108 protein-coding genes and 5 pseudogenes (1 of these 113 running past the window's edge) are annotated in these 111,089 nt (G+C 71.3%); 80 read left to right on the forward strand and 33 right to left on the reverse strand.

What is annotated here, in order from left to right; genetic code table 11:
- The 3 genes in view from ACXKR8_RS36150 to ACXKR8_RS36160 are tightly spaced (each overlapping or abutting the next) and all read left to right on the forward strand, a layout consistent with a single transcriptional unit that may run on beyond the window.
- Positions 1-572, forward strand: the 3' portion of a protein-coding gene (locus ACXKR8_RS36150; RefSeq protein WP_458268767.1) for a YveK family protein. 172 nt of this gene lie to the left of the window's left edge; the window shows 572 of its 744 coding nt (coding positions 173-744); its start codon lies off the left edge, out of view; it ends in the stop codon at positions 570-572.
- Positions 569-1,411 carry a GNAT family N-acetyltransferase gene (locus ACXKR8_RS36155; RefSeq protein WP_462099964.1) on the forward strand — a complete coding sequence of 281 codons (843 nt, stop codon included), beginning with the start codon at positions 569-571 and terminating at the stop codon, positions 1,409-1,411. Before ACXKR8_RS36150 ends, ACXKR8_RS36155 begins: the two co-directional genes overlap by 4 nt.
- Positions 1,297-1,758, forward strand: a complete 462-nt coding sequence (locus tag ACXKR8_RS36160) for a GNAT family N-acetyltransferase (RefSeq protein WP_462100713.1) — start codon at positions 1,297-1,299, stop codon at positions 1,756-1,758. Before ACXKR8_RS36155 ends, ACXKR8_RS36160 begins: the two co-directional genes overlap by 115 nt.
- A gap of 36 nt (positions 1,759-1,794) precedes the next feature.
- On the opposite strand, the gene ACXKR8_RS36165 is transcribed toward ACXKR8_RS36160, so the two are convergent.
- Positions 1,795-2,802, reverse strand: coding sequence for a glycoside hydrolase family 26 protein (locus ACXKR8_RS36165; RefSeq protein ID WP_458268769.1), 1,008 nt, complete (start codon positions 2,800-2,802; stop codon positions 1,795-1,797).
- Positions 2,803-2,900: 98 nt separating this feature from the next.
- On the opposite strand from ACXKR8_RS36165, the gene ACXKR8_RS36170 reads away from it, so the two are divergent.
- The 10 genes from ACXKR8_RS36170 (at position 2,901) to ACXKR8_RS36215 (ending at position 9,686) form a co-directional block, all read left to right on the forward strand.
- On the forward strand, positions 2,901-3,233 hold the full coding sequence (locus tag ACXKR8_RS36170; protein ID WP_458268770.1) for a YnfA family protein: 333 nt from the start codon (positions 2,901-2,903) through the stop codon (positions 3,231-3,233).
- A 67-nt stretch (positions 3,234-3,300) separates the two neighbouring features.
- Positions 3,301-4,071: a hypothetical protein gene (locus tag ACXKR8_RS36175; RefSeq protein WP_458268771.1), complete on the forward strand. Its 771-nt coding sequence runs from the start codon at positions 3,301-3,303 to the stop codon at positions 4,069-4,071.
- 78 nt (positions 4,072-4,149) lie between these two features.
- Positions 4,150-5,748, forward strand: coding sequence for an ABC-F family ATP-binding cassette domain-containing protein (locus ACXKR8_RS36180; protein WP_458268772.1), 1,599 nt, complete (start codon positions 4,150-4,152; stop codon positions 5,746-5,748).
- Positions 5,749-6,068: 320 nt separating this feature from the next.
- Positions 6,069-6,290, forward strand: a complete 222-nt coding sequence (locus ACXKR8_RS36185; protein WP_380515879.1) for a helix-turn-helix domain-containing protein — start codon at positions 6,069-6,071, stop codon at positions 6,288-6,290.
- Positions 6,291-6,490: 200 nt separating this feature from the next.
- Positions 6,491-7,315: an enoyl-CoA hydratase/isomerase family protein gene (locus ACXKR8_RS36190; RefSeq protein ID WP_458268773.1), complete on the forward strand. Its 825-nt coding sequence runs from the start codon at positions 6,491-6,493 to the stop codon at positions 7,313-7,315.
- 137 nt (positions 7,316-7,452) lie between these two features.
- Entirely contained in the window at positions 7,453-7,905 is a 453-nt protein-coding gene (locus ACXKR8_RS36195) for an Asp23/Gls24 family envelope stress response protein (protein ID WP_458268774.1), read from the forward strand.
- Positions 7,902-8,087: a hypothetical protein gene (locus ACXKR8_RS36200; RefSeq protein ID WP_458268775.1), complete on the forward strand. Its 186-nt coding sequence runs from the start codon at positions 7,902-7,904 to the stop codon at positions 8,085-8,087. The genes ACXKR8_RS36195 and ACXKR8_RS36200 overlap by 4 nt, the downstream gene beginning before the upstream one ends.
- Complete coding sequence (locus tag ACXKR8_RS36205) at positions 8,087-8,479, forward strand: Asp23/Gls24 family envelope stress response protein (protein ID WP_458268776.1); 393 nt, start codon at positions 8,087-8,089, stop codon at positions 8,477-8,479. Before ACXKR8_RS36200 ends, ACXKR8_RS36205 begins: the two co-directional genes overlap by 1 nt.
- Positions 8,476-9,090 (forward strand): DUF6286 domain-containing protein, encoded by a 615-nt coding sequence (locus tag ACXKR8_RS36210; protein WP_458268777.1) that lies wholly within the window; start codon positions 8,476-8,478, stop codon positions 9,088-9,090. Before ACXKR8_RS36205 ends, ACXKR8_RS36210 begins: the two co-directional genes overlap by 4 nt.
- On the forward strand, positions 9,087-9,686 hold the full coding sequence (locus tag ACXKR8_RS36215) for an Asp23/Gls24 family envelope stress response protein (protein ID WP_458268778.1): 600 nt from the start codon (positions 9,087-9,089) through the stop codon (positions 9,684-9,686). Before ACXKR8_RS36210 ends, ACXKR8_RS36215 begins: the two co-directional genes overlap by 4 nt.
- 29 nt (positions 9,687-9,715) lie before the next feature.
- Here ACXKR8_RS36215 and ACXKR8_RS36220 read toward each other — a convergent pair whose 3' ends face one another.
- Genes ACXKR8_RS36220 through ACXKR8_RS36235 form a run of 4 tightly spaced genes read right to left on the reverse strand, consistent with a single transcriptional unit; the run spans position 9,716 to position 14,229 of the window.
- The gene (locus ACXKR8_RS36220; RefSeq protein WP_458268779.1) at positions 9,716-10,477 is read right to left on the reverse strand and encodes an SDR family oxidoreductase; all 762 of its coding nucleotides are present in this window, start codon (positions 10,475-10,477) and stop codon (positions 9,716-9,718) included.
- A 35-nt stretch (positions 10,478-10,512) separates the two neighbouring features.
- Positions 10,513-12,291, reverse strand: a complete 1,779-nt coding sequence (locus ACXKR8_RS36225; RefSeq protein WP_458268780.1) for a glycoside hydrolase family 15 protein — start codon at positions 12,289-12,291, stop codon at positions 10,513-10,515.
- 52 nt (positions 12,292-12,343) lie between these two features.
- Positions 12,344-13,192, reverse strand: coding sequence for an SURF1 family cytochrome oxidase biogenesis protein (locus tag ACXKR8_RS36230; RefSeq protein WP_458268781.1), 849 nt, complete (start codon positions 13,190-13,192; stop codon positions 12,344-12,346).
- Between the two features lie 32 nt (positions 13,193-13,224).
- Positions 13,225-14,229 carry a DEDDh family exonuclease gene (locus ACXKR8_RS36235; protein WP_458268782.1) on the reverse strand — a complete coding sequence of 335 codons (1,005 nt, stop codon included), beginning with the start codon at positions 14,227-14,229 and terminating at the stop codon, positions 13,225-13,227.
- A 123-nt stretch (positions 14,230-14,352) separates the two neighbouring features.
- Between ACXKR8_RS36235 and ACXKR8_RS36240 the strand changes: the two genes are divergently transcribed.
- On the forward strand, positions 14,353-15,396 hold the full coding sequence (locus tag ACXKR8_RS36240; protein WP_458268783.1) for a zinc-dependent alcohol dehydrogenase family protein: 1,044 nt from the start codon (positions 14,353-14,355) through the stop codon (positions 15,394-15,396).
- On the opposite strand, the gene ACXKR8_RS36245 is transcribed toward ACXKR8_RS36240, so the two are convergent.
- Together ACXKR8_RS36245 and ACXKR8_RS36250 are read right to left on the reverse strand one after the other, a co-directional pair.
- Positions 15,393-16,571 carry an acyl-CoA dehydrogenase family protein gene (locus ACXKR8_RS36245; RefSeq protein ID WP_458268784.1) on the reverse strand — a complete coding sequence of 393 codons (1,179 nt, stop codon included), beginning with the start codon at positions 16,569-16,571 and terminating at the stop codon, positions 15,393-15,395. The genes ACXKR8_RS36240 and ACXKR8_RS36245 overlap by 4 nt on opposite strands.
- A gap of 99 nt (positions 16,572-16,670) precedes the next feature.
- Positions 16,671-16,868: a hypothetical protein gene (locus ACXKR8_RS36250; protein ID WP_458268785.1), complete on the reverse strand. Its 198-nt coding sequence runs from the start codon at positions 16,866-16,868 to the stop codon at positions 16,671-16,673.
- 167 nt (positions 16,869-17,035) lie between these two features.
- Here ACXKR8_RS36250 and moaA point away from each other — a divergent pair, with 167 nt between their 5' ends.
- Together moaA and ACXKR8_RS36260 are read left to right on the forward strand one after the other, a co-directional pair.
- Complete coding sequence (moaA, locus tag ACXKR8_RS36255; RefSeq protein WP_458268786.1) at positions 17,036-18,043, forward strand: GTP 3',8-cyclase MoaA; 1,008 nt, start codon at positions 17,036-17,038, stop codon at positions 18,041-18,043.
- A 17-nt stretch (positions 18,044-18,060) separates the two neighbouring features.
- Positions 18,061-18,306, forward strand: coding sequence for a hypothetical protein (locus ACXKR8_RS36260; RefSeq protein WP_458268787.1), 246 nt, complete (start codon positions 18,061-18,063; stop codon positions 18,304-18,306).
- Positions 18,307-18,459: 153 nt separating this feature from the next.
- Here ACXKR8_RS36260 and ACXKR8_RS36265 read toward each other — a convergent pair whose 3' ends face one another.
- The 4 genes from ACXKR8_RS36265 to ACXKR8_RS36280 form a co-directional block, all read right to left on the reverse strand.
- Positions 18,460-18,795 carry a DUF3099 domain-containing protein gene (locus ACXKR8_RS36265; RefSeq protein ID WP_458268788.1) on the reverse strand — a complete coding sequence of 112 codons (336 nt, stop codon included), beginning with the start codon at positions 18,793-18,795 and terminating at the stop codon, positions 18,460-18,462.
- Between the two features lie 109 nt (positions 18,796-18,904).
- A complete protein-coding gene (locus ACXKR8_RS36270; protein ID WP_458268789.1) occupies positions 18,905-20,305 on the reverse strand; it encodes a metallopeptidase TldD-related protein in 1,401 nt (466 codons plus the stop codon).
- 303 nt (positions 20,306-20,608) lie between these two features.
- On the reverse strand, positions 20,609-22,588 hold the full coding sequence (locus ACXKR8_RS36275; protein ID WP_458275182.1) for an HAD-IIIC family phosphatase: 1,980 nt from the start codon (positions 22,586-22,588) through the stop codon (positions 20,609-20,611).
- Between the two features lie 129 nt (positions 22,589-22,717).
- A complete protein-coding gene (locus tag ACXKR8_RS36280; protein ID WP_458268790.1) occupies positions 22,718-23,377 on the reverse strand; it encodes a PadR family transcriptional regulator in 660 nt (219 codons plus the stop codon).
- Between the two features lie 107 nt (positions 23,378-23,484).
- On the opposite strand from ACXKR8_RS36280, the gene ACXKR8_RS36285 reads away from it, so the two are divergent.
- The 5 genes from ACXKR8_RS36285 (at position 23,485) to ACXKR8_RS36305 (ending at position 28,990) form a co-directional block, all read left to right on the forward strand.
- On the forward strand, positions 23,485-23,982 hold the full coding sequence (locus ACXKR8_RS36285; protein WP_458268791.1) for a hypothetical protein: 498 nt from the start codon (positions 23,485-23,487) through the stop codon (positions 23,980-23,982).
- 352 nt (positions 23,983-24,334) lie between these two features.
- Positions 24,335-25,090 (forward strand): SDR family NAD(P)-dependent oxidoreductase, encoded by a 756-nt coding sequence (locus tag ACXKR8_RS36290; protein ID WP_458268792.1) that lies wholly within the window; start codon positions 24,335-24,337, stop codon positions 25,088-25,090.
- A complete protein-coding gene (locus ACXKR8_RS36295; protein WP_458268793.1) occupies positions 25,071-25,763 on the forward strand; it encodes a TenA family protein in 693 nt (230 codons plus the stop codon). The genes ACXKR8_RS36290 and ACXKR8_RS36295 overlap by 20 nt, the downstream gene beginning before the upstream one ends.
- Positions 25,764-25,869: 106 nt before the next feature.
- The gene (locus ACXKR8_RS36300; protein WP_458268794.1) at positions 25,870-27,465 is read left to right on the forward strand and encodes a right-handed parallel beta-helix repeat-containing protein; all 1,596 of its coding nucleotides are present in this window, start codon (positions 25,870-25,872) and stop codon (positions 27,463-27,465) included.
- Between the two features lie 118 nt (positions 27,466-27,583).
- Positions 27,584-28,990 carry a class I adenylate-forming enzyme family protein gene (locus ACXKR8_RS36305; protein WP_458268795.1) on the forward strand — a complete coding sequence of 469 codons (1,407 nt, stop codon included), beginning with the start codon at positions 27,584-27,586 and terminating at the stop codon, positions 28,988-28,990.
- Here the strand turns inward: ACXKR8_RS36305 and ACXKR8_RS36310 are convergent.
- Together ACXKR8_RS36310 and ACXKR8_RS36315 are read right to left on the reverse strand one after the other, a co-directional pair.
- Positions 28,923-30,902: a beta-ketoacyl synthase N-terminal-like domain-containing protein gene (locus tag ACXKR8_RS36310; protein ID WP_458268796.1), complete on the reverse strand. Its 1,980-nt coding sequence runs from the start codon at positions 30,900-30,902 to the stop codon at positions 28,923-28,925. The genes ACXKR8_RS36305 and ACXKR8_RS36310 overlap by 68 nt on opposite strands.
- The gene (locus ACXKR8_RS36315) at positions 30,892-31,176 is read right to left on the reverse strand and encodes an acyl carrier protein (RefSeq protein WP_458268797.1); all 285 of its coding nucleotides are present in this window, start codon (positions 31,174-31,176) and stop codon (positions 30,892-30,894) included. The genes ACXKR8_RS36310 and ACXKR8_RS36315 overlap by 11 nt, the downstream gene beginning before the upstream one ends.
- Positions 31,177-31,395: 219 nt before the next feature.
- Between ACXKR8_RS36315 and ACXKR8_RS36320 the strand changes: the two genes are divergently transcribed.
- The 3 genes from ACXKR8_RS36320 to ACXKR8_RS36330 are packed head-to-tail and all read left to right on the forward strand — an operon-like array spanning position 31,396 to position 34,785.
- A complete protein-coding gene (locus ACXKR8_RS36320) occupies positions 31,396-32,253 on the forward strand; it encodes an LLM class flavin-dependent oxidoreductase (RefSeq protein ID WP_458268798.1) in 858 nt (285 codons plus the stop codon).
- Positions 32,254-32,278: 25 nt separating this feature from the next.
- Positions 32,279-33,538 carry an FAD-dependent oxidoreductase gene (locus ACXKR8_RS36325; RefSeq protein WP_458268799.1) on the forward strand — a complete coding sequence of 420 codons (1,260 nt, stop codon included), beginning with the start codon at positions 32,279-32,281 and terminating at the stop codon, positions 33,536-33,538.
- 17 nt (positions 33,539-33,555) lie between these two features.
- Positions 33,556-34,785 carry an FAD-dependent monooxygenase gene (locus ACXKR8_RS36330; RefSeq protein WP_458268800.1) on the forward strand — a complete coding sequence of 410 codons (1,230 nt, stop codon included), beginning with the start codon at positions 33,556-33,558 and terminating at the stop codon, positions 34,783-34,785.
- 147 nt (positions 34,786-34,932) lie between these two features.
- Here ACXKR8_RS36330 and ACXKR8_RS36335 read toward each other — a convergent pair whose 3' ends face one another.
- Positions 34,933-36,138 carry a cytochrome P450 gene (locus ACXKR8_RS36335; protein ID WP_458268801.1) on the reverse strand — a complete coding sequence of 402 codons (1,206 nt, stop codon included), beginning with the start codon at positions 36,136-36,138 and terminating at the stop codon, positions 34,933-34,935.
- A gap of 49 nt (positions 36,139-36,187) precedes the next feature.
- Entirely contained in the window at positions 36,188-37,252 is a 1,065-nt protein-coding gene (locus ACXKR8_RS36340) for a methyltransferase (RefSeq protein ID WP_458268802.1), read from the reverse strand.
- Between the two features lie 262 nt (positions 37,253-37,514).
- Between ACXKR8_RS36340 and ACXKR8_RS36345 the strand changes: the two are divergent.
- From ACXKR8_RS36345 to ACXKR8_RS36365, 5 genes and pseudogenes are all read left to right on the forward strand, one after another.
- A pseudogene (locus ACXKR8_RS36345) lies at positions 37,515-37,895 on the forward strand (asparagine synthase (glutamine-hydrolyzing)); the annotation flags it as partial.
- A 310-nt stretch (positions 37,896-38,205) separates the two neighbouring features.
- Positions 38,206-39,303, forward strand: a complete 1,098-nt coding sequence (locus ACXKR8_RS36350; RefSeq protein ID WP_462099965.1) for an asparagine synthetase B family protein — start codon at positions 38,206-38,208, stop codon at positions 39,301-39,303.
- A 124-nt stretch (positions 39,304-39,427) separates the two neighbouring features.
- Positions 39,428-40,429 carry an ATP-binding cassette domain-containing protein gene (locus ACXKR8_RS36355; protein ID WP_458268804.1) on the forward strand — a complete coding sequence of 334 codons (1,002 nt, stop codon included), beginning with the start codon at positions 39,428-39,430 and terminating at the stop codon, positions 40,427-40,429.
- A gap of 30 nt (positions 40,430-40,459) precedes the next feature.
- Positions 40,460-41,278, forward strand: a complete 819-nt coding sequence (locus ACXKR8_RS36360; RefSeq protein WP_458268805.1) for an ABC transporter permease — start codon at positions 40,460-40,462, stop codon at positions 41,276-41,278.
- A 38-nt stretch (positions 41,279-41,316) separates the two neighbouring features.
- Positions 41,317-42,000 (forward strand): class I SAM-dependent methyltransferase, encoded by a 684-nt coding sequence (locus tag ACXKR8_RS36365; RefSeq protein ID WP_458268806.1) that lies wholly within the window; start codon positions 41,317-41,319, stop codon positions 41,998-42,000.
- Between the two features lie 170 nt (positions 42,001-42,170).
- Here the strand turns inward: ACXKR8_RS36365 and ACXKR8_RS36370 are convergent, their stop codons facing one another.
- The 9 genes from ACXKR8_RS36370 to ACXKR8_RS36410 form a co-directional block, all read right to left on the reverse strand.
- Positions 42,171-42,941, reverse strand: coding sequence for an SDR family NAD(P)-dependent oxidoreductase (locus tag ACXKR8_RS36370; RefSeq protein ID WP_458268807.1), 771 nt, complete (start codon positions 42,939-42,941; stop codon positions 42,171-42,173).
- 28 nt (positions 42,942-42,969) lie between these two features.
- On the reverse strand, positions 42,970-43,677 hold the full coding sequence (locus ACXKR8_RS36375) for an SDR family NAD(P)-dependent oxidoreductase (protein WP_458268808.1): 708 nt from the start codon (positions 43,675-43,677) through the stop codon (positions 42,970-42,972).
- Complete coding sequence (locus ACXKR8_RS36380; protein ID WP_458268809.1) at positions 43,678-44,895, reverse strand: cytochrome P450; 1,218 nt, start codon at positions 44,893-44,895, stop codon at positions 43,678-43,680.
- A gap of 50 nt (positions 44,896-44,945) precedes the next feature.
- Positions 44,946-45,632 (reverse strand): TenA family protein, encoded by a 687-nt coding sequence (locus ACXKR8_RS36385; RefSeq protein ID WP_458268810.1) that lies wholly within the window; start codon positions 45,630-45,632, stop codon positions 44,946-44,948.
- Positions 45,622-46,980 carry an FAD-dependent oxidoreductase gene (locus ACXKR8_RS36390; protein ID WP_458268811.1) on the reverse strand — a complete coding sequence of 453 codons (1,359 nt, stop codon included), beginning with the start codon at positions 46,978-46,980 and terminating at the stop codon, positions 45,622-45,624. The genes ACXKR8_RS36385 and ACXKR8_RS36390 overlap by 11 nt, the downstream gene beginning before the upstream one ends.
- A gap of 20 nt (positions 46,981-47,000) precedes the next feature.
- Positions 47,001-48,029: a hypothetical protein gene (locus tag ACXKR8_RS36395; RefSeq protein ID WP_458268812.1), complete on the reverse strand. Its 1,029-nt coding sequence runs from the start codon at positions 48,027-48,029 to the stop codon at positions 47,001-47,003.
- Between the two features lie 119 nt (positions 48,030-48,148).
- Positions 48,149-49,333 (reverse strand): nucleotide disphospho-sugar-binding domain-containing protein, encoded by a 1,185-nt coding sequence (locus tag ACXKR8_RS36400; RefSeq protein WP_458268813.1) that lies wholly within the window; start codon positions 49,331-49,333, stop codon positions 48,149-48,151.
- 127 nt (positions 49,334-49,460) lie between these two features.
- On the reverse strand, positions 49,461-50,693 hold the full coding sequence (locus tag ACXKR8_RS36405) for an FAD-dependent monooxygenase (RefSeq protein WP_458268814.1): 1,233 nt from the start codon (positions 50,691-50,693) through the stop codon (positions 49,461-49,463).
- A gap of 244 nt (positions 50,694-50,937) precedes the next feature.
- Complete coding sequence (locus ACXKR8_RS36410) at positions 50,938-51,567, reverse strand: PadR family transcriptional regulator (protein ID WP_458268815.1); 630 nt, start codon at positions 51,565-51,567, stop codon at positions 50,938-50,940.
- Positions 51,568-51,760: 193 nt separating this feature from the next.
- Between ACXKR8_RS36410 and ACXKR8_RS36415 the strand changes: the two genes are divergently transcribed.
- From ACXKR8_RS36415 to ACXKR8_RS36445, 7 genes are read left to right on the forward strand one after another with little or no spacing between them, the layout of a single operon-like run.
- A complete protein-coding gene (locus ACXKR8_RS36415) occupies positions 51,761-53,560 on the forward strand; it encodes a fatty acyl-AMP ligase (protein WP_458268816.1) in 1,800 nt (599 codons plus the stop codon).
- Complete coding sequence (locus ACXKR8_RS36420) at positions 53,554-55,365, forward strand: acyl-CoA dehydrogenase family protein (RefSeq protein ID WP_458268817.1); 1,812 nt, start codon at positions 53,554-53,556, stop codon at positions 55,363-55,365. Before ACXKR8_RS36415 ends, ACXKR8_RS36420 begins: the two co-directional genes overlap by 7 nt.
- The gene (locus tag ACXKR8_RS36425; RefSeq protein WP_458268818.1) at positions 55,359-57,113 is read left to right on the forward strand and encodes an acyl-CoA dehydrogenase family protein; all 1,755 of its coding nucleotides are present in this window, start codon (positions 55,359-55,361) and stop codon (positions 57,111-57,113) included. Before ACXKR8_RS36420 ends, ACXKR8_RS36425 begins: the two co-directional genes overlap by 7 nt.
- A 13-nt stretch (positions 57,114-57,126) precedes the next feature.
- Positions 57,127-57,390, forward strand: a complete 264-nt coding sequence (locus tag ACXKR8_RS36430) for an acyl carrier protein (protein WP_458268819.1) — start codon at positions 57,127-57,129, stop codon at positions 57,388-57,390.
- Complete coding sequence (locus ACXKR8_RS36435; protein WP_458268820.1) at positions 57,387-60,302, forward strand: type I polyketide synthase; 2,916 nt, start codon at positions 57,387-57,389, stop codon at positions 60,300-60,302. The genes ACXKR8_RS36430 and ACXKR8_RS36435 overlap by 4 nt, the downstream gene beginning before the upstream one ends.
- 14 nt (positions 60,303-60,316) lie before the next feature.
- Positions 60,317-61,315 (forward strand): 3-oxoacyl-ACP synthase, encoded by a 999-nt coding sequence (locus ACXKR8_RS36440; protein WP_458268821.1) that lies wholly within the window; start codon positions 60,317-60,319, stop codon positions 61,313-61,315.
- On the forward strand, positions 61,312-61,590 hold the full coding sequence (locus tag ACXKR8_RS36445; RefSeq protein WP_458268822.1) for an acyl carrier protein: 279 nt from the start codon (positions 61,312-61,314) through the stop codon (positions 61,588-61,590). The genes ACXKR8_RS36440 and ACXKR8_RS36445 overlap by 4 nt, the downstream gene beginning before the upstream one ends.
- A gap of 140 nt (positions 61,591-61,730) precedes the next feature.
- On the opposite strand, the gene ACXKR8_RS36450 is transcribed toward ACXKR8_RS36445, so the two are convergent.
- Complete coding sequence (locus ACXKR8_RS36450; RefSeq protein ID WP_462099966.1) at positions 61,731-62,147, reverse strand: hypothetical protein; 417 nt, start codon at positions 62,145-62,147, stop codon at positions 61,731-61,733.
- Between the two features lie 7 nt (positions 62,148-62,154).
- Here ACXKR8_RS36450 and ACXKR8_RS36455 point away from each other — a divergent pair, with 7 nt between their 5' ends.
- Genes ACXKR8_RS36455 through ACXKR8_RS36470 form a run of 4 tightly spaced genes read left to right on the forward strand, consistent with a single transcriptional unit; the run spans position 62,155 to position 65,570 of the window.
- Positions 62,155-62,481: a 2-oxo acid dehydrogenase subunit E2 gene (locus ACXKR8_RS36455; protein WP_462099967.1), complete on the forward strand. Its 327-nt coding sequence runs from the start codon at positions 62,155-62,157 to the stop codon at positions 62,479-62,481.
- Positions 62,426-63,241, forward strand: coding sequence for a 4'-phosphopantetheinyl transferase family protein (locus ACXKR8_RS36460; RefSeq protein ID WP_458268824.1), 816 nt, complete (start codon positions 62,426-62,428; stop codon positions 63,239-63,241). The genes ACXKR8_RS36455 and ACXKR8_RS36460 overlap by 56 nt, the downstream gene beginning before the upstream one ends.
- Positions 63,238-64,461 (forward strand): FAD-dependent monooxygenase, encoded by a 1,224-nt coding sequence (locus ACXKR8_RS36465; protein WP_458268825.1) that lies wholly within the window; start codon positions 63,238-63,240, stop codon positions 64,459-64,461. Before ACXKR8_RS36460 ends, ACXKR8_RS36465 begins: the two co-directional genes overlap by 4 nt.
- Positions 64,458-65,570 (forward strand): alpha/beta fold hydrolase, encoded by a 1,113-nt coding sequence (locus ACXKR8_RS36470; RefSeq protein WP_458268826.1) that lies wholly within the window; start codon positions 64,458-64,460, stop codon positions 65,568-65,570. The genes ACXKR8_RS36465 and ACXKR8_RS36470 overlap by 4 nt, the downstream gene beginning before the upstream one ends.
- Here the strand turns inward: ACXKR8_RS36470 and ACXKR8_RS36475 are convergent.
- Entirely contained in the window at positions 65,560-66,777 is a 1,218-nt protein-coding gene (locus tag ACXKR8_RS36475) for a cytochrome P450 (protein ID WP_458268827.1), read from the reverse strand. The genes ACXKR8_RS36470 and ACXKR8_RS36475 overlap by 11 nt on opposite strands.
- Before the next feature lie 175 nt (positions 66,778-66,952).
- On the opposite strand from ACXKR8_RS36475, the gene ACXKR8_RS36480 reads away from it, so the two are divergent.
- The 10 genes and pseudogenes from ACXKR8_RS36480 to ACXKR8_RS36525 all read left to right on the forward strand — a co-directional run bounded on the left by ACXKR8_RS36480 (position 66,953) and on the right by ACXKR8_RS36525 (position 73,427).
- Complete coding sequence (locus ACXKR8_RS36480) at positions 66,953-67,249, forward strand: DUF6059 family protein (protein WP_458268828.1); 297 nt, start codon at positions 66,953-66,955, stop codon at positions 67,247-67,249.
- 151 nt (positions 67,250-67,400) lie between these two features.
- Positions 67,401-69,140, forward strand: coding sequence for a fatty acyl-AMP ligase (locus tag ACXKR8_RS36485; RefSeq protein WP_458268829.1), 1,740 nt, complete (start codon positions 67,401-67,403; stop codon positions 69,138-69,140).
- A gap of 93 nt (positions 69,141-69,233) precedes the next feature.
- On the forward strand, positions 69,234-70,064 hold the full coding sequence (locus ACXKR8_RS36490) for an AfsR/SARP family transcriptional regulator (protein ID WP_458268830.1): 831 nt from the start codon (positions 69,234-69,236) through the stop codon (positions 70,062-70,064).
- A gap of 130 nt (positions 70,065-70,194) precedes the next feature.
- Positions 70,195-70,512: pseudogene (locus ACXKR8_RS36495) on the forward strand (thioesterase II family protein); the annotation flags it as partial.
- Between the two features lie 71 nt (positions 70,513-70,583).
- Positions 70,584-70,964 (forward strand): thioesterase II family protein, encoded by a 381-nt coding sequence (locus ACXKR8_RS36500; RefSeq protein WP_462100762.1) that lies wholly within the window; start codon positions 70,584-70,586, stop codon positions 70,962-70,964.
- A gap of 36 nt (positions 70,965-71,000) precedes the next feature.
- Complete coding sequence (locus ACXKR8_RS36505) at positions 71,001-71,831, forward strand: AfsR/SARP family transcriptional regulator (protein ID WP_458268832.1); 831 nt, start codon at positions 71,001-71,003, stop codon at positions 71,829-71,831.
- Between the two features lie 63 nt (positions 71,832-71,894).
- Entirely contained in the window at positions 71,895-72,152 is a 258-nt protein-coding gene (locus ACXKR8_RS36510; protein ID WP_458268833.1) for an acyl carrier protein, read from the forward strand.
- A gap of 28 nt (positions 72,153-72,180) precedes the next feature.
- Positions 72,181-72,564, forward strand: a complete 384-nt coding sequence (locus ACXKR8_RS36515) for a SchA/CurD-like domain-containing protein (protein WP_458268834.1) — start codon at positions 72,181-72,183, stop codon at positions 72,562-72,564.
- Between the two features lie 18 nt (positions 72,565-72,582).
- Positions 72,583-73,035, forward strand: a complete 453-nt coding sequence (locus ACXKR8_RS36520; protein WP_458268835.1) for an anthrone oxygenase family protein — start codon at positions 72,583-72,585, stop codon at positions 73,033-73,035.
- An 86-nt stretch (positions 73,036-73,121) separates the two neighbouring features.
- Positions 73,122-73,427, forward strand: coding sequence for a hypothetical protein (locus ACXKR8_RS36525; protein WP_458268836.1), 306 nt, complete (start codon positions 73,122-73,124; stop codon positions 73,425-73,427).
- Between the two features lie 54 nt (positions 73,428-73,481).
- Here the strand turns inward: ACXKR8_RS36525 and ACXKR8_RS36530 are convergent, their stop codons facing one another.
- Positions 73,482-73,847, reverse strand: a complete 366-nt coding sequence (locus ACXKR8_RS36530) for a SchA/CurD-like domain-containing protein (RefSeq protein WP_458268837.1) — start codon at positions 73,845-73,847, stop codon at positions 73,482-73,484.
- A gap of 220 nt (positions 73,848-74,067) precedes the next feature.
- Here ACXKR8_RS36530 and ACXKR8_RS36535 point away from each other — a divergent pair, with 220 nt between their 5' ends.
- The 12 genes and pseudogenes from ACXKR8_RS36535 (at position 74,068) to ACXKR8_RS36590 (ending at position 82,981) form a co-directional block, all read left to right on the forward strand.
- Positions 74,068-74,409 (forward strand): TcmI family type II polyketide cyclase, encoded by a 342-nt coding sequence (locus ACXKR8_RS36535; protein WP_458268838.1) that lies wholly within the window; start codon positions 74,068-74,070, stop codon positions 74,407-74,409.
- Positions 74,406-74,852 carry a cupin domain-containing protein gene (locus tag ACXKR8_RS36540; RefSeq protein ID WP_458268839.1) on the forward strand — a complete coding sequence of 149 codons (447 nt, stop codon included), beginning with the start codon at positions 74,406-74,408 and terminating at the stop codon, positions 74,850-74,852. The genes ACXKR8_RS36535 and ACXKR8_RS36540 overlap by 4 nt, the downstream gene beginning before the upstream one ends.
- Positions 74,849-76,141: a beta-ketoacyl-[acyl-carrier-protein] synthase family protein gene (locus ACXKR8_RS36545; RefSeq protein ID WP_458268840.1), complete on the forward strand. Its 1,293-nt coding sequence runs from the start codon at positions 74,849-74,851 to the stop codon at positions 76,139-76,141. The genes ACXKR8_RS36540 and ACXKR8_RS36545 overlap by 4 nt, the downstream gene beginning before the upstream one ends.
- A gap of 2 nt (positions 76,142-76,143) precedes the next feature.
- Positions 76,144-77,387 (forward strand): annotated as a pseudogene (locus ACXKR8_RS36550) (ketosynthase chain-length factor).
- Positions 77,388-77,451: 64 nt separating this feature from the next.
- Positions 77,452-77,883, forward strand: a pseudogene (locus ACXKR8_RS36555) (SRPBCC family protein); the annotation flags it as partial.
- 11 nt (positions 77,884-77,894) lie between these two features.
- Positions 77,895-78,350, forward strand: coding sequence for an anthrone oxygenase family protein (locus ACXKR8_RS36560; RefSeq protein WP_458268843.1), 456 nt, complete (start codon positions 77,895-77,897; stop codon positions 78,348-78,350).
- Between the two features lie 24 nt (positions 78,351-78,374).
- Positions 78,375-79,127, forward strand: coding sequence for an SDR family NAD(P)-dependent oxidoreductase (locus ACXKR8_RS36565; protein ID WP_458268844.1), 753 nt, complete (start codon positions 78,375-78,377; stop codon positions 79,125-79,127).
- The gene (locus tag ACXKR8_RS36570; protein WP_458268845.1) at positions 79,127-79,453 is read left to right on the forward strand and encodes an antibiotic biosynthesis monooxygenase family protein; all 327 of its coding nucleotides are present in this window, start codon (positions 79,127-79,129) and stop codon (positions 79,451-79,453) included. The genes ACXKR8_RS36565 and ACXKR8_RS36570 overlap by 1 nt, the downstream gene beginning before the upstream one ends.
- On the forward strand, positions 79,443-79,754 hold the full coding sequence (locus tag ACXKR8_RS36575; protein WP_458268846.1) for an antibiotic biosynthesis monooxygenase family protein: 312 nt from the start codon (positions 79,443-79,445) through the stop codon (positions 79,752-79,754). The genes ACXKR8_RS36570 and ACXKR8_RS36575 overlap by 11 nt, the downstream gene beginning before the upstream one ends.
- A 161-nt stretch (positions 79,755-79,915) precedes the next feature.
- A complete protein-coding gene (locus tag ACXKR8_RS36580) occupies positions 79,916-81,304 on the forward strand; it encodes an NAD(P)/FAD-dependent oxidoreductase (RefSeq protein WP_458268847.1) in 1,389 nt (462 codons plus the stop codon).
- 10 nt (positions 81,305-81,314) lie between these two features.
- Positions 81,315-82,046, forward strand: coding sequence for an SDR family NAD(P)-dependent oxidoreductase (locus ACXKR8_RS36585; protein WP_458268848.1), 732 nt, complete (start codon positions 81,315-81,317; stop codon positions 82,044-82,046).
- 86 nt (positions 82,047-82,132) lie between these two features.
- A complete protein-coding gene (locus tag ACXKR8_RS36590; protein WP_458268849.1) occupies positions 82,133-82,981 on the forward strand; it encodes an LLM class flavin-dependent oxidoreductase in 849 nt (282 codons plus the stop codon).
- A 101-nt stretch (positions 82,982-83,082) separates the two neighbouring features.
- Here ACXKR8_RS36590 and ACXKR8_RS36595 read toward each other — a convergent pair whose 3' ends face one another.
- Both ACXKR8_RS36595 and ACXKR8_RS36600 read right to left on the reverse strand, forming a co-directional pair.
- Positions 83,083-84,357: a cation:proton antiporter gene (locus tag ACXKR8_RS36595; RefSeq protein ID WP_458268850.1), complete on the reverse strand. Its 1,275-nt coding sequence runs from the start codon at positions 84,355-84,357 to the stop codon at positions 83,083-83,085.
- Positions 84,354-85,976, reverse strand: a complete 1,623-nt coding sequence (locus tag ACXKR8_RS36600) for an FAD-dependent monooxygenase (protein ID WP_458268851.1) — start codon at positions 85,974-85,976, stop codon at positions 84,354-84,356. The genes ACXKR8_RS36595 and ACXKR8_RS36600 overlap by 4 nt, the downstream gene beginning before the upstream one ends.
- 183 nt (positions 85,977-86,159) lie before the next feature.
- On the opposite strand from ACXKR8_RS36600, the gene ACXKR8_RS36605 reads away from it, so the two are divergent.
- The 15 genes and pseudogenes from ACXKR8_RS36605 (at position 86,160) to ACXKR8_RS36675 (ending at position 103,695) form a co-directional block, all read left to right on the forward strand.
- Complete coding sequence (locus ACXKR8_RS36605) at positions 86,160-87,176, forward strand: methyltransferase (protein WP_458268852.1); 1,017 nt, start codon at positions 86,160-86,162, stop codon at positions 87,174-87,176.
- Between the two features lie 104 nt (positions 87,177-87,280).
- Positions 87,281-88,126 carry an NAD(P)H-binding protein gene (locus ACXKR8_RS36610; protein WP_458268853.1) on the forward strand — a complete coding sequence of 282 codons (846 nt, stop codon included), beginning with the start codon at positions 87,281-87,283 and terminating at the stop codon, positions 88,124-88,126.
- Positions 88,127-88,173: 47 nt separating this feature from the next.
- Positions 88,174-88,521 (forward strand): antibiotic biosynthesis monooxygenase family protein, encoded by a 348-nt coding sequence (locus tag ACXKR8_RS36615; protein WP_458268854.1) that lies wholly within the window; start codon positions 88,174-88,176, stop codon positions 88,519-88,521.
- Positions 88,512-89,390 carry an NAD(P)-dependent oxidoreductase gene (locus ACXKR8_RS36620; protein ID WP_458268855.1) on the forward strand — a complete coding sequence of 293 codons (879 nt, stop codon included), beginning with the start codon at positions 88,512-88,514 and terminating at the stop codon, positions 89,388-89,390. The genes ACXKR8_RS36615 and ACXKR8_RS36620 overlap by 10 nt, the downstream gene beginning before the upstream one ends.
- Positions 89,391-89,482: 92 nt before the next feature.
- Positions 89,483-90,709, forward strand: coding sequence for a methionine adenosyltransferase (metK, locus tag ACXKR8_RS36625; RefSeq protein WP_458268856.1), 1,227 nt, complete (start codon positions 89,483-89,485; stop codon positions 90,707-90,709).
- A 5-nt stretch (positions 90,710-90,714) separates the two neighbouring features.
- Positions 90,715-91,698, forward strand: coding sequence for a carbohydrate kinase family protein (locus tag ACXKR8_RS36630; RefSeq protein WP_458268857.1), 984 nt, complete (start codon positions 90,715-90,717; stop codon positions 91,696-91,698).
- 77 nt (positions 91,699-91,775) lie between these two features.
- Positions 91,776-95,220 (forward strand): annotated as a pseudogene (metH, locus tag ACXKR8_RS36635) (methionine synthase).
- Between the two features lie 15 nt (positions 95,221-95,235).
- Positions 95,236-96,147: a methylenetetrahydrofolate reductase [NAD(P)H] gene (metF, locus tag ACXKR8_RS36640; protein ID WP_458268858.1), complete on the forward strand. Its 912-nt coding sequence runs from the start codon at positions 95,236-95,238 to the stop codon at positions 96,145-96,147.
- Positions 96,125-97,612, forward strand: coding sequence for an adenosylhomocysteinase (gene ahcY / locus ACXKR8_RS36645; protein ID WP_458268859.1), 1,488 nt, complete (start codon positions 96,125-96,127; stop codon positions 97,610-97,612). The genes metF and ahcY overlap by 23 nt, the downstream gene beginning before the upstream one ends.
- Positions 97,613-97,643: 31 nt before the next feature.
- Entirely contained in the window at positions 97,644-99,299 is a 1,656-nt protein-coding gene (locus ACXKR8_RS36650; protein ID WP_458268860.1) for an acyl-CoA carboxylase subunit beta, read from the forward strand.
- Positions 99,296-99,532, forward strand: coding sequence for an acyl-CoA carboxylase epsilon subunit (locus ACXKR8_RS36655; RefSeq protein WP_458268861.1), 237 nt, complete (start codon positions 99,296-99,298; stop codon positions 99,530-99,532). The genes ACXKR8_RS36650 and ACXKR8_RS36655 overlap by 4 nt, the downstream gene beginning before the upstream one ends.
- Before the next feature lie 183 nt (positions 99,533-99,715).
- A complete protein-coding gene (locus ACXKR8_RS36660; protein WP_458268862.1) occupies positions 99,716-100,015 on the forward strand; it encodes a TIGR04351 family putative TOMM peptide in 300 nt (99 codons plus the stop codon).
- A complete protein-coding gene (locus ACXKR8_RS36665) occupies positions 100,012-102,333 on the forward strand; it encodes a TOMM precursor leader peptide-binding protein (protein ID WP_458268863.1) in 2,322 nt (773 codons plus the stop codon). The genes ACXKR8_RS36660 and ACXKR8_RS36665 overlap by 4 nt, the downstream gene beginning before the upstream one ends.
- 82 nt (positions 102,334-102,415) lie before the next feature.
- On the forward strand, positions 102,416-102,760 hold the full coding sequence (locus ACXKR8_RS36670) for a hypothetical protein (protein WP_462099968.1): 345 nt from the start codon (positions 102,416-102,418) through the stop codon (positions 102,758-102,760).
- An 11-nt stretch (positions 102,761-102,771) separates the two neighbouring features.
- Positions 102,772-103,695 (forward strand): sensor histidine kinase, encoded by a 924-nt coding sequence (locus ACXKR8_RS36675; RefSeq protein WP_462099969.1) that lies wholly within the window; start codon positions 102,772-102,774, stop codon positions 103,693-103,695.
- Between the two features lie 60 nt (positions 103,696-103,755).
- Here ACXKR8_RS36675 and ACXKR8_RS36680 read toward each other — a convergent pair whose 3' ends face one another.
- Positions 103,756-104,364, reverse strand: coding sequence for a response regulator transcription factor (locus ACXKR8_RS36680; RefSeq protein WP_458268865.1), 609 nt, complete (start codon positions 104,362-104,364; stop codon positions 103,756-103,758).
- Between the two features lie 228 nt (positions 104,365-104,592).
- On the opposite strand from ACXKR8_RS36680, the gene ACXKR8_RS36685 reads away from it, so the two are divergent.
- On the forward strand, positions 104,593-105,405 hold the full coding sequence (locus ACXKR8_RS36685; protein ID WP_458268866.1) for a TetR/AcrR family transcriptional regulator: 813 nt from the start codon (positions 104,593-104,595) through the stop codon (positions 105,403-105,405).
- Positions 105,393-105,827, forward strand: a complete 435-nt coding sequence (locus ACXKR8_RS36690) for an SRPBCC family protein (protein ID WP_458268867.1) — start codon at positions 105,393-105,395, stop codon at positions 105,825-105,827. The genes ACXKR8_RS36685 and ACXKR8_RS36690 overlap by 13 nt, the downstream gene beginning before the upstream one ends.
- A gap of 237 nt (positions 105,828-106,064) precedes the next feature.
- Here ACXKR8_RS36690 and ACXKR8_RS36695 read toward each other — a convergent pair whose 3' ends face one another.
- Genes ACXKR8_RS36695 through ACXKR8_RS36705 form a run of 3 tightly spaced genes read right to left on the reverse strand, consistent with a single transcriptional unit; the run spans position 106,065 to position 109,180 of the window.
- Positions 106,065-107,270, reverse strand: a complete 1,206-nt coding sequence (locus tag ACXKR8_RS36695; protein WP_458268868.1) for a glycosyltransferase family 2 protein — start codon at positions 107,268-107,270, stop codon at positions 106,065-106,067.
- Positions 107,267-108,244, reverse strand: coding sequence for a UDP-N-acetylglucosamine 4,6-dehydratase (inverting) (gene pseB / locus ACXKR8_RS36700; RefSeq protein ID WP_458268869.1), 978 nt, complete (start codon positions 108,242-108,244; stop codon positions 107,267-107,269). Before pseB ends, ACXKR8_RS36695 begins: the two co-directional genes overlap by 4 nt.
- A gap of 6 nt (positions 108,245-108,250) precedes the next feature.
- Positions 108,251-109,180, reverse strand: a complete 930-nt coding sequence (locus tag ACXKR8_RS36705; protein ID WP_458268870.1) for an NAD-dependent epimerase/dehydratase family protein — start codon at positions 109,178-109,180, stop codon at positions 108,251-108,253.
- A 166-nt stretch (positions 109,181-109,346) separates the two neighbouring features.
- Here ACXKR8_RS36705 and ACXKR8_RS36710 point away from each other — a divergent pair, with 166 nt between their 5' ends.
- Positions 109,347-110,561, forward strand: a complete 1,215-nt coding sequence (locus ACXKR8_RS36710; RefSeq protein WP_458267222.1) for an IS4 family transposase — start codon at positions 109,347-109,349, stop codon at positions 110,559-110,561.
- Positions 110,562-111,089: the final 528 nt, after the last annotated feature.

The raw sequence follows: 111,089 nt of genomic DNA on the forward strand, positions 1-111,089 counted from the left end.
CCACCGCCGTGGACTTCGCCCAGGCCTACGGCCGGGTGATCACCCAGCCGGAGATCCTGCTGGACGCCGCCGCGAGCACCGGGGTGCCGATGGCCGAGCTGACCCCGCTGGTCCAGGCGGTGACCTCGCCCGACGCCCCGATGATCCAGATCACCGGCAGCGCCGGCAGCTCCGCGCGCTCGGCCAAGGAGGCCAACGCGGTGGCCGACTCCCTGGTCAGCTTTGGCAATGCCGCCTCCAAGCAGACCGGGGTGAAGCTGCTGACCTTCGCCGCCGCCGCCCGCCCCGACAGCCCCAGCTCGCCGTCCCGCACCCTGGACGTGGCGATCGGCGCGGCGGCCGGCCTGCTGGTGGGCGGCCTCGGCACGATGGCCCTGCAGTCCCGCGCGGGCAAGGCCGAGCCGGACGGCTCCGCCACGGCGTTCCCGCTGCCCCGCGCCGACGGCGCCGACCCCGTCCCCGACCCGGTCCCGGTCCCGGCCGGCGCTGCCTCCGCTGCCGCCCCCGCTGACGAGGCCGCCGACCCCGCCGAGAGCCGCTCCCGGCGGCACGCGACACAGGGGCGCCGATGAGCCCGACCCGGCTCCGCAGCCGCCCCAGGACCCTCAGGGCTGCCAACACCGGCACCGGCCTCAGGACGGTCCAGCTGATCCGCGACGCCAAGGGCTTCGACGCCCTCGCCGCGGACTGGGACGGCCTGGTCGACCGCTGCTCCTCGGCCACCCCGTTCCAGAGCCACGCCTGGCTCTCCTCCTGGTGGCACTCCTACGGGAAGCCGGGCCGGCTCCGGCTGCTGACAGTACGTCAGGACGGAGTGCTGGTGGCCGCCGCGCCGCTGATGCTCCGTCGGCTGCCCGCCCCGCAGCTGGTCCCGATCGGCGGCGGGCTCAGCGACTTCCTGGACGTCCTGCTGGACGACGACCTCGCCGAGCAGATCGCCCCGGTGCTGGCCCGCGCCCTGGCCGAGCGGCTCCGGCTGACCCGCCCCTGGGCCGTGCTCGACCTGCGTGAGCTGCGCCCCGACGCCGCCGCGCACCGGTTGGCCGCGCACTGGCCGGGGGCCGTCCTGCGGTTCCCCGACTCGCTCTGCCAGCACCTGCCCGGTGTGCCGATGGACGAGGTGCTGGCCCGGCTGCCGGGGCGGACGGCCCAGCGCAGCCGGGCCAAGCTGCGCAAACTGGACAGCGCCGGGGTGGAGACCAGCCTGGTTCCGGCCGAGGGCGTGCCGCAGGCCCTGGCCGAGCTGCTGGCCCTGCACGAACTGCAGTGGCGCGGACGCGGGGTCACCCCGAGCACCTGCGCCCGCGCTTCTCCGAGCACCTCTCCCGTGCGGTGGCCCGCATGGTCGCGGCCGACCGCGCCGTGGTCCGCCGGTACCGCCTCGGCGGTGAGCTGGTGGCCTGCGACCTGACCCTGCTCAGCCCCGGCCTGGCCGCGCTCTATGTGTACGGGGCGCACCCGGAGGCGCGGGAGCGGGTCGATGTCGCCGGGATGCTGTTCCGGGAGAACCTGGCGCATGCCGCGGCCACCGGCCGGGGCGAGCTCAGCCTGCTCCGCGGGGACGAGCCGTACAAGCAGCGCTGGCGGCCCGACCAGGTCCGCAATGAGCGGCTGCTGCTGGGCGGCGGTCCGGCGGTCGCGGTGCACGGGGCGGCGATCCGGCTGCGTGCCTCGGCCGTGCGCGGGCTGAAGGAGCGCGCGCCCTGGCTGGTCGGGGCCCGCTGCCGGCTGCGCGAGCTGCGGACGCCGACGGACTGACCCGGGGCCGACCCAGGATGACCCGGGGCCGGGCCGCTACTTCCGGCTCAGCGCCGCCCGGTAGACCTTGCTGGCCTCCGGATTGCTGTCGCAGCGCCAGACGCCGTGCGGGCAGTAGTCGGTGATGGTCTGGTAGAGCGTGTCGTGGGTGCTCACCCAGGCCAGCATCTGCCGCACGTAGGCGGGGTCGTCCCCGGTGCCGTACATGCCCCACTCCGGGTACGACACCGGCTTGTGGTGCGCGGCGGCGAACCGCACCTGGGCCAGCAGCCCGTACGGCTCCCGGACGTAGTCGGCGAAGGGGGCGCGGCGGCCCGGGTCGGAGCGGGCCAGGTCGTAGCTGTCCATCCCGATCACATCGGTGACGTCGTCGCCGGGGTAGCAGTCCGGCCAGGGGTGCGCGTCGGCGCCCCTGGTCGGGGCGAACTCGAAGCGGAAGCGCTGGCCGGGGACGGCGCGCATGGCGTGCACGATGTGCCGCCAGTACTGCTTCCAGGCCACCGGGTCGGGGCCGCAGCGGCCGGTGTAGGTGCTGCCGTTCATCTCCCAGGCGAGGGTGAGCACCGCGTCCGGGGCGCCCAGCGCGACCAACTGCCGGGCCAGGGCGGTGAAGTGCGCGTCGTACCGGCCGGCCGCGCCCTGTCCGAGCAGTTCCCGGACCTCCTCGTCCGGGACATGGCCCTCGTTGTCGGGCAGCATCGGCACGCCGATCACCAGCAGCCGGTCCGCCGCCGCGTCCCGCCAGACCGCCCACGGCCGGAGCAGGGCCGGGCTGCCCTCGATGTCGGACCAGTTGTTCCCGGGCAGATAGGTGTGCCCGACCTGGACCCTGGCCCCGCCCAGCCAGGCCGACAGCTGCTCCAGCGCGGCGTCGGACTCGGTCGACCCCAGGAACGCCCCGAACGGCACGGCGTGGGCAGGCACCGCGGTCCGGTCCACGGCGCGGTTCCCGGGGCCGGGGCTGCCGCGCAGCAGCAGGGCGGAGACGACTCCGGCCAGCGCCAGCAACGGGACCAGCACCGTCAGCAGGCGGCGCCGCGGCATCCGTCCTCCAAGTGATCATTTACGGGCATCGGTCCAGGGTGCCGGAACACACCTGGCCGCGATGCCGGATCGGCGCAGAACCGCCCTATCGTGCTGCTGTGACTGTGATCCGTTCGATCGTCCTGTTCGTACTCGCGGCGATCGCCGAGATCGGCGGCTGCTGGCTGATCTGGCAGGCCGTCAGGGAGCACCGGGGCTGGCAGTACGCGGCGGTGGGGGTGGTCGCGCTGGGCGCGTACGGCTTTGTCGCCTCGTTCCAGCCGGACGCCTCCTTCGGCCGGGTGCTGGCCGCCTACGGCGGGGTGTTCGTCGCCGGGTCGCTGGCCTGGGGCATGCTGCTGGACGGCTTCCGCCCCACCGCCTGGGATCTCGGCGGCGCCGGCGTCTGCCTGCTCGGCGCGGCCCTGATCATCTATCAGCCCCGCGCCTGAGGCTCTGGCGCCTGACCGCCCGCGAGCCGCAGCGGCAACCGGGCGGCGTTGGCCCTACCGTCAGGTCATGCGCACCGGGCTCGCCGCCCTCCTGGCCGTCCTCGCCGTCGTCGGCGTGGGCGCCGCCGCCCGCGACCACCGCCCCGCGCCCTTCGGCGACTCGGTCGCCGTCCGCGCCGCCGACCTCCCGGCCGAGACCGGGACCCTCCTGCTCGGCACCGACGGCTCGGTTCAGTTCGATACCGCCGGCCGCACCGCCTGGTCCTACCGCCGTCCCGGCAGCAGGCCGCTGCGGCTGTATCCGCTGGCCGCCGGCACCACCGCCGCCGTCTGGGACGACGGCATGCTCACCGGCATCCGCACCGACGGCCCGGACGGCCCGGACGGCCCCCGGGTCAGCTGGCACCGCTTCGTCCCCGGCCTGGCGGACTGGCTGCGGCAGCCCCGGGCGGCCAGGGCCCTGCTGCTCGCCCCGCTCGACGGCGGCACCGCGTTCCTGCTGCCCACCCCGCACCTGGTCATGGCCTACACCAGCGCCGACGGCTCGATCCGGTCCGACACCCTGCCCCCGGCGGGCTGCTCCTACGACCCTTCCCGCGGACTGGCGCTGCCCGAGCTGGTGCTGCTGGCCCGGCCCTGCGGCCGGCACAGCACCGTCGACGCCTTCGACCAGGACGGCCGCCGCTGGCAGGCCCCGGCCGGCCCGCTGGCCCGCCCGGTCCCGGCGGGCCCCGGCACCGTGGGGGTCCTCGACGTGCCCCTGCTCCAGCCCCGGATCCTGGTCCGCGGCACCGGTCGGACCCCGGCACTGGCCTTTGACTTCCGGCCTCCCCGGTAGACTGGCAGTCTCCGCCTCAAGCAGGGCCCCGCTCGACGGCCCGCGCCAGCGCCACGCCGTCCCGGGAGTACCTTCGCCATGATTGCCGCCAACGCCATCGAACTGCGCGCCGGCGCACGCATCCTCATCGAGTCAGCGAGCTTCCGGGTCGCCCCCGGCGACCGGATCGGACTGGTCGGCCGCAACGGTGCGGGAAAGACCACCCTCACCAAGGTCCTCGCAGGTGAGGGCGTCCCCGCTGCCGGGACGATCACCCGCAGCGGCGAGGTCGGCTACCTCCCGCAGGACCCCCGCACGGGTGACCTGGACGTGCTCGCCAGCGACCGGATCCTGTCCGCCCGCGACCTGGACTCGGTGCTGCGCAAGATGCGGCAGGCCGAGGACCGGATGGCCAACGGCAAGGGCGCCACCCGCGACGACGCCATGAAGAAGTACTCGCGTCTGGAGACCGAGTTCCTCACCAAGGGCGGCTACGCCGCCGAGGCCGAGGCCGCGACCATCGCCGCCAGCCTGGGCCTGCCGGACCGGATCCTGGCCCAGCCGCTGCACACCCTCTCCGGCGGCCAGCGCCGCCGGGTCGAGCTGGCCCGCATCCTCTTCTCGGACTCCGACACCCTGCTGCTCGACGAGCCCACCAACCACCTCGACGCCGACTCCATCGTCTGGCTGCGCGACTACCTCAAGTCGTACCGCGGCGGATTCATCGTGATCTCCCACGACATCGCCCTGGTCGAGACCGTCGTCAACAAGGTGTTCTACCTGGACGCCAACCGCACCACCATCGACGTCTACAACATGGGCTGGCGGCTCTACCAGCAGCAGCGCGAGGCGGACGAGAAGCGGCGCAAGCGCGAGCGCTCCAACGCCGAGAAGAAGGCCACCCAGCTGAATTCCCAGGCCGACAAGATGCGTGCCAAGGCGACCAAGACCGTGGCGGCGCAGAACATGGCCCGGCGCGCCGAGAAACTGCTCTCGGGACTCGAGGCGGTGCGGGTCAGCGACAAGGTCGCCAAGCTGCGCTTCCCGGATCCGGCCCCCTGCGGAAAGACCCCGCTGATGGCCGAGGGGCTCTCCAAGTCCTACGGCTCGCTGGAGATCTTCACCGATGTCGACCTGGCCATCGACAAGGGCTCCAAGGTGGTCGTGCTCGGCCTGAACGGCGCGGGCAAGACCACGCTGCTGCGGATGCTCGCGGGCGTGGAGCAGCCGGACACCGGTGAGATCATCCCCGGCCACGGGCTGAAGATCGGCTACTACGCCCAGGAGCACGAGACCCTGGACAACGACCGGACCATCCTGGAGAACATGCGGTCGGCCGCCCCGGACACCGACCTGGTCGAGATCCGCAAGATCCTGGGCTCCTTCCTCTTCTCCGGCGACGACGTGGACAAGCCGGCCGGGGTGCTCTCCGGCGGCGAGAAGACCCGGCTGGCCCTGGCCACCCTGGTGGTGTCCAGCGCCAATGTGCTGCTGCTCGACGAGCCCACCAACAACCTCGACCCGGCCAGCCGGGAAGAGATCCTGGGCGCGCTGCGCTCCTTCAGCGGGGCGGTGGTGCTGGTGACCCACGACGAGGGCGCGGTGCTCGCACTGGAGCCGGAGCGGATCATCCTGCTCCCGGACGGGGTCGAGGACCTCTGGAACGAGGGCTACGCCGACCTGGTCTCGCTGGCCTGATCGTCGCGGTAGTCGGCGATCATGCATCTGGACCAGAAGATTTCATATCGCACCGCGATCGCCCGATCGAGTGAGTCCACACGTTTTCTCCTCATTGAGGAATCCTGGGTTATGCCCATTCACCACTGCTGATCAGCATTTTCGCTTCATGCCCCGGCAATCAACCGGGGCGTGCGGCAGTACCACGAGCGCTGGTGGCGCGCGCGGGGCCCCACTTCACGCCGGGATTTCCGATATCGACCTTGCGGAATGGGTGGCCAGGAGGCCAGCCATGGGTGATCATGGGATTCCGAGAGAGCACTTGCTACGAGGAGGCACGGGTGGCCGAGACTCTGAAAAAGGGCAGCCGGGTAACGGGCCCCGCACGGGAGAAGCTCGCAACTGAGCTGAAGAAGAAGTACGACTCCGGTGCGAGCATCCGCGCGTTGGCGGAGGAGACGGGCCGTTCCTACGGTTTCGTTCACCGCATGCTCAGCGAGTCCGGAGTTTCTCTCCGCGGTCGCGGTGGCGCCACGCGCGGTAAGGCCAAGGCAACCGCCTAGGCCCTTACGGGTCGGATGGCACGACCCTGTTCAATCCCTCTATGAACGACCTGAACCACCTGAACCACCTCGTCCTACCCTGACGTTTCGGCGGCTGGGGGAGCACCGGTCCCACGGGCTCCCATCCCGGTCGCCGATCGTCGCGTCCTGGCGGTTACTCTTCGGTAGCTTCAATTTCTCTTCCGCTGCCGGAGGTCACTGTGTCCAGTCCTGCCCGCACCACGCATTCCGGCCCCGGCGCCGACCCCGCTGACTGGGAGTCGACCGGGGTCAGGCTCGACCTGGCGGAGGACGGCGCCACCGCGACCGTGGCGCTGTGCCGCCCCGAGCGGCGCAACGCCCAGTCGCCCGCGCTGTGGCGCGCCCTCGCCGCGATCGGCCGCTCGCTGCCCGGCACGGTCCGGGTGGTGCTGCTGCGGGCCGAGGGCGTCTCCTTCTCGGCCGGCCTGGACCGCGCCGCGTTCACCCCCGAGGGCATCCCCGGCGAACTCCCGCTGATGGAACTGGCCCGGGCCGAGGACGGGGACGCGGTCATCGCCGGCTACCAGGAGGCGTTCACCTGGTGGCGGCGTCCCGACCTGGTCAGCATCGCGGCCGTCCAGGGCCATGCGGTGGGCGCCGGATTCCAGCTCGCCCTGGCCTGCGACCTGCGGGTCTGCGCCGAGGACGTGCAGTTCGCGATGCGCGAGACCGCCCTCGGCCTGGTTCCCGACCTGGCCGGGACCAAGCCGCTGGTCGACCTGGTCGGCCCGGCCCGGGCCCTGGAGATCTGCGGCACCGGACGCTGGGTCGGCGCCGAGGAGTCGGTCCGGATCGGCCTGGCCAACCTCGCCGTCCCGGCGGCGGACCTGGACTCCGCCGCCGCCGACCTCGCCGCGGCGCTGCTGGCGGCCCCGCGCGACGCCCTGCTGGAGACCAGGGCCCTGCTCCAGGGCGCGGCCGCGCGCAGCTACGACGAGCAGCGGGCCGCGGAGCGGGCCGCCCAGCTCCGCCGGCTCCGGGATCTGGCCGGTCTGGGGGAGTGACCGCGGGTTGACGGCTGGTCACCCGTTCGGCGTGGGGATGGTGTGCGGGCCGGGACAGTCGCCTAGGGTCGAGTTGATATGCCGGATATAGACGGAAACTTCCGTTGCCTCCGGAGTCCCCGACCAAGGGAGCCCAGATGACTGACATCTCCAAGCCCACCCCCAAGCCCGGTTCCGGCGACTCCGTCTCCCTGCCTCCGAGCGGGGAGCGCGGCCGTACCTCCATCGCGGTGGGTGTGGTCGAGAAGATCGCCGGTATGGCCGCGCGGGACGTCGAGGGCATCTACGCCCTCGGCAGCGGTTCGCGCGGCTTCGGCGCCGTGCGCGAGCGGGTGCCCGGCAACAAGCCCAGCGTGAGCAAGGGCGTCAAGGCCGAGGTCGGCGAGAAGCAGGCCGCCCTGGACATCGACCTGGTGGTGGAGTACGGCGTCCCGATCGCCGCCCTCGCCGCCGTGGTGCGCAGCAATGTGGTCAGCTCGGTCGAGCGGATGACCGGCCTCCAGGTGGTCGAGGTCAACATCGCCGTCAACGACGTCCACCTGCCGGACGAGCAGGACGAGGACGAGCCCGCCGAGAGCAGGGTCCAGTGAGCATGGCACTGATCGGACTGGTGGTCGGCATGGCCCTGGGCTTTGCCGGCTACTTCGGCGGATTCGCCGCGTTCCTGCTGGTCGCCGCCCTGGGCGCGGTCGGGTTCGTGGTCGGCCGACTGCTGGAGGGCGATCTGGAGTTCGGCGACTTCATCCGTCCGGTCAGGGACCGGAAGAACTGATGGGGTCCGGCGCCCTGCCCGGCGCGGCCTCGCCGCTGGCCCAACCCGCCCCACTCGCCCTTCCCGCTCCCGCCGACCGCGGCAGCACCCGGCTCGCGGACCGGGTGCTGGCCCGGATCGCGTCCCGGGCCGCCACCGAGGTGCTGGCCCAGCACGCCGCCGACTCCCAGCGGCTGGAGACCCCCCGGGCCTCCGCCTCGCAGGGGCGGCGCGGGGTCAGCATCCGGGTCGGTCTCGACCTGCCCTACCCGGCCGACATCGCCGCGGTCAGCCGGGAGGTGCACCGGCAGATCGTCCGCCGGGTGGCCGACCTGGCCGGGGCCGAGTCGCCGCGGATCACCCTGGTGGTGGAGCGGCTGGTCCCGGTCGCGCCGAGGGAAGGTCTGCTGTGAGCACCGTGATGACGAGCGCCGGGCCGACCGGCGCCGGTTCTGAGGCGGATGAAGCCCCGGCGGCGGCCGGCACCCGGCCGTCCCGGTTCTGGTCCTCCCGCCGCAACGCCGCCGCGCTCGCTGCGCTGGTGGCGGTGGCCGCGGCCGGAGCACTGCTCTACGAAGAGATCTATGTTCACACCGGCCACTCGGCCCATGCCTGGCGCACCTGGATCACCGACCAGCTGTCCCAGCGTCAGCTGAACAACGCCTGGGCGATCACCGGATCCGCCCTGCTCTGTGTGCTGGGCCTGTGGCTGCTGCTGCTCGCCGCCACCCCCGGGCTGCGCCGGTTGCTGCCGCTGGCCGCCACCGGCAGCACCGGCCTGCGGGCCGGGCTGGACCGGCGGGCGGCGGCGGCGATGCTGCGCAGGGCGGCCCTGGAGGCCCCGGGCGTCGAGGAGGCCAGAGCCAAGGTGGGCCGCCGCAAGGCCAAGGTGCTGGCGACGGTCGGCTTCGGCGACCACGAGGAGGTCCGCGCGGCGCTCACCGAGCACCTCGCGGCGGAACGCGGGCGGCTCGGCCTGGTCCGGCCGCCCCTGGTCAGCGTCAAGATCAAAGGAAGGTCATGAGCCGCACCGCGGTCAATCGCACCCTGCTCGCCCTGGTCGGCCTGGTGCTGCTGGCCGGCGGTCTGCTGCTGCTGGCCGGCGGCCTCGATCTGAACCAGCGCTGGCACCTCGGCCTGCCCGACGGCTGGACCGTCCTGCAGCCGCACCACGCGGTGCTGGACGCGAAGGACCGGACCCGCTGGCGGGCCGACTCCTGGTGGTGGCCGGTCCTCTTCGCCGCCCTCGGCGTGGTCGCCGCGCTGGGTCTGTGGTGGTTGCTGGCGCAGCTGCGGCGCGGCCGGACCGACCAGGTCACCGTCCCGGACACGGCGGACGTCCCGGTCCGGCTCCGGGGGGACACCCTGGCCAGGGCGATCGCGGCGGAGGCCGAGCAGATCCCCGGGGTCGCCCGGGTCCGGGTCAGGCTGCTGGGCCGCCCCAAGCGGCCCAGCGTCAGGATCGCCCTGCAGCTGACTCCCGGCGCGGCCCCCGACCCGGTGCTGCGCGCCCTCTCGGACGGACCGCTGGCCAACGCCCGGGTCTCCACCGGCCTGACCGCGCTCCCGGCCGAGGCCCGGATCCGAGTGGAGCCGGGCCCGGTCGACCGGGTGCGCTAGCCGCTTCCGCAAAGGGAGTTGATCCGGCGTCAGATCCCGTGCAGCGCGCCGCCGTCCACCGGCACCATCACGCCGGTGAGGTAGGAGGCGGCCGGTGACAGCAGGAACGCGGCCACCTTGCCGAACTCCTCCGGACGGCCGTAGCGGCGCAGCGGGATCGCCGCTTCGGCCCGGGCCCGCTCCGCCGCCGGGTCGGCGGCCAGGCTGTCCAGGTGCTGCACCCGCTCGGTGTCCACCCGGGCGGGCAGCAGCCCGAACACCCGGATGCCGCGCGGGCCCAGCTCATTGGCGAGGGTCTTCGCCGCCATCGCCAGACCCGGCCGCAGTCCGTTGGAGACGGCCAGACCGCCGATCGGCTCCCGGACAGACCCCGACAGTACGAACCCGATCGCCCCTCCCTCGCCCAGCGCCGCGGCGAAGGTGCGGGCGATCCGGATCGCGCCGAGGAAGACCGAGTCGAACGCGCCGGTCCACTGCTCGTCGGTGACGCCCAGCACCGAGCCGGCCGGCGGTCCGCCGACGCTGATCAGCACCCCGTCGATCCGGCCGAACTGCTCCAGCGCCGCGGCGACCAGCCGTTCGCCGGTGTCCGCCGCGGCGTTGTCGGCGACCAGGCCGAGCGCCCGGTCCGGGCCGCCGAGCCGCTTCACCGCCTGGTCCACCGACTCCTGCGAGCGGGCGGTCACGATCACCCGCGCCCCGTCGGCGACCAGCTCCGCCGCACTGGCGAAGCCGAGGCCGCGGCTGGCGGCGGTGACGGCGTAGACGCGTCCGTCGAGTCCCAGGTCCATCAGGTCAGGCCCTTCATCGTGCTGTTGCGGTTGCTTCAGTGCGGGTCGAGCAGGAACGCGGTGTTGACCAGGGCGACATGGGTGAACGCCTGCGGGGTGTTGCCCAACTGCCGTCCGGCCTTGGGATCCCACTCCTCGGAGATCAGCCCCAGGTCGTTGGAGATGGCCGAGACCCGCTCGAACAGCGCCCGTCCCTCCTCCGCGCGGCCGATCGCGACCAGCGCGTCGACCAGCCAGAACGAGCAGGCCAGGAACGCCCCCTCCTCGCCCTCCAGGCCGTCCACCTCGGTGTCGCCCGCGGTCCCGGTGGAGTAGCGGCGGACGAAGCCGCCGTGGTCCAGCTGCTGCTGCACGGCCTCGACGGTGCCGATCACCCGGGCGTCGTCGGGCGGCAGGAAACCGGTCTTGACGATGAACAGGGTCGCCGCGTCCAGCTCCTTGCCGCCGTAGTACTGGGTGAAGGCCCCCAACGCGGGGTCGTAGCCCTTCGCCAGGACGTCGGCGTGGATCACGTCCCTGGTCTTCCGCCAGCGGGCCAGCGGCGCGGGCATCCCGGTGGCCTCGGCCATCTTCACGGCCCGGTCGAAGGCCACCCAGCACATCACCTTGGAGTGCACGAAGTGGCGCCGGCCGCCGCGCACCTCCCACAGGCCCTCGTCCGGGTCGCTCCAGTGCGCTTCCAGGAACTTCATCAACGCCTTGACCAGGCCCCAGACGTGACGTTCCATCGGTACCCCGGCGACCAGCGCCAGGTGCAGGGTGTCGATCACCTCGCCGTAGACGTCCAGCTGCAGCTGGTCCACGGCGGCGTTGCCGAAGCGGACCGGGGTGGAGCCCTCGTATCCCGGCAGCCAGTCGGCGACGGTCTCCGGCAGCCGCCGCTCGCCGCCGACCCCGTACATGGTCTGCAGGTCGGCCGGGTCGCCGGCGATGGCGCGCAGCAGCCACTCGCGCCAGGCGGCGGCCTCCTCCACATAACCGCCGCAGAGCAGTGCCGAGAGGGTCATGGTGGAGTCGCGGAGCCAGCAGAAGCGGTAGTCCCAGTTGCGCTCGCCGCCGATCTGCTCGGGCAGCGAGGCGGTCACCGCGGCCACGATCCCGCCGGTGGGCTCGAAGGTCAGCGCCTTCAGCACCACCAGCGAGCGGACCACCGCGTCCCGGTAGGGGCCCCGGTACTTGCTCACCGCGGCCCACTCCTGCCAGGCGTTCAGGGTCTCCTGGAGCGACTTCTCGGCGTCCTGGCGCGGCGGCCTGCTGCGGTGCGAGGGCAGCCAGCTCAGCACTATCGGCACCCGGTCCCCGGCCTTCACGGTGAACTCGCCGATGGTGGCGAAGTCCTTGCCGTAGGAGTGGATCGAGGAGTGGCCGCGCATCCACACCGAGTCGGGGCCCGCCACGGCCACCCGGTGGTGGTCGGTGCGCCGCATCCAGGGCACCACCCGGCCGTAGTCGAAGCGCAGCCGCAGCTCGCCGCGCATCTCCACGCTGCCGGTGATGCCTTCGACGATGCGCATCACATCGGGGGTGGCGTCCCGCTGCGGCATGAAGTCGATCACTTTGACGGTGCCGGTCGGGGTCTCCCAGAAGGTCTCCAGGACCAGGCTGTCGCCCCGGTAGGAGCGGCTGGTGCACTCGGTCGCACCGACCGGCGCCAGCTTCCAGTGCCCCTGGTCCTCGTCGCCGAGCAGCGCCGCGAAGCAGGTGGGTGAGTCGAAGCGGGGCAGGCAGAGCCAGTCGATGGAGCCGTCCCGGCCCACCAGGGCGGCCGTCTGCAGGTCCCCGATCAGGGCGTAGTCCTCGATACGTCCGGGCATGCCATCCCTTTCATCCCAGCAGAGCCACCCGTCGGGCCCCCCGCGCGCGACGCTACTCCCCGCCGACCCCCGCCGTCGCCAGCGACTCCAGATACGCGGCCTTCTTGGCCGCGACGATCTCCTTGCGCTTCTGGTCCCTGATGTCCCGGCGCAGCAGCGTCCCCCAGCCGATCGGGACCAGCAGCGCGAACAGCCACCACTGGATCGCGTACGGCAGGTGCACGCCCTTGCCGACCACGGCCATGCTGTCGGTGCTGTTCGGGCCGGGGACCAGCTCGGCCGAGTCGGCCTTGGGCGGGGACGGGCTGGTCGCGGTCAGCTCCAGGTAGCCGGACAGCACAGGACCGGCCGAACTCCCGGCCTGCTCGGTGCTGTTGATCAGCATGAACTGGCCCGCGGGCAGGTCCTTCACGGTGTGGATGCCGGTCTTCGCCGGGGTCTCGTCGGGGCGCAGCCGACCGGTCACCGTGACCGTGCCGTCCTGCGTGCCGGGCACCTTGGGGAACTCGGCTCCGGTGGTGTTGCCGGGATCGACCCAGCCCCGGTTCACCAGCACGACCTTGCCGTCGGCCAGCACCAGCGGGGTGACCAGGTAGAAGCCGATGCTGTCGCCGTTGGCGTCGGTGCGGTGCCGCACCACGAACTGGTGCGCCGGGTCGTAGTGCCCGGTCGCGGTGACGGTCCGATAGGTCTCGTCCGCGGGCACGCTCGCGCCCGGCGCGGAGACCGACTCCATCGGGACGGCCTTGGCGGTGAGGTTGGCCGAGATCACCTGGTTGCTCTGGTTGGTCTGCTGGTAGCGGTGGAACTGCCAGGTTCCCAGCCAGTACATGACCGGGATCAGCACGAAGAAGACCAGAGTCAGGATCACCCAGCGCCGGGTCAGCAGGATGGTGCGCACGCTTTGACGTTACCTCCGCCGCTTTTGCCGCCCTACGCCGGGTCCGGTGCCGCCGGCTGCTCCGCCACCGATCGGAGCAGGTGCAGGAACGCGGCCTCGTCCAGCACCGGGGTGCCCACCTCGCGGGCCCGCCTGGCCTTGGTGGTCCAGCCGCCCTGCTCATTGGTGACCAGCAGGCTGGTCCTGCTGCTCACCGAGGTCGCCACATGCAGCCCGGCCTCGGCCACCCGGTCCTCCAGCACCTCGCGGTCGGTCGCGGTGTCGCCGCTGATCGCGATCCGCATCCCGCGCACCAGCGGCTGGTCCTGCTGCCAGCGGCCGGGGTTGGGGTACGGGCAGGCCGGCCGCCGCCGGGCCGGGCGGTAGGGGCTCCAGCCGCCGCGCGGTCCCGGGATGCCGCCGCCGGAGCCGCCGCCCTGCTCCTCGTCCCCGAGGTCGGCCAGCGGGACGCAGGTGTGCAGCGGCAGCCGCAGGTCCGCCTCGGCCGCCAGGCGCAGGCTGGGCCGGAACACCTCGGCCAGCACCCGGGCGTCGTCCAGGGCGTGGTGCGCCTGGCGCGGGACCACCCCGAAGTGCCCGGCCAGGGTGCCGAGCCGGTGGTTGGCCAGCGGCAGCCGCAGGTCCCGGGCCAGCACGATGGTGCAGAGCCGCTGCTCGACCGGGGCGCGGCCACCCATCCGGGCGTACTCGCGGGAGATCATCGACCAGTCGAACAGGGCGTTGTGGGCCACCAGTACCCGGCCCGCCAACTGCTCGGACAGGGTCTCGGCGATCTCCGGGAAGGCGGGTGCGCCGGCCAGGTGCTCGCTGGTCAGCCCGTGGATCCAGACCGGCCCGGGATCGCGGCCCGGGTTGACCGGGGTGTACCAGTGGTCCTGCACCTCGCCGCGCGGGTCGAGCCGGTAGACGCCGACCGAGACGATCCGGTCGGTCCGGCCGAGCCCGGTGGTCTCGACGTCCACGACCGCCCAGCCGCCCTCGGGATAGGGGTACCCGGCGGGCTCATCGAGGACGGCATGCAGCCGGATCGCTTCCATGGTCGTCCAGAATACGGGCCGCCTCCGACAGCCCGTGCCCACCAGCGGGAATATCGTGGAGCGCGGGATTGATCCCCCTGTGTTCCCGTTCGCCCGCACATTCGCCACCCGAGAAGAGACTCCATGCGCGCCACCGTCATTCAGGGCCCCAACGACATCCGGATCGAGGAGGTCCCGGACGCGGCGATCCGCAACCCCACGGACGCGGTCGTCCGCACCGTGCTGGCCTGCATCTGCGGCAGCGACCTGTGGGCCTACCGGGGCGTCGCCAAGCGCGAGCCGGGGCAGCGGATCGGGCACGAGTTCCTGGGCGTGGTCGAGGCGGTCGGCGCCGAGGTCACCGGCTTCCGGCCGGGCGACCTGGTGGTCGCGCCGTTCGTCTGGTCGGACGGCGTGTGCGAGTTCTGCCGGGAGGGCCTGCAGACCTCCTGTCCGCACGGCGGCTTCTGGGGCAGCCCCGGCTCGGACGGCGGCCAGGGCGAGGCGGTCCGGGTCCCCTTCGCCGACGGCACCCTGGTCCAGCTCCCCAAGGAGGCCGCCGCCGACCAGCACCTGCTGACCGGGCTGCTGGCGCTCTCGGACGTGATGGCGACCGGCCACCACGCCGCCCTCGCGGCCGGGGTGCGCCCCGGCTCGACGGTCGCCGTGGTCGGCGACGGCGCGGTCGGCCTGTGCGGGGTGCTGGCCGCGCACCGGCTGGGCGCGGGCCGGATCATCGCCCTGGGCCGGCACGAGGCCAGGACCGCCATCGCGCAGAAGTTCGGCGCCACCGACGTGGTCGCGGCCCGCGGCGAGGAGGCCGTGGCGGCCGTCCGCGAGCTGACCGGCGGCGTGGGCGCGCACGCGGTGCTGGAGGCGGTGGGCACCGAGGAGTCGATGCGCACCGCCCTCTCCATCACCCGCGACGGCGGCGCGGTGGGCTATGTCGGCGTACCGCACGGCGGCAGCGCGGGCGTGGACATCGGCCAGATGTTCGACCGCAATGTCTCGCTGCGCGGCGGCGTCGCCCCGGCCCGCGCCTACATCCCGGAGCTGCTGGCCGACGTCCTGTCCGGGAAGATCGACCCCTCCCCGGTCTTCGACGCCTCGGTCGACCTGGACGGGGTCCCCGGCGGCTACCGGGCGATGGACGAGCGGACGGCGCTCAAGGTGAAGATCACCTTCTAGCGGAAGGCGGCCTGGCCGGTCAGCAGCTGCCCGATCACCAGCTGGTGCATCTCCACCGTGCCCTCGTAGGTGAGCACCGACTCCAGGTTGGCGGCGTGCCGCATCACCGGGTACTCGAAGCTGATGCCGTTGGCGCCCAGGATCGTCCGCGAGGTGCGGGCGATCTCGATGGCCTCGCGGACGTTGTTGAGCTTGCCGTAGCTCACCTGCTCGGGGCGCAGCGTCCCGGCGTCCATCCGCCGGCCCAGGTGCAGGGCCAGCAGCAGGCCCTTGTTGAGCTCCAGCGACATGTCCGCGAGCTTGGCCTGGGTGAGCTGGAAGCCGCCGATCGGGCGGCCGAACTGCTCGCGGCTGATGCTGTACTCGCGGGCGGCCTCCAGGCAGCTGCGGGCCGCCCCCAGCGACCCCCAGACGATGCCGTAGCGGGCCTGGTTCAGGCAGCTCAGCGGGCCCTTGAGGCCGCGGACCTCGGGGAGCACCGCGTCGGCGGGCAGCCGCACGTCCTCCAGCACCAGCTCGCTGGTGATCGAGGCGCGCAGCGAGGCCTTGTGCTTGATCTCCGGCGCCGAGAAGCCGGGGGAGTCGGTCGGGACCACGAAGCCGCGGATGCCCTCGTCGGTCTGCGCCCAGACCACGGCGACCCCGGCCACCGAGCCATTGGTGATCCACATCTTGCGGCCGTTCAGCACCCAGTCCGAGCCCTCGCGCTTGGCGCTGGTGCGCATCGACGCCGGGTCGGAGCCGTGGTCCGGCTCGGTCAGCCCGAAGCAGCCGATGATCTCCCCGGCCGCCATGCCCGGCAGCCACTGCTGCTTCTGCTCCTCGGTGCCCCAGCGGTGGATCGCGTACATCGCCAGCGAGCCCTGCACCGAGACCAGCGAGCGCAGCCCCGAGTCGGCCGCCTCCAGCTCCACGCAGGCCAGCCCGTACTGCACCGCGGAGGCCCCGGCGCAGCCGTAGCCCTCCAGGTGCATCCCCAGCGCCCCGATCGAGCCCAGCTCCCGGGCCAGCTCCCGCACCTCGGGCAGTTCGCCGCGCTCGTACCAGTCGGCGATGTACGGCATCACCCGGTCGTTGGCCCAGGCCCGGACGGTGTCGCGGACGGCCAGCTCCTCCGCGTCCAGCAGATCGTCGAAGCCGAGCGGGTCACGGGGGTCAAGAGCGGTCTTGGTCACAGATTCCAGCCTGGCACAGCGCTCCCGCGCCGCCCCCGCGCGAAACCGGTGAGATCCGCCACCTGGACGGCGAACCCCGCTTATGGCAAACGCCGCAGCTTATGGCAGCCGCCGCAGCGACTCGAAGCTCAGCACGGGTATCGGCACGGACGGCCCCAGCGGCACCGTCGGCGGGTGCCGCACCGTGGCCGGCGGCGGAACGGCGTCGATCGGCCGCTCCAGCCGGACCGACCCGAAGGGCTGCCGGCCGGGCTCGGAACCGGAGCCGGTGTTCCGGCGCGGGTGGTGCGTGGGCACAGCGGACCTCCGCAGCTGTCCCGGCAGGGACGGTGCGCATTCGAAGGGGTTCACCCAGCACAACGACCGACCCCCGGTCCCGGTAGCGGGCGGCGCCGGGACCGCTTCGACGGTGATCGTCGGCGGCTCCGACTACCCTGAGGGGGAAGCCTGGGGAGGTGAACGCCGTGCTGATGGACACATTCGGACGCCGTGCAGTCGATCTGCGCGTGTCGCTGACCGACCGCTGCAATCTGCGCTGCACCTACTGCATGCCGGAGCAGGGTCTGTCCTGGCTGCCCAAGCCCGAACTGCTCACCGACCAGGAGATCATCCGGCTGGTCCGGATCGCGGTCACCGACCTGGGCGTGCGCGAGGTGCGCTTCACCGGCGGCGAACCGCTGCTCCGGCCCGGCCTGGTCGGCATCGTCGAGGCCTGCGCGGCCCTGGAGCCGCGTCCCGAGCTGTCGCTGACCAGCAACGGCATCGGCCTGGCCAGGACCGCGGCCGCTCTGCACGCGGCCGGCCTGGACCGGGTCAATGTCTCGCTGGACACCCTCGACCCGCAGACCTTCCACACCCTCACCCGCCGCGACCGGATCAAGGACGTCCTGGACGGCCTGGCCGCCGCCGACGCCGCCGGGCTGCGCCCGGTGAAGATCAACACCGTGCTGATGCGCGGGGTCAACGACCACGAGGCCGCCGACCTGCTCGACTGGTGCCTGGACCACGGCTACGAGCTGCGCTTCATCGAGCAGATGCCGCTGGACGCCCAGCACGGCTGGGACCGCACCGACATGGTCACCGCCGAGGAGATCCTGGCCCGCCTCGGCGAGCGCTTCACCCTGCTGCCGGAGCCGGACGAGCGCCGCGGCGCCGCCCCGGCCGAACGCTGGCTGGTCCAGGGCCGGACGGCGGCGGACGGGCGCCCGGCCGGGGTCGGTGTCATCGCCAGCGTCACCAGGCCGTTCTGCCGCGCCTGCGACCGGACCCGGCTCACCGCCGACGGCCAGATCCGCAACTGCCTCTTCTCCACCGAGGAGACCGATCTGCGCGGGGCCCTGCGCGACGGCTCCGACGACGCGGCGGTCGCCGCGCTGTGGCAGGCGGCGATGTGGGGCAAGAAGGCCGGCGGCGGCATCGACGACCCGGAGTTCGCCCAGCCCGACCGCCCCATGTCCGCCATCGGCGGCTGACCGGCGATACTCCAGACATGACCACTCCAGAGACCGGACCCGACACCGCCCCGGACACCGGGCCGGAGATCCCGCGCTGCTCGGCGAAGGGCTGCCGTCAGCCCGCGGTCTGGGTGCTGGTCTGGAACAACCCCAAGCTGCACACCCCCGAGCGCCGCAAGACCTGGATCGCCTGCGAGGAGCACAGGGAACACCTCTCGCAGTTTCTCGACCTGCGGGGATTCCTCAAGGACGTGGTCCCCTTCGCGGACTGGACATGGTGATGCCGGGCGGCCACGGGGGGAGCTGCCCGGCATCGGTCCATCGTTCCGACGGGGGTTGCGGAACGCTGGAAGTATGGCATGCGGAAAGAGGCGGCAGAAGCCGTTCCCGGGAATCCTGACGCGGCTGGGAACCTGCTGGCAGCCGGCTGGGCGTCAGACCTGCGGAGGCGCCGTCACGGCCTTCTCACCGGGCTCGATCATCGGCTGCGGCTGGTGCCCGATGAAGGTCTCCGGCATCTTCGGCGAGTTGGCCCGGCCGCCGTTGGCGATCACCACGGCGACATAGGGAATGAGCATCCCGCCGACCAGCGCGATGATCGCGAGTATCCGGGACTCCTTCCAGAGCACCACGGTCAGGATCACGCACAGCGTCCGCACCGCCATCGCGATCATGTAGCGGCGCTGGCGGCCGCGTACGTCCTCGCTCAGGCTGGAGCGGGCACCCGTGATCCGGACGACCCCGCCGGCCTTGTCCTTTGACTTCCCCATAGCGTCACCGTACGCCGGGTGGGTCCGCCCGGGACCGCCGGGGCACCTGCTTTCCGAGGATTTCTCCCCGCAGGCGCCCCGGCCCGGCCCACCGGCCCCGGGGGTCCCGTCAGGACGCCTGGCTGACCGAGCTCATGTGGAAGTCCGGCACCCGCACCGGGGGCATCGCCGCCCGGGTGAAGTAGTCGCTCCACTCGCGCGGCAGGCAGCGCTCGGTCCGTCCGGCCTCGGTGATCCGGCCCAGCAGGTCGACCGGTGACTCATTGAAGCGGAAGTTGTTGACCGCCCCGGTGACCTCGCCGTTCTCCACCAGGTAGACGCCGTCCCTGGTCAGCCCGGTGAGCAGCAGCGTCGCCGGGTCGACCTCGCGGATGTACCAGAGGCAGGTCAGCAGCAGCCCGCGCTCGGTCCGCGCCACCATCTCCTCCAGCGTGGCCCCGGCCGCGCCGTCCGGGGCGCGGTGCTCCAGCACCAGGTTGTCCTGTCCTGGCCGCACCGGCAGCCCGGTCAGCCCGGCCGAGTGCCGGGTGGTCAGCAGGTTCGCCAGCTCGCCGTCCCTGATCCAGTCGGTCGGCTCCAGCGGCAGCCCGTTGTCGAAGGTGGAGGAATCCCCGCCGGAGGAGTGCGTGAGCACGAAGGGGGCTGCCTCAAGGCCCGGGTACGCGGGGTCGCTGCGCAGCGTCAGCGGCAGCGGCGACAGCCGCTCGCCGAGCCTGGTCCGGCCGCCGGCCTTGGCGAAGACCGTCTTGCCCTCGACCGCGTCCCGGCCGCCCGCCGACCAGGTCAGATAGATCATCAGGTCGGCCAGCGCCGACGGCGGCAGCAGCGCCTCATAGCGCCCGGCCGGCAGGTCGATCTGCCGCTCGGCCCAGCCGAGCCGCTGCGACAGCTGCTCCTCCAGGGTGGCCGGGTCGACGTCCAGGAAGTCCCTGGTCGCGGCGCCCGCCCAGGCCGAGGCGGCCAGGTCGGCGGTCTTGGCGTTGAGCTCGACCGTGCCGGTCGGCTGGTCGTGCCGCAGCCGCAGCCCGGTCGAGCTGCCGAGGTAGCTGCTGGTCACCGAGTGGTTGGCGAAGCCGTACAGCAGCCGTCCGCTCTTGCGGGCCCGGGCGAAGGACTCGCCGAGGGCCGGGGCGAACGCCCCGAACACCTCGATCGAGGTCTCGGCCGGCTCCGCGGTGAAGTCGGACGAGGCCGGGCCGTAGGGCTGGACCAGCGGCTGCGCGTCCTCGGCAGGCCCTGCCTCGCGGGCCGCCGCCTCGGCGGCCCGGACCAGCGACTCCAGCTCGTCGGAGGTCACCGCCTCGCGGGAGACCACGCCGGAGGAGGTGCCCTCGCGGCCGTCCACCGTGGCGATCACGGTGAGCGTCCGGCCCCGGGTCACCCCGTTGGTGGTCAGCGCGTTCCCGGCCCAGCGCAGATTGGCGTTGGACTCCTCGTCGGCGATCACCACGCAGCCGTCGGTCCTGGACAGCGCCAGCGCGCGCTCGACGATTTCGGAAGGAGAAGACATCAGCGACCGGCCTCCTGCTGCGTGTTGAGTACTTTGACGGTGTGGAGGAGCGCGGACGCGCAGCCGTGGGACACGGCCTCCCAAGCGCCATGACCAGCATTTTCGCAGGTCAGGGGGTATTTCACGACTGGACCACTCTCCCTGTTGATACCGGTGCCTACCGGATGGTGCGGCTACCCGCGCAGACCTGGTGTCGACCTACGACAGTGCAGTCTCTCAATGCGCCGAGGTCCCGCCAAGGCAGTATCCCTCCGTGGCCGCCGCCGGGCGGCTCCGACCTGGTGTCGGACCTGCGACAACCGGCTACGGCCGTGGTGCGGGGTCCCCGGGGCATCCGAGGTCGGCCTCCAGCCGGAGGTGCCCGGGCACCTCCGGCAGCTCGACCAGGGAGTGGACGAAGAGCAGTTCCTCCCCGCTCGCTGCGGTCTGCTCGAAGCCGAGGGTCGGCCAGAAGTCCCGCGTCCGACGGTTCTTGCTGCTCGGGCGGTAGGAGGCGGTGACCGACGCCAGGCCCCGCGCCCTGGCGTGTCCCAGCACCGCTGCGACGACTGCCTGCTCGATGCCGCGCGCGAACACCCGGCAGCTCAGCAGCAGATTGTCGATGGAGAGCGAGTCGCCTCCGGCGTGCCCGTTCCCGGGCGTGAGATGGGCGAAGAGCGCCCCGACGACGCCGTTGTCGCCGAAGCGGTCGGCCGAGCGGACCGAGAGCGCCAAACCGCCGCGCGCCTCCCTCCGCGCCCGTACCTCCGCGGGTTGCAGCCGCAACGTGGTCAGGTTGAACTGGTTTGTTCTCAGGGTAAGTTGCGCGACCCGGGCGAACTCGCCCGGGTCGACCGGGGTGACCGTGACGCGAACGCCCAGGTGCCGCAGGTACTCCTCCGCGGAGCCGCTGCTCTCCCGCAGCTCCCGCCGGTCCGACTCGGCCCGGTAGAGCGCCGGCCGTTCGCGGTCGTGCGCCGTCAGCTCCCGGACGTCGAACCATCCGTCGGCGAGCAGCCGCTCGATGTGCAGGGCCGGTTCCTCGTTGAGGCGGACCACCGCCACCTCGGGCATCCGGGACGCCACCAGCCCGGCCTCGAAAGCCGAGTCGTCGGCGAAGACCAGGCTGTCCGTGCTGAGGTTGAGCCGGCCGGCGATGTCGCGGAGGTTGGCGTCCTTGGGCTCCCAGTTGGCGTTCACCCGGACGAAGTCGGCGTCGCGCAGGACCATGTCGGGGTGGCTGCGCAGCACCTCGGCCACGCCGTCCTGGTCGTTCTTGCTGCTGACCGCGAGCAGCACGCCCTGCGATCCGATCTGCTTGACGACCCTCTGGAAAGCACCGAAAGCCTCGCCCCGGTAGGTGGTGGCCGCCGCGACGCCGTCCGCGCCGTCGTCACCGAGGACGCCGTCCCAGAGGGTGTTGTCCAGATCCACCACCAGCACCTTCCTGGCCCCGCCGCGAAGGCTCCGGGCCAGGTGGCCGATCTCGCGGGCGTAGCGCCCGAGGAGTTCCCCGCCCAGGTTGGCCTTGGCGTACGCGGCCATCCGGGGGTCGTTGACCGGGCCGCCGAGGGCCACCAGCGGGTCCAGGTCGACCACGAACACCCGCTCGTGCGCTGCCGAGAGCCGCAGCAGTCCCGCGTTGAACTCCCGCCAGGCCACGCCCAGTGCGGCCCGGGAACGCAGGTCCACCAGCTGGTGGGTGTGGATCCGCTGCAGCGGCAGGGTGTTGAGGACGAGAGCGGCGGTGCCGTGCTCCAGGTGGCGGCGGGCGAGCACGGAGAGCTCGGCGAGTTTCCGCATGGCGGCCTGCGCCAGGTCCTCGACCCGCCAGACCACGGGGAGTTCGTCGAAGACGGCCTGGGCGTCGAGGACCACCAGGGCGAGATCGAGACCGGGGGCGTACAACCGGCTTCCGGTGTCCTGGAGTTCGCGCAGATAGCTGTCGAAGTCGCCGAGGGTGAGGTCCAACAGGAGGCCGTGACGGGCGAGTTCCGCAGTGAGCGGGGCGGCGACGGCCCCGACCGTGGAGTGTCCGGTCACCGCGACGCTGACCGTCGGCGTTCCGGGGTGCGCGGACGCCACCTGTTCCGGGTCCAGCCGGGAGAGCAGTTGTCCCGCCCGGACGAGGTCGGCGGCGACCCGGTCACCGCCGGTCGAGACGATTTCCGTCAGCAGCCCGGCGACGGCGGGGTACTCGGCGGTGAGCCGGTCCTGCGCCGCCAGCGCGCGCAGCCGGTCCAGCGGGGGAACGACCGCTGCGGGTTCGCCGGCCCCGGGGCCGCTCGGAGTGTGCGCCGGCACCGCCACTGAGGTCTCCTTCTCGCAGCGCCGAGCGCTGTACGGCTCACAGCGTGCGGCCGGGAAGTGGTGGACACCTACAGAACGGCTCGACCCCGGAACCGGGACGGCTGGCGGGGTTCGACGCCTGCCTCAGGCCTCGGGGTGGGCGGGGTCCGTTCCCGGGTCGGTGCCCTTGTCGTCGCCGGTGTCCGCGTCGGCGGCGAACTCGGTGAGGCCCTCCCAGGTCCAGCTGAGCTTCCCGCTGCGCAGGTCGTCCACCACGGCATCGGTCCAGGCCAGTTGGGCGACGGCTATGGCCCGCTGGTAGTCCGTCTCCAGCATGGTGACGCGCGGGAGCTTGTGCTTGGTCTCGACGGCGATCGTGGCCTCGATTCCGGCCAGACGCTGCTGGAGGATCCTGGCGCGCTGGGAGAGGACGTCCAGGCTCTCCTCGGGCGTGAGCATGAGGATGAACGACAGGGCGGCGGGGAACTCCGGGAACTCCTGCTTGGGCGTGGCGAGCATGTCCAGCAGCCATTCGCGGGTGGTGGCACGCCCGGCGTCGGTGATCTCGTACACCGTGCGTTCGGGGTACTGCTGGTCGCGTTCGGTCTCGCGGACCGCGATGAGGCCGTCGCTGAGCAGGCGGTCGATGGTCCGGTAGAGGCCGGCCCGCTGGCTGACGTTGACCACCTGGTCCTTGCCCCACTGCTTGATCAGCCGCTGGACACCGTAGGGGTGAAGCGGCTGGTAGTGGAGCAGCGACAGGATCGTGAGGGCGATGGGGGAGCGGCGTGGAGTGGTACTCATGACAAAGAGACTACTACCTTTCGAATCAGTTGACATGGAACTAGTTTCAATGCAACTATTAATCCTGTCAGGCAAGGCCGCTGCACCTCTCTGGAAGGACCATCACCATGACCACGGACATGAACAAGGACAGCTCGCAGGCCTCCGGCGTCCAGCGCATCCACATCGACCACGACATCACCAAGCGGCTGGGCAACTGGACCCGCGCCCACCGCTTCGAGGTCCGGGCCCGGAACAGCGTGGTGGTCCTCGACCTTCGTTCGCCGGACGTGCCGGACCACGTCGAGGTGGACCTGGACGCCTACCACACGACGATCAAACTGCTGGTGGCCGAGGACGCCGTCCTCGAACACTGGGACCTGCGGTTCACGGGCAAGGGCAGGATCAAGGACGGTGCGGGCGGCTCGGAGGGGAGCGCCCACAGGGTCAAGCTCAGCGGCTCGATGACCGACGGGGAGGTCCGGATCCACCGGGGCGGCGTCGCCATCGTGTCGGCGATGCTGTCCCGCGAGTACCTCCAGGACCTGCTCCAGGCCCGGAAGGAGCACCGCTACCCCACGATCGACGACCCCACCCGCGACGCCGGCCCCCGCAAAGCCCGGTGACTGAGCGGGTCCCGACCCGAGCTCGACCCGGAAGAGAGTGGGGCGGCGCAGTCTCGGTTCGGAGCGAAGCGCGGAACTGCCGGAGTCCGGCGCCGGGCAGGTGCGGGGGGTGACCCCCCTGTGCCGCCGGTGTCGCTGGGCAGGGGGCCTGCGGGATCCTGGGGATACCCCCCGGCCCCCGGAATCCCTGCCGGCAGTGCTCCGTCCGGCAGTGCTCCGTCCGGTGGTGCTCCGTCCGGCAGTGCCTCGCCCGGCCGGTTCGTCTCCTGCTTGAGTTGCCCGCGAGTCGGGTGGTCGAGCGTGGCGGCGGACGGCCGGTGAGGCCGCGCGGCGTCGGCACAGGAGACGGACGATGGATCTCGGACTGAACGACAGGCGGGTACTGGTCACCGGAGCCACCCGGGGGATCGGCCGCGAGGTGGCGCGGGTCTTCTCCGAGGAGGGCGCACGGGTCGCGATCACGTACCACAGCTCCGAGGCCGCAGCCAAGGAACTGGTCGAGGAACTCGGCGGCGCGGACCGGGCCTGCTGCCTCCCGCTGGACCTGGCCGATCCGGTGTCGATCGCGGAAGCGGTCAAGGCCGTCGAGGAGCGCTGGGGCGGTGTGGACGTGGTGGTGGCCAACGCCCAGACGTGGGTGTGGGTCAACCCCCAGGACCTTCCCCCCTACCAGGGCCTTCCCATGGACCACTGGCTCGGCCTGTACCGGGAGAACGTCGAGGGCCACTTCTGGACGGTGCGTCAGGCCCTGGGCGGGATGCGTGAGCGCGGCTGGGGACGGATCGTGCTGCTGTCCTCGATCACCGCGACTCACGGCAACCCCGGTTCGGAGCTCTACAGCGCGGCCAAGGCCTCACTGCACGGGTTCGTCCGGGGGCTGATGTGGACCGGTGACGGGGTGCTCGCGAACGTGGTCGCGCCCGGCGGCACCACGGCCACCGACAATCTGGACGAGGTGGACCCGGTGCTTCTCGACAAGGCGGTGCGGGAGACCCCCAGCGGTCGCCTCAGCACCGCGCACGAGATCGCGCGGGCGGTGGTGTTCCTGGGATCCGCGGCCAACGGCAACATCAACGGCCAGGTCCTCCATGTCGCAGGTGGACGGTGAGCTGATGCGCGAGGAACTCTGGGCGATCGCCGGGCCCCTGGTGGCCGACATCGCAGCGCACCCCTTCTGGGAGGGCCTGTGCGACGGCACCCTCCCGCAGGACCGGCTGTGGCACTTCGCCGAGCAGGACGCGCGTTTCGCGGTGCCCGCCTACGCCCGCGCGCTGGCTCGGACCGGAGCCGTCGCCGACCGTGACCAGGACAGCGCGCTGCTGTGCGGCGCGGCGAGCGCCACGCTCGCTGCCGTTGCCCGGATGGACGGCGAACTGTCGGACCTGGCAAGGGAGTTCGGCGAACCGGACCTCGTTTCCCGGACCGCGCGGGTCAGTCCGGCGACCCATGCGCACACCTCCTTCATGCTCGCCGCCCCCACCGCCTCGTTCGCCGCCGGCCTCGGCGGACTGCTGCCCATGACCTGGTTCCACCAGAAGCTCTCGCTGGACCTGAAACAGCGCTGCGCACCCGGGTCCCGCTATGCGGAGTGGATTGACCGCTACTGTCCCGAGAGCGGTTTCCACGACTATGTCGAAGCGTATCTCGGCATGGTCGACGACTATGCCGCGCGGGGCTCAGGAGCCGACCGATCGGCTCTTGTCGAAGCATTTCGGCACGGTGCGCGCCACGAGTCGAACTTCGCGGAATCGGCCTGGCTGCTCCAGCGCTGGGACGTTTAACGGCCGACAGTACCACGCGTCATCCTTGAGTGATCCTCGACCCCGTTGCTGAAATATCTGCGGCACAGCAAATCTGTCACCGCTCATGACCGTAGGAGCAGCAGCAATGGTTATCAATTCGCTCTGGAGACGAGTGCGCCGCGAGGAGCCGGGCCGCAGACCCGTGGGCAGGACGGGCGCGCTCGTCGCGGCCATGGGCATCGGCGTGGCCCTCACCGTGTCCGGCCCGGCGGCAGCCGCCACGCCGCCGGCCGTCGGCCACCGGTACTACGTCGACTGCGCCTCGGGGCGTGACACGGCGGCCGGTACGTCGCCGCAGGCGGCCTGGCGAACCCTGGCCAGGGTCGACGCGGTCACTTTCCGTCCGGGTGACTCGATCCTGCTGCGCAGCGGCACGACCTGCGTGGGCGTCCTGTCGCCGCACGGCTCCGGAAGCGCCGGACACCCCATCGTCGTCAGCTCCTACGGCGCGGGCGCGCGTCCGGCCATCAACGGCGCGGGTGCGCCCGAGGCCGTGTTCCTGGACAACGTCCAGCAGTGGGAGATCCGCGGCCTCGACGTCTCCGACCCGGCCGCGCCCGACGGGACCCCCCGCATCGGCATCTACGTGCTCCTGGACGACTTCGGCACCGGCAGCCACTTCGTCATCGACGACGTGGACGTCCACGACGTGGTCGGCGTCGACAGCACCGGCCCGGACGCGCAGGACAGCGGCGGCATCGTGTTCAAGGCCGCGGGGTCGACCGTGCCCACCGGTTTCGACGGCATCAAGGTGCTGGGGAGCACCGTCTCCGGAACCGACGGATACGGAATAGCGACCGAATCGCAGTGGTCGCTCCGCACGCTCTTCCCGGGCGGTGAGAACTCTTTTGTGCCGATTACCCACGTGCTTGTCAGCGGAAACAGGCTGACCGACATGGGAGGCGACGGAATCGTCATCCAGAACGGCGACAACCCGCTTGTCGAGCACAATGTGGTCGACGGTTTCGGATTGCGCGCAACGGCCTACCACGCCGGTATCTGGGCTTGGAACTCCGACCATCCCGTGATGCAGTACAACGATGTCTCCCACGGTGCGACCGCGCCGCCCGCCATGGCTTTCGACATCGACGGCGCCGATTCCGACGTGGTCTACCAGTACAACTACAGCCACGACAACGGCGGTGGTTTCCTGGCGCTGTGCGACGTCCCGGGTGAGCAGACCGTGGGCGCGACGGTCCGCTACAACCTGAGCCAGAACGACCACGACGACCCGTGGGGCTCCATCACCGTCCCGGTGATCTCCAACGGCTGCGGTCTGACCGAACCGGGTGTCAGTTTCTACGACAACGTGGTGTACGCGCCGACCGCGACCGCGCTCATCGGAAACTTCGGCGACACCTCGGTGGCGTTCACGAACAACGTCTTCCACGGAAAGCCCGGCGGCTCGACGATCCAGGACCCGGTGGGCGTCTTCGACCACAACATCTACGAGAACATCGCCTCGGTGCCGGCCGGCGAGCAGCACGCGGTGACCGGGAACCCCCTGTTCACCGACGCCGGCTCCGGTCCCCTCGGCTATGCGCTGAGCTGTGGCTCACCGGCTGTGGGCGCGGGTGCGGCGATCGCGGGCAGCCCGAAGCGCGACTTCTACGGGGCCCCCGTCCCGGTCGTTGCGCCGCTCAATATCGGCCTCTCCCAGGGTCCCTGCCGGAAGCGCTGAGGTCCGGTCTCCGCGGGGTCCGGGCACCTCCGCGAGCCGAGCGCGAGGGCGTCACGAGGAGGGGCGGCGAGAGTCGGTCCCGTACATGCCGAGGCAACCCGATCAACAGGAGTGCGGTATGGCCACTGCTCCGTTCGATGCCGAAGACGCAGCCGGCTACCTGGACCGGGTGACCGACAGCTCGCCGTTCGCCACCGCCGCCGACACCACGCCGCTGCGGCAGACGGTGGAGTCCCTGCTGGCCATGGGGCTGGAGCAGGGCTCCATCGTCATGATCGCCCTTCCCAACAGCGTCCGGTTGGTGCGGACGTTCTTCGCCACCGTGCTCGCCGGCTACGTGCCGGTGCTGCTGCCGCCCTCGACCCCGGTCTCCCGGGCGGGCCTGATCGCCGACCGGCTCGGCGCGGCGGCGCTGCTGCGGTCCCGGATCCCGCTGCAGGAGCACGTCCACGGGCGCGTGCTCCGGGTGGACGATGGGGAAGCCGTCCTGTTCACCGGGCCCGGACGGCGGTTGCACCGTCCGGGCCAGGCCGTCCTGCTCACCTCGGGGACCTCGGGCATCGCCACCGGCTGCCTCCACGACATCGACGCGCTGCTGCGGAACGCCCGCCGCCACGCGGCCTCCATCGGTCAGACCGCCGCCGACACCCTGCTGGTGAGCCTGCCCGTCTACTACTCCTTCGCGCTGGTCGCCCAGGTGCTGGCGGCCTTCGTGACCGGCTCCCGGCTGGTGGTCACCGCCCCTCCCTACACCACCCGGAGCCATCACACGGCCGCGGTGGAGCACCGGGCCACCATCACCTCGCTGACACCGTTCCTGCTCAGGACCCTGCTGGACGGGAGCGGCGGTGAACTGCCGCCCGGGACGCGGATGCTGACGGTCGGCGGGCACAGCGTCCAGCCGCAGGCGATCCGCCGGCTGCTGGAGCTCAACCCCGGCCTGGAGCTGTATGTCACCTACGGGCTGACGGAGGCGGGGCCCCGGGTGTCCACGCTCGCCGCCCACCGGGAGCCCGCGCACCGGCTGGCGTCGGTCGGCCGGCCCCTGGAGGGGGTGTCCGTCGGCACGCGGGAGGTGGGCGACGGCCGTCGGGAGCTGATAGTCGTCTCCGACACCGTCCATCTGGGCCGGGTCGGCGAAGAGGACGCCACCGGGCGCGGCGGCCTGGTGGCGCCGTCCGTGCTTGCCACCGGCGACCTGGGCCGGGTCGACGCGGACGGCTATGTCCACGTCCAGGGACGGCTGTCGGACTTCACCGAGATCCACGGCGAGAAGGTGTCGCTGGCCTCGGTGCGCCGTGCCGCCGAATCCCTCGACGGGGTGCTGCTGGCGGTGCCGGGGGTGCGCCGCCAGGACGGCCGGGAGCAGGTGCACGTGGAGCTCTTCATGAGGGACCTCGACCCCGACACGGTCACCGCCACCGAGGACTCGCTGCGGCGGCAGTTGCGTTCGCTGCTCACCCCCGGCGAGCGCCCGGGGGCGTTGACGCTGGTCCCGGCAGTGGCGGGCGGCTTCCACAAGTGAGCGGGCCGAGCAGGTCGGCGGGGACGACGTCCGGGTGGGCGGCCTGAACCCCGCCACCGGGGCTCCGGTCGGGGACGAGGCCCAGGACGAGGGCCCGGGCGCGGTGCCCGCCCCCGGCCGCCTCGTGCACGGCGACCGCCACGAAGGGCGCCTGGGCCGCCCGCAGCCAACGGGACGCCAGCCACAGGGCCGGGGCGGCCCCGTCCTCGGGCGGCATGGAGAACACCAGCGACGGGCCGTGGAAGCCGAAGACGAGGCAGGGGACCCCGGCCATGGCAGCGGGATTGCCCCCGGCGAAGCGGATCGGCGAGATCCGTCCCCGGGCCGCCCGCTCCGCCTGTGCCCGCAGTGTCTCCCCGGTGGAGTCGCAGCTCACCGCCAGCATGCCGACCAGGTCGCCCGGCGCGGGACGCTCCCGGCCGCAGTCCGCGAGAGCGCGTTCGACGGCTGCGGCGACGGTCCAGCTCGCCGGGTCCGCATACTGCACCCGTCCGGCCACGGGCACCGGACGCCGGCCGGGGGCCGCCTCCTCCCCGGTCGCCGTCCCCGCCCCGACGACCCGAACGCCCCGAACGACCCGAACGCCCCGGGCAACCCGGTCCGCCCCGGAACGGGGCGGGTGGGGGGCCGGTCGCGCCGGAGGCCGGCCGGCCGTGCGGGCGGTCTCCAGCAGCAGGCCCTCGGCCTCCGCCGCCGCGCGGCTGCGCTCCAGCACCAGACAGGTGTTGAAGCCTCCGAAGCCCAGGGTCAGGCTGAGGCCCGCGCCTGGCTCCGCGTTGTGCGCGATGCCGGTGGGGGCGCCGACGGCCAGGCGTAGCCGCCCGCAGTCGGTCGCGGGCCTGCGCAGTCCCGTCACGGCCGGGACGGCACCGCTGCGCAGCGCGAGCAGCACCGTGATCGCCTCGATCGCCCCGGTCGCGCCGAGGGTGTGGCCGAAGGCCCCCTTGGTGGCGAAGACCAGCGGCCCCCGCGACGCGGTGGCCGGGCCGAGGGCACGGGTCAGGGCCAGGCCCTCCGCCCGGTCGTTGAGGACCGTCCCCGAGCCGTGCGCGTTGACCACCAGCACGTCGCCCGGAAGGCGGCCCGCCGCGTCCAGGGCCCGGCGGACCGCTGCGGCGGCCACCGCCCCGCTCGGGTCGGGGGCCGTGAGCCCGGAGGCGTCGTTGCTGGACGCCGCCCCGGTGACGGCCCCGTGGACGCGGGCACGGCGCGCGCGGGCCGAGCGCGCGGACTCCAGCACCAGGAAGCCCGCACCGTCGCCGAGGACCGTGCCGTCGTGGTCCTCGTCGAACGACCGCAGGGCACTGCTGGTCATCGTGCCCAGGGTCGAGTGGCCGAGGCGCTTGGCCGGGGTCAGTACGTCGGCACCGCCGCAGAGGCAGATCTCCGCCTCGCCGGAGGCGATCAGCTCCAGGCCGATCAGGACGGCGTCCGCGCCCGAGGAGCAGGCCGTCGTCAGCGACCAGGGCGGGCTGCTGACGCCGAGCGCGGACGCGGCGTCCTCGGCCCATCCGTGCAGGGAGGGAGGCCAGGGTCGCCCGTCCGCGAAGTCCGCCGCCCGCTCGTCGGAGTGCGGACCGAGGCTGGTCCCCAGGACCATCCGCACCCCGGCGGTGTCGGCCGGGAGGCCCGCGTCAGCCAGTGCGCGGGCGGCGGTTTCGACGGTGATCCGGTGCTGCCGTTCGCGCGGCGGTCCGCCGTCCGCCGGCGGCTCCGCGGCCGGTGCGGCGAGCAGGCTGCGCAGCGGGTACGCGGAGGGGACGCCGCGGATGCCGCTCCCCCCGGCGAGCAGTCGCTCCCAGACGGCGTCAGGATCCGTGCCCAGCGCGGTTGTCCAGGCCATCCCGGTGACCCAGGCCACCGGACGCGGCCCGGGGAACGGCCCGGGGCGGACGGCGTCCTCACGCGGCACGCCGGTCCCCGGCGCCGCGCAGCAGCCGGCGCACGAGGGCGACGACGCTGCGCAGGGACGCGAAGTTCTCCGGGCTGAAGTGCTCCTCCGCGATCTCCAGGCCGAAGACGTCCTCGCACCGGATCCGTAGCTCGATCAGCCCCACCGAGTCGATGCCGAACATGTCCTGGAGCCCGTCGTCCAGGCCGAACTCGTCCTCCGCGAAGTCGACCAGGATCTCGGCCGAGAGGATTCCCCTGACGGTTCCCTCGACGATGTCGGAAGCGGTTTCCATGGCTGCCCTCCGTGGCTGTGGGGACGATCCGCAGCAGAGTCGCCGCGTCCGGACGAACGCGACTGGACGTCCGGTGGAGCGTCCTGGGGCGGCCGTCGCGAGTACGGCTCCACCGGGCGTCCAGTCGCCGCTCCAACAATGACCGCAGCGGCTGCGCCTGTCGGCGTGCCGGCCGACCGGACCGTTCCGGGCCCGGTCACCAGCCCGAGGAGGAACGCAATGGATATCGGAGTCTGCTTGCCTACCGGCGTCCATGGAGCCGATGGCAGCCAGCTGATCGAATTCGCCCGTCGGGCCGACCGCCTCGGATTCCACAGTCTGACGGTCACCGACCGCGTGGTGTACGACAACTTCGACAGCATTGTCGCGCTCTCCGCCGCCGCCGCCGTCACCGAGCGGATCGAGCTGGTGACCGCGATCCTGCTGGCCGCCTCCCGGCCCAGCTCGGTGGAGCTGGCCAAGCAGCTCGCCAGCCTGGACCGGCTCTCCGGCGGTCGGCTGACCCTCGGTGTGTCCGCGGGCATGCGCGAGGACGACTACGCCGCGACCGGCACGGACTTCAGCACCCGCGGACGGCGTCTGGACTCGATGATCGAGGAGATGCGCGAGGTCTGGGCGGGACGCGGCCCGGTGCCCGGCGTGGGCCCCACCCCGACCAACGGCGACATTCCGATCTGGGGCGGCGGCCACTCGCCGGCCGGCCTGCGCCGTGCCGCCAGGAGCGCCATCGGCTGGATCTCGCCCGGCGGGCCCCCGCAGAAGTTCCCCGACGTGGTCGCGGGCTTCAAGAAGCTCTGGGCCGAGGAGGGCCGGGACGGAACCCCGCGGATGGGGGCCAACTGCTACGTGGCGCTGGGCCCCGACGGCAAGGAGCGGGCAACCGAGCACATGCTCAGCTACTACTCCTACATGGGGAAGATGGCGGAGCACCTCGCGGCAGGGGCCGTCACCGACAAGGACCGGCTGCGCGCCGTGGTCGACGGCTACACAGCCGGCGGCTGCGACGAACTGTTCCTGCTGTCGGTCACCGCCGACCCCGATCACCTCGACCTCATCGCCGACGTCGTCTTCCCGTGACGCCCCACCCAGTGAGGAGAAGTTGATGGACACATCCCACGGGCCGAACCTGCCGCTGCGGATCATCATCGTCGGTGGCGGTATCGGCGGGCTGTCCCTCGCCCAGGGACTGCGGCAGGGCGGTGTCGAGGACGTCGTCGTCTACGAGCGGGACGACTCCGCCCGGGGGCGCATGCAGGGCTACCGGCTGCGGATCAGTCCGGACGGGGAGCTGGCCCTTCGCCAGGTCCTGCCCCAGGAGTTGCAGGACCTGCTCACCGTCACCTCGAACCTGCGGCACGATGAGGGCCTGGCCGCCTACGACGAGCGGCTCGAACCGCTCTGGGCGCCCTCGTTCAGCGACCCGCGCGGCGACGCGCCGGACAAGGTGGACGCTGTCGACCGGGTCACCCTGCGCCGGATCCTGCTCGCCGGGCTCGACGACCAGGTCCGCTACGGCAAGCGGTTCACCCACTGTGAACAGGCGGAGGGCGGCCGGGTCACCGCGTACTTCGCCGACGGCAGTTCGGACACCGGTGACCTGCTGATCGCCGCCGACGGCGCGAACTCCCAGGTGCGCCAGCAGCTCCGCCCGGCCGACCGCACGCTCGACCTGGGCGTGCGCGGGGTCCTGGCCCGCACGCCCCGGGCCAGGGCGATCGACGCCGGGCTGCCGGAGATCCTCAAGGACCGGTTCGTCTATGTGATCGGCACGGACGGCAACCACCTGGGGCTGATGCCCATGGTGTTCCGCGAGCGCCCGGAGGAGGCCGCTGCCCGGTTCTGGCCCGGCCTGGAGTTCGAGGAGAGCGGCGACTACTACATGTCGGTGTTCAGCGTCCACCAGAGGGACCTCGGGCTGTCCGACGAGACGTTCTTCGCCATGAGCGGCACGGAGCTCCGTGACCTGGTGCTGAAGCGCACCGTCGACTGGCACCCCGACCTGCGGGGCGTGTTCGCCCACGCCGAGCCCGACGAGACCCATCCGATCGCGCTGCGGGCCACCGCACCGGTCGAGCCCTGGGAGCCGGGCAATGTCGTCCCGGTCGGCGACGCGGTGCACGTCATGCCGCCGACCGGCGGGGTGGGGGCCAACACCGCGCTGCGGGACGGGGCGCTGCTGTCCAGCGCGCTGATCAGGGCGAGCCGTGGGGAGCAACCGCTGGCCGAGGCCATCGCCGGGTACCAGGCGGAGATGACGGTCTATGCCAACGAGGCCGTGAACATGTCGCTGAAGATCGCCAAGTGGTCGATCCAGATCGACGTCGACGGTGCGCAGACCCCGGCCGAGGTGTCCACCGTCTGACCCGGCGGAGGCCGAACATGAGCAGTGCACGAGGGCGCAGGGCCGTGGTCGTGGGCGGCGGCATCGGCGGCCTGGCCGCCGCCGCCGGGCTCCACCGGGCCGGTTGGCGGGTCACCGTCCTGGAACGCGCCGACCGGCTCCGGGAGTCCGGAGCAGGGATCTCCCTGCTGACGAATGCCCAGCGCTCGCTCGACCGGCTCGGTCTGGGCGCCCGGGTGCGCTCGCTGTCAGCGGTCATGCCGCCCGGTGGCGAGGGCCTGCGGACGGCGTCGGGCCGGCGGCTGCAACGGCCGGCCGACCCGGAGTTCCTCCGTGAACGGGGCCTGTCCATCATCGTGCTGACCCGGCCGCAGCTCCACGGGGTGCTGCGCGACGCGGTCCCGGCCGAACTGATCCGGACCGGGGCGGACGTCCTCGCGGTCACCGATACCGAGGGCGGGGCCATCGTCAGGTATCGCACAGCCCTGGGGGAGCAGACCCTCCACGGTGACGTCGTGGTCGCCGCCGACGGGGCGTTCAGCCGGATCAGGGGCGCCCGCTGGCCGCTGACCCCCGCTCCGGTCTACAGCGGGCACAGCGTCTGGCGCGGTATCGCCCAGGGCCAGGGCGGTCGGACCGAGCCGGGCGGCAGCAGCTGGGGCCGGGGGCTGGAATTCGGGCGGATGCCGCTGACCGGCGGGCGCAGCTACTGGTTCGCCGTCGCCAACACCCCTGAGGGCGTGCGCTATCCGGACGAGCACGCGGAGGTGCTCCGGCGGTTCGGCTCCTGGCACGACCCGATCCCGGCGCTGATCGCCGCCACCCCGCCCGCGTCGGTACTGCGCCACGACGTGTTCGAGTTGGCGCAGCCGTTGCCCAGCTATGTCTCAGGCCGGGTGGTGCTGCTCGGCGACGCCGCCCATGCCATGACCTCGGACCTGGGGCAGGGCGCCTGCCAGGCCCTGGAGGACGCCGTCGTGCTGTGCGCGGAACTGTCGTCCGGGGTCGGCGGAGCGGGCGGGGCCGATGTCGCCGACGGCGTGCCCGAGGCGCTCGCGCGCTACGACGAGCAGCGCCGGCCGCGGTCGCAGGCCATCGCTGCGGCCTCGCGCCGGATGGGCGAGACGAAGCTGACCGAGCGGCGCTGGGAGCGGCTGCGGCGCGACCTGCGGCTGAGGATCACGCCGCCGCGCGCCGGGCAGGAGGGGGTGGCCATGGTCGGCGACTGGCAGCCCCCGGTGCTCCCCGAACCCACCTCGGTCGGCTGAAACCCCGACCCCGATCCCGACCCCGACCCCCGGCCTCGTCGAGGTCCGAGGTAGGTCGGTCGAACAACGGAGAACGGGAGCGAGGACATCCTCGCTCCCGTTCTCCGTTCCGTTCCCGTCCGTCGAACGAGGGGCGGCCGACTCAGGTCAGGACCAGGTCACCGGGAGCGAGTGCACCCCGTAGAAGACCTTGTCCTCACCGGTCGTCGGCACCTGCTCCGGCGGCACCGCCAGGCGCAGCGTCGGCAGCCGCCGCAGCAGCGCCTCGAACGCGATCTTCATCTCCACCCTGGCCAGCTGCGCGCCCAGGCACTGGTGCACGCCGTGGCCGAAGGCCAGGTGCGGCGAGCCCTCGCGGAACACGTCCAGCCGGTCCGGGTCCGAGTAGAACGCGGGGTCGCGGTTGGCCGCCGCCAGCGAGGCCACGACGGTCTCCCCGGCCAGGATCCGTTGTCCCGCGATCTGGGTGTCCTGGCGGGCGGTGCGGGTGAGCCCGAACTGCACGATGGTGAGGTACCGCAGCAGCTCCTCGACGGCGACCTCGATCCGGTCGGGGTCGGCGCGCAGTGCCGAGGCCTGCTCGGGGTTCTGGAGCAGCGCGAAGGCGCCGAGGCCGAGCATGTTGGCGGTGGTCTCCAGCCCGGCGATCAGCAGCAGGATGCTGATGTTGAGGACCTCGTCGAGTTCCAGGGCCTTCTCACCGTGCAGCAGTTCGCTGATGATGTCGTCGCCCGGCTCCTTGCGCTTGGCGCGGACGAGCTCGCTCAGGTTCCCGTACATGCCCGTGCTGACCTCGCGCAGCTGCTCGGGGGTGGCGTTCAGGGTCAGGATGGTGATGATCCACCGCTGGTAGTCGGCCTGGTCGGAGGCGGGGATGCCGAGCATCTCGGTGATCACCCGGGTGGGGATCGGCTGGGAGAACCACTGGACCAGGTCGGCCGTGGGGCCACTGTTGATCATTCCGGTCAGCTGCTCGTCGACGATCTGCTCGATCCTCGGCGCGAGCTCCCGCATCCGCTTGCGGGTGAAGTGCCTGCTGACCAGCCTGCGGTAGCGGCCCTGCTCCGGCGGGTCCAGGGCGGAGAACATCCCCGGCGGCACCTGGAGCTCCTCCTCGGGCAGCGGGAGCTCGGCGTTGGGCGTCACCTGGATCAGCGGGGGCGTGAAGCTGGGGTCGGCGAGGGTGGCGCGGACGTCGTCGTAACGCGTCACCAGCCAGCCGATCCGCCCCCCGGGCAGCCGCAGCCGGCTCACCGGCCGCTCCTCGCGGAGCTGGGCGTACTCGTCGGGGGGATCGAGCGGGCAGCGGCGGCGGGCCGGGAGGTTCATCGGATCGGGAAGGAGCACGGGCATGAACACACCTACCTCTCTGCGAGTCGGCGGCAGGACCGGGTCGGTGCTGCTACACCGGCCGGTATTCCAGCAGGGCGATGTCGCCCGGGACGGGGTCGTTGGCGAGGACGAAGCCGGCTTCGCCGGCGAGCTCGTTCCATTCGGCGAGGCTGCGCTCGCGTCCGCCGAGCACGGACAGGGACTCGACGTCGATCAGCTTGCCGATGTCCCATTCGCCCGGGCCGCGCAGCAGGTTCTCGACGATCAGCAGCCGGGCGTCGGCGTGTTCGCCGATGGCCTCCCTGATCCTGCGCAGGATCAACCCGGCGTCGTCGTTGTCCCAGTTGTGCAGGGTGTGCTTGACGAAGTAGGCATCGCAGCCCGAGGGGACCTCGGTGAAGAAGTCGGTGGGCACGATCGTCACCCGGTCGCTGGTGCCGGACCTCTCGAAGACGTCCTTCGCGTCGGCGACGGTGTGGGCCTGGTCGGCCAGCACCCCGGTGACCTGGGGGTAGCGGCGCAGGACCTCGGCCAGGAACTGGCCGTGCCCGCCGCCGACGTCGGCGATCCGCGGGAACCGGCCGAAGTCGTAGGTCTCGAAGACCCGGTCGGTGCCCGGGTAGTGGTTCTGCCGCATGGCGCGGTCGAAGACGGCTCCGCTGGCCGGGTTGGCCTTGGTGTACTCGTAGAACGACGTGCCGAAGGCGTGGTCGAAGGCGGCCTCGCCGGTGCGCAGGGTGTGGGCGACGTCCTCGTAGGGCCGCCAGAGCATGGGGTCCGAGGCGAACAGGAACATGTCGCGGATGCCGGCGGGGGCGTCGGTGACCAGTCCGGCGGAGGCCGGGGTCAGCGCGAAGCGGCCGTCGGCCTGCTCGTCGAGTATCCCGGCGGCGGCCACGGCGCGAAGGACGCGGTAGAGGGCGTCGGCTGTCGTGCCGGTCTCGGCGCTGATCTCAGCGACGGTCCGGGGGCCGTCCGCGAGGGCGTCGGGGACCCTGACCTCGACGGCGGCCCTCAGCGCCCCGATGATCCACTTGGCGTAGAGGAAGCCCAGGACCTGCTGTTGCGGGGGCAGTCCCCGGTCGAACCAGCCTGACATGCCTTGGACCTGGGGTGTGCTGTCCTGCGGGGTCATCGACATCCACCTCTCGTCACCGGGATCGGCTCCCGGGCAGATTCCCGTGCCCCGCTCGAACTCCGATAGGGGAGCAGTCGAACCCCTCCCGCCGCCGCGGCCGTCGGGGACGGCTCGAGCGATTGTCCAGATTGCTTCGAACGGCAGTCCCCATGCTGCACGGGACTTTGGGAACCGACCGAGGGAGACGCTGATGTGCGGCATCGCCGGCTGGGTGGACTTCGCGCAGGACCTGGCGCAGCAAGGGCCGGCACTTCAGGCCATGACCGACGCGCTGGCCAAGAGGGGCGTCGACGACCGGGGGGTGTGGCTCGGCGAGCGCGCCGCCCTGGGACACACGCGTACCGCGATCATTGATCCGACCGACGGCATCCAGCCGCTGACGGTTGATCAGGACGGCGCTGCGGCAGCCGTGATCGTCTACAACGGCGAGGTCTACAACTTCAAGCAGTTGCGGACCGAGTTGGAGGCGCGCGGGCACAGCTTCCGCACCCGCAGCGACACCGAGGTGGTGGCGCGCGCCTACCTGGAGTGGGGCGCCGACTGCGCCCAGCGGCTCGAGGGCATCTTCGCGTTCGCCGTCTGGGACGTGCGGCGCGAGGAACTGCTGCTGGTGCGCGACCGCTTCGGGGTCAAGCCGCTCTTCTACAACCGGCAGCCGCAGGGCGTGGTGTTCGGCTCCGAGCCCAAGGCGCTGCTGGCCAACCCGCTGGTCCGTCCCGTCGTCGGCGTCGAGGGCCTGCGGGAGCTGTTCTCGGTCGCCAAGAAGCCCGGGGCGTCGGTGTTCCGCGACATGCAGGCGCTGCTGCCCGGACACACCCTGACGATCGGCCGCGACGGAGTCACGGACCGCCGCTACTGGACCTTGGAGGCCCGCCCGCACACCGACGACCTCCGCGAGACCATCGGCACGGTCCGCTCGCTGCTGGAGGACATCGTCCTGCGCGAAACTGGTGGCCGACGTCCCGCTGTGCACCGCGCTCTCCGGCGGCCTGGACTCCAGCTCCATCACCGCCATCGCGTCCATGTGGCGGTGGAAGCTGGAGGGCAAGCGGATGCGGACCTTCGTGACCACCTTCGACGGCTACGCGAAGAACTTCCAGGCGGACGACGTCCGGTTCTCCCCGGACGAGCCCTTCGCGATCGAGGTCGCCGAACACGTCTCGTCCGACCACGTCAACATCGTGCTCAGCACTGAGGACCTGATGGACCCGAAGACCAGGCTGGCCGTGATGCTGGCCCAGGACGGCCCGTCCACCCTCGGCGACATGGACACCTCGAACTACCTCACCGCCCGGGAGATCAAGACCCACTCCACCGTCGCCCTGGTCGGCGAGGTCGCCGACGAGATCTTCGGCGGCTACAACTGGATGTTCAACCCGGAGTGCGTCAACGCCGAGGCCTTCCCCTGGGTGGTCAACGAGGGGCTCCAGCCGAGCTCGCTCAACGGGCAGGGTCGGGGCCTGTTCGACATCGGGCTGCTGGAGACCATGGACATGGGCCGCTACTACGCCGACTCCTACCGCGAGGCCGTGGCGGAGGCCCCGGTCCTGTCCTCGGACAGCGCCGAGGAGAGCCGGATGCGCACCATCAGCTACCTCACGCTGACCCGCTGGATGCCGATGCTGCTCGACCGGGGCGACCGGCTCTCCATGGCCCACGGCCTGGAACTGCGGGTTCCGTACTGCGATCACCGGCTCGTCGAGTACCTCTTCAACACCCCGTGGAGTTTCAAGACCTTCGACGGCAGGGAGAAGGCGATCCTGCGGGCCGCCGTCGCGGACCTGCTGCCGGCGTCGGTGCTGCAGCGCAAGAAGAGCCCCTGGCCGGTCACCCAGGATCCGGCGTACACCCGGATGCTGCACGAGGAGCTGTCCGCCCTGATCGCCGACACATCGTCACCGATTCTCCCCTACCTGAATCCTGAGGCCGTCAAGCGCACCCTCGCCAATCCCGGTGCGGCACATGACTGGCCGAGCCGGATGCACATCGAGATGGCGCTCCAGTTCAACTCCTGGCTGGTCAACTACAACGTCGAGCTGGCTGTGTGAGCCAGGTCACCATGCGAAACGCTCTACTCGGGCACGAGCAGTCTTCGAGTCCACTCCCGCTTAATGGGGCGACGCTTGTCGATCTCCAACGAGGCCGAGCGGTATATGAAACTGAGGAGGAACGGTGGCACTGACGATTGAAGCCAGGGGCCTGGTCAAGCGTTTCGGCAAGACGATGGCTCTGGATGGGCTCGACCTGGAGGTCGAGCAGGGGCAGGTGGTAGCCGTCCTGGGGCCCAACGGCGCCGGGAAGACGACCTTCGTCCGCTCGGTGGCGACGCTGCTGCGCCCGGACGAGGGGGAGCTGCGGGTCGCGGGCTACGACGTGCGCCGCGAGCCCGACGCGGTGCGCCGGGCCATCGGCCTGGCCGGGCAGTTCGCCGCGGTGGAGCCGGCCCTGACCGGCCGGGAGAACCTGGAGATGGTGGCCCGGCTCTTCGGTCGGCGCGCCCGTCAGGCCAGGCTGGAGGCGACCAGGATCCTGGAGCAGTTCGGCCTCACCGAGGACGGCGACCGGCTGGTGCGCACCTACTCCGGAGGCATGCGCCGCAAGCTCGACCTGGGCGCGAGCCTGGTCAGCGCGCCGCGCCTGCTGCTCCTCGACGAGCCGACGACCGGCCTGGACCCCCGCAGCCGGCTGGACCTCTGGGACATGATCGAGTCGCTCCGCGAACGTGGCACCGACGTCCTGCTGACCACGCAGTACCTGGACGAGGCCGACCGCCTGGCCAGTCATGTCGTGATCATCGACCAGGGGCGCGCGGTCGCCTCCGGGACACCGAGCGAGCTCAAGCGGCGCGTCGGCGGCCGGGTCTTCGAGGTGCACGTCCGCGAGCGTTCCGACGTGGCCAAGGTGGCCGCGGTGCTGACCAGCAAGGACGGCCCGAAGCCGCAGGTGGACGAAGCGACCCGCTGCGTCAGCGTGGCGGCCGGGGACGAGGACGCCGCCCAGTGGCTGTTCGCCGGGCTGCGGGCGATCGAGGGTACCGGTGCGGAGCTCTCCGACATCAGCGTCCGCGAGCCCAGCCTCGACGAGGTCTTCCTTGCGCTGACCGGCCAGCGGACGAAGGACACCCAGAACGCCGAGGAAGCCCAACTGGTCGGCGCCAAGGCCAAGTCGGCGTAACGCGGACATACAGGAGAGACGGACATGACAATGACGGCCACAGTCGCCAACCCCACCGTGCTGCAGAAGAACATCAGCCTGCCGACCGGCACCTGGCTCCTCGCGAAGCGAGCCGTGAAGACCTTCCTGCGCAGGCCGGACCTCGTTGTCCTGAGTGTGGTGCAGATGTCGGCGATCATGCTGACCTTCCGCTACATCTTCGGTGGCGCGATCGGCACCAGCCAGGGCATGCCCTACGTGGACTTCTCGGTCCCGGGCTTCATCACCGCCGGAGTGCTGTTCCAGACCCTGGGCACCGCGATCGCGATGGCCGAGGACCTGGAGGGCGGGTTCATCGACCGGTTGCGGTCGATGCCCTTCCCGTCGGCATCCGTGCTGACCGGACGGGTCCTCGCCGACACCGGCATCCTGGCCTTCGTGCTGGCGGTCACCACCGGGGTCGGCTTCCTCGTGGGCTTCCGCCTTCAGGCCTCGGTCCTCAGCGGCCTGGCGGCCTTCGGCATGTGCCTGCTGTTCGGGCTGGCCTTCAGCTGGCTCTTCATCACGCTCGGACTGCTCGCGGGCAACGTCAAGGCCGCGCAGGGAATGTCGATGATCGTCTTCATCGTGACCTTCGCGTCCAGCGCGTACGTCCCGGTGCAGAGCATGCCGGGCTGGCTGCGGGCGTTCGCTTCGAACCAGCCGGTCACCATCATGGCCGACGCGGTCCGAGCGCTGACCATCGGCGACCACGCACAGGCACTGCTCGGGCACGGAGCCGAGTACTACGTCATCCGTTCACTGATCTGGACCGCCGGGATCATGGTCTTCTTCGCGGTCCTCGGCACGGTCCGCTTCCGTCGGAACTGACCGAACCCCTTCTGCGCGAGCAGGAATTGGAGAGCCAGATGTCGAGCGAAGCCGTCGACTCCGCACCACTCGATCCCAGGATCGTCCACGCGCAAGAGGTCTACACCCGGGGCAAGCTGTCGATCTACGACAAGTGGGTGCTCGGAGTGTTCTGCCCGGTGGTCTGGCGTTGCCCGCCGGGGGAGATGCGGCGGCTCTACGACGACAACGTGGGCGCCCGCCATCTGGACGTCGGCCCCGGCACGGGCTACTTCGTGGACCGCTGCCGGTTTCCGGTCGGCGATCCCGACATCACCCTGCTCGACCTGAGCAGCGAGTGCCTGGACATGTCCGCCAGGGTGTTGTCCCGCTACCGGCCCAAGATCTGCCAGGCGAATCTGATGGAGCCGCTGCCGTTGCCGGCCGGCCACTTCGACTCGGTTGGCATGAACCTGGTCTTCCACACCATTCCGGGCGGCTGGGACGGCAAGGGCGTCATCTTCAAGCACGTCGCGGAGACCATCCGGCCCGGCGGGGTGCTGTTCGGCACTTCGGTGCTGGCGGAGGGCGTGCCGATGAACAGGCTGACCCGGAACATGCTGGTGGAGCAGCACCGACGGGGCAACTTCCAGAACCAGGGGGACGACCTGGAGGGCCTCAAGGCCCAACTGGCGAAGTACTTCCCGTCATCTCAGGTCAGAGTACGGGGAGCGGTCGCGATCTTCACGGCCACGGCCGGCTGAGGGAGCGGTCCACAGGAACCGACGACGGCCCCGGTCCCCCGGCGGGGGCCGTCGTCATGTCCTCCGCCCGCCCCTGAACGGGTCGGAGGACAGGCATCGGCCCCTGCCGCAGTCGCTGCGGCAGGGGCCTCTGCGTCACGGTCCCACGATCGATCGTGGGACCGGCCGGGTCAGCGCACGTGGGGCCGGTCCATCCCGGCGTCGATGACGTAGTCGGAGCCCACCACGCTCGGCACCGCACCGGACGTCAGCAGCACGACCAGGGTGGCGATCTCCTCCGGCTCGATCATCTTGCCGGTGGAGAGGCCGGCGAACTTGGGAACCATCTCGATGAACTCCTCCGGGCTGATCCCCAGCTTCCGGGCGGTGTCCGGGTTGGTCCACACCCGGGTCCGCACCGGCCCGGGGGAGATGGTGTTGACCCGGACCCCCTTCGGGCTGAACTCCAGCGAGAGGGACTTGCCGATGTTGGCGAGCGCGGCCTTGGCCGCCGAGTAGTGGCCGAGGGCCGGGTCCGCCAGGATCGCGTTCATCGACCCGATGTTGACCACGGCGCCCCTGCGCTCGACCAGGCTGGGCAGCGCCGCTCTGGTCGTCCTGATCGTGGTCATCACGTTCAGCTCGAAGGCGTGCCGCCAGACCTCGTCCTCGATGTCGAGGAAGCCGGTCGCCAGCTTCACACCGCCGCCGACGTTGTTGACCAGGATGTCGACGCCGCCGAACTTCGCGAGCGCGTGCTCCAGCAGCGCGCCGGGGCCCTCCTCGTCCAGCAGGTCGACCTGCAGGACGTGCGGGGTGGCGTCGATCAGCTCCGGCGAGACGGTCCGGCTGCCGCCGAGCACCTCCGCGCCCGCGGACACCAGCGCCCGCACGGTCGCCAGCCCGATCCCGCTGCCGGCGCCGGTGACCACAGCTGTCTTCCCGGACAGGTCGAACTCCATGATGTCTCCTCCATCTGCGGTGCGGGCCTCAGCCCTGGTTGCGTTGCTCGGTAAGGAACTGCCCGGTCGGCCCGTCGTCGGGAAGGGTCGCCGCGTCGGCGATGAACCGGGCCGCCTGCTCGGGGAGCTGCTCCTGAGTGGGCATCATCCGGGTGCGTACCCGGCCCGGGTTCACGGCGTTCACCAGGACGCCGCTGCCCTCGGTCTGGTCGGCCACCAGCGTCGTGAGACCGTTCAGGGCGCTCTTGGACAGCGAGTAGCCGGGCGTCCGGGCGAACAGCCGCCCGCCGAACTCGGCGGTGGTGCCGCTGGACACCACCACCACCCGGCCCCAGCCCCGGACCGCCATCGGCGGGACGAACGCCTGAAGCACCCGCCAGGTCCCCAGCAGGTTCACCGCCAGCGTCTCCTCGACCAGGCCGAGCGGCACCGAGAGCGGGTCGGAGCCGGCGTCCAGCAGGACCCCGGCGTTGCACACCAGGACGTCGACCCGGCCGACCTCGGCCAGGCTGCGGGCGACGCTGCCGGCGTCGGTGGTGTCCAGCGCGCACCAGCGCACGTCGGTCCCGATCCCGGCCGCGGCCGCACGGGCCTCCTCGGCCTTGCGCGCCGTCACCACCACCCGCAGGCCGCGGTGGTGGAGCTCCTCGGCGACGGCGCGGCCGATGCCCCGGTTCGCCCCGGTGACCAGGGCGGTGCGCGTCCTCGAGGGCGCGTCCTCGGAAGCGGTGGTCATTCAGCCACGCCCGAACCGCACGGGCAGGTGCTTGATGCTGTTCATGAAGTTGGTCTCGGGACGCACCGGGGGACCGGTGAGTTCGAGCCGGGGCAGCAGGTCGAGAACGCCGTCGAGGAACTGGCGGAGCTCCATGGTGGCCAGGCCGTTGCCGATGCAGATGTGCGGACCGCCGCCGCCGAAGGTCAGGTGCGGGTTGGGCGAGCGGGTGACGTCGAACCGGTCCGGGTCAGCGAACACCTCTTCGTCGCGGTTCGCCGACGAGTACCACATGACGACGCGCTCGCCCGCGCGGATCGGCCGGCCGCCGATCTCGGTGTCGACCGCCGCCCGCCTGGCGAAGTGCGTGACCGGGGTGACCCAGCGCAGCACCTCGTTGGTCGCGGTCGGCAGCAGGCTCCGGTCGGAGCGCAGCAGTTCGAGCTGGTCGGGGTGGTCGAGCAGGGCGAGCACGCCCCCGGTGACGGAGCAGTAGGTGGTCTCGCTCCCGGCGGTGATCAGGGTGGAGGCGAACAGTCCGACCTCCTCCGGAGAGAGCCGGTCGGGCACGTCGAGACGTCCGCCCTTGAGCCGGGCGGACAGCAGCACCGAGAAGCAGTCGTCGGTCAGGTGCTTGGCGCGGTGACCCGCGAAGTCGACGAGGTACTCGTAGATCTTCTGGAAGCAGTCCTCGCCCTCCCCGGACATGTTGCGGTCGTACTCCGGGTCGCCGAGGTTCACCGTCGCGCTCGCCCAGTCCAGCAGCATCGCCCGGTCCCCGTCGGGGATGTCGAGCAGCTCCAGGAGCACCTCGAAGGGGAGCCGGAGCGCGACGTCGTCCGCCAGGTCGAACTCGCCGCGCTCGGCGACCTCGGCGAGGATGGTGTCCACGATGCGGCGGATCGGTCCCTCCAGCGCGGCCAGCCGCGCCGGGGCGAAGGCCTTGAAGGTCAGCTTGCGGATCCGGGTGTGGTCCAGGCCGTCCAGGAACGTGATGATCGGAGGGCTGGGGTCCACCTTGCGGACCGAGGTCATGGTGGTCGGTCCGGAGAGGAAGCGGGTCGTGTCGCGCGAGACCTCGGACACGTCCCGGTGCCGGACTACGTACCAGAACCTCTCGCCGTCGGTGTCGGTGCCCGGATGCAGCCGGCCGGACGCCCTGAGCTGCTTGAAGTAGTCGTGGGGGATCCCGTTGCCGAATGCCCGGGGATCCATCAGGTCGAGCTCCTGGAGGCTCATCAGTGGCCCTTTCTCATGGGCTGCGGTGGTCGTCCGCCGTGGCGGACCGGTCATGTGGGGTGGTCCGCGCAGCATTCGGCGAACGCCCACTCGTGCCTGATGCCGAGTGAGAAGTGTTCGACGAGCAGCTCCCGCTGCCGGGGCGAGCTGCTCTCGCCGACCCGGTCGACCATGGCGAGGAAGGCCCGCACGGCGTACTGGTACCCCTCGCCCGGGTGGTACGCGCTGATCCACGGCAGGTAGCGCGAGCCGGGTACGGCGCGGTCCCGAAGGTCGTCGGACACCGCCGAGTTGAACCAGACCATGGGCAGCAGCGCGCCCACCCCGGCGTGGAACGACCCGGCGCTCGCGGCCGTGAAGAAGGAGCTGTGGGCGTGCGCGGCCGGAAGGACGGGGCTCTGTTCGTCCAGCTCGGGCAGGGCGAGCTGCTCCGCCAGCGCGGCGTAGGAGTCGAGCAGTCCTTCTTTGGCCTCCAGGGTGCCGACGACCGACTGCCCGAACAGGTGGGCGTCGGCGTCGTCGGGGGCCGCCGCCGCGCAGCGGGCCAGCGCCCGCGCGTAGGCGGGCAGCAGGAACCCGGTGTCCTGCCGGACGAATCTGGCGAGCGCCTCGCCCGGGAGCGAGCCGTCCCGCAGACCGGACCAGAAGGGGTGGTCCAGGACCTTCCTGAGCACCGGCTCCTGGATCGCGGCCAGTTCCTCGTGCAGCGGCATCGGTGCGTCCTCCTCAGTCCTCACGATCGTGTCCCCGGTAGGCGCGCTGGGCTTCGGCCATCCGCCGCTTCACCGGCGGCAGGTGGTTGACCAGGCGCATCAGGGCGCGCAGCGCGCCCAGCAGCGGGCGGCCGACGAGCGGCGCGTCCGGGCCGGTGCTGCCGCCCGACCGGCGGGACTTGACGACGGCGTCGAACCCGTACGCGATCATCCGGGTCTCGTAGGCGCGGATCGCCTCGAGCAGCGGAAGCTCCCCGTCCCGGGCGGCGGTCAGCTCGCGGCAGAGCAGCGCGGCGTCGCGCAGCGCGGTGTTGGCGCCGACGCCCCGGCCCGGCGTCATGGTGTGGATGGCGTCGCCGAGCAGGGTGACCGGGGTCGTCCGCCACTGCGGGATCGGCACCGAGGTGCGGATGTTGATGGTGAAGCAGCTGTCGGGATCGGCCAGGGCGAACAGCCGGCGCAGGTCCGGATGCCAGGTCGTGGTGTGCTCGCCCACGAGCCGGTGCAGATCGGGCCCCTTCAGCTCGAGGACGTCGGCGGGAAGGCGCTTCGACTGGACGACGAGACCCCAGTCCACGTAGTCCCGGGAGTTGTCGAAGGTCAGCCCGGGCCAGCGGCCGAGCAGTTCCGCGTCGGTGGAGCCGATGCCCTGCTTGGGCGCACCGTCCGCGTCCCAGGGGAACTCCATGACGTGGTAGATGCAGAAGTGTCCCTTGGGCGCGTACACCATGGAGATGCCCCGGCTCATCTTCGGTGTCAGCAGCTCCCGGGTCTCCTCGGTGAGCGGGACCTTCCCGGTGATCCCGATCGGTCCGCACTCCTCCAGCACCGCCTGCGGCAGGTACTGGCGGCGCACCCGGGAGTTGCTGCCGTCCGCCGCCACCAGCACGGTGCCGGACGCCGAACTGCCGTCCTCGAAGCACGCGGTGACGGTCCCGTCGGGGTTGTTCTCGTACCGCTCGAAGACCTTGCCGAAGTGGACGACGTCCTCCACCCCGGTCAGCAGCACCTGGCGCAGCGTCATCCGCGACACCGACTTCTCGCTGTTGACCGGGTCGGGGTCGTCCGAGGTGAAGCCGTCCAGGGACAGCAGTTCGGCCCGCTTCTCGGTCAGGAAGTTCACATACTCGGGAGCCCGTGCGCAGGTCGCCACGAAGGTCTCGTACAGCTCGGGCGGAAGCGACGCCTTGAGCGCGCGGCTGCCGTCCGGGTTGATCCCGACGCGGTAGCCGTGCAGGCCGTCGGCCCGGGTGGGGTCCCGCTCGTAGACCGCGACGCTGATGCCGGCGCGTCGGAGACCGTGCGCCAGACACAGTCCGCCGGTCCCGGCGCCGATGATGACGACATGCAGATCGGCCGTGGACGCCGACATGGGGACTCCTGACTCCTGGATCAAGCGGTGGCTGCCGTGCCCCGGTCGGGCGCCGGCAGTTCGAGGAGCTCCTGGTGGATCATCCGCGCGGCCTGCCGGCCGCCTTCGTCGTTGAGGTGGAACTGGTCTCCGAAGCAGTAGCCGGTGAACCGGTCCGCGCTGAGGTTGACGAAGGGGACACCGAGCTCCGCGCACCCCTCGCGGACGAGGACGGCGAACAGGTCCCAGTACTCCTCGTAGACGCTGTTCTCCTTGCGGCCGAAGATCGGCTCCTCGAAGTCGAAGTGCGCCTGCTCCTCGGGGTCGATGTCACGGGTGCGCGGCGTGGCGAACGGCTGGAGGGCGAACAGGAGGGGGGTTCCCGGCGCGACCAGCCGGGTCAGCGCGGCGAGGTGCCGGAGCTGCTGCCGTGCGGCCGTCTGGACGCGGTGCTCCGCGTCGGCGAAGTCCGGCGCGGGCGGAGCCGCCTCGGCCTCGTCGCTCCGGCGCTCGGGCAGCGGTGCGCCCGCCAGGAACGCGGCGAGCTGGAACATCGGGACCCGGGAGAGCGAGGCGAAGGTGCCCTCGAAGAAGACCGGCCCGAATATCCCGTCAGGCGTCCGGGTGGCCATCATGGTCCAGTAGTCGCTCGCGCCGGAGAAGACCACGACCGTGGACGCCGCGTGCAGGAAGGGCAGCGCGGCGACGAGTTCCTGGAGCGAGTTGCCCGCGACGACGCCGAGGTTGAGCTGCCTGACTCCGGTCAGGGCGGCCAGGTGCGACGCGGTGGTCCCGCCGTCGCTGTCCGCCGCGAGGCCGAAGGACGTGGAGTTGCCCAGCACCAGGCCGCCGCCGTCGGCGAGCCAGGAGCTGGTGTCGACAGTGCCGAACGGCGAGTCGGAGTGGCGGAAGCCCTCGTTGTCGGTGTTCACGATGGCCGAGCGGTGGTTTCGGGCGAGGGCGAAGCCGAGACTGGGATGGAGGTGCAGATCGATGTCGTACCGCTCCAGCAGCACTCCGCCACGGTGCTGGAGCGCAAGGGACTCGTGGTCGGAGTTGGCGATGGCCATGTGTTGCTCCCTACGTGGCGGTTGCCCGCTGCCCGGGGCCTGTCGCGCGAGACTTGCACCGGGACATCGGAGCGGGCTCGAGCCGGACTCGACACCCGGCCCCGCGTCACCGGACCGGGTCAGGACGGGACCGGGACGCCTGCTCCGATGTCCTCCAGCTCGGCCACGACCCGGGCCGGCGCGGGCTGGCTGCGCATCTCGTCCCGCAGCCGCTCGGCGGACTCCCGGTAGCTGTGCGTTGCCAGCAGTGTGCCGAGCCCGTCGCGGATCAGCCGCGCCTCCTGAACCGGGGCCGGCACCACCGTTCCCGCGCCCGCCTCGACGATCCGCCCCGCATGGCGCACATGGTCGGGGAGGCGCGGCAGGAGCAGTTGCGGCAGGCCGTGGCTCACGGCGGTCAGCAGGCTGCCCGCGCCGCCGTGGGCGACGACGGCGTCGCAGTGCGGCAGCAGCAGGTGCAGCGGCACGGATTCGGCGACCTGGGTCCGGGACGGCAGCGCGCCGAGGAGGGCGCGCTGTTCGCCGGTGACCGCGAGCAGGACGTCCGCGTCCACGTCGCTGATCGCCCTGGCCACATCCCCGGCGAGGAAGAGGTCGCTGTCCAGCCTGCTCATCGTGGTGCCCCAGGTGACGCAGACCAGCGGGCGGCCGGACCGCTGCGGCAGCCGCCGGGGCGCGACACCGGGGCCGTTGTGCGGCACGTAGCGCATGGGCAGCCGCCGGGAGCCGACCGGGACCTGGAGCCCGGCCGGGCACGGGTCCACCGTCGCCGTCCCGAAGGGGTCGACGCCGCCCAGTCCCAGCCGCTCGGCCAGCGGCGCCAGCGCGCTGGGGAGGAACCCGCCGACGACGCTCATCAGGTCGGTCCCGTACAGGTGGCGCACGGCCGGGACGCCGAGCCGGGCCGCCGCCAGCGGCCCGGCGAAGGCGGTGGGTTCGAACACCACGAGGTCGGGCTGCCAGCTCGAGCCCAGCTCCACGAGGTCGTCGACCATGGCGTCGGCGAGGTCGACCAGCAGGTTGAGGACCCGCGGGCCGCCGCCCCCGGACCGTTGCGTCCCCGGCTGCCCTGCGGGGTTGACTGGATCGGCGGGTCTGCCCGTCACGATGTCGCGGAACACCGCCTCGGCGTCCACGTCGCGGCCGATCCGCGTGGAGGGCAGGCCGGTGCGCGACATCGTCCCGGCGAGCGCGGGTTGGCTCGCCATGAGTACGTCATGGCCTGCGGCCCGGCAGGCCCAGGCGAGCGGGACCATGGCGTACAGGTGCGACGGCCAGGCCCAGGCCGTGAAGAGGATACGCATCCCGTCATCGCAGCAGTCCCCGCTGGGGCTCCGCTCCAGCCTCTCTGGAGCTGCCCGGGGTCGGCGGCTGGCCGGGTCGCGTACGGCGTGGTGCGCGATCCGGCCGCGGTCTACCGGGACCCGTCCCCTAGGAGCCGGCGAAGGTGGGGTGGCCGGCATCTCTGACCGGGGTGTCCCAGTCGATGCGGTACTCGAACTGCCACGCCGACTTCTCGGGCTTGACCAGCTTCATGGCGACCGGCATCACCAGGTCGCGGACCACCCGCGCGACCGGTCCCGCGGCCTTGTTGCTGTTGGTGCGCGCGGCCATCGCGATGATCCGCTCGACCCTGGGCCTGCGGAGGGCCTCGTAGGTCGAGAAGGCCTGGGCGGCGGGCAGGTCGCGCAGGCATCGCGCCAGTTGCACGGCGCTCTCGATGGCGAGCGAGGCACCCTGGCCGGAGCTGGGCGAGGTGGCGTGCGCGGCGTCGCCGATCAGCACCATCCGGCCACGGCTCCAGGTGGGCACGTTGGGCAGGTCCTCCTGCGCGCCCACCACGATCAGGTCGGCCGGAACGGCCTCGGCCAGGATGCGCGCGGCCGGGGTGCGGTCCTCCGCGAAGGCCTCCCGCAGGACCCGCAGCCACTCCTGCGGGTCCACGGCCCGGGCCTGGGAGGTGTTCAGCGGCTCCGTGCGCGGCAGGTTGGCGAACCAGCCGATCCGCCCGTCGTCGAACACCTGGTAGGCGAAGAAGGCCCGCTTGCCGAAGAACATGTGCAGGGTGCCGCCGGTGGGGTCGAGCCCGGTGCGGGTGGGCGACGTCGGACGTCCGCCGAAGCCGAGCAGGCCGGTGTAGTGGGGCTTCGGCGCGCCCGGGTCGATCAGCGGCCGGACAGTGGACCGGATGCCGTCGGCGCCGATCAGGATGTCGGCGGTGGCCCAGGAGCCGTCCGAGAAGTGGGCGGTGACCCCGTCGCCGCTGTCCTCCGCCGTGACCAGCCGCTTGCCGTGCTCGACCCCGATGCCTCGGCTGACCGCGGTGTCCGCGAGCATCCGGAACATCTCGTCGCGCCACACCCCCGCGGAGGGCGGCATTCCCGGCAGCGAGCCGAACTCGGCCAGCCGCTTGCCGTTCCAGCTGTGCAGGACGATGGACGAGGTCGGCATCCCCATCGCCCGGACGGTGTCGTCCAGGCCGATCGGGGCGAGCGCGTTCACGCCGTTGGGGGCGAGGCTGATCATCCCACCGGTCCCCTCCGCCGAGTTGCCCTCGTAGGCCTCGTAGACCCGGGCCGAAATCCCGGCCCGCTGGAGGGCCATCGCGGCCACCGGGCCTGCGATCCCGCCTCCGATGACCAGTGCTGTCCTGACGTCAGTCATGTCTGCTCCCACGGAAACTCGTGCCGGTGCCGGTCGCAACCGACGGCGGCAAGCTTTTTGAGTTTTGTTCGCCCGGACGAGACCGTGGGGATGGAGCCCGGCTACCCTTGCGGTTGCCACCTCGTGGCTGGGTTCCGTTCCGCGGTTCTCGGTCGGGGGCCAGTGGCCCGAGGCGGTGTTACCGCACTGCCTCGGGCCACTTCTGTCTACTGGGTCGACCTTGCGTTCGAGCCTGTGTTCGAGGTCAACCCTGTGCACTGCCTTTCTCGGCAAGTGCGGTCAGCTCGGGCGGAACCTCTCCGGTCTCATGGAAAGCGTTCCACTGATCGAGGCCGGGAAACGAACCGGTCGTCAACTCGTCCAGAAGTGAACGGACCCATATCAGTTCGGCCTCGCGGACGGCCAGGTCGTACTCCGCCTCGATCAAGAACAATCTCGGCACCTCGCGGCCGTTCTCCTGGAGGGACAGCCGTGCCGCGGCGGTCACCTGCTCCAAGCGGACCACCCGCTGGTGGAGCAACTCGGTTGCCTCCTTGGGCGCGAGAGCGCCCAGGACCGAGAGGCCGGCCTCGAAGCGCGGGTGCTCGGTCTCCGGGGTCGAGACGAGTTCGCGCACCCAGTCCTCGAGCTCGCCCCGACCGGCCTCGGTGATCCGGTAGATGGTCCGTTCGGGGCGGCCTCCCTGCCGGTCGTTACCTGCGGCCTCCAGGTATCCGTGCTTCTCCAGGTTCTGCACGACCGTGTAGAACGACCCCCACTTGATCGGCATGTCCGTCTCCTTGCCTCTGGCACGGAGCACCATGGCCATCTCATACGGATGCATCGGTCTCTGGACGACCGACGCGAGCACGGCGAGCCCGAGCAGGTTGCCCACCTTGCGTCTCTTTGCCATGAATCCTCACCTCGCTTACGTATGCTCGTCGCCGAGTATATGTTGACGAGTATGCGGGATGCAACGTGGATCGCGGGCCTTGACGGGCCGTCGACGGGTCTTTGAGGGAGCTTCGAGCCCACGGCCGCAGGCTCTGATCCCCAGTCACAGACGGACCTGACGGAGGGAACCGGCCGTGTCCAGACCGAGCACGTTCACCGAAGTGCTGCTGTCCCGAGCGGCTGAACACGGTGATCGGACCGCCCTCGTCTTCCTCCGGCCGACGCCCGAGGGCCAGGTTCCGCAGTCCGTGTCGTACCGGCGGCTCGATCGAGCCGCCCGCGACATCGCGGCCTGGATCCAGGCGAACGGCGGCGTCGGGCAGCGTGTGCTGGTGCTCCAGTCCGAGGGCCGGGCCTTCGTCGAGAGCTTCGCCGGATGTCTCTACGCCGGAGCCGTCGCGGTGCCCGCACCCCCTGCGGACGCCGGCCAGCCCGCCATGAAGCGCTGCATGGGCATCGTCAGGGACGCCGATGTGCGGCTGGTGCTCACCGACTCCGACCACGTCGCCGACATCACCCGGCGGCTCGCGGACGCGGGCCGGGGGACGACCCGCTGCCTCGCCACCGACCTGCTTCCCGACCTCGGCGGCGGCGACTGGCGGATGCCCGACACCAGCGCCCGCGATCTCGCCTTCCTCCAGTACACCTCCGGCTCCACCAGCGAGCCCAAGGGCGTCATGGTGGCCCACCGCAACCTGCTGGCCAACCAGGCCGCGATCTCCGGGGCCATGCGCACCGGCAGCGGCTCGGTCATCGGCGGATGGCTGCCCTTCCACCACGACATGGGCCTCGTGGGCCACCTGCTGCACCCGCTGTGGCTCGGCGCGACCGGGGTGATGATGACCCCCGGGAGCTTCGTCCGCAGGCCGGTGTCCTGGCTGCGGATGATCAGCGAGTACGGGGTGACCACCGGCGGCGGCCCCAGCTTCGGCTACGAGCAGTGCGTGGAGCGGGTCACCGACGAGCAGCTCGACGGCCTGGACCTGTCGCGCTGGGAGACGGCGGTCAACGGCTCGGAACCGGTGAACCCGCGCACCCTGCGTCGCTTCGCCGATCGCTTCGCCCAGGTCGGCCTGCGGCGCGAGGCGATGTACCCGTGCTACGGCATGGCGGAGACCACGCTGCTGGTCACCGGCGGCGCCCCGGACCGACCTCCGACCGAGTTCACCGCCGACAGCGCCGCTCTGGCCGCGCACCGCCTGCTCCCGGCGGCGGGTACGGCCGGCGCAGCGGGCGACGCGGCGGCCGGGAACGGCCCCGCGGGCGGGGGCGAAGCCAGGACGCTGGTCAGCTCCGGCCGTCCACAGAACGTCGACCTGCGGATCGTCCACCCCGACAGCCGCCGGGTCCTGCCCGAGGGCATCGTCGGCGAGATCTGGGTGCGCGGCGACAGCGTCTGCCGGGGCTACTGGAACCGTCCGGCCGAGAGCGGACGCGCCTTCCGCGCCGCCACCGCCGACGGCGACCCGGGCTACTTCCGCACCGGAGACCTGGGCGTGTTCAGGGACGGCGAGCTGTACGTCACCGGCCGGCTCAAGGAGATCGTCATCCTGGCCGGTCGCAACCTCTACCCCCAGGACATCGAGGGCGCGGTCCGCCGGGCCGACCTGAGCTTCGGCATCGGCGCGGCCTTCGGCGTCGACACCGGCCGTGAGCAGGTCGTCCTTGTGCAGGAGGTGCGCCGGGCCGGGAGCTCCCGCATCGACCTGCCCGCGCTGGCGTCCACGGCACAGCGCTGCATCCTCCGTGAGTTCGACGTACCCGCCGGGAACGTGCTCCTGGTGCGCCCCGGAACGGTGCGCCGCACCACCAGCGGCAAGCTCCAGCGCGGCGAGATGCGGCGGCTGCTGCTCGAAGGCGCCATCGAGCCCATGCACCAGGTCCTGCACCCTGAGCTGCGCAAGCTGATCGGAAGCGGAGTGGCGTCATGGTGACGACGAAGCGAACCCTGATGACGGAGACGGAGAGCAGGAGGCCCGGTGTGCGGCACGCCTCCTGGGAACTGGCCGCCCGCTTCGACCAGGCGCTCGGCGACCCGTGCGACCCTGCGTCCCTGTTCTCCTACCAGAAGTCCATGCTGTTGGACACGGCGGAGGAGTTCCCGGCGGAGATCTGCGCCGCCCTCAACGCCTGGGGCCTGCCGGAGTACTACGTTCCCGCCCACTTCGGCGGCCGGCTGGCCAGCCTGGAGGACCTCCAGCAGCTCATCCGGATGCTCGCCCGGCGGGACCTCACCGTCGCCATCGGGCACGCCAAGACCTTCCTCGGCGCGGTCCCGGTCTGGGCCTCGGGCAACCACGGGGCGGCGCTGCGGCTCGCCGGCCTGATTCGCGACGGCGCCCAGGTCGCCCTGGGGCTCACCGAGCGCACCCACGGCAGCGACATCATGGCCGGGGAGCTCACCGCCGACGAGTCGGCCGACGGCTACCGGGTGAACGGCGAGAAGTGGCTGATCAACAACGCCAGCCGGGGACGGCTGCTGAGCCTGCTCACCCGTACCTCGCCGACCGGGGGGCCGCGCGGCTTCACCCTGTTCCTGATCGACAAGGCCTCACTCCCCAGCGGTACCTATCGCTGCCTGCCCAAGGTGTCGACCGTGGGCATCCGTGGCGCGGACATCAGCGGCGTGGTGCTCCAGGACGCCCCGATCGGCCGCGACGCCGTCATCGGCGACGTGGGCGGCGGCGCTGAGCTGCTGCTCAAGGCCCTCCAGCTGTCCCGCACGCTGTGCCCCGCGCTGTCCCTGGGCGCGGCCGACCACGCCCTGCGGCTGGTCGTCGGCTTCACGGCGGAGCGCGAGCTCTACGGACGCCGCCTGGCGGACCTGCCGCTGACGCGGCACGTCCTCGCCGACGCCTATGCCGACCTGCTGCTCTGCGAGGCGCTGAGCACGGTGTCCACCCGCAGCATCCACGCCCTGCCCAGCGAACTGAGCGTGACCTCCGCCGTCGCCAAGTACCTGGTGCCCACGCTCGTGGACGGAACCGTGACCGCGCTCGGATCGCTGCTCGGCGCGCGCTCCTTCCTCGCCGACCACTACGAGCACGGTCGGTTCCAGAAGCTCGCCCGCGACCACCGGATCGTCGGCGTCTTCGACGGCAACACCATGGTCAACCTCTACTCGCTGGTGGCCCAGTTCCGTTCGCTCGCCCGCAACTACCTCGCCCCCGGGGACCACCGCCCGCACCTGGCGGGCATCTTCGACCTGAAACGCAAGCTGCCGGACTTCGTACCGCACCGCCTCACGCTGCTCTCCCGCTACGGCAGCAGCATCCTGGGGACGCTCCCGGCAGCGGTGGACCGGCTGACCGCCGAGGCCGTCCACCAGCCGGCGCTGTCCGGCGCGGCGGCCCGCGCCGTCGAGCTGCTCGCCGAGGCGGACGCGCTGCACCGGCGGATCGCCACCCGGATGGAGACCGTCGGGGACGCCGCGCCGGAGAGCTTCGAGGACGCTCGCTGCTACGCCCTGTGTTTCGCCGGAGCCGCCGCGCTGGGCCTGTGGGAGCACACCCGCGCCTCGGCCGAGGCCGGTCCCACCGGGGCGCTGTGGCAGGACGGCCTGTGGCTGGAGGGCGCGCTGGCCCGGGTGCTCCACCACCTGGGGACCCGCCCGGCGGTGCCGCAGCGCGGCGACCTGCTGACTGCGCGGCTGTACGAGCAGTGCGTGACCCAGTACAGGGAGGGCCTTCTGTTCTCCCTGCTGCCTTGCCCGATCGCAGAGGGACAGCCGACATGCTGAAGAACGAGGACCCCGTGGTCTCCGACTCCGCCGAGCGCAGGGTGCGGACGAGGATCGCGGCTCTGGAGAAGCTGCTCGCCGACCCGCACGACCCGCAGAACCCCTTCGGACATGCCGCCGTGCTCGCCGCCGACGAGCGCGGTGAGCTGCTGCCGCAGGCCGAGCAGGCGCTCGCGGAGTTCGGGCTCAACGAGGAGTTCGTGCCGCGCGCACTCGGCGGCCGACTGGACCGGGTGGACAACCTGGCCAGAGTGCTGCGGTCGGTCTTCCGCCGGGATCCGTCGCTCGGCCTCGGCTACGGCGTGACCTCCTTCCTCGCGGCGATCGCGGTCTGGGCGTCCGGGAACGAGGCACAGCGGCGGTGGACTGCCGACCTGCTGCTGAACGGCGGCCGGCTGGCCATCGCCTACCACGAGCTGGCCCACGGCAACGACTTCGTCAGGAACGAGTTCGCCGCGCTGCCGGACGGCACGGACTACCTGCTCGACGGCCGCAAGGAGGTCATCAACAACGCCGAGCGGGCCGAGGGCCTGGTGCTGTTCAGCCGCACCACGGCCGAGCCGGGACCGCGCAGCCACTCGGTGCTGCTGGTCGACACCTCGGCCCTGCCTGCCGACCGCTTCGACCACCTGCCCCGCTACCGCACGGTCGGGGTGCGCGGCTGCGAGATCGGCGGATTCGAGTTCCGCCAGTGCCCGCTGCCCGGCGACGCCCGGGTCGGCCTGCCCGGCGAGGGCGTGGAGATCGCGCTGCGCTCCTTCCAGATCACCCGCAGCGTGGTGCCCGGCATGGTGCTCGGCGGGGCCGACACGGCCCTGCGCACCGTCGTCGGCTTCGCCGTGCAGCGGGAACTGTACGGGCGCTCGCTGCTGGCCATCCCGCATGTCCGCTCGACCATCGCCGCGTCCTTCGCCGACCTGCTGGTGAGCGACTGCCTGTGCCTGGTCGCGACCCGCGCGGTGCACCTGCTGCCCGAGCAGACCAGCGTCTACGCGGCCGTCGTCAAGTATCTGGTGCCCAAGCTGCTCCAGGAGACGACCTACGACCTGTCGATCGTGCTGGGAGCCAACTTCTATGTGCGCAACGGCGACTTCGGGGTGTTCCAGAAGCACGTCCGCGACCTGCCGATGACCAGCCTGGGCCACGCCGGCACCGCCGCCTGCCAGGCCACCATCATCCCGCAGCTGCCCCGGCTCGCCCGGCGCTCGTGGACCCTGGGCGAGCCGGCCCCGCGCGCGCTGTTCCGCCTGCACGAGGACCTGCCGCCGCTCGACACCGAGCGGCTGACCCTGGCCGCCGACCAGGACGCCCTGGTCGCCTCGCTGCTCTCCGGGTCCGAGCGGCTCGAAGGGCCCGAGGGGCGCGGCGACGAGCTGGCCGGGGTGCGCGCCATGGTCCGCACCCTCGTGGCCGAGCTGCACCGCTGCCGGGAGGAGGCCCTGGCGCTGAGCCCGCAGGACCGCACCGCGCTGGCCAGTCCGCACGCCTACGCCGTGGCCGACCGCTACGCCCTGGTGCTGGCGGGCTCGGCGTGCCTCAACGTCTGGCTCGACCGGCAGGAGGACACCTCGGCGTTCCTCGCCGATCCGCGCTGGCTGGCGGCGGCACTCACCCGTGTCGTCCGGCGGCTCGGCCGGGCACTCCCCGAGGAAGCGGCGTTCGACGTGGACTGGATGCTCCAGGAAGTCCTCGAGCGGCACCGTAGCGTCCGGAGCTACGACCTTTACGACACACCGCTCGCGGGTTGAAGGAGGAGACGCGATGCCTGGCACCACGGAGCAGCAGTTCCGCGACTGGCTGATCGACCGGGTCAGCCGCTATGTGCGGCGACCGGCTGGGGAGATCGACCTCAGCGCGCCCTTCGCCGAGTACGGCATGGACTCGGTCGCCGCGCTCAGCCTCTTCGGCGACATCGAGGACGCCTTCGGGATGTACCTGGAGCCGACGGTGGCCTGGGACCACCCCACCGTCGAGTCGCTGGCCCGGTTCCTCGCACTGGAGATCACGAACGGAGTCGTCCCGTGAACGCAGGCGTGGCCGTCGTCGGGCTCGACTGCCGGTTCCCCGGCGCGCCCGGCCCCGAGGAGTTCTGGCGGCTGCTGCTCGACGGCGGCGACGCGATCGGCGAGCGCCCGCCGTCGCGCGGCGCGGGCCGGGACACCCCCGGCGGCTTCCTGGCCGACGCCGACGCCTTCGACCACGCGTTCTTCGGCATCAGCCGGGCCGAGGCCGCCACGATGGACCCCCAGCAGCGGCTGCTGCTCCAGACCGCCTGGCGGGCGCTGGAGGACGCCGGGCTCAACCCGCTCCGGCTGGCCGGCAGCGACACCGGCGTCTACGTGGGCGCGATGGCCGACGACTGGTCGCGGCTCCAGTTGGACGGCAGCACCGAGATCACCCCGCGCACCGGGACGGGCGCGGGCCGGTCCATGCTGGCCAACCGGCTCTCCTACCAGTTCGACCTGCGCGGTCCCAGCCTCACCGTGGACTCGGCCTGCTCCTCGGCCCTGGTCGCGTTGCACCTGGCGGTGAACGCCCTGCTGGCCGGGGAGTGCGACACGGCCCTCGTCGGCGGCGTCAACCTGGTGATGTCGGACGTCCTGGACCAGATCTACGCCCAGGCCGGGCTGGCCGCCCCCGACGGGCGCTGCAAGCCCTTCGGCGGCGGGGCCGACGGCATCGGCAGGGCCGAGGGCGTCGGCGTGGTGGTGCTGCGGCGGCTGGCCGACGCCCAGCGCGACGGCAGCCCGGTGCACGCGGTGATCCGCGGCAGCGCGGTCAACCAGGACGGCCGCAGCAACGGCATCATGGCCCCCTCCCGGCGGGCGCAGCGGGACGTCATGCTGGCGGCCTGCCGCCGGGCGGGCGTCGCGCCGGGCCGGGTCAGCTGGGTCGAGGCGCACGGCACCGGAACTCCGGTCGGGGACCTGATCGAGGCCCGGGCCCTGGGCGACGTCTACGGCGGGGACCGCGCGACGGCCTGCCGGATCGGCTCGGTCAAGGGCAACATCGGCCACGCCGAGGGAGCAGCCGGGATGGCGGGCCTGATCAAGGTCGTGCTGGCGCTGCGCCACGGCGTGGTCCCCGCGGTGCGGACCTCGGGCGGCGAGCATCCCTCACTGGACCTGCGCGGCCACGGGCTGCGGCTGCTGGACGCCCCGTTGACGCTACCCCGGGACACCGAGGTGCTGGCGTCGGTGTCCAGCTTCGGGATGGGCGGCAGCAACGTCCACGTCGTGCTGGGTACCGCCCCGACGCGGTCCGGTGACGCGGGTGCTGCGGACGGCACCGATGAGCGGAGCAGCACCGATGAGCGAAGCAGCACCGACGACGCTGCCGCACCGGGGGTGTTCACGCTCACCTCGGTCGACGCGAAGGGGCTCAGACGGAACCTGCTCGCCCAGGCCGATGCGCTGGCGGGGCGGGTCGGGGAGCCGGTCGCCCCGCTGTGCTGGAGCAGCAACCGGGTGCGCGGGGGGCTGCCGTACCGGATCGCGCTGCCCGCGGCCGACACCGCGGGGCTGGTCGCCGCGCTTCGGGCGGCGGGCGCGGCCCCGGGGGCCGGCGGAGCCGCGCCCGACGAGCCGCCCCTGATCGGCTTCCTGTTCACCGGGCAGGGTTCTCAGTACCCGGGCATGACGACCCGGCTGTACCGGGAGTCGCCGCGCTACCGTCACCACCTGGACGCCGCCTCCCGCGTCCTGGAGCCGCACCTCGGCGGCTCCGTGGTCGCACTGCTGCTGGACCGCGACCCGCAGGTGCACCGCACCCGTTGGACCCAGCCGGCCGTCTTCGCCGTCGAGTACGCCCTCGCGGCGACCCTCGCCGAGCTCGGGGTCCGGCCGGACGCCATCCTCGGCCACAGCATCGGCGAGTTCGCGGCGGCCGTGTCCTCGGGCGCGCTGGCCCTGGAGGACGCCGCCGAGTTGGTCGCGGTCCGCGCGACGGTGATGGACGCGCTCCCCGGGGGTGGCGGGATGCTCGCGGTCCGGGCCCGCCCCGAGGACGTCGCGGACCTGGTCGCGGCCGAGCCGCTGGTCTCGCTCGCGGCGGTCAACGGACCCCTGGCCGTCGTGCTCTCCGGGGACGGCGCCGGCCTCGCCCGGATCCGGGAGCACCTGGACGAACGGCAGTTGGCCGCGACCGCCCTGAAGGTCTCCCACGGGTTCCACTCGGTGCTGATGGAGCCGGCCCTGGACGGATTCCGCAGCCGGGTCCCGAGGACCGTGTCCGCGCCCGTCCGGATCCCGGTGTTCTCGACGGTGACCGGCGGGGTCCTGGACGGCGGCTTCGACGTGGACTACTGGAGCAGCCACATCACCGGGACGGTGCGTTTCGCCGACGCCGCCCGGGCGATGCTCAAGGCCGGGGTCACCCACCTGCTGGAGGTGGGGCCCAAGCCCGTGCTGACCCGGCTGGTCACCCAGTTCCCGGGGGCGGGCGGCCTCGCGGCCAGCGCCGTGTTCCGGGACGAAGGGTCGGGCGCGTTCTCCCTCGCCGAGGCCCTGGCGGCGCTGTACCGCGGCGGCGTGCCCGTGGAATGGGACACGTTCTACGCTTCCGCCCACCGGGTGCTGACTCCGCTGGCGACGCAGCGTTTCGACGACTCGGTCCGGATGTGGCACGAGCCGCCGCCCGCGCCGGAGCACCCGGTCCCGGCGTCCCCGGTCGTCCCCCGGTACGACTCGCCGGTGGAGTGCGTCCGGGACGGCGTCGCCGGCATCCTGCGGATCGACGTCGGGCAGGTCGGCCTCGGCGACCGCTTCTACGACGACCTCGGCTTTGACTCGGTGATGTTCATGCAGCTCAAGTACCTGCTGGAGGAGGGCTTCCCGCAGTTGGGCGAGCTCTCCATCCCCGAGATGATGTCCAGTCTGATCACCGTGGAGACCCTGGCCTGCTACCTGAGCTCCCAGCTCACCGCGGTCGCGGCGTGATGGCCGGGGTCCGGATGCAGCTGCGGTCGGCGGCCGGGGCGCTGCCCGGAGCGCCGGTGGACAACGTCGAGCTCCAGGCCCGGCTGGGTCTCGCGGCGGAGTGGGTGGACCGCTTCGTCGGCACTCGGACCCGCCACTTCGCCGCAGGCACGGCCGACCTGGCCGACCTGTGCACCGCGGCGGCGCTCAGCGCGCTGGACTCGGCCGGGTTCGGCCCGAAGCAGCTGGACTTCGTGGTGCTCGCCACGGCCACCCCCGACGCGCTGATGCCCACCACTGCCAATGTCGTCGCTGACCGGCTGGGCGTTTCCGGGGTCCCCGTCCTGCAGATCCAGTCGGGATGCTCGGGGACCGTCCAGGCCCTCGCCCTGGCCGAGGCCCTGCTGGCCACCGGGGCCCGCCACGGCCTCGTCCTCGGCGGCGACGTCGTGACCAAGCACTTCTCGCTCGACCGCGACTTCCGGCGGATGCCGTCACGGGAGCTGGTCAACTACGTCCTGTTCGGCGACGGTGCGGGCGCGGCCGTCGTCTCCGCCGAGGCCGCGCCCGGATCGGCGGCCTGCCTGGCCGCCAGGCACCGCCCGGTGCTGCCCGGGCGGGCGCCCGGGCAGTCCGTGGAGTGGTACGGGGCCGCCGAGCGGGACTCCGTCAGGCCGCCGGTCACCGAGGACTACCAGGCCGTGCGGCAGCTGGTGCCCGAACTGGCCCGGCAGGAGGGCAAGGAACTGCTCGGGCTGCTTGACTGGTCCGGCCGCGACCTCGCCTACCTGCTGCCGCCCCAGCTCGGCGGCCTGTTGACCGAGCAGATCACCGCCGGGCTGCGCGAGGCACTGGGCGCGGACCGGGCCGTGGAGGTCTCCTGCGTCGCCGAGACCGGCAACACGGGCAACGCGCTGCTGCTGCTCCAGCTGGAGCGGCTGCTGCCCCGGCTCGCCCCTGGCGACAGGGTTCTCGCCGTCTCTGTCGAATCCAGTCATTGGATTGTCGGAAGCCTTGCACTGGAGGGATCATGACGGTGTATCAGACACCAAGCGCCGAACCCGGGTCCGGCGCCGGAGCCGTGGACGACCCGGTGGCCCTCGTCGCCCTGCTCAACGCCGAGCTGGGCCTGGCCTGGCAGCCCGACATGGTCCGGCTGCCGCTGGAGGCGCTGCCCGGCTGGGACTCCCTGCTGCTGCTGCGCCTGGTCGGCGTGCTGGAGGAGACCCTCCGGCGACCGCTGCCGGTGGCTGAGTTCCTCTCGGCGGCAAGCCTGGAGGAGATCGGGATCCTGGCGGCGGCGACATGACCGGCGGCGACATGACCGGCGGGGGCACGGCACGCGGGGACAGCGCCGCCGCCGACCGGGGACGGCGGCACACCCGCTACTTCCTGGAGTGGGCGGCCGGCAGCGCCTTCCCGGTCCACCTGGGCGCACAGGTCGACATGTCAGGCGTCGAGCAGCACCGCGTCGCAGCCGCGGACCTGGGCAGGCGCTACTCCCACGTCAGCTACCTGCTGTACGCCGCAGGCCGGGTGCTGGCCGTGCACCCGGAGGCCAATGCCACCGCCGTCGGCGGCCTGTGGCCGCGCACGGTCCGCTTCGACCGGGTCCACGCCAAGCTCGCCCTGGACCGCGGCACGCCGCACGGCCGGGTCGTCCACACCGCTGTGGTCAGGGACGTCGACCGGCTGGACCTGGCCGCGATCCAGGCGCTGGTCGACCGCTACCGGGACGGGCCGGTCGAGGAAACTGCCCGGCGCGGCCGGGGTGCGGCTGCTCGACCGGCTGCCGCCGCCGCTGGGGCGGCTGGCGTTCCGTGCCGCCGTGGCTCGGCCGGGACGCAGGTCCGCGCTGCTCGGCACGGTCTCGGTGAGCTCCCTCGGTCACCGCCGGGTGGACACCTTCCAGTCGTACGGCGGCACCGCGGTCACCCTGACCGCGGGCCGGGTCGCCCCGACGCCGTGCGCGGGACCGGCGGGAACCACCACCGTGCCGGTCCTGCGCCTCGGGCTGACCTTCGACCACCGGGTCCTCGACGGAGCCGCGGCTGCGGACGTCCTCGACGAACTCGTTCAGCTACTGGAGGCATGCGATGCCGCTCTTCCCGGCGGATGGGACGACCCGCGACGATCCTTCGGCGATGGGGCGGCCGATCCGGTTGACCGGCCCGGAGGGCCCCTGGCAGTCCTACCTTGAGGCGCTGAACGAGCGCGGGAGCGCCCTGGTCCACGCGCGCCTGGAGGACTGGGCGCCGGACGACCTCGACGACCCCTCGCTGGAGCGGATGCTCGGTCAGGACTGGTCCCGCTACCAGGGCATGCGGCACCGCCAGGTCAAGGCCCGGTTCGCGGCCTCCCGGCTGCTGGTCAAACAGGTCGCGGGGCAGGCCATCGAGGCTCCGCCGGAGACGGTGGAGCTGGCCTACAGGCCCGGCGGGCGGCCCTACGTGCGCGGCTGCGACCAGATCGACATCAGCCTCAGCCACACGGACGAGCTGCTGCTGGTCGGCACCACCCGGCGCGGCCTGATCGGCGTGGACGCCGAGCTCTCCGACCGGATGATGCTCACCCCCGGCATCGAGCGCCAGGTCTGCACGCCGTACGAGCGGATCATGATCGCCCAGGTGCCCGAGCACGAGCGCAACCAGGAGATGGTGCGGCTGTGGACCCTCAAAGAGGCCTACAGCAAGGCCATCGGCCAGGGGATGCGCTTCCGCTTCAACGAGTTCGGCTTCGGCCCGGCCGGCCGGCCGCTCCAAGTGCTCCGCCCGGACGGCACGCCCGGCACCGGCGACGAGTGGGAGCTGGGCTCCTGCCGGGTCGACGACCTCTACACCGTCAGCTGGGCGCACTACGACGCGGGCTTCGGCGACACCGCCGACACCCGCGCCGGGACCATGCTGGACGAGGGCCTGCTGGAGACCCTCATCTCCCTGGGAAGCGCAGGGCCGGGATGAGGGCCGCCGACACGATCGAGGCCGACGTCTGCGTCGTCGGCGCAGGCCCCGCCGGCATGGCGCTCGCGCTGGCCCTGGTCGAGCGCGGGCTGCGGACGGCGGTGCTGGAGCGCGCTCCTGGCGCGCGGCGCGACTTCCGGGGCGAGTCGCTCTCGCCCGACGGTGTCTGGCGTCTCGACCGCCTCGGCGTGCTCGACGCGCTGCGCGCCGACGCACTGACGGTGCGCAGGCTCGAGGTCGCCGACGCCGGGCGCACCGTCCTCTCCGTGGACTTCGCCGACTTCCCCCATGCCCACCGGTACCCGCTGGAGCTGCCGCAGCCCAGGCTGCTGGCCGTCCTCGCCGAGGCCGCCTCGGCCTGCCCCGGATACCTGCCGCTGCCGCACGCGACGGCGACCGCCCTGCTGCGCGACGCGAGCGGCCGGGTCGCCGGGGTCCGCGCCTCGACCCCCGGCGGCGACCTGGTCGTCCGGTCCCGGCTCACCGCCGCCGCCGACGGTCGGCGCAGCGCCGTCCGCGGCCTGGCAGGCCTGGCCGCGGTGGCGACCCCGCTGCAACGCGACGTGCTGTGGCTGCGGCTGCCCCAGGTGTGGGACGAGCCCGCCTACCGGGTGCGGATCCGGGGCGACCGCCATGCACTGCTGCTGCCCGACTCCGGCGGCACGGTCCGGGTGGGGTTCAACATCCCCAAGGGCGGCCTGCGGGAACTGCGCGCCCAGGGCGTCCAGGCGTTGCTGGACCGGCTGGACGAGCTGGCCCCGGAACTGTCCGAAGTCGCCGCGAAGCACATCGGGGACTGGTCCGACACCGCGCTGCTGGACATCTTCAGCACGGTCGTGCCGCGCTGGTGGCAGCCGGGCCTGGTGCTGCTCGGCGACGCGGCGCACACCCTCTCGCCGGTCCTCGGTCAGGGCGTCCACCATGCCCTGGCCGACGCGGCCACGCTCGCCCCGCTCGTGGACGCGGCCCTGCGCGACGGCTCCCCGGCCGCGCTGGACACGGGACTCGCCGCGTACCAGCGCCGCAGGCAGGCCCCGGTCGCCCGGTCCCGAGCCCTCCAGGCCCGGCAGGAGCGGATCTTCACCTGGTCCTCGCCGCCGGGCGCGGCGCTGCGCCGCACTGTCTACCGCGCCCTGGACGCCAGCGCCGCACTGCGCCGCCGGGTACTGGAGCCCGCCTACTTCGCCGACCAGCAGGCCGCACACGAGGAGGAGACATGACGACCCGTCCCACCCCCGTCCCGGGCGGCGCGACCGCCGATCCGACCGGCGCCGCCGGACTCCGGGAACTCGCCGGACTCGCCCTGCTGCACGCCCAGGCCCAGGGTCTCCCCGAGCAGCAGGCCCGCGCCGTCCTGGACCGGATCACCCACCCCTGGGGCGAGTCCCCCGGCTCCTGGGGACGGGTCTGGAGCGCCGAGGGCGACCGGCTCACCGCCCAGGGACTTCACCTGGACGCCTGCCGCCACTACGCCGTCGGCCGCTTCCCCTACCCCGGCGACGGATCCAGGGCGCTCGCGCAGCACCGTTGCGTCGAGGCCTTCGACCGCTGGCGCGCCGAGCAGCCCGGCCGGATCGAGCGCCTGGAACTGCCCATGGACGACGGCCGGTTCACCGCCTGGGCGGCCGGCCTCGACGCCACCCCGCCCCGCCCGCTGCTGGTCGTCCTGGGCGGTATCGTCAGCGTCAAGGAGCAGTGGGCGCCGCTGCTCGCCTTCGCGGACGACCTCGGCCTCGCCGTCGCCGTCACCGAGTTGCCGGGCGTCGGTGAGAACACCCTGCGCTACGACCTACGCAGCTGGCGGATGCTCTCGGCCCTGCTCGACCGGCTCGCCGACCGCGCCGACGTCTCCCGCACCGCCGCCGTCGCACTCAGCTTCGGCGGCCACCTGGCGCTGCGCTGCGCCCTCAACGACCCCAGGATCGCCGGGGTGGCGACGGTGGGCGCGCCGCTGCGGCAGTTCTTCGAGGACCGCTCATGGCAGCGTCAGGTCCCGTTGACCACGGTCCTGTGCCTGGCCCGTGCCGCCCAGGTGGTGCCGCCTGCCGTCTTCGGCCACGTCCGCGGCTGGGGGCTGACGGACGAGGAGCTGCGGCGGCTGCGCATCCCGGTGCACTATGTCGCCAGTCTCAGGGACGAGATCGTCCCTCTCGGCGAGGCCGCCATCCTGCGCAGGGCCGGGGTGCCCGGCGAGGTCACGGTCTTCGACGACGTCCACGGCGCGCCCGCGCACCTGGACCGCACCCGGTCCCTGCTGCTGGGCGCGGCCCTGGACGTCGCGCGGACGCCCGTCGTCGCGGCGACGGACGTCACCAGCTTCACCAGCTGACGGGCAGCTCGATCAGCCGGTTCACCAGCAGCCCGCTGTGCGTCCGCAGGTCCGACGCCGGCACGTGCAGTCGCAGCCCGGGCAGCCTGCGGGCCAGGGTCGTGACCGCGATGGCGAGTTCGGCACGGGCCAGGGACGCGCCCAGGCAGTAGTGGACCCCGTGGCCGAAGGCCAGGTGCGGCCGCCCGCCGCGGCCGGGGTCGAAGGAGTCGGCGTCGGGGAAGACCCGCTCGTCCCGGTTGGCGGAGCCGATGGCGGCGACGACCGCGCTGTTGCGGGGGATCAGCGTCCCGCCGACCTCCACGTCGCGCAGGGTCACCCGCAGTGGGCCGCCGTCGCCCAGCGGGTTGTAGCGCAGCAGTTCCTCCACCAGGGCCGCCGTGTCCGCCGGCAGCGCGGACAGGCCGCCGGTCCTGAGCAGCAGCGTCAGCACCGAGGAGCCGATCATTCCTGCCGTGGTCTCGTGCCCGGCGATCAGCAGGGTCATCGCCATGGTCAGCAGCTCGCGCTCGTCGAGATCCGCCCCGGCCAGGGCGCTCAGCAGGTCGTCCCCGGGCTGCTTGCGCTTCGACGAGACCAGGGCGGCGAGGTAGCCCAGCAGTTCGCCCCTGGCGGTGGGGCTGGGGGAGTCCAGTGAGAGCAGGGAGTCGGACCAGCCCTGGAAGCGCTCGCGGTCGGCGAAGGGCACGCCGAGCAGTTCGCAGATCACGAAGGCCGGCAGCGGGAAGGCATAGCCCGCGATCAGGTCCGCGCCGGGGCCGGCCTCGATCAGCGCGTCCACGAGCCGGTCCGCCGCGGCGGCGATCAGCGGTCGCAGCTGCTCGGTACGGCGCGGGGTGAACTCCCTGGCGACCAGCGCCCGCAGGCCGGTGTGCTCGGGCGGGTCCAGGGTGAAGAGGCCGCCCGCGTCGAAGGGCATCGAGGTGAGCTTGGGCGCTTCGGGGAGCACGGTCGCGGCCCGGCTGAACGCGGGGTCGCCGAGGACCGTGCGGACGTCCTGGTAGCGGCTCAGCAGGTAGCCGGGGTCACCGCTGGGCAGGACGGTCCTGGCCACCGGGCAGCCGGCCCGAAGCGTCCGGTAGAGGGGCGGGACCTCGGTCGCGCTGGGTCGGGCCGGAGGGTAGACGACGTCGGGCGCGGGGACTTCCGGCGCGGGCGCGATGGGTGCCGCTGTTGCTGCTGCTGGTCCTTCGGAGGAGGGCGACATACCGGAAGGGTTCGTCCGGCGGCTCGAACAGCAGTCGATCCCACGTCGATCCCGTGTCGAGCGTCCGTGCGTCGGGGACCGCCGTCCTGGACCGGCGCTGGAGTCGGCCTTGAGCGGCCGTCGCCACCATGGAACGTGACCCGCATAAAGGGCGCGGGCTTGCAGGGAGGTTTCCATGCGCAGATTCACCCACGGCGTCGCCAAGTACCTGGTCTACCCGCTCATTCGAGCACTGGCTGTCTACGGCCAGTTCTACGCGCCCGTGTGCCCGTTCCCCCCGGTAGGGGCCATGGGGGTCACCGAAGGGCTGTATCCCAGACCGCTCCCGCCGAGGCAGCGGCCGGCGAAGGGTCTGGTCGGCCCGCAGCCGGGCCACCCGGAGCGGCTCCGTCCGGATCTGCTGCTCACTGACTTCGAACGCGAGGTGTTGCGCCAGTTGGACCGGGACACCGCCGTCACCCCGGTCGACTGATTCGCCCACCGGCCCGTGGTTGTTCGAGGCCCGTTCGAGGATGCGTCCCCATACTGAGCCCCTACCGTCGCGACAGTTGAGACAGGCGGTGGCAGGGAAGCCAACCATGGGGGCAGTCTTGGCCGAACATGAGCACTTCACACAGCTGTTCGTGCAACGTGCGCAGGAGCAACCGGGCGACGACGCCCTGCTCTTCCCGCGCCACCCGACCCAGGGCACGGCCGAACCGGACACTGTCACCTACGGCGAACTGGACCGCGAGGCCCGCCGCCTGGCGGTGTGGCTGCGCGAACACGGTGCGGTCGGCGAGCGGGTGCTGGTCGCCCAGGAGCGGGGGAGGCTGTTCGCCGCCTCCTTCCTCGGCTGCCTCTACGCCGGGTCGGTGCCCGTGCCGGTCCCGGCGTCCGGGGGATCGCGGCACCAGGTCGACCGGGTGGTGGGCGTCGTCCGCGACTCCTCGGCGAAGACGGTGCTCACCGACTCGGTGCACGCCCCGTCCTTGTCCCAGATGCTGTCCGCCGCGGGGCACGGCGAGGTGGTCTGCCTGGCCGCCGACAAGCCGGGGCTGGCGGACCCGGACGACTGGCGGATGCCCCGCATCGAACCCGACGGCCTGGCCTTCCTCCAGTACACCTCCGGATCCACCGGGGACCCCAGGGGCGTCATGGTCTCGCACCGGAACCTGATGGCGAACCAGCGGATGATCCAGCAGGCGCTGGGCACCGGGCCGCGCTCGCGGATCGGCGGATGGCTGCCGCTTTACCATGACATGGGCCTGGTGGGCCAGTTACTGCATCCGCTGTGGCTCGGCGGCTGCGGGGTGATCATGGAATCCTCCTCGTTCGTCCGGCGTCCGCTGCGGTGGCTCCAGATGATCGACGACTACGGCGTGACGGTGGCCGGCGGCCCCAACCTCGGCTACGAGCTGTGTCTCCAGCGGGTCTCCGAGAAGGAGATCCGCAGCCTGGACCTGTCCCGTTGGCGGGTCGCCGTCGACGGCTCGGAGCCGGTGCGGGCGGAGACGCTGCGGGCCTTCGCCGAGAAGTTCGCCCCGTCCGGGTTCGCCCCCGATGCCCTGCGCCCCTGCTACGGACTGGCCGAGGCCACCCTGCTGGTGTCCGCCGGCAGACCCGGCGGAGCGCCGCGCCTCCTGAGCGCGGACGTCGGCGAACTGGAGCAGCAGCGGTTGGTCGAGGCGGCTCCCGGAGCGCGCAGCCGCACCCTGGTCAGCAGCGGCGAACCCGTGCCGGGCACGGAGGTCCGCATCGTCGCCGCGGAGACCCAGGCGGTGCTGCCGCCGGGATCGGTGGGCGAGATCTGGGTGCGCGGCCCCAGCGTCGCCGAGGGCTACTGGAAGCGTCCCGGCGACACCGCGAGCACCTTCCGCGCGGCCACCTCCGGCGGGGAGTCGGGCTTCCTGCGCACCGGCGACCTGGGCGTCATGGCGGACGGGGAACTGTTCGTCACCGGGCGCTCCAAGGACCTGATGATCGTGGCGGGCCGCAATCTTCACCCCCAGGACGTCGAGCGGACCGTGCAGCAGGTGAGCGTGCTGTTCAACTCCTCCGCCATCTTCTCGGTCGAGTCCGAGCACGACCAGGTGGTGGTGGTCCAGGAGGTCCGTTCGGGCGCGACGTTCGACGCCGACCTGCCGGAGCTCGTCGCGGCGGTCCAGCACTGCCTGTCGCAGGAGTTCGAACTCGCGGTGCGGAACGTGGTCCTGGTGCGGCCGGGCACGGTCCGCCGGACCACGAGCGGCAAGCTCCGGCGCGAAGCCATGCGCCGGCTCTTCCTCGCGGGCCGGCTCCAGTTGCTCTACCAGGTCGTCGACCCCGAGGTCGGGCTGCTGATGGCCGCGGCGGGCGCTGACGAAATCAGTCGTCCTATGTGAATTCCTCACTGTTCCGCGGAGTCCCACGCTGCCACTCTCTAGCTATGACTCCTCCTGCTCGACGGAGGGGCAGGAGACCGGGGGGATGGAACCATGGACGTCAGGCTCCTGGGACCGCTCACGGCCTCCGAGGCGGGTGCCTCCATCGTGCCCAGTGCGGGCAAGCCCCGGCAGATCCTGGCACTGCTGGCCCTGAACGCCGACCGGATGGTCACTGCTGCCTCGATGATGGAGGAGCTCTGGGGGATCGACCTCCCCCGGAGCGCTTCGACCACCCTCCAGACGTACATCCTGCAGCTGCGACGGAAGCTGACCGTCGCCCTGGAGGGTTCCTCCCGCGCGGCCAAGGACGTTCTGCTCACCCGGAACAGCGGGTACCTGCTGTCGGTCGAGCCCTGCGACGTCGACGCCCGGCGCTTCGAACGGCTGGTCGCCCTGGGGTACGCGGCCTTCGAGACCGACGCCCGGCGCGCCTCCGAACTCCTGGGCGAGGCCCTGGCCCTGTGGCGCGGAGCGGCGCTGGCCGACCTCCCGCAGGGACGCCTGCTGGAGGTCGAGACGATGCGGCTGCACGAGAGCCGGATAGCGGCCCTGGAGCGGCGGATCGACGCCGATCTGTGCCTGCAGTCCCACCACGAGGTGCTCGGCGAGCTGGCCGGTCTGACCACCCAGTACCCGCTGCACGAGAACTTCCATGCGCAGTTCATGCTCGCACTCCACCGCTGCGGCCGTTCCGGCCGGGCGCTGGAGGCGTTCCGGCAGCTTCGCTCCTCCCTGGTCGACGAGTTGGGCCTGGAGCCCTCGGGCCGGGTGCAGCAGCTGCACCAGGCGATCCTGACGGCTGATCCGGCGCTCGATCCGGTGAACGCGTTCCGGGCGTACGGCTCCGCAGGACAGCCGAGACAGCCCTCGGGCACCAGGTAGCAGGCCCGGTCGCAGGGGCCTTCCCGATCACTCTCCAGGGTGTGTCGAGCGGTCTTCCAGGAACGCCGTAGACGATCCCGTCATCTTGAGGATGCGGGCAGAGTCGTACTGGGAGCACTGGGAGGCACGGATGAGCGGGTATCTGGCCGTGGAGCCGGGCCCTTCCGGCCCGTTGCGGCTGCTGTGCTTCCACCATGCCGGTGCGGGGGCGCTGTCCTTCGCCCGCTGGCAGCGGCGGATCGACGGCGCACCGAACGGGACCCCGGGCGCCGTGAGGGTCGTCCCGGTACGGCTACCAGGCCGGGAGACCCGGCTGCGCGAGCCCCGGATCGTCCAGGCGGCGCGGCTGCTGGAGGAGTTGGAGGACAGGCTCGGCCCGCTGTGCGAGGAGCCCTACGCCCTCTACGGGCACAGCCTGGGGGCGTTGGTCGCCTATGCCTTCACCGCCGCCCGCGAGGCCCGGGGCCGGCGACCGCCCGAACTGCTGGCGCTGGGGGCCTGTTCCGCCCGCACCGGGTCATGCCGGTGCTCGATCCGGCCGAGTCGTCGGACCACGACGTCCAGGTCCTGCTGGAGCTGGGCGGCGGTTCTCCGGCGGAACTGGCCGGCCGTCCGCAGTGGCGCCGGACCATGCTCGGCATCCTGCGCGACGACCTCCAGCTGGCGCGGAGCCTCCGCGCCGGTGCGGGGGCCGTGCTCAGCACGCCCCTGCTCGCCTGCGCCGGATTCGAGGACCGGATCGCCCCGGTCGCCGACGTGGAGCAGTGGTCCCGCTACGCAGCGCAGTCCTTCCGGCTGCGGACCCTCCCGGGCGGGCACTTCTTCGTACGCGACCCGGAGCTGCCCGACCTGATCGCGGCCGAGCTGAGTGAGCTCCTCCAGCTCGCTCCGCGCTCCTGACTTCCCTGCTACTGAAGCTCGAAAGGAGCCTCAACTATGGACATCGGTGTGCTGGGGCCTTGCAGAGTCACGCAGGGAGGGACGTCCGTCGTCCCCACCGCCATCAAGCCGCGCAAGGCACTCGCCCTGCTCGCCATGCATCCGGACCGTGTGGTCTCGGTGGCGGCGCTGATCGAGGAGCTCTGGGACGGCAATCCGCCGCGCAGCGTTCAGACCACCCTCCAGACCTACATCCTCCAGATCCGCAGCATGATCGGCGCGGCACTGATCGGCCAGTCCCAGGAGGGCCTGCCGCTGGGTGCCAAGAGCGTGCTGGTCACCAAGGCAGGCGGCTACCTCCTGGACACCCAGGGCGGAACGGTGGACGCACTGGAGGCCGAGCGCCTCGCCGGGACCGGGCACCGCGCCCTGGAGTCCGGCGACCACGCCACCGCTGCGGCCAGGTTCCGCCAGGCGCTGGCCCTGTGGCGCGGGCAGGCCTTGGTCGACGTCCAGGTGGGACCGCTCCTCGAAGCCGAGGTGACCCGCCTGGAGGAGTCCCGGATGAGTATTCTCGGACAGCGGATCGAGTCCGATCTCCACCTGGGCCGGCACCACGAGATCCTCGGCGAACTGGCCGGGCTCGCCGCCAAGTACCCGACCTACGAGAGGCTCCAGGCCCAGCTGATGCTGGCCCTGTACCGGTCGGGCCGCCGGGGCAGTGCTCTGGAGGCGTACCACCGGCTGCGCGGAACGCTCAACCAGGAGCTGGGACTCGACCCCTCGCCCGCCGTCCGGGAACTCCAGCAGGCCATCCTCTCCGACGCTCCCGAACTGGAGCGCGAGGCCGCCGGGGCCGGACTGCTGCGCATGCTCAGGGCAGGGTGACCCCGTCCCGGCACACAGACCCTCTCCAACCCGCATTCCCTCCCGAGAGAAGAGGATCACCGCATGAGCCCGTACACCTTGCAGCAGCTCACCGCGAAACTGCGTGAGTGCGCCGGCGCGGCCGAGGGCGTCGACCTCGACGGCGACGTGGCCGACATCTCGTTCGTCGAACTCGGCTACGACTCGCTCGCGATCCTCCAGGTCACCGGTGTCATCGGACGAGAGCTCGGAATCCAGATATCCGACGACGCGGCCGCCGAGGCCGAGTGCCCCCGCACGCTGCTCAAGATGATCAACGAGAGCCCCCTGAACCAGGGCTGACCCACGCAAGCCAGGACAAGGAGTTCGCATGCCGTACGCAGCCATCACCTACCGGGTCAAGCCCGGTCACGAGGAAGAGATCGCCGCCGTCTTCGCCGGCTTCCAGCGCGTGGACACCCCGGAACTCCCCGGCGAGCAGGACGGGGACAGCGCCGGACGGCTGCTGGGAACCGGCGTCTTCATCAAGGACGACATCCTCGTCCGGGTCATCCACTACGAGGGCGAGTTCGCCGCCGTCGGCCGCCACTTGGCCTCGCAGAAAGGCGTCCACCTGCTGGAGGAGAAGCTGGCCCCGTTCCTCGCCGAGCAGCGGGACACGCGGAGCGCCGAGGACTTCGGCGCCTACTTCCGCAACGCCACCATGCGCTCGATCGCCCAGCTCACGGTGGACACCCACCCGGCCGGACGCTGACGCGCGAGGAGGCCCGCCATGATCGATCTGCTGAGTGTCGTCGCCGTGTGCGGCAGTGGCATCACTGCCGGAGTGCTCTTCGCCGTGGCTCTCAGCGTGCTTCCGGCGCTGTTCGCCATGGAGACCTCCACCTACATCTACGCCCACAAACTCCTCGGCCGTCACTGGGATCCGCTGATGCCGGCCATCGTGCTCGGCACGATGGCCGTGGACGTGGTCCTCGGAGTGGTCTGCTCCGGCTCGGCCCAGGGGCTCTTCCTCGCCGCGGCAGCCACGTCACTCGGTGTGTCCGCGGTGTCCCATCTGTGCAACGTCCCCATCAACCGACGGGTCAAGGCAGTGGCCGACCCGAGCCTGTTGCCGCCCGACTGGGAGGATCCGCGCCCGCTGTGGCGACGGTGGCACCTGCTGCGCACCTGGCTCGCCGTGGTCGCCCTCGTGCTCGGCAGCAGTGCGTGCGCCTTCCACTGAACCATGAACCACCTCCCATCACAGTGGGGGCCGGGGTCGCGACCGACCGGGTCGCGGCCCCGGCCCCGGGGAAGGAGACGAATCCGATGCGGCGAACATTCATGGCACTGCTCCTGGTGGTCGCGGGGGTCGGCGGCGTCGCCGGCTGCGCGGACGACACCAGCGCCGGCTGTGCGTCCCACACCTGCTACTTGAACCTGACGGAAGGTCAGAGCATTACCGTGGGCGGGGTCAAGCTCACGGTCAAACGCGTGGACGACAGCAGGGTCACGTTCACCTCGCACGGCGTCGATCTGAACCTGAACAAGAGCACGGACCTCGGCGTCGGCAAGTACCACCTGCACCTGGGCGACGACGACGGGTCCTCCGCGACCGTCGCCGTCAGCAAGTGAGCTCAGGCGTAGGCGTCGCGAAGGACCCGTGGGCGCGGACCGGGGGTGCCGGGGTCAGTCCCGGGCCGAGATCTGGGTCAGGCAGGGCAGCAGGCTGCGGTTGAAGGTGGCCACGAAGCCCTCGGCGGTGGCGGTGTCCCGGGGACGGCTGAGGTAGGGCTTGAGCTTGCGCTCCACCTCCTGCACCCCGGGCTGGCCCGCCATGTGCCGGGCCACCTCCTGGAGGTCGCCCTCGTACTCGATGAACCGGACCATCGTGGTCTCGCGCAGGAAGACCGCCGTGGCCAGGATCCGGGTGGCCGGTACGCCCCGGTCCGCCGCGACGTCCGTGGAGCCGGTCCGCCGGAAGCTCCCGAAGATCTCGGTCAGCTCCTTCTCGTAGCCGGCCTTGATGTCGTAGGTGAGTGCTGCGAACGGCATGGAGTCTCCAGGAATCGGCGGAACGGGACGCGAGGGCGGGCCGCCCCGCCGTGACGGGGGACACGGCCGGACGGCCCGCCCCGTGGCTCCATGGTGGGCGTGCGACTCGCGACGGACTCGAGGCCTCCTCCATTCCCGTGGGTTGACGTGCCGTCAAGCGGGGCTTGAGCGCCGTCGCGGAACGTTCCGCTGTTGAGTCGATACCGATCCCCTGGAGGCAGTGGTGCACAGGACGCTCATCGTCGCAAGGATGGCGGACCCTCGGAACGCGGATCCCATCGCGGAGCTCTTCGAGGAGTCGGACGCGACGGACCTTCCCCATCTCATCGGGGTCTCCCGACGGACCCTGTTCGCCTTCCACGACCTCTACTTCCACCTGGTGGAAGCGGAGCAGGACATCACGCCGAACCTCTACAAGGCCCGCAGCCACCCCCTCTACAACCACATCAACACCGGTCTGACCGAGTGGGTGTCCCCGTACGACCCGAACTGGCAGGAGCCCAAGGACGCCATGGCATCGCCCTTCTACGTGTGGACGCCCGAGCAGGGGAGGATCCGATGAGCGGTCAGCAGCGGTTCGACGACGCCACCGCCCTGCGTGTCTCCGCAGCCGAGGTCGCTCCCAACCGCAAGCGCGGCGGCGACATCCGGGTCACCCTCAGCCCCGTCACGGTGGGTTGCGGCTCCGGCTTCGGCGGGGTCCTCTACCTGGAACCCGGGGAGTTCGTCACCGCCCACTACCACCCGTACTCCGAGGAGTTCCTGCACGTCGTCGCCGGCGTCCTGGAGATCACCCTGGACGGCGACGTGCTCTCGCTCGCCCCCGGCCAGTCCGTGCTGGTGCCCATCGGGGTGAACCACCGACTCGTCAACCCGGGCCTTGAGAAGGCCCACTGCGTGTTCCACCTGTCCCCGTTGGCGCCGCGCCCCGACCTCGGCCACGTCGACACGGAGGAGCTCGCGAACCCCGGCGCGCTCGACCCCGCCGTTGGCGGAAAGCCGTGAGCCGGCCGGCCGGTCCCCGGCGTGCCGTCGTCACCGGGATCGGGGCGGTGGCGCCCGGGGGAGTCGGACGCGAGGCCCTGTGGGACCTGCTGTCGTCCGGGCGCACCGCGACCCGGCGGATCACCCTCTTCGATCCCGCCCCGTTCCGCTCCCAGGTCGCCGGCGAGGTCGACTTCGACCCCGCCGCCCTGGGCCTGACGCCGCAGCAGATCAGGCGGATGGACCGGGCGGCCCAGTTCGCGGTGGTCAGCGCCAGGGAGGCGGTCGCCGACAGCGGCCTCGAACTGGCCGCGATCGCGCCCGAAAGGATCGGGGTGTCCGTCGGCAGCGCCGTCGGCTGCACCATGGGCCTGGAGCAGGAGTACGTCACCCTGAGCAACGGAGGCCGGGACTGGCTGGTGGACAGCAGCTACGGAGTGCCCCACCTCTACGGCTACATGGTGCCCAGCACCCTCGCCGTCGAGGTGGCCAGGGACGCGGGCGCGGAGGGTCCGGTGGCGCTGATCTCCACCGGCTGCACCTCCGGCCTCGACTCCATCGGCCACGCGCTCCAGCTCATCGAGGAGGGCTCCGCCGACGTCGTCCTCGCCGGGGCCACCGACGCCCCGCTGTCGCCGATCACCGCGGCCTGCTTCGACGCCATCAAGGCCACGACGCCGGACAACGACCGTCCGGGGGAGGCGTCGCGGCCGTTCGACCAGGACCGCTCCGGATTCGTCCTGGCCGAGGGCTCGGCGATGCTGGTCCTGGAGGAGAAGAGCGCCGCCGAGCGGCGCGGGGCACGGATCTACGCCGAGATCGTCGGCTTCGCCGGGCGGAGCAACGCCTTCCACATGACCGGGCTGAAGGCCGAGGGCCGGGAGATGGCCGAGGCCATCCGGGTCGCCCTGGACCAGGCCAGGCTCGACCCCACGGCCGTCGGCTACGTCAACGCCCACGGCTCGGGCACCAAGCAGAACGACCGCCACGAGACCGCTGCCTTCAAGCGCAGCCTCGGCGACCACGCCTACGCGGTTCCTGTGAGTTCCATCAAGTCCATGGTGGGCCACTCGCTCGGGGCCATCGGCTCCATCGAGGTGGCGGCCTGCGCCCTCGCCCTGGACCGCCAGGTCGTGCCGCCCACCGCCAACCTGCACACGCCCGATGCCGAGTGCGATCTGGACTACGTGCCGCTGACCGCCCGCGACCACCGGATGGACGTGGTGCTGAGCGTGGGCAGCGGCTTCGGCGGCTTCCAGAGCGCGATGGTGCTGGCCCGGCCGGGCACCGTCCCGTACGAGAGGAGCTGACCGTGACCAGTCCAGCCACGGCCCCTTCCGACGCCCCGGTCATCACCGGCCTGGGCGTCGTCGCCCCCACCGGCATCGGCGCCCAGGACCACTGGGCGGCGGTCCTGGCGGGGAAGTCCGGGATCGGCAGGATCTCCCGCTTCGACGCGGACCGCTACCCCGTCCGCTACGCCGGCGAAGTGCCGGGGTTCGTCACCGCCGAGCAGGTGCCCAGCAGGCTGATCTCGCAGACCGACCGCAGCACCCACCTGGCGCTGGCCGCCACCGTCGAGGCCCTCGCCGACGCCGGGGTCGAACCCGGGGCGCTGCCCGAGTACGAGATGGCCGTGGTCACCTCCGCCTCCTCCGGCGGCACCGAGTTCGGCCAGCACGAGATGGAGAGCCTCTACCAGAACTCCCCCGCCTGGGTCGGGGCCTACCAGTCCATCGCCTGGTTCTACGCGGCGACCACCGGCCAGCTGTCGATCCGGCACGGGATGCGCGGACCCTGCGGGGTGATCTGCTGCGAGCAGGCGGGCGGCCTGGACGCCGTCGGCCAGAGCCGCCGGCTGATCCGCCGTGACGCTCGGCTGGTGGTGACCGGAGGCACCGACGCCTCGCTCTGCCCCTACGGGCTCACCGCGCAGCTGAGCGGTGCCGGGCTCTCCCGCCACCGCGACCAGGAGCGCGCCTACCTGCCCTTCAGCGCCGACGCGTCCGGCTTTCTCCCCGGGGAGGGCGGCGCGATCATGATCATGGAGAGCGCCGCCGCCGTGGCCGCGCGCGGCGGCGGCCCCGGCTACGCCAGGGTCCTCGGCTACGCCGCGGGCTTCGACCCCGCGCCCGGCTCCGGCCGCCGGCCGTCGCTGCGGCGCACCCTGGAGACCGCCCTCGCCGACGCCGGGCGCTGCCCCGACGAGGTCGGCGTGGTCTTCGCGGACGCCTCGGGGGTGCCCGAGGAGGACGCGGCCGAGGCCGCGGCGATCCGCGGCGTCTTCGGCGTGGCAGGGGTGCCGGTCACCGCCCCCAAGACCCTCACCGGCCGCCTCTACGGCGGCGGCGGAGCCCTTGACGTCGCCACCGCCGCGCTCGCGCTGCGCGAGGGGATCATCCCGCACACCACGGGACCGGAGGCCGCCGCCCCCGAGTACGGCCTGGATCTCGTCCTGGGCTCCCCCGCCCCGCACCGCTCCGGACGGCCGTGGTGCTGGCCCGGGGCTACGGCGGCTTCAACGCCGTTCTGGTGCTGGGCAGCACGACCGACTGACCACACCCCGCGCACCGCGAGAAGGAGAGGGCCGGACATGGCCGGACACACCGACAACGAGATCGAGATCGACGCACCGCTCGAACTGGTCTGGGAGCGCACCAACGACCTGATCAACTGGCCGGACCTGTTCAGTGAGTACGCGTCCGTGGAGGTCCTGGAGCGCCGGGGCGCCACCGTGCGCTTCCGGCTGACCATGCACCCCGACGAGAACGGGCAGGTCTGGAGCTGGGTCTCCGAGCGCACCCCCGACCACGACACCCTGAGCGTGTCGGCGCACCGGGTGGAGACCGGTCCCTTCGAGTACATGAACATCCGCTGGGAGTACGCGCAGCGGGATTCGGGCGTCCGGATGCGCTGGATCCAGGACTTCCACATGAAGCCCCAGGCCCCGGCCGACGACGCCGGAATGACCGACCACCTCAACCACAACACCGCGATCCAGATGAAGCTCATCAAGGACAGGGTCGAGGCGGCAGCCCGCCTCGCCGGGTAGCGGGGGCAACGGTGCTCTCCCTGCTCGCGCCGCTGGTGCTGCTGGTGAACGGGGTCGCCGCGGGGGTGCTGCTCGGCACCCTGCTCGGCGGCTGGCCGCTGCTGGCCGCGCTGCCCGACGACCGCTACGTCCACGCGCACGCCTTCTTCGCCACCCGCTACGACCCGGCGATGCCGGTCTGCCTGCTCGGCACCCTTTCCGGGGACGTCGGGCTCGCGGTCGTCACCGGCAGCGCGCCGGCCCGCTTCCTGTTCCTGGCGGCGGCCCTGCTGGCCGTGTCCACCATCGCCATCTCCCTCAGCAAGAACGTCCCCACGAACAAGTGGATCCAGACGGTCGACCCGAGCCACCCGCCGACGGACCTGCGGGACCGGAAGCGCCGGTGGGGCCTCTGGAACCGTCGCCGCAGCCTGCTCACCCTGCTCGCCCTGGTGGCCAACTGCACGGCCCTGGCCGTGCTGCTCTGACCTCTCGTCAACTTTGGAGGCATCATGGATCTCGGACTGAACGGCAAGAAGGCCCTGGTCACCGGCGGTACCCGGGGCGTCGGACGCGGCATCGTGCTGGCCCTGGCCAGAGCGGGCGTCGACGTGGTCACCTGCTACCGCCAGCACAGCGACGCCGTGGTCTCGCTGGAGCTGGAGCTCAAGGAGATCGGCGGCGACCACCACGTGGTGCAGGCCGACCTCGCCCACCCCGTCCAGGTGGCCACGCTGCTGGAGCGCACCGCCGAGTTCTACGACCACCTCGACCTGGTGGTGAACAACGCCGGGGCGATCAGCCACATCCCCTACGCCCAGCTTCCGCTGGACGAGTGGCAGCGCATCATCGGGACCAACCTCACCGCCGCGCACCTGGTGATCCAGTACTCGCTGCCGCTGCTGCGCCCCGGCTCGTCGGTGGTCAGCATCGGCTCCAAGTCGGCCGAGGTCGGCATCCCGATGCGGGCCCACTACACCGCCACCAAGTCGGCGCTGGTGGGGCTCACCCGCTCGATCGCCAAGGAACTGGGCGCCCAGAACATCCGGATCAACGTGGTGGCGCTGGGCGTCATCGAGACCGAGGCGCTGCACGCCATGCCCGCGGAGCAGCAGACCGTCATGGTCGAGCGCTACTCCAACAAGACCGCGCTCGGGCGGCTGGGCCTGCCCGACGAGGTGGCCGGCGCGATCCTCTGGCTGGCGAGCGACCTGTCCCGCTACGTGACCGGCGCGACCATAGCCGTCGACGGCGGTATCTCCTGATGCCGGCCGAGCGCTTCCGGGTGATGCTCCAGATGCGGATCCACCCGGGACAGGCGGACGACTTCGTGGCGGAGTGGAGGTCCGGCACCGAGGCCGTCACCGGCCATCCCGCGAACCTGGGCCAATGGCTGGCGCGCAGCAGTTCCGAGGCCGACACCTACTACATCGTCAGCGAGTGGGTGGACGAGACGGGCTTCCGCGCCTTCGAGAACAGCGGCGCCCATCTGCGTCACCGGGAGCGGCTGCACGCGTTCCGGTCGTCGGCGACCTTCGCCACCATGCAGGTGGTGGAGTACATCGAGGGAGCTGCCGCCCATGCCCGGTGAGGTGCGCGTGCTGGTGTACCAGCAGGCGAGGGACCATCAGGAGCTGGCGGCGGTGCGGGCCGCCTACGACCTCGTCAGCGGCCGGATGGCCGTGGTGCCGGGGCTCCTGGGGAACGAGCTGCTCCAGTCGCAGACGGATCCGACGGCGCTGGTGGTGGTCAGCCGGTGGGCGGACATGACGGCGTTCCAGGCATGGGAGCAGGGTGCCGGCCACCGCGACGACACCGCGCCACTGAGGCCGTTCAGGGACGACCGGTTGGCCGTCCCGTTCGGCGTCTACCAGGTGGACGCGGCCTTCTGAGCGCGTCGCAGGCCGAGGGGCACCGCGAGGAACGTCTCGCGGTGCCCCTCGGCCGTTCCCCGGCCGGGGGCCGCTGTCGAGCGTGCGTCCAGCGGCGCTCCACCCTCCGACGCCACCGTGGTCCGGTGACAGGCCCTTGTGTCCGGAGGATGGAGATGTCGATGCGCGAATCCACACAGATCCTCGTCGTGGGAGGCGGGCCCGCGGGTTCCACCGCGGCGGGACTACTGGCGAAAGAGGGCTTCCAGGTCACCCTGTTGGAGAAGGAGCACTTCCCTCGCTACCACATCGGCGAGTCGATCCTGCCGTCCTGCAAGCCGATCCTTCAGCTCCTCGGGGTGTGGGACAAGGTGGAGGCGCACGGCTTCCAGCAGAAGGGCGGCGCCTACTTCTTCTGGGGCGACGAGGAGTGGGAGGTGCGCTTCAGCGACATGGGCGACGCCGCCAACGCCTGGCAGGTCGTCCGGTCGGAGTTCGACGAGCTGCTGCTCGACCACGCCCGTGAGCTGGGCGTGGAAGTCGTCGAGGGCATCACGGTCCGCGAGGTGGAGTTCGACGCCGGCCGGCCGGTCGCGGCCCGCTGGAGCGAGACCAAGGCCGGCGGCGAGGAGGGCCGGATCGCCTTCGACTACATCATCGACGCCTCCGGCCGGGGCGGGATCCTCGCGGCCAAGCAGCTGAAGAACCGCCAGTTCCACGAGATCTTCCGCAACGTCGCCGCGTGGACCTACTGGAAGGGCGCCAAGCCGCTGCCCCGGGGTCCGGTCGGCGCGATCGGCGTGGCCTCGATGCCGGACGGCTGGTTCTGGGTGATCCCGCTGCACGACGGGACCACCAGCGTGGGCCTGGTCACCGGACGCGACAACTTCAACGCCAAGCGGGCCGAGCTCGGCGGCGTCCAGGCCGTCTACGAGCAGGCCCTCGAGCAGTCGTCCATCGTCAAGGACCTGGTCGAGGGCGCGGAACGGGTCGCGGACTTCAAGGTCGAGCAGGACTACTCCTACGCGGCTGAGGGCTTCGGCGGCCCCGGCTACCTGCTGAGCGGCGACGCCGCCTGCTTCCTGGACCCGCTGCTCTCCACCGGCGTCCACCTGGCCACCTACAGCGCGATGCTGGCCGCTGCCTCCATCGGCAGCGTGCTGCGCGGCGAGGCGACGGAGGAGGAGGCCTGGGACTTCTACGGCACGGTCTACCGCCGCGCCTACGAGCGGCTGCTGGTCCTGGTCTCGGTCTTCTACGAGAGCTACCGGGGCAAGGACTTCCACTTCTACAACGCCCAGCGGCTCAGCCCGCGGCAGCGGGACGGGCTGAACCTCCAGGAGTCCTTCGACCGGATCGTCACCGGCATCGCCGACCTCGAGGACGCCCAGGACGTCTACTCCGCCGTGCACGGCCACTTGAACGGCGGGGAGAGCGGCGACCCGAACCCGCTGAACAACCTCAACCGGGTGCACGAGCAGAAGCAGGCGCCGATGAGCCCGGAGAACGCGGTCGGCGGTCTCTTCCTGTCCTTCAAGCCGCAGCTCGGCCTGCGGCGCATCGGAGAATGAGGAGAACATCATGTCACTGACCGGAAAAAGGGTCCTGGTCACCGGCGGTACCAAGGGAATCGGCAGGGCCACCGTGCTGGCCTTCGCCCGCGCGGGCGCGCAGGTCGCGGTGGTCTCGCGGAGCGGGGGCGAGGACGCGGAGAGCCTCGCGCTGGACCTCAAGGAGTTCGGCGAGGGCCACCACTTCTTCCAGGCCGACGTGACCAAGTCCGCCGAGGTGGCGGTGCTGGCGGAGCAAACCCGCGCCGCGCTGGGCGGACTCGACGTCGTGGTGAACAACGTGGGCGTCGACGGCCAGGTCTGGTTCGCCGAGTTGCCCGAGGACGAGTGGCACCGGGTGCTCGACCACAACGTCACCTCGGCGTACCTGGTCACCCAGGCCGTGCTCGAACAGCTCGTGGACAACGGTTCGGTCGTCAACATCGGCTCCTCCGTGGCGCTGCGCGGGCGGGTGCGCGGGGTCCACTACACGGCCTCCAAGGCAGCCCTGATCGGCCTCACCCGGGCGCTGTCCAAGGAGCTGGGTCCGCGCGGGATCCGGGTCAACACGGTCGCCCCCGGGCTGACCGAGACCGAGCCGGGAGCCGGGCTGCCGCCGGAAGCGGTGGAGCGGATCGTCGGTATGACGGCGCTCGGCCGGATCTGCCAGCCCCAGGACGTGGCCGACGCGGTGCTGTTCCTCGCGGGTGACTCGTCCGGCTACATCAGCGGCCACACGCTCAACGTCGACGGCGGCGTCTGAGTTCGGCGACGGGCCCCGGCCGGGTGAGCGACCACCCGGCCGGGGCCCCTTCTTCTGTCCCATGACATTTCCGAGGAGACGAACCCATGGACATCGGAGTGGGCCTGCCCACCACCGTTCCCGACCTCAGCGGACCCAGGCTGCTCGACTGGGCGCGCCAGGCCGAGCAACTCGGCTTCAGCAGCCTCGCGGTGCTCGACCGCCTGGTGTACGACAACTACGAGTCGCTGATCGCGCTCGCCGCCGCAGGGGCGGTCACCGAGCGGATCAGGCTCGCCGCCACCATCCTCATCGCGCCCTACCGCGACAGCACCGCGATCCTCGCCAAGCAGGCGGCCACCGTCGACGCCCTGACCGGAGGCCGCCTCGTCCTCGGGGTCGCCGCCGGTGGTCGTGAGGACGACTACGCCGCGACCGGGGCCCGCTACAGCGACCGGGGACGCCGGCTGGACGCCATGCTCGGCGAGCTGCGGGACATCTGGGCGGGCGGTTCGGGCATCGGACCCGTTCCGGTCACCCCCGGCGGTCCGGCGCTGCTGGCCGGCGGGCATTCCCCGGCCGCCATGCGCAGGGCCGCCCGCTTCGCCGACGGCTGGATAGCCGGCGGCAGTTCCGTCGCCGGATTCGGCGCCCTGGCCGCCCAGGCCGGGGAGATCTGGACGGCGGAGGGCCGGGCCGGCCGTCCCCGCACCCTGTCCCTCGCCTACTACTCGCTGGGTCCCGAGGGCCAGGGCACCGCCGAACGCTACCTGCGGGCCTACTACGCCTTCATCGGACCCAAGGCCGACCGGGCGGCCTCCGGCGTGCTGACCTCCCCGGAGGCGGTCCGGCAGACCATCACGGACTACGCAGCCGCAGGCTGCGACGAACTGCTGCTGTTCCCCTGCTCCGCCGACCCCAAGCAGCTCGAGCTGCTCGCCGACGCGGTCCTCTGACGTTCGACGACGCCCGTTCGACGACCGCCCGTTCGACGACGCCCGCCCGGACGCACGAGAGTGGCCCGGCCTCCCCAGGGAGGCCGGGCCATCTCGGCTGCTCAGGCAGCGTGGTTCGGGACCGTCGCCAGCTCCAGCTCCTGGAGCAGGACCTCGGCGTCGTCGGTGTCCAGGGCGACCAGCGGCCTCGGGTAGAGCACACGCAGGATCGGTCCGGCCATGAAGGTGGTGACCACGGCCATCACCACCATCAGCGAGTACAGACGGGTGTCCAGGATGCCCAGTTGAAGTCCGGCCGACAGGATGACCAGCTCGGTCAGGCCCCGGGTGTTCATCAGGGTCGCCAGTACCCCCGAGTCGCGGGTGGACACCCCCTGGAGCCTGGCGCCGGCGAAGGCGCCGGTGAACTTGCCGATGATGGCGACCAGCAGGATCAGTCCCAGCTCCCCGAGGGCCGCGCCGTTCACGTGGGACAGATCGACCTTCAGGCCGGCCGTCACGAAGAACACCGGCAGCAGGAAGGTCGCGCCCACGTTCTCGACGCTGCCCCGGATGCTGTCGCGGATCTGGCGCGCGCCGCCCCGCGGCAGCAGCAGTCCGAACGCGAATGCGCCGAACATGTACTGCATGCCCATCTGCTCGGTGGCCCAGCAGGAGAGCATCAGCCCGGCCAGGACGCCGGCCATCAGGGACGGAGTGAGCTTCCCGTCGGGGGAGCGATCGAACAAACGGGCGAACAGTGGCCGGACGGCGCACACCATCACCGCCAGGTAGAGCGGCGCGAACATGATGTGCCACTGGGTCGCGCCGGCCACGATCGTGGTCACCGCCGCCAGCAGCGACCAGGCCACCACGTCGTCGATCGCGGCGCAGGCGAGAGCCAGGCTGCCGACCCGGGTCCGCTGCATTCTCCGGTCCGTCAGGATCCGTGCCAGCACGGGGAAGGCGGTCACCGACATAGCCGCACCGATGAACAGCACGAACCCGGTGCGGCTGACCGTCGCATGCCGGTGGACCAGGTGCAGGGCCAGCAGTGCGCCCAGCCCGAAGGGCAGCAGGATCGAGGCGAACGACACCCCGGCCGCCGTCCTGACCCGGCCCCGGATGAGTGCGAACTCCATCTCGTAGCCGACCCCGAACATGAACAGCGCCAGCCCCAGGGTGGCGAGGGTGCTCAGGAAGGGCGTGATGGTGGACGGGAAGAGGTGCTTGGCCGCGGTGCCGTGGAACAGCGTCGGGCCGAGCACGATGCCGACGAGGATCTCGCCCAGCACCGGCGGCTGCCCGATCGCCTTGGCTCCCGCGCCCAGCAGCCGGGCCGTCAGCAGGATCGCGGCGACGGCGAGGAAGGCCGCCGCCGTCTGCCCGGCGGTCATGAGGCGGGGGCGCCGGCGATCCCGGCCGCGTGTGCCAGGACGTCGGTGATGACGGCCGAGGGGTCCTCCTCGTCGCCCGTTCCGCGCCAGGCGACGAAGGCGTCCGGCCGCACCAGCACCGCGCCGCCGGCCGGGATCCCGTAGACCTCGGCCCAGTCGCGCCCGGGGTCGTCCGACTCCAGCTCCTCGCCAGGACCGACCTGGTAGGCGCGCAGCGGCAGGCCGAGCTCCTTGGCGGCGGTGCGGGCCGCCTCTGCCCAGGCGCTGCCGTCGGGACCGGTCAGCAGCACGTAGGAGTCCCAGAACAGGTCGATGGTGGAGATGGTGTCGCCGCCGCGGTTCAGCCACACGTGCGGTGCCCGGGTGCCGGGCTCGCCGCGCAGCTCGAGCAGCGGGGACAGCACCGGGGCGCCCTCGGGACCGGTGATGCCGGAGGAGGAGTAGCGGTAGCCGAGCGTGATGATGATGTCGTCGACCATCTCGGCCCGGTCCTGGTCGGTGGCGTAGCCGTGCCGGATCCGGTTGCGGACCAGGGCCTGCGCGGCCATGGCCGCGCCCAGCGGGCGGCGCTCCTCGTCGTAGGTGTCGAGCAGGGCGTCGCCCGCCCAGCCCTTGAGGACGGCGGCCAGCTTCCAGGCCAGGTTGTGGGCGTCGTGGATGCCGGTGTTCGCGCCGAAGCCTCCCGCCGGCGGGTGGACGTGCGCGGCGTCGCCGGCCAGGAAGACCTTTCCGGTCCTGAAGTGCTCGGCGACCAGCTGCGCGCCCTCCCACGGGATCTTCGCGATGATCTCCACGTCGATGTCCTTGCCGGCGGCCTCGCGCACGATCGAGATGCAGCGCTCGTCCGTGAAGTCCTCGGGCTTCTCGCCCTTGTCCGGGAAGTAGATCGGCGCGGCCAGCCAGGGGTTCACGCCGTGCAGGCGGGACAGGCCCATCAGGGTGCCGCCGGCCGAGGCGTAGCACAGGATGAACTTGCGGCCCTTGAGCAGGACCTCGAGCTCGGGCGCCTGGAAGTAGATGCTCAGGGCGTTGAAGACCGTGCCCCGACCGGCCCGCTGGACGCCCAGCTGCTGGCGCACCAGGCTGCCCGCGCCGTCGGCCCCGACCAGGTAGTCGGCGTGGATGGTGTAGCGCTCGCCGGTTTCCAGGTTCTCGGCGATGGCGGTCACGCCCTCGGCGTCCTGCTCGAACTCCACCAGCCTGGTGCGAAACCGAACGTCCGCGCCGAACTCGCGGGCCTTCTCGACCAGCACCCGCTCGTAGCGGTCCTGGCCACAGCCCATCACCCGCTCGGGGCTGACCGTCGGCCCGTCCAGGGAGGGTGCTTCCAGGAGCACGGCGTCGTCGATCCCGGCGAAGGTCTCGACCTGGATGATGCCGCCCTCGAAGTACGCGTGGGTGTCGCCCTTCTCCAGGGCCCTGATCTCCGCGCTGAAGCCCGCCGCACGGAAGAGCTCCATGGTGCGGGCCTGGAGGCCGGGCGCGCGGGGAAGCAGCGAGGTGCCGTCACGCTTCTCCAGCACCATCGTTCGGACTCCGTGCCGCCCGCTGAAGAGCGCGGTGGCCAGACCCACCGGGCCGGCACCGACGATCAAAACAGGGATTCGCAGGTCACTCATTGTGTTCCCCTCATCGACGCTGTCGCTGAGAGGAGTACCGAGCCGCCCTCGAGGATGCCTGGCAAACGAGTCGGGAGTTCCTCACTCCACCTTCGTTCGAGATGTCTTCCACCCGCTGTTGGGACCGTCGCAGCCGACCTGATTGGCGTCTCGCCATCGGCCGTCCTGGAAGGAGCCATCCGAATGACGAGTAATCCGCCGGACGTCGGCACCGCTGCCGGCATCCTCCGCCTCGGAAACGCGTTCTGCGATGCCAAGGCGCTGCTGACCGCCGTCGAGCTGGACCTCTTCTCGCAGCTTCACGGGGAAGGAGCAACTCTGGAGGAGATCCGAGTCCTGCTGGCACTCCACGGCCGGGGTCTGCAGGACTTCCTCGACCTGCTGGTGGCGCTCGGCGTGCTCGAGCGCACCGCCGGCCGCTACACCAACGCCCCGGGCGCGGACAAGTTCCTCGTGCGCGGCGGCGAGACCTACATCGGAGGCTTCCTGCTGCGCTCCAACCGCAACCTCTACCCGGCCTGGGGACGTCTCGACCAGGCCCTGCGCTCGGGCGAACAGCAGTCGGGCAGCGACTTCGACACCGTCACCCAGAACCCGGAGATCCTGCGCCAGTTCGTCGCCAGCATGGACGCCTTCACCAACGTCCTGGGCGAGGCGCTGATCAAGGCCTTCGACTGGTCCGGCTTCGGCTCGGTCCTGGATGTCGGCGGCGCGCGCGGCAACCTCGCCTCGCAGATCGTGCGGGCCCAGCCGCACCTCCAGGGCCATGTGTTCGACCTGCCCCCCATGGAGAAGCTCTTCGAGCAGCTCATCGCCGAGCTGGGCCTGAGGGGTCGGCTGGAGTTCCACGGGGGCAGTTTCTTCACCGACCCGCTCCCCGAGGCCGGGGCCGACGTCGTGATCCTCGGCCATGTCCTCCACGACTGGAACCCGGAACAGCGCCGGGAGTTGGTGTCCAAGGCCTTCGCCGCGGTCCGGCCCGGCGGCGCGCTGCTCATCTACGACCGGATGCTCGACGACGAGCCCACCCACGCCGAGAACCTGGTCATCAGCCTCGACATGCTGCTGGTGACCGACGGCGGCTCGGAGTACCCGGCCGCCGAGGTCGTGGCCTACGCCGAGAAGGCGGGCGCGACCTCCACCGAGGTCGTCCCGCTGCACGACTACGACACCTTGGTGGTCGCCCGCAAGGCGAGCTGACCCCCCTGGGCGTCGGCGCCCCGGCCCCACCGGGCCGGGGCGCCGACGCCGCTGTCGTGAGACCGCTGTGACAGTCGTGCACCCGCTATGAGAGGAGAGAATCGATGATTCTGGTTTTCGGCGCGACGGGGAACGTCGGCAGGGAGGTCGTGGCGCGCCTCGCCGAGCGCGGCGAGAAAGTCAGGGCCTTCACCCGGGACCCGGCCCGTGCGCACTTCGACGACACCGTCGAGGTCTGGTCCGGGGACCTCGGCGACCCGGACGGCATCCGGGGCGCCCTGGCCGGGGCGGAACGGGTCTTCATGCTCTCCGCCGGGCCCGACGCCCGGGGACACGACCTCGCCGTGGCCGAGGAGGTGCGCCGTGCCGGTACCCCGCGCGTGGTCAGGGTGTCCTCGGTCGCCGCCCTCCCGCCCGTCAACACCTCCTACGGTGCGGCGCACGCGGACGCCGACCGCGCCTTCGCCGAGTCCGGCACGGCCCTGACCCTGCTGAGTCCGGCCGGGTTCATGACGAACGTGTTCCAGTGGCGGGAGTCCATCCGGCACAAGGACACCGTCTTCGGTACCTCCGGGCAGATCGCCCGGGCGCTGATCGCCCCGGCGGACGTCGCCGAGGTGGCCGTGCACGCCCTGCTCGAAGGCGGCCACGAGGGCCGGAACTACACCGTGACCGGGCCGGAGGCGCTCACCGCCCCGCAGACCGTCGAGCGCATCTCCGCCGCGCTCGGGCGTCCGCTGGAGTACGTGGAGGCGCCGGTCACCGCCGCCCGGCAGGCGATGCTGGGCGTCGGGCTCCCGGCCGACTACGTCGACGGGCTGCTCGCCGTGCAGGCGGACGCCGATCCGGTACGCGGCGGAGAGGTCCTGCCGACCGTGGAACAGGTGACCGGCTCCCCTGCGCGCCGGTTCGACGACTGGCTCGCCGCGCACCTGGACGCCTTCCGGTGAGCGGTGTCCACGGGCGGACGTCGCCCGATGAGCGGGGAGCGCTGACGGTGGATCTGTCCGGAGCGTTCCGGGTCCAGCTGCGGATGGAGATCCGCCGGGGACTGGAGTCCGAGTTCGAACGGACCTGGCTGGAGGTCGGCCGACGCATCGCCGAGGAGCCGGCCAACCTTGGACAGGTCCTCGTCCGGGCCGTCGAGGAGCCGGGCGTGTACTACGTCGTCACCGACTGGGTCGACGAGAGCGCCTTCCGGACGTTCGAGCTCAGCGAAGCGCATGTGGAGAACCGCCGCCGACTGGGGCCCTACCGCACCGGCGGCGACATGGTCCTGACCCGGATCGTCCACCACCTCGGGGCACAGCCCCGCCCGATCGGAGGAGCAGCAGCATGGACGTGACCTTTCCCCTCGCGGTCGTCGGGCTCGGCAACATGGGCGGCGGCATGGCCGGCCACCTACTGGAGTCCGGGTTCGCACTCACCGTGCACAACCGGACCGCCGCCAAGGCCGAACCCCTGGCCGCCCGGGGGGCGGTCGTGGCGGACACCCCGGAGCAGGCCGTCAAGGGGCACCAAGCGGTCCTGCTGAGCCTCAGCGACGAGCACGCCGTGGAGGACGTCCTCTTCGGCCGACTGGTCCCGGTCCTGGAAAGCGGGACCCTGATCATCGACACCTCCACGGTCTCGCCCGGATACGCCCGCGAGGCGGCCGCACGCCTGGCGGCCCTCGGGCTGCGCCGGGTCGAGGCCTGTGTCGTCGGCAACCCCTTCCAGGCAGCCAAGGGAGAGCTCCGGGTCTACGTCTCCGGCACGGACGCCGACATCGACCTCGCCCGCCCGGTGCTGGACGCCATCGGCTCCGAGGTGAACCCCATGGGGGAGCCCGGCAAGGCGACCACCATCAAGCTGATCTTCAACCTGTTGCTCGGCGCCCAGGTCGCCTCGATGGCCGAGGCGGTCACCTACGGCGTCGAGGCCGGAATCGACCGCGACCGGCTGTTGCGGGCCATCGCGTCCAGCGGCTTCAGCTCGGTGGTGATGCGCTTCCGCGCGGAGCTGATGCGCAGGAGCAGCTACGAACCGGCCTTCTTCCGGACCGTGCTGATGGAGAAGGACCTGCGCCTCGCGGTGGAGGCGGCCAGGGAGGCCGGTGTGGAGCTCCCCGTCCTCGACCGGGCACGTGAGCGGTTCGAAGCCGTGATCCTGGCCGGAGAAGGACACAAGGACGCCGCCGTGATCATGGAGCACCCGGTCGCCGGCCCGCGTTGACGCCTGGTCGGCTTCGACTCCGGCTTGAGCACCTTTGTGGGGGTGATCCCCACGATGGCCGGAGTGCACGCCCCGACCCCCTGGAGGATCCAGTGTACCGACGCCTGTTCACCTCGGAGTCCGTGACCGAGGGTCATCCCGACAAGATCGCCGACCGCATCAGCGACAGCGTCCTCGACGCCCTGCTCCGGGAGGACCCCGCCTCCCGCGTCGCCGTCGAGACCCTGATAACCACGGGCCAGGTGCACATCGCGGGCGAGGTCACCACCACCGGCTACGCGGATGTCCCCACGATCGTGCGCGAAGCCGTCCTGAGCATCGGCTACGACTCCTCCGCCAAGGGCTTCGACGGCAACTCCTGCGGCGTGTCGGTGTCCATCGGCGCGCAGTCCCCGGACATCGCCCAGGGCGTCGACACCGCCGTCGAGGTGCGCGGCGGCGGTCAGAGCGTGGCCGCGGACGACCTGGACCGCCAGGGGGCCGGCGACCAGGGCCTGATGTTCGGCTACGCCTGCGACGAGACCAAGGAGCTCATGCCGCTCCCGATCTCCCTGGCGCACAGGCTCTCCCACCGCCTGAGCACGGTGCGCAAGAACGGCACCATGCCCTACCTGCGCCCTGACGGGAAGACCCAGGTCACCATCGAGTACATCGGCGACAAGGCCGTCCGTCTGGACACCGTCGTCGTGTCCTCCCAGCACGCCTCCGACGTCGACCTGGGGACCCTACTGGCCCCCGACGTCCGCGAGTTCGTGGTCGAGCCCGAGCTCCGGGCCCTGGCCGACGCCGGCATCGAGCTGGTCACCGAGGGGTACCGGCTGCTGGTCAACCCGACCGGGCGGTTCGAGATCGGCGGCCCGATGGGCGACGCCGGCCTGACCGGCCGCAAGATCATCGTCGACACCTACGGCGGGATGGCCCGCCACGGCGGCGGCGCCTTCTCCGGCAAGGACCCGTCCAAGGTCGACCGATCCGCCGCGTACGCGATGCGCTGGGTCGCCAAGAACATCGTCGCGGCCGGCCTCGCCCGCCGCTGCGAGGTCCAGGTCGCCTACGCCATCGGCCAGGCCGCTCCGGTGGGCCTGTTCGTCGAGACCTTCGGCACCGAGACCCTCCCGGTGGAACGCATCCAGAACGCCGTCACCCAGGTCTTCGACCTGCGCCCGGCCGCCATCATCCGCGACCTGGACCTGCTGCGGCCCATCTACGCCCAGACCGCCGCCTACGGCCACTTCGGCCGCGAGCTGCCGGACTTCACCTGGGAGCGCACCGACCGGGTGGACAAGCTCCGCGCCGCGGCGAACGACACAAGGAGCTGACCACCGTGAAGATCGCCGTGACCGGATCGATCGCCACCGACCACCTGATGACCTTCCCCGGCAGGTTCAGCGAGCAGCTGCTCGCCGACCGGCTGGACAAGGTCTCCCTCTCCTTCCTCGCCGACGACCTCCAGATCCGCCGGGGCGGGGTCGCCGCCAACATCTCCTTCGGCCTCGGGAAGCTCGGCCTGCGCCCGGTGCTCGTCGGCGCGGCGGGCACCGACTTCGCCGAGTACGCCCGCTGGCTCCAGGACCACGGCGTGGACACCGACTCGGTGCGGGTGAGCACCGAACGCCACACCGCCCGCTTCGTCTGCACCAGCGACGCCGACCAGAACCAGATCGCGACGTTCTACGCCGGCGCCATGGCCGAGGCCGGGGAGATCGGATTGGCCCCCGTCGCCGCGCGCGTCGGCGGCCTCGACCTGGTGGTCGTGTCACCCGACGACCCGCAGGCCATGCTCCGCCACACCGACGAGGCCCGCGAGCTGGGCGTGCCCTTCGTGGCCGACCCCTCGCAGCAGCTCGCCCGGCTCGACCGGGACGAAGTGCGCCGCCTCGTCGACGGAGCGTGGCTGCTGTTCACCAACGCCTACGAGGCCGCGCTGCTCCAGGACCGTGCTGCCTGGACGGAGGAGGAGGTCCTGGCCCGCGTCGGGACCTGGGTGACCACCCTCGGTGCGGAGGGGGCGGTCATCGCCCGTCAGGGACGTCCCTCGGTCCGGGTCCCGGCTGTCGCCTCCGCACGTGTGGTCGAACCCACCGGGGTCGGTGACGCCTTCCGGGCCGGGTTCCTGGCCGGCGTGGTGTGGCGTTGGGACGCCGAACGCTCGGCGCAGCTCGGCTGCGCGATGGCCGCCGTCGTCCTGGAGACCGTCGGCACCCAGGAGTACCAGCTCTCCAAGGCCGATCTGCTGAGCCGGATCGACGCCACTCACGGCGGCCAGGTGGCCAGGGCGATCGAGCCCCACCTGGCGGGCGTCTCATGACCACGACCGCCCCCAGGTCGCTCCCGCCCGAACTTCTGACGTCCGGGCCGCTGACGCCGCAGCAGAAGCGCGGGAACATGCTGCGCCACGCACTGGCCAGTCGAGTTGTCGTGGCGGACGGTGCGATGGGCACGATGCTGCAGGCCCAGGACCCGACGATGGAGGACTTCCAGGGCCTCGAAGGCTGCAACGAGATCTTGAACGTGACCCGCCCCGACATCGTGAGCGGGGTGCACCGGGCCTACTTCGACGTCGGCGTCGACTGCGTGGAGACCAACACCTTCGGCACGAACTTCTCCGCACTGGGGGAGTACGACATCTCCGACCGGATCTTCGAGCTGGCCGAGGCGGGCGCCCGGATCGCCCGCGAGGTCGCTGACTCGTACGCGACCGAGGACCGTCCGCGCTGGGTGCTCGGTTCGATCGGTCCGGGGACGAAGCTGCCGTCGCTGGGCCATGTGCCCTACGCCGATGTCAGGGAGGGTTTCCGGCTGAACGCCGCGGGTCTGATCGCGGGCGGCGCGGACGCGCTGCTGGTGGAGACGAGCCAGGACCTGCTGCAGACCAAGGCGGCGACGCTGGGCGCGAAGCAGGCGCTGCGCGAGGCCGGGGTGGAGCTGCCGGTGATCGTGCAGGTGACCGTGGAGTCCACCGGCACCATGCTGCTGGGCTCGGAGATCGGCGCGGCGCTGACCGCGCTGGAGCCGTTGGGGGTCGACCTGGTCGGCCTGAACTGCGCCACCGGGCCCGCCGAGATGAGCGAGCATCTGCGTTATCTGGCGAAGAACGCCCGGGTGGGCCTGTCGTGCATGCCGAACGCGGGCCTGCCGGTGCTGACGAAGGACGGGGCGCACTATCCGCTGAGTCCGGTCGAGCTGGCGGACGCGCACGAGGTGTTCACCCGTGAGTACGGCATCGGTCTGGTCGGCGGCTGCTGCGGTACCACCCCCGAGCACCTGCGCCAGGTGGTGGAGCGGGTGCGCGGCCGGGAGGTGGTCCAGCGGGACCCGCACCCCGACGCCTCGGCCTCCTCCCTGTACCAGTCGGTGCCGTTCCGTCAGGACACCGCCTATCTGGCGATCGGTGAGCGCACCAACTCCAACGGCTCGCGCAAGTTCCGCGACGCGATGCTGGCCGCGGACTGGCAGGGCTGTGTGGAGATCGCCCGGGAGCAGATCCGCGAGGGCGCGCACCTGCTGGACCTGTGCGTGGACTACGTGGGCCGGGACGGCGTCGAGGACATGAGGAAGCTGGCGGCGCTGCTGGCGACCGCCTCCACGCTGCCGATCGTGCTGGACTCCACCGAGCCGCAGGTGCTGCAGGCCGGTCTGGAGATGCTGGGGGGCCGGGCGGTGCTGAACTCGGTGAACTTCGAGGACGGCGACGGCGACGATTCGCGCTACGGGCGGATCGCGGCGCTGGCGCGGGAGCACGGTGCGGCGCTGATCGCGCTGACGATCGATGAGGACGGGCAGGCGCGGACCCGGGAGAAGAAGGTCGAGGTGGCCGAGCGGCTGATTGCCGACCTGTGGACCCGGTTCGGTATCGAGGAGTCCTCGATCCTGGTCGACTGCCTGGCCTTCACCCTGGGCACCGGGCAGGAGGAGTCGCGCAGGGACGGCATCGAGACCATCGAGGCGATCCGTGAGCTGAAGCGGCGTCACCCGGCGGTGCAGACCACGCTGGGCCTGTCCAACATCTCCTTCGGCCTCAATCCGGCGGCCCGGATGGTGCTGAACTCGGTGTTCTTGAACGAGTGCGTGGAGGCCGGGCTGGACTCGGCGATCGTGCACGCCGCGAAGATCCTGCCGATGGCCCGGATCCCCGAGGAGCAGCGCCGGGTCGCCCTGGACCTGGTCTACGACCGGCGCCGCGAGGGTTATGACCCGCTGCAGAGCTTCCTGCAGCTGTTCGAGGGCGTCAGTGCCGCGTCGGTGCGGGCCGGCAAGGCCGAGGAACTGGCGGCGCTGCCGCTGGAGGAGCGGTTGCAGCGCCGGATCGTCGACGGCGAGCGCAAGGGCCTGGAGGCCGATCTGGACGAGGCGCTGGGTGTGATGCCGGCGTTGGAGATCGTCAACAAGGTGCTGTTGGAGGGCATGAAGACGGTCGGTGAGTTGTTCGGTTCGGGTCAGATGCAGTTGCCGTTCGTGCTGCAGTCCGCTGAGGTGATGAAGGGTGCGGTGGCGTATCTGGAGCCGCACATGGAGAAGTCGGACGACCAGGGCAAGGGCACCATCGTGCTGGCCACGGTCAAGGGCGACGTCCATGACATCGGCAAGAACCTGGTCGACATCATTCTGACGAACAACGGCTACACGGTGGTGAACCTGGGGATCAAGCAGCCGGTCTCGGCGATCCTGGAGGCTGCGCAGGAGCACCGTGCGGATGTGATCGGGATGTCGGGGCTGCTGGTGAAGTCCACGGTGATCATGAAGGAGAACCTGCAGGAGCTGAACCAGCGCGGGATGGCGGCCGACTTCCCGGTGATGCTCGGCGGCGCCGCTTTGACCCGGGCCTATGTCGAGCAGGACCTGCACGAGATCTACCAGGGCGAGGTCCGCTACGCGCGTGACGCGTTCGAGGGCCTGCGGCTGATGGACGCCCTGATCGGGGTCAAGCGCGGGGTGCCCGGCGCGGTCCTGCCGGAGCTGAAGCAGCGCCGGCACGCCAGGGTCGAGGTCGAGGAGCCGGCCGAGAGCACCACCCGCTCGGAGGTGGCCGCGGACAACCAGGTGCCCTCGCCGCCGTTCTGGGGGACCGGGTGGTCAAGGGCATCGGGTTCGGCGACTACGCCTCCTGGCTGGACGAGGACGCGCTGTTCAAGGGCCAGTGGGGGCTGAAGGCCGCCCGCGCGGGCGGCCCGTCGTACGAGGAGCTGGTGGAGAGCGAGGGGCGGCCGCGGCTGCGGATGTGGATGGACCGGCTGCAGACCGAGGGGCTGCTGGAGGCGGCCGTGGTCTACGGCTACTACCCGGCCGTCGCCCAGGGCAACAGCCTGGTGCTGCTGGGTGAGGACGGCGGGGAGCGGACCCGGTTCACCTTCCCGCGCCAGCGCCGCGGGCGCCGGCTGTGTTTGGCGGACTTCTTCCGCCCTGAGGAGTCGGGGAGAAGGACGTGGTGGCGCTGCAGATCGTGACCATGGGCAACCGGATCGGCGGGGCGACCAAGGAGCTGTTCGCGAGCAACTCCTACCGCGACTACCTGGAGCTGCACGGCCTGTCGGTGCAGCTGGCCGAGGCGCTGGCGGAGTACTGGCACGCCCGGGTCCGCGCCGAGCTGGGCTTCTCCGGGGAGGACCCCAAGGAGATGAAGGAGATGTTCGCCCTGAAGTACCGGGGCGCGCGGTTCTCGCTGGGCTACGGGGCCTGCCCCGAGCTGGAGGACCGGGCCAAGATCGCTGACCTGCTGCGGCCCGAGCGGATCGGGGTCCAGCTCTCCGAGGAGTTCCAACTGCACCCGGAGCAGTCCACCGACGCCATCGTCATCCACCACCCCGACGCCAAGTACTTCAACGCCAGGTGAGGAAGGAGCCCTGTCATGCCGACCCAACGGCTCGACGTAGCGACGATGATCGCCCGTGGCCAGACCTCCTACTCCTTCGAGTTCTTTCCCGCCAAGACCGACGCCGGTGAGCGAACCCTGTGGGACTCCATCCGACGAGTGGAGTCGGTCGCCCCGACGTTCGTCTCGGTCACCTACGGGGCGGGGGGTTCCTCACGCGACCGGACGATCGCGATGACCCATCGCATCGCCACGCACACCAGCCTTCGCCCCGTGGCCCACCTCACCGCCGTGGGTCACTCGGTCGCCGAACTGCGCCGCATCATCGGCCAGTACGCCGACGCCGGGATCCACGACGTGCTCGCCCTGCGCGGCGACCCGCCCGGCGATCCGATGGGTCCCTGGACCCCGCACCCGGACGGGCTCGCTCAGGCGCATCAACTGGTCAGCCTGGTAAGGAGGTCAGGCAACTTCAGCGTCGGCGTCGCGGCCTTCCCCGAGCGGCACCCCCGCTCGTCCGACTGGGAGAGCGACATCCGCCACTTCGTGGCCAAGTGCCGGGCCGGCGCGGACTACGCCGTCACCCAGATGTTCTTCCGTCCCGAGGACTATCTGCGGCTGCGCGACAGGGTGGTCGCCGCAGGATGCGACACGCCCATCATCCCGGCCATCATGCCCGCCACCCACCACCGGCAGATCCAGCGCTTCGCCGAGCTGAGCAATGCGGCCTTCCCAGCCGACCTGGCCCAGCAGTTGGCGGCGGCCGGTCCCGACGAGTCCGCCGCTCATCGCATCGGCGTGCACCACGCGACGCTGCTGGCCGAGCGCCTGCTCGCGGAGGGTGCGCCGGGCCTGCACTACATCACCCTGAACCGTTCCGGTGCGACGCTCGACATCCACCGGAACCTCTCACTGAGGAGTAGCAATGTCCCTTCCCCCGTCGGGTGACTTCAAGGTCGCTGATCTCTCCCTTGCCGGTTTCGGTCGCAAGGAGATCCAGCTGGCCGAGCACGAGATGCCGGGCCTGATGTCGATCCGCAGGGAGTTCGCGGCCTCGCAGCCGCTGGTCGGTGCCCGGATCACCGGTTCGCTGCACATGACCATCCAGACCGCGGTGCTGATCGAGACGCTGACCGCGCTCGGTGCCGATGTGCGCTGGTGCTCCTGCAACATCTTCTCCACCCAGGACCATGCCGCCGCGGCGATCGCGGTCGGCCCCGAGGGCACTCCGGAGGACCCGCGGGGTGTTCCGGTCTTCGCCTGGAAGGGCGAGTCGCTGGAGGAGTACTGGTGGTGCACCGAGCAGGCGCTGACCTGGCCCGGTGAGGTCGGCCCCGCTGGCGCTGACGGTTCGGGCTCCTCCTTCGTCGGCCCGAACATGATCCTGGACGACGGCGGCGACGCGACGATGCTGATCCACAAGGGTGTCGAGTTCGAGAAGGCCGGTGTCGCGCCGGACCCCTCGACCGCCGACAACGACGAGTTCCGGATTGTCCTGGAGGTGCTGAACCGCACCCTGGCCGAGAGCCCGCGGAAGTGGACCGAGGCGGCCGCTGCGATCAGGGGCGTGACCGAGGAGACCACCACCGGGGTCCACCGTCTGTACGAGATGCACCGCGAGGGCACCCTGCTCTTCCCGGCCATCAACGTGAACGACGCGGTGACCAAGTCGAAGTTCGACAACAAGTACGGCTGCCGGCACTCGCTGATCGACGGGATCAACCGGGCCACCGACGTCCTGATCGGCGGCAAGGTCGCGGTGGTCTGCGGCTACGGCGACGTCGGCAAGGGCTGCGCGGAGTCCCTGCGCGGCCAGGGCGCCCGGGTCATCGTCACCGAGATCGACCCGATCTGCGCCCTGCAGGCGGCCATGGACGGCTACCAGGTCACCACCTTGGACGAGGTCGTCGGCATCGCCGACATCTTCATCACCACCACCGGCAACAAGGACATCATCCTGGCGGGCCAGATGGCGAGGATGAAGCACCAGGCCATCGTCGGCAACATCGGCCACTTCGACAACGAGATCGACATCCTCGGTCTCTCGAAGCTCCCCGGTGTCGTCAGGACCGAGATCAAGCCCCAGGTCCACGAGTGGCGCTTCGAGGACGGCCACACGATCATCCTGCTGTCCGAGGGCCGTCTGCTGAATCTGGGCAACGCCACCGGCCACCCGTCCTTCGTGATGTCCAACTCCTTCGCGAACCAGACGATCGCCCAGATCGAGCTCTTCACCAAGACCGAGGAGTACCCGGTCGACGTCTACGTGCTGCCCAAGCACCTGGACGAGAAGGTGGCCCGGCTCCACCTGGACGCGCTGGGCGTCAAGCTCACCGTGCTGAGCGAGGAGCAGGCCTCCTACATCGGCGTCCCGGTCGAGGGCCCGTACAAGCCGGACACCTACCGCTACTGATGCTCGGTAGACCTCATGTCAGGAGGGATGCATGACCACCGTTGAGGAGCACACGCCCACCCCGCTGCTGGCGAGGATCCCCGCCCAGGCCGAGGGTCCTCCGGCTGAGGCGTTCGCCGAGGCGCCGCCGGCCGCTGTCGATCCGCGCGCCCGGGTCGTCGAGCTCGCCGCCGTCAAGCAGCAGGCCCGGGCGGCCGGGGACGCCCGGGCCACCGATGCGCAGCACAGTCGGGGCAAGCTCACCGTGCACGAGCGTCTTGCCCTGCTCTTCGACCCGGACTCCTTCACCGAGCTCGAGCCGCTGCGCCGGCACCGGGCCACCGCCTTCGGGATGGAGCAGAGGAAGCCGTACACCGACGGTGTGGTGATCGGCTGGGGCACCGTCCACGGCCGGACGGTCTTCGTCTACGCCCATGACTTCCGGATCTTCGGCGGGGCGCTCGGTGAGGCCCATGCCGCGAAGATCCACAAGGTGATGGATCTGGCCATCGAGACGGGGGCACCGCTGGTCGGCCTCTGTGACGGCGCGGGGGCGCGGATCCAGGAGGGTGTGACGGCCCTGGCCGGTTACGGCGGGATCTTCCGGCGCAATGTGCAGGCGTCCGGAGTCATCCCGCAGATCAGCGTGATCCTGGGGCCGTGCGCGGGCGGCGCCGCCTACTCGCCCGCGCTGACCGACTACGTCTTCATGGTGCGCGACACCGCGCAGATGTTCATCACCGGTCCGGACGTCGTGCGGGCAGTGACCGGGGAGGAGATCACCCACAACGGCCTCGGCGGGGCGGACGTCCACGCGTCCGTGTCGGGGGTGGCCGCGTTCGTCCACGCGGACGAGGCGGCCTGCTTCGAGGACGTGCGGCATCTGCTCTCGCTGCTCCCGGCGAACAACCGGGAGACGGCTCCGGTCGAGGACCTCGGTGACGACCCGTTCCGGCGCAACGACTCCCTGCTCGACCTGGTGCCGGTGGACCCGAGCCGGTCCTACGACATGCACGCGGTGATCGAGGAGATCATCGACGACGAGGACTTCTTCGAGGTCCACCAGGCCTGGGCGACCAACATCATCTGTGGGTTCGCCCGGCTGGACGGCCATGTCGTCGGCATCGTGGCCAACCAGCCCTCCTCCCTGGCCGGGGTGCTGGACATCCACGCCTCGGAGAAGGCGGCGCGTTTCGTCCAGAACTGCGACGCCTTCAGCATCCCGCTGGTGACCTTGGTCGACGTGCCGGGGTTCCTGCCGGGAGTGGGGCAGGAGCACGGCGGTGTCATCAGGCACGGGGCGAAACTGCTCTATGCCTACTGCAACGCCACGGTTCCCCGGGTGCAGCTGATCCTGCGCAAGGCCTACGGCGGCGCCTACATCGTCATGGACTCCCGCTCCATCGGGGCCGACCTGTCCTATGCCTGGCCCGGCAACGAGATCGCGGTCATGGGGGCCGAGGGTGCGGCGAACGTGATCTTCCGCAGGGAGATCGCCGCGTCCGACGATCCGGAACAGACCCGGCGGCGACGCATCAGTGAGTACAAGGAGGAGTTGATGCACCCTTACTACGCCGCCGAGCGCGGTCTGGTCGACGACGTCATCGATCCCGCCGACACCCGGGCGACCCTCGTCAAGGCCCTGCGGATGCTGCGTGGCAAGCGTGCGACGCTGCCCGCCCGCAAGCACGGCAACCCGCCGGTATGACGTCCGTGCCGGCGTCAACGACGAGGGGCCTGCCGGAGCCGGCCGCGGACACCCCGGAAGTGGTCTTCCGTATCGAGTACGGCCGGCCGGACGCCGACGATCTGGCCGCGCTCGCTCTGGTCCTGCTCTCGATCGGCGCCCGCAGCGTCGCAGGGCCGCGGACCAGACGGCGCCGGCGTCGGGCGGCGTGGGTACACCTGCCCGACTACCGCGTGCCGGGCTCCTGGGAGTGAGGTGAGGGCAAAGGGGACGCAGTGGTAGGAAGGGGCGGGCGACGGTGAAGTTCTCATGGTTGCCACATGACAACTTCACTGTTCAAGACTCAGTGGCCAGCCGGAGAATTCTGCATGTGCCGCCTGCACCGACGCATCTCGAACACCTGTCCTGTCCTGCGTGCTGGCTCTGTGGAGGTCCCAATGAATGGCACCACTGTCTCGCATAAACTCTGGCTCGCCGAACTGGCAGCCCGCGCCGGGCTCGAACCGCGCCTGGCCGACCGCTACCTGACGGACGCCCGGGAAGTCCTCGCCGAGATCGGCGTGGTCCTGGGCGCGGACGAGCAGCCCCCCGCGCTCCTGGGCGGCTCGGCCGACGGGCTCTCCATCGACACCCTTGACCAGCGCTTCTCCGTCTCCAGCGGCTGCAACGTGTGTTTCTGCACGGCGGACCGTGACGCCACCCAGCCGCAGCCGGAAGGACAGCTGGTCGCGGCATGATCAAGCCGCCGCAGGAGGAATCTCCTCTTGCTGTGGAGCCCAGGAGCCCTCGGCTCCTGGGCTTCCGCAGCCATCTGCGAGTCGAGTCGGTCACGGGGGATGCGACCTACCTCATTTCCGATCGCGACGTGACAGCCCTCCAGGGCAGCGGGGTCGAGTTCCTGGCACCGTTGCTGGACGGCACCCGGGATCTCGCCGAAGTCCTTCGGCAGGCGGAACCCTTCCTCCCCGCCGAGCAGACCGGTCAGTTGATCGGCAGGCTCGCCCGCGAGGGACTGGTGCGCTACCGGTCCGCCCGGGCCCCTGACGCCGCCGAGGCCTACTGGGACCTGTCCGGACTGAACGGCGGCGAGGCGCTCGAACACCTGGCCGCGGCCCGTGCGGGGCTGAGAACCGTGGGCAGCGCCTCGGCGGTCGAGGTGGAGAGCGCCCTGACGGCCAGCGGAGTCGCCCTGGACCACGCGTCCGGCGGCGCGCCCGCGCAGCTCTCGGTGGTGCTGTGCGACGACTACCTGAACCCCGACCTGCTGGCGGTCGACGCCCAGGAGCGTGCTGCGGGCCGTCCCTGGCTGCTCGCCCGGCCGATGGGCGCGACGGTCTGGATCGGCCCGGTGTTCCAGCCCGGCGCGGGCCCCTGCTGGTCCTGCCTGGCTCATCGCCTCCGGGGCCACCGCCAGTCCGAGGTGCCGGTGCAACGGGCGCTGGGCCTTGCGGGGCCGGTGTCGCGTCCGGCCGCGCACGTCAGGGCCGGTAGCGCCGCCGCCGCCCAGCTGGTCGCTCTGGAAGCCGTCAAGTGGCTCGCCGGGTACCGCCATCCGGGCCAGTCGGCGGTGATGACCCTGGACACGCTGACCCTGGAGAGCCGTCACCACCCGCTGCGGCAACGCCCGCAGTGCGGGGAGTGCGGTGACACCGGGCTGGTCGCAGCGCGGCTCGCCCGGCCGGTGGAGCTCGGTTCACGGGCCAAGAACTCCCGCAGCGGAGGAGGCCACCGTGCCTGCTCCGCCCAGGAAGTGCTGAATCGCTTCGGCTATCTGGTGAGTCCGGTGACCGGTGTGGTCGGCGACATCCAGCGCGATCCGCACGCACCCGCGTCCTTCGACTGCTTCGTGTCCGGGCGCAATCCCGCCGTCGGCGGGACGAACCTGGTCCAGCTCCGGGCCGGCCTGCGCCAAGTCGCCGGCGGCAAGGGGACCAACCCGCTCGACGCTGAGGTGGGCGCGCTGTGCGAGGCGCTGGAACGTTACTCCGGCACCCTTCAGGGGGACGAACTCCGGGTCAGGGACACCTACCGGAACCTCGGGGACGCAGCGGTACACCCCGATACCTGCCAGCTGTTCGACCCGCGTCAGTACCGCGACCGGGAGCGGTGGAACGCGTCGCGCAGCGCGTTCAACTTCGTCCCCGAGCCCTTTCAGGAGGACGCCCCCGTCGACTGGACCCCGGTCTGGTCGCTCACCGAGAAGCGCCAACGGCTGCTCCCGACAGGGCTGCTGTACTTCAACCAGACCGGGAGCGCCGTGGAACCGGTCGCCGGACGACGCTCGCTGCGCGCCTGTTCCAACGGGAACGCCGCGGGGACCTGCCTGGAGGACGCCGTGCTCCAGGGGTTCCTCGAACTCGTCGAACGCGACGCGGTCGCCCTGTGGTGGTACAACCGCACCCGCCAGCCCGCCGTCAGCCTGGACGCCTTCGCCGACCCCTGGACCGATGACCTGCTGGTGACCTATCGGCTGCTGCACCGTCACGTCTGGGTCCTGGACCTCACCTCGGACCTGGGCATCCCGGTCTTCGCGGCCCTCTCCCGGCGGACCGACAAGGCGGCGCAGGACATCATGTTCGGGTTCGGTGCCCACTTCGACCCCCGGGTCGCCCTGCGCCGGGCGCTCACCGAGATGAACCAGCTGCTGCCGGCCTCCGTGGACGCCCTCGCCGACGACAGCGGCTACCACCTCGACGACCCGGAGCTGCTCGCCTGGTGGCAGGGTGCGACCGTGCACAATCAGCACTACCTGAACGCCTCCCCGACCGAATCGCCCCGGCGGCCCGAGCACTTCGCCCACCAGGAGCACGCCGACTTCAGCCAGGACATCGACGCCGTCACCGCGCTGCTCCGCGAGCGCGGAATGGAACTGCTGCTCCTGGACCAGACCAGACCGGACATAGGGCTCCCGGTCGTGAAGGTGGTCGTCCCCGGCCTCCGTCACTTCTGGGCCAGATTCGCACCAGGACGTCTGTTCGACGTGCCGGTGCAGCTGGGGCGGATTCCCGAGGCCACGGCCTACGAGGATCTCAACCCGGTTCCCCTGTTCGTCTGATGACGCCCTCTCAGGCCTCGCCCCGCTGACGGGTCCCGCGTACGCTTCCTCTGAATTTCACCGAGAGACACGGGGGGACCACATGACCAGAGCCCTCGAACCTCCCCTGGGCACGGGGACGGATCCGAGCCCGGATGTTCAGCACGCGGGCACCTTCGAGGAGGAGAGCACCGCTCTGGTCGTCGACCTCGGACGACGGGCGCCGGCGCCGAGGCTGATGAGCAGCATTGTCATCGCCGTGGTCCTCGGCTACGTGGTGATGGGATTCGTCAACATCACCGAGGACGGGCTGAGCCACAAGCAGATCATCCTGGGGGCTGTCTGCTTCTCCTGCGTGGCCGCGCTCCAACTGCTGCACTCGCACGACCGGTTCGCGGATCTCCACCGCCGGCTGGGCTGTGGACCCTGCTGCTCCAGGCCCTGCTGACCTACGGCCCGATGGTGTTCTTCGGCGTCCTGTGGGGAGGCATGGCCGGGTTCCTCGGAGCGTCGGGCCTCCTGCTGCTCCCGGCTGCTCCCGGCTGGTCGGTGTTCGCCGCGGTGGCCGCGGTGGCGGCCGTGAGCGGACCGTTGCAGCACTGGAGCCCGGCCGACTGCGTGTACATCGTGATCTCGACCGTGATCACCAGCCTGATGGTGTTCGGACTCACCCGGCTCTCGCAATTGGTCACCCAGGTGCAGGCCACCCGCACGCAGTTGGCCCGGCTCGCGGTCACCCGGGAACGGCTGCGCTTCTCCCGGGACCTGCACGACCTGCTCGGCTACAGCCTCTCGGCGATCACCCTGAAGAGCGAGCTCACCAGGCGGCTCGTGGTCGGCAGCCCCGAACAGGCACTGGAGGAGCTCGGCGGCATCCTGGTGATCTCTCGCCAGGCGCTCCAGGACGTGCGGCTCGTGGCGCAGGGCTACCGGTCGATGTCCCTGGCGGACGAGGTGACGGCGGCCTGCTCAGTGCTGGGGGCGGCAGAGATCCAGGCGACCGTGAGTCTCACCGTCCTCCCGTCGAGGGGCAGTTCCGACACCACCCTCGCCACCGTGCTGCGCGAGGCGGTCACCAATCTGCTCCGCCACAGCAAGGCCGAGCACTGCAGGATCTCCAGCTGCGGCGTCGGCGACCGCATTCAGCTCACCGTGGCCAACGACGGTCTGGTCACGGCGGTCCGGCCGACCGGAGCGGACCGCGACGGCAGCGGCCTGGGGAACCTCACCGCCCGCGTCGCCGAGGCCGGCGGACGGCTGACCTGGGGGGTGGACGACGACGGCTGGTTCGTGCTCACAGCCGAGATGCCGTTGCTCTCCGCGGCCGGGGAAGCTCCCAGGTCGCCGTACGGGCGGGCCGCCTCCGACGTCGATCAGCCGTAGCCGTAGCCGCACCGGAGGCAGGCCGGCCAGGGTCGATGCTCGCCCTGGCCGGCCCGCCGCTCATGGCAGCAGGCCTGACTTCCGGGCGATGCGGATCGCGTCGACCCGGTTCCTGGCGTTGAGCTTGCTGACGATGGTCGTCAGATAGTTGCGGACGGTGCCCAGCGACAGATAGAGGTTGGCCGCGATCTCGACGGCGGATGCGCCGTCGGCCGCCATCTGGAGCACCTCCTGCTCCCGATCCGTCAGCAGGCTCTCGAATCTGTCGAAGGCCGAGTACGCCAACTGCGGGTCGAGGACCCGTTCGCCCGCATGGATCTTGCGGACGGCATCGGCCAGCAACGTCGGCGGGGCGTCCTTGAGGAGGAAGCCCGACACCCGTGCCGACAGGGCGCGGCGCAGCGTTCCAGGCGGCCCCAGACTGGTGAGGATCAGCGTGTGGCAGTCGGGGAGCGCCTCGTGGATCAGCGCGGCTGCGCTCAGCCCGTCCAGCCCGGGCAGGTCGATGTCGATGATCGCCACATCCGGCAGGTGGAGGAGACAGGTGGAAAGGATCTTGTCTCCGCGTTCGACCTCCGCCACGACCTCGAAGTCGGCCTCCAGCCGTAACAGTGCTACCAGTGCCCCGCGGACCATGTGCATGTCCTCGGCCAGCAGGATTCGTATCACCGATTCCCCCCCGGTCACTCAGTGGTGCCTCTTGGTCAAGGCGGTGCGTCAAAGACCTCAACGAACCGGATGTTATCCCACCCGGATAGCTGTCGAGCATGCGTGCGGACAGTCCGTTGAAGCGGTTCGCATGCCACCTGTCTGGGAATTCGACCGCGACTCCACCCGGCCTGAAGACGGGGCGAAGATGCTGCGCGGGGGAAGAGTGTCCTACTGAGGAGTATTCCTATGACGTCGGTGGTCGGCACGGGTTCAGCGAGGTACCGCGCCCCCTACCGGCGAATGCCCGGAGCCAGTGGTCGCGCGCTCAGCCTCGAGGTGATCGTCGGCAGGGCGCTGCACATCGTCGACGCCGAGGGGATGCAGGCGCTGAGCATGCGCGGCCTCGCCCGCGACCTGGGCGTCGGCGTGGCCACGCTGTACCTGTACGTCAGCGGCAAGGAGCAGCTCGTCGACCTGCTGCTCGACCGGGTGTACGCGGACCTCGAGCACCCTGTGCCCGACCGCGCCCACTGGAAGGCCCAGCTCCTCGACTTCATCGCCCGCAGCCGCGAGAGCCTCAGCCTGCACCGCGACGTGGCCCGCGCGGAGTCGACGGCCGAGCTGCTGACCTCCCCGCACACCCTCGACTGCGCCGAGACGATCCTGGCGCTGCTGCGCGTCGGAGGGATGCCGGACCAGGCGGCCGTTCACGGGGCGGACCTGCTGGTCCGCCATCTGACCTGCTCCGTCGCCCAGCGCAGTCGGCGCGCGGGCCGGGGAGCCGCAGGGAGCGACGCGGAGGGCTCGTACCACGAACGCGTGCGCGACACGGCCTCGGCGCTGCCGCCGGAACGTTTCCCGGTCGTGGTCTCGATGGCTCCGGTGCTGAGCGGTGGAACGGACGAGGAGCAGTTCGACTTCGGCCTGAACGTGATCATCGCCGGCCTGCTGGCGCGGAACGTCGGGGTGGCGCCCCCGGACCAGGGACCAACCCCCGGGCAGGGTCCTCCTGCCCGGGGATCCGCCGTTCAGGGATCTGGATCGCCATGCTGGAGATAGCCGCTTCCATCGAGATCAAGGCGACGCCCGAGGCCGTCTGGGCGGTCCTCGCCGACCTGTCCGCGTACCCGCAGTGGAACCCCTTCCTCAGGACAGCCGTCGGAGACCTGGTCGTGGGGGGCAGGCTCAGCTGTCGGCTCCATCCTGAGAACCGCCGTCCGATTCCGTTCAAGCCCGTCGTCCTGGTCGTGGACCCCGGGCGCGAGTTGTGCTGGCAGGGAAAGCTGCTGGCCCCCGGCATCCTGGACGGCAGGCACAGCTTCGTCCTCTGGGCCACCGGCGAGGGAACGGTGCTGAGGCAGGGGGAGGTCTTCACCGGGATTCTCGTGCCCTTGCTGGCGAAGGGCCTTCGGGCCACCGAAGACGACTTCCGGAGGTTCAACGAGGCCCTCAGGGAACGCGTGGAGACACGCGAGCCGTGAGGGCTGTGCCGTTGGACCGATGAGGGTACCCGTACCGACCTGGTGTCGACCTACGACAGGCAGTCTCTCAATGTGCCGAGGTCCCGCCAAGGCAGTATCCGCTCGGTGGCCGACGGAAGGTCCGGGCGGGGAGGGGCGGGCCGGGGGTAGTCGTTCGCTGTCACTTGCTGCTGCTGCCACAGTGGCACTGCGGACGAACCCGGGCCCGGCGGCGAACCCTGCCGGGCCCGGGTTCGCTCACCCGCGTGCACGGTACTTGTCAGGGTCGCCAATTCTCGCCGTCTGGTCCCAGGAACCCATCCTGATATGGCCGTTGTGAGGTCGGTTCTCGGCGTTGCGCATGACTGGGCGGGGGTGGTCCAGGTGAAGCAACTGATCCTGGTAGCGCCCGAAGGCACCTGCGGCGGCGAGACGTCTGGTCACGTCCTCGTCCTCTCCGCCCCAGCCCTCGAAGCGCTCATCGAATCCTCCGATATCGCGCAGGACATCCGTGCGCGCCCAGAGGGCACCACCCGGCGGCTCCCGCAACAGCACGCCCCTCAGTGAATCCGGCGACACGTCGGGCTGACGCAGCCGGCAGCGCCTGTCAATCGCGAACGCGGTCGACCCGCGGTCCAACGACAAGGAGTAGCGGCAGCAGACATGGCCCGTCTGTTCCTTTTCGGCGAACCGGGCGACATTCCGGCTGACGAAGGACCGGTCGGTCAGGATGTCCGCGTCGAGGACGCAGGTCGTACCTCTGGCGCGCCCGTCAGCCATTATCCCGACATTCACCGCCCAGGACTTGTTGAAACTTCCGCCGTGGGGGGCGAAAACATACCGGTTCACCAACGGCGCGAAAACCCTTCTCCAAGCGGGCGTGGAATCCGTTTCCACAAGGGTGACACGGACAGCGCCGTCCCGATAGTCCTGGTCCCGCAGGGCGAGCAGGCAGGCCAAGAGGTTGCGCGCCCGCCCTCCCTCCACCCGGTCCCGGAAAGGAATCACTATGTGTACGTCTCGATCTGCAGGAAGTTGACGTTCCTCCTGGTCGGGAGGGCGGGAGGCGGCAATGGCCCGCACATCGTCCAAGCCGATGTCATCCGCGTTCGCCACGTGTTCGGAGCCGAGGTGGATATCGAGCCAGATATCGCTGTCGGCCTCGGCTGCCAATTCCGCCAGGTGCCGTCGAGTTTCCGGTTCGTACCGCAGCTCCTCCGTGAGGCGGGCAGCAAGAGCGTTGTGCAGTTCCGGATCGGCGGGATCCGCGACCAGCGCCAGGTAGGCCTGACGGCAGGCGGCGATCCCGTCCGCATACTCTCCCACCGCCGTGTCCAGCCGGTCGAACGAGGCACGGCTGATTTCCCAGTATCCGGCAGTGGCGGCGGGGACGTTCGGGTCATGCGCCAGGACAACGTAGTCCGCCAGACGCCGGCCGACCGCCCGTGGGGGGTATTTCTTCACAGCGTCTCCAGGAGATCCCGCAGGTCTTCGACGTCCAGCCACTGGTCGTTCAGATCGGATCGGTAGGCAAATTCTTCGCCCACGGGCTCCGCACCCACAGGGGGCTGATAAGCGTCGAGGATGGGCGACCGCACGATGAAACGATCAGCGAGGCGCAGGACCTGAGGGGCGTCGTCCGAGCAGATCAGGTCCTCATGGAGCTTCTCTCCCGGCCGGACCCCCACTTCGTGCGTGGCGCTGGCGGGCGCCACTGCCTCCGCCAGGTCGATCACCCGCATGCTGGGAATGCGGGGCACGAAGATCTCTCCACCCTGCATGAGATCGAAAGAACCCAGCACGAAATCAACGGCGTGGTCGAGCGTGATCCAGAATCGTGTCATGCGCTTGTCGGTCACGGGTATGCTGCCACCCTTTCGGGCGATCTCGCGGAACAACGGGACGACCGACCCCCGGCTTCCGAGAACGTTTCCGTAGCGGATCACGGAGAACGCGGTACCCAGCTTCGCGCCGGCGAGGTTGGCCGAGACAAAGGATTTGTCTGCGATGAGCTTGGTCGCGCCATAGAGATTGACTGGTTTGCACGCTTTGTCGGTCGAAAGCGCCACCACCTTGGCGACACCGGCGTCCAGCGCGGCCTCTATGACGTTCTGCGATCCTAGGATGTTCGTGCTGACGAACTCGGACGGGTGACGTTCCGCCGTGTCCACCTGCTTGAGTGCGGCCGCGTGGACGACGTACTCGACACCGTGCAGTGCGCGGGCGAGCCGGTGCCGGTCGCGGATATCGCCGATGACCCACTCAAGACGTGGGTCGTCATTAAACAATCGGCGAGCCTCAAGCTGCTTGAGTTCGTCACGGGAATATATGATCACGCGCTCCGGATCGCAGCTCTCCAGCAAGCGCCCCACGAAGGCCTTGCCGAAGGAGCCGGTACCGCCGGTCACCAGCACCGAGGATCGGTCGATCGAAGTCATTTCCGCTCACCCACTGATCTGCTCCAGAATCGCGCGCTCCAAGCCGGAGCGCTTCGGTGTCCAATTGAGATCGCTCAGGGTTCTGCCGATGTCAGCGACCAAGTACGAAGAATCCTGCCGCGACTCCGGGCCGTGTTCGACCGGGACTTTCTTGCCACTGATTTCCCCCACCAGAGAGATCACATCGGCGACACTGGCGGGGGTCGCACCTATGTTGTAGGTGCGGTGACTCCCGGGTGTCGCGGCGGCCAAGCCCGCGACCACGGCGTCGGCGACGTCCCGCACGTGCACGAAGTCACGCATGGCCTGCCCGGTTCCGTTGACCACGAACCGGCCCGATTCCCCGCGCGCTGCGGCCACCGCTCGCGGTATGAGGCCCCGGGGATCGGGCATGGTCCCGCACGGGGTGACACCCACCGCGTTGAACAGCCGAAAGGTCGTTGCGCCGATGCCCCCGTCCGCCGCTACAGCCCTGTCGACGGCCATTTCCGCTGCACGTTTCGCCGAACCGTAGTCGCTCACCGGGTCCGCTGCGTCCTCGACCAGCAGGGGGCGCGGGACCGGCACCCCGTACACGGCCGAACTGGACATGTTGACCAGTCGGATCGGATTTCCGCTGCGCTGTACCTCGGCGGAAGCGGCAGCGAGCACGAGTTCGGTGCCCTCGACGATCACCCGCCGTTGTGCCCGGGTGCCGGCATTCGTTGTGCGCCGGACCGTCTTGTCGGCGGCCAGGTGACATATCGAATCCACTCCGCGCACCGCCTCGGTCAGGTCCGGGACACTGAGCAGATCACCGCTCACCACCCGGACGCGCGGATCCCAAGAATGCCCTGAGATATGTTTGAGAACGGCTATGTCGGCTCCTGAAAAGAGTAGTCTGTGCACCACCGCCCGTCCCAGATATCCGGCACCGCCGGTTACCAGAATCTGCACGCCCACCTCCTGGAGCCAGAGCTATGAATTCGAGCAGAGCGATTGGATTTCGCATAGGACTGCGCGCGGACGCGTCCGCGGCAATGGGCGGCGGTCATGTGATGCGCTCCCTGGCCCTGGGGCAACGTCGCTTGGGAAGCTCATGATCGGCTAAGGTCTGGATCTTGTGCCACGTGATCACATAGCTGGTGAGAGCTACCCGGAGCGGCTGCGGATGGGGCTGCTGTCGCGCACCTTTACGCCCGAGTTGGTCGACTTCGTCGTCGATGAGGCCGGGGCGCGGGAGGAGCGGACCAAGTCCCTGCCCTCGTCGCTGATGGTCAACTTCGTTCTGACGATGTGGCTGTTCACCGGCTACGGCTACGGGCTGGTGCTGCGCGAGCTGGTGGAGAACTGGCCGCGCCGTGCGGGCGAGACCTGGCGGCCGGCGACCACGGGAGCCCTGACCGAGGCGCGGGCGCGGGTGGGGCCCGGTCCGCTGCGGCTGCTGTTCGACCGGGTCGCCGGCGCCAGGGGGACGCCCGCCACACCGGGGGCGTTCTGGCGCGGACTGCGCCTGGCCTCCATGGACGGAACCCTGGTCGACGTCCCCGACAGCGAGAAGAACACCGCCGCGTACACGCGCTCCTCGAACGCCGCCGGCCCGGGGCCGTATCCGCAGGTACGACTGCTGGCCCTGGTGGAGTGCGGCACCAAGGCGATGATCGGGGCCGTCTTCGACTCCTTCGCGGTCGGCGAGCGGACCCTGGCGCTGCGGCTGCTGCCCCTGCTGGGGCCAGAGATGCTGCTGCTGGCAGACCGGGGCTTCCCCGCCTACGGCCTGTGCACCGACACCGCGGCCACCGGGGCCCAACTCCTGTGGCGCGTCTCGCAGTCGTTCGCCCTGCCGCTGGTCCAGGTGCTGCCCGACGGCACCTACCTGAGCGAACTGCGCGGGCGACGCAAGGGCGAGCGGATGCCGGTGCGGGTCATCGAGTACACCGTGACCACGACCACCTGGGGCCCCGACGGGACCACGGAGGAGACCTCGGAGCTGTTTTGCCTGATCACAACCCTGCTCGACCCCGTCACCGCGCCCGCACAGGAGCTGGCCGAGCTCTACACGTCCCGCTGGACCAGCGAGACGATCTTCAAGCACATCAAGATCGAACAGCGCGGCGGGCGCACCGCCACCCTGCGCTCGAACAGCCCCGCCATGGTCGAGCAGGAACTGTGGGCGATGCTCTGCGTCTACCAGGCAGTCCACGAGCTGGCCCTCGACTCCGCCGAGCAGGCCCACGTTCCCGCCGCGGAGATCAGCTTCAAGAACACCCTCGCCGCCGTCCGACGCACCGTCGGGACGGCTTTTCCCCCCTCGCCAGCTGGCCGCCAAGGCCCGTGACGTCCGCGCCGACCTCATCCGCCAGGCCGTCACACCCCGACCCGGACGCGCCGCACCCCGTGCCGCCAAGCGCAGCGGCACCGGATACCGCACCCTGAAACCCGACGAGCCCGCCACCACCCGCGTCACACACACCGTCAAGCTGCAGCTCTTCCCCCAGGCACACCGACCCGGCAACCCGGCAACCGTCGTCACCCTCTGCACCCACAACAACCTTGACGAACAATCACGAACACTCGAACACTTCACCGCCGCGGCCTAGCCAAGCGACGTTGGGCCAGGGGGCCGCGCTGCAAGCCGAGGGCGCCACCGTGGAACTCCTGGGTGAAGTCACGGTGGACTGGCTGTTGGCACGCGTCACTGAATCGGGGATACCGATAGTGCCATGCCGGACGGATGTCACGACTGTAGCCAGGGCCCGAAGGCTCGATGCCGTCGTCGTGGACTCGTATGAAATTCAGCCACAGGTGAGCGCAGAATTGCGGTCAGCGCGCGTCCTGACCGGGGCAATAGTCGATGGAAGTCTCC

It is taken from the genome of Streptacidiphilus sp. PAMC 29251 (assembly GCF_054208735.2).

What these genes read in the sequence shown, in the direction of transcription:
- ACXKR8_RS36265 (WP_458268788.1), bottom strand. Translation starts at nt 18,795, where the DNA reads ATGGGGAAGTCAAAGGACAAGGCCGGCGGGGTCGTCCGGATCACGGGT.
- ACXKR8_RS36580 (WP_458268847.1), top strand. Translation starts at nt 79,916, where the DNA reads ATGCGCGAATCCACACAGATCCTCGTCGTGGGAGGCGGGCCCGCGGGT.
- ahcY (WP_458268859.1), top strand. Translation starts at nt 96,125, where the DNA reads ATGTCCCTTCCCCCGTCGGGTGACTTCAAGGTCGCTGATCTCTCCCTT.
- ACXKR8_RS36530 (WP_458268837.1), bottom strand. Translation starts at nt 73,847, where the DNA reads ATGCCGTTCGCAGCACTCACCTACGACATCAAGGCCGGCTACGAGAAG.
- ACXKR8_RS36340 (WP_458268802.1), bottom strand. Translation starts at nt 37,252, where the DNA reads ATGACCCCGCAGGACAGCACACCCCAGGTCCAAGGCATGTCAGGCTGG.
- ACXKR8_RS36260 (WP_458268787.1), top strand. Translation starts at nt 18,061, where the DNA reads ATGACCACTCCAGAGACCGGACCCGACACCGCCCCGGACACCGGGCCG.
- ACXKR8_RS36180 (WP_458268772.1), top strand. Translation starts at nt 4,150, where the DNA reads ATGATTGCCGCCAACGCCATCGAACTGCGCGCCGGCGCACGCATCCTC.
- ACXKR8_RS36300 (WP_458268794.1), top strand. Translation starts at nt 25,870, where the DNA reads ATGGTTATCAATTCGCTCTGGAGACGAGTGCGCCGCGAGGAGCCGGGC.
- ACXKR8_RS36440 (WP_458268821.1), top strand. Translation starts at nt 60,317, where the DNA reads ATGCAGCTGCGGTCGGCGGCCGGGGCGCTGCCCGGAGCGCCGGTGGAC.
- ACXKR8_RS36620 (WP_458268855.1), top strand. Translation starts at nt 88,512, where the DNA reads ATGGACGTGACCTTTCCCCTCGCGGTCGTCGGGCTCGGCAACATGGGC.
- ACXKR8_RS36540 (WP_458268839.1), top strand. Translation starts at nt 74,406, where the DNA reads ATGAGCGGTCAGCAGCGGTTCGACGACGCCACCGCCCTGCGTGTCTCC.
- ACXKR8_RS36480 (WP_458268828.1), top strand. Translation starts at nt 66,953, where the DNA reads ATGCGCAGATTCACCCACGGCGTCGCCAAGTACCTGGTCTACCCGCTC.
- ACXKR8_RS36330 (WP_458268800.1), top strand. Translation starts at nt 33,556, where the DNA reads ATGAGCAGTGCACGAGGGCGCAGGGCCGTGGTCGTGGGCGGCGGCATC.
- ACXKR8_RS36290 (WP_458268792.1), top strand. Translation starts at nt 24,335, where the DNA reads ATGGATCTCGGACTGAACGACAGGCGGGTACTGGTCACCGGAGCCACC.
- ACXKR8_RS36490 (WP_458268830.1), top strand. Translation starts at nt 69,234, where the DNA reads ATGGACGTCAGGCTCCTGGGACCGCTCACGGCCTCCGAGGCGGGTGCC.
- ACXKR8_RS36270 (WP_458268789.1), bottom strand. Translation starts at nt 20,305, where the DNA reads ATGTCTTCTCCTTCCGAAATCGTCGAGCGCGCGCTGGCGCTGTCCAGG.
- ACXKR8_RS36570 (WP_458268845.1), top strand. Translation starts at nt 79,127, where the DNA reads ATGCCGGCCGAGCGCTTCCGGGTGATGCTCCAGATGCGGATCCACCCG.
- ACXKR8_RS36305 (WP_458268795.1), top strand. Translation starts at nt 27,584, where the DNA reads ATGGCCACTGCTCCGTTCGATGCCGAAGACGCAGCCGGCTACCTGGAC.
- ACXKR8_RS36285 (WP_458268791.1), top strand. Translation starts at nt 23,485, where the DNA reads ATGACCACGGACATGAACAAGGACAGCTCGCAGGCCTCCGGCGTCCAG.
- ACXKR8_RS36610 (WP_458268853.1), top strand. Translation starts at nt 87,281, where the DNA reads ATGATTCTGGTTTTCGGCGCGACGGGGAACGTCGGCAGGGAGGTCGTG.
- ACXKR8_RS36175 (WP_458268771.1), top strand. Translation starts at nt 3,301, where the DNA reads ATGCGCACCGGGCTCGCCGCCCTCCTGGCCGTCCTCGCCGTCGTCGGC.
- ACXKR8_RS36325 (WP_458268799.1), top strand. Translation starts at nt 32,279, where the DNA reads ATGGACACATCCCACGGGCCGAACCTGCCGCTGCGGATCATCATCGTC.
- ACXKR8_RS36565 (WP_458268844.1), top strand. Translation starts at nt 78,375, where the DNA reads ATGGATCTCGGACTGAACGGCAAGAAGGCCCTGGTCACCGGCGGTACC.
- ACXKR8_RS36165 (WP_458268769.1), bottom strand. Translation starts at nt 2,802, where the DNA reads ATGCCGCGGCGCCGCCTGCTGACGGTGCTGGTCCCGTTGCTGGCGCTG.
- ACXKR8_RS36225 (WP_458268780.1), bottom strand. Translation starts at nt 12,291, where the DNA reads ATGCCCGGACGTATCGAGGACTACGCCCTGATCGGGGACCTGCAGACG.
- ACXKR8_RS36465 (WP_458268825.1), top strand. Translation starts at nt 63,238, where the DNA reads ATGAGGGCCGCCGACACGATCGAGGCCGACGTCTGCGTCGTCGGCGCA.
- ACXKR8_RS36475 (WP_458268827.1), bottom strand. Translation starts at nt 66,777, where the DNA reads ATGTCGCCCTCCTCCGAAGGACCAGCAGCAGCAACAGCGGCACCCATC.
- ACXKR8_RS36685 (WP_458268866.1), top strand. Translation starts at nt 104,593, where the DNA reads ATGACGTCGGTGGTCGGCACGGGTTCAGCGAGGTACCGCGCCCCCTAC.
- ACXKR8_RS36590 (WP_458268849.1), top strand. Translation starts at nt 82,133, where the DNA reads ATGGACATCGGAGTGGGCCTGCCCACCACCGTTCCCGACCTCAGCGGA.
- ACXKR8_RS36655 (WP_458268861.1), top strand. Translation starts at nt 99,296, where the DNA reads ATGACGTCCGTGCCGGCGTCAACGACGAGGGGCCTGCCGGAGCCGGCC.
- ACXKR8_RS36595 (WP_458268850.1), bottom strand. Translation starts at nt 84,357, where the DNA reads ATGACCGCCGGGCAGACGGCGGCGGCCTTCCTCGCCGTCGCCGCGATC.
- metF (WP_458268858.1), top strand. Translation starts at nt 95,236, where the DNA reads ATGCCGACCCAACGGCTCGACGTAGCGACGATGATCGCCCGTGGCCAG.
- ACXKR8_RS36155 (WP_462099964.1), top strand. Translation starts at nt 569, where the DNA reads ATGAGCCCGACCCGGCTCCGCAGCCGCCCCAGGACCCTCAGGGCTGCC.
- ACXKR8_RS36360 (WP_458268805.1), top strand. Translation starts at nt 40,460, where the DNA reads ATGACGGCCACAGTCGCCAACCCCACCGTGCTGCAGAAGAACATCAGC.
- ACXKR8_RS36445 (WP_458268822.1), top strand. Translation starts at nt 61,312, where the DNA reads ATGACGGTGTATCAGACACCAAGCGCCGAACCCGGGTCCGGCGCCGGA.
- ACXKR8_RS36195 (WP_458268774.1), top strand. Translation starts at nt 7,453, where the DNA reads ATGACTGACATCTCCAAGCCCACCCCCAAGCCCGGTTCCGGCGACTCC.
- ACXKR8_RS36660 (WP_458268862.1), top strand. Translation starts at nt 99,716, where the DNA reads ATGAATGGCACCACTGTCTCGCATAAACTCTGGCTCGCCGAACTGGCA.
- ACXKR8_RS36690 (WP_458268867.1), top strand. Translation starts at nt 105,393, where the DNA reads ATGCTGGAGATAGCCGCTTCCATCGAGATCAAGGCGACGCCCGAGGCC.
- ACXKR8_RS36585 (WP_458268848.1), top strand. Translation starts at nt 81,315, where the DNA reads ATGTCACTGACCGGAAAAAGGGTCCTGGTCACCGGCGGTACCAAGGGA.
- ACXKR8_RS36380 (WP_458268809.1), bottom strand. Translation starts at nt 44,895, where the DNA reads ATGAGCCTCCAGGAGCTCGACCTGATGGATCCCCGGGCATTCGGCAAC.
- ACXKR8_RS36520 (WP_458268835.1), top strand. Translation starts at nt 72,583, where the DNA reads ATGATCGATCTGCTGAGTGTCGTCGCCGTGTGCGGCAGTGGCATCACT.
- ACXKR8_RS36505 (WP_458268832.1), top strand. Translation starts at nt 71,001, where the DNA reads ATGGACATCGGTGTGCTGGGGCCTTGCAGAGTCACGCAGGGAGGGACG.
- ACXKR8_RS36525 (WP_458268836.1), top strand. Translation starts at nt 73,122, where the DNA reads ATGCGGCGAACATTCATGGCACTGCTCCTGGTGGTCGCGGGGGTCGGC.
- ACXKR8_RS36420 (WP_458268817.1), top strand. Translation starts at nt 53,554, where the DNA reads ATGGTGACGACGAAGCGAACCCTGATGACGGAGACGGAGAGCAGGAGG.
- ACXKR8_RS36605 (WP_458268852.1), top strand. Translation starts at nt 86,160, where the DNA reads ATGACGAGTAATCCGCCGGACGTCGGCACCGCTGCCGGCATCCTCCGC.
- ACXKR8_RS36295 (WP_458268793.1), top strand. Translation starts at nt 25,071, where the DNA reads ATGTCGCAGGTGGACGGTGAGCTGATGCGCGAGGAACTCTGGGCGATC.
- ACXKR8_RS36500 (WP_462100762.1), top strand. Translation starts at nt 70,584, where the DNA reads ATGCCGGTGCTCGATCCGGCCGAGTCGTCGGACCACGACGTCCAGGTC.
- ACXKR8_RS36425 (WP_458268818.1), top strand. Translation starts at nt 55,359, where the DNA reads ATGCTGAAGAACGAGGACCCCGTGGTCTCCGACTCCGCCGAGCGCAGG.
- ACXKR8_RS36405 (WP_458268814.1), bottom strand. Translation starts at nt 50,693, where the DNA reads ATGACTGACGTCAGGACAGCACTGGTCATCGGAGGCGGGATCGCAGGC.
- ACXKR8_RS36240 (WP_458268783.1), top strand. Translation starts at nt 14,353, where the DNA reads ATGCGCGCCACCGTCATTCAGGGCCCCAACGACATCCGGATCGAGGAG.
- ACXKR8_RS36370 (WP_458268807.1), bottom strand. Translation starts at nt 42,941, where the DNA reads ATGGAGTTCGACCTGTCCGGGAAGACAGCTGTGGTCACCGGCGCCGGC.
- ACXKR8_RS36220 (WP_458268779.1), bottom strand. Translation starts at nt 10,477, where the DNA reads ATGGACCTGGGACTCGACGGACGCGTCTACGCCGTCACCGCCGCCAGC.
- ACXKR8_RS36395 (WP_458268812.1), bottom strand. Translation starts at nt 48,029, where the DNA reads ATGGCCATCGCCAACTCCGACCACGAGTCCCTTGCGCTCCAGCACCGT.
- ACXKR8_RS36675 (WP_462099969.1), top strand. Translation starts at nt 102,772, where the DNA reads ATGGTGTTCTTCGGCGTCCTGTGGGGAGGCATGGCCGGGTTCCTCGGA.
- ACXKR8_RS36665 (WP_458268863.1), top strand. Translation starts at nt 100,012, where the DNA reads ATGATCAAGCCGCCGCAGGAGGAATCTCCTCTTGCTGTGGAGCCCAGG.
- ACXKR8_RS36390 (WP_458268811.1), bottom strand. Translation starts at nt 46,980, where the DNA reads ATGTCGGCGTCCACGGCCGATCTGCATGTCGTCATCATCGGCGCCGGG.
- ACXKR8_RS36215 (WP_458268778.1), top strand. Translation starts at nt 9,087, where the DNA reads ATGAGCCGCACCGCGGTCAATCGCACCCTGCTCGCCCTGGTCGGCCTG.
- ACXKR8_RS36400 (WP_458268813.1), bottom strand. Translation starts at nt 49,333, where the DNA reads ATGCGTATCCTCTTCACGGCCTGGGCCTGGCCGTCGCACCTGTACGCC.
- ACXKR8_RS36600 (WP_458268851.1), bottom strand. Translation starts at nt 85,976, where the DNA reads ATGAGTGACCTGCGAATCCCTGTTTTGATCGTCGGTGCCGGCCCGGTG.
- ACXKR8_RS36575 (WP_458268846.1), top strand. Translation starts at nt 79,443, where the DNA reads ATGCCCGGTGAGGTGCGCGTGCTGGTGTACCAGCAGGCGAGGGACCAT.
- ACXKR8_RS36365 (WP_458268806.1), top strand. Translation starts at nt 41,317, where the DNA reads ATGTCGAGCGAAGCCGTCGACTCCGCACCACTCGATCCCAGGATCGTC.
- ACXKR8_RS36235 (WP_458268782.1), bottom strand. Translation starts at nt 14,229, where the DNA reads ATGGAAGCGATCCGGCTGCATGCCGTCCTCGATGAGCCCGCCGGGTAC.
- ACXKR8_RS36205 (WP_458268776.1), top strand. Translation starts at nt 8,087, where the DNA reads ATGGGGTCCGGCGCCCTGCCCGGCGCGGCCTCGCCGCTGGCCCAACCC.
- ACXKR8_RS36320 (WP_458268798.1), top strand. Translation starts at nt 31,396, where the DNA reads ATGGATATCGGAGTCTGCTTGCCTACCGGCGTCCATGGAGCCGATGGC.
- ACXKR8_RS36430 (WP_458268819.1), top strand. Translation starts at nt 57,127, where the DNA reads ATGCCTGGCACCACGGAGCAGCAGTTCCGCGACTGGCTGATCGACCGG.
- ACXKR8_RS36470 (WP_458268826.1), top strand. Translation starts at nt 64,458, where the DNA reads ATGACGACCCGTCCCACCCCCGTCCCGGGCGGCGCGACCGCCGATCCG.
- ACXKR8_RS36510 (WP_458268833.1), top strand. Translation starts at nt 71,895, where the DNA reads ATGAGCCCGTACACCTTGCAGCAGCTCACCGCGAAACTGCGTGAGTGC.
- ACXKR8_RS36670 (WP_462099968.1), top strand. Translation starts at nt 102,416, where the DNA reads ATGACCAGAGCCCTCGAACCTCCCCTGGGCACGGGGACGGATCCGAGC.
- ACXKR8_RS36650 (WP_458268860.1), top strand. Translation starts at nt 97,644, where the DNA reads ATGACCACCGTTGAGGAGCACACGCCCACCCCGCTGCTGGCGAGGATC.
- ACXKR8_RS36315 (WP_458268797.1), bottom strand. Translation starts at nt 31,176, where the DNA reads ATGGAAACCGCTTCCGACATCGTCGAGGGAACCGTCAGGGGAATCCTC.
- ACXKR8_RS36335 (WP_458268801.1), bottom strand. Translation starts at nt 36,138, where the DNA reads ATGCCCGTGCTCCTTCCCGATCCGATGAACCTCCCGGCCCGCCGCCGC.
- pseB (WP_458268869.1), bottom strand. Translation starts at nt 108,244, where the DNA reads ATGACTTCGATCGACCGATCCTCGGTGCTGGTGACCGGCGGTACCGGC.
- ACXKR8_RS36460 (WP_458268824.1), top strand. Translation starts at nt 62,426, where the DNA reads ATGGGGCGGCCGATCCGGTTGACCGGCCCGGAGGGCCCCTGGCAGTCC.
- ACXKR8_RS36515 (WP_458268834.1), top strand. Translation starts at nt 72,181, where the DNA reads ATGCCGTACGCAGCCATCACCTACCGGGTCAAGCCCGGTCACGAGGAA.
- ACXKR8_RS36280 (WP_458268790.1), bottom strand. Translation starts at nt 23,377, where the DNA reads ATGAGTACCACTCCACGCCGCTCCCCCATCGCCCTCACGATCCTGTCG.
- ACXKR8_RS36375 (WP_458268808.1), bottom strand. Translation starts at nt 43,677, where the DNA reads ATGACCACCGCTTCCGAGGACGCGCCCTCGAGGACGCGCACCGCCCTG.